Annotated in this window: 96 protein-coding genes, 1 tRNA gene and 1 pseudogene (2 of these 98 cut by a window edge); 49 read left to right on the top strand and 49 right to left on the bottom strand. The window is 67.0% G+C overall.

The genetic code is table 11. From position 1 onward, the window contains the following. Positions 1-427: the end of a xanthine dehydrogenase small subunit gene (xdhA, locus tag KY501_RS38245; RefSeq protein WP_224368812.1), read on the top strand. 1,025 nt of this gene lie to the left of the window's left edge; the window shows 427 of its 1,452 coding nt (coding positions 1,026-1,452); the start codon falls outside the window, past its left edge; it ends in the stop codon at positions 425-427. A 58-nt stretch (positions 428-485) separates the two neighbouring features. Further along, positions 486-2,810 carry a xanthine dehydrogenase molybdopterin binding subunit gene (gene xdhB, locus KY501_RS38240; protein ID WP_224368811.1) on the top strand — a complete coding sequence of 775 codons (2,325 nt, stop codon included), beginning with the start codon at positions 486-488 and terminating at the stop codon, positions 2,808-2,810. A gap of 9 nt (positions 2,811-2,819) precedes the next feature. Here xdhB and KY501_RS38235 read toward each other — a convergent pair whose 3' ends face one another. Beyond that, the gene (locus KY501_RS38235; protein ID WP_309243033.1) at positions 2,820-4,058 is read right to left on the bottom strand and encodes a threonine/serine exporter family protein; all 1,239 of its coding nucleotides are present in this window, start codon (positions 4,056-4,058) and stop codon (positions 2,820-2,822) included. Positions 4,059-4,173: 115 nt separating this feature from the next. Between KY501_RS38235 and KY501_RS38230 the strand changes: the two genes are divergently transcribed. Both KY501_RS38230 and KY501_RS38225 read left to right on the top strand, forming a co-directional pair. Continuing rightward, complete coding sequence (locus KY501_RS38230; RefSeq protein WP_224368809.1) at positions 4,174-4,734, top strand: GNAT family N-acetyltransferase; 561 nt, start codon at positions 4,174-4,176, stop codon at positions 4,732-4,734. Between the two features lie 8 nt (positions 4,735-4,742). Beyond that, entirely contained in the window at positions 4,743-5,546 is an 804-nt protein-coding gene (locus KY501_RS38225; protein ID WP_224368808.1) for a pseudouridine synthase, read from the top strand. A gap of 24 nt (positions 5,547-5,570) precedes the next feature. On the opposite strand, the gene KY501_RS38220 is transcribed toward KY501_RS38225, so the two are convergent. The 8 genes from KY501_RS38220 to KY501_RS38185 form a co-directional block, all read right to left on the bottom strand. Next, the gene (locus tag KY501_RS38220) at positions 5,571-6,083 is read right to left on the bottom strand and encodes a hypothetical protein (protein WP_224368807.1); all 513 of its coding nucleotides are present in this window, start codon (positions 6,081-6,083) and stop codon (positions 5,571-5,573) included. 9 nt (positions 6,084-6,092) lie between these two features. Continuing rightward, positions 6,093-6,332 carry a hypothetical protein gene (locus KY501_RS38215; RefSeq protein WP_224368806.1) on the bottom strand — a complete coding sequence of 80 codons (240 nt, stop codon included), beginning with the start codon at positions 6,330-6,332 and terminating at the stop codon, positions 6,093-6,095. Between the two features lie 301 nt (positions 6,333-6,633). After that, positions 6,634-9,171: a hypothetical protein gene (locus tag KY501_RS38210; RefSeq protein WP_224368805.1), complete on the bottom strand. Its 2,538-nt coding sequence runs from the start codon at positions 9,169-9,171 to the stop codon at positions 6,634-6,636. 6 nt (positions 9,172-9,177) lie between these two features. Then, positions 9,178-9,765, bottom strand: coding sequence for an RBBP9/YdeN family alpha/beta hydrolase (locus KY501_RS38205; RefSeq protein WP_224368804.1), 588 nt, complete (start codon positions 9,763-9,765; stop codon positions 9,178-9,180). 23 nt (positions 9,766-9,788) lie between these two features. Beyond that, on the bottom strand, positions 9,789-11,252 hold the full coding sequence (locus KY501_RS38200) for a M48 family metallopeptidase (protein WP_224368803.1): 1,464 nt from the start codon (positions 11,250-11,252) through the stop codon (positions 9,789-9,791). Continuing rightward, complete coding sequence (locus tag KY501_RS38195; RefSeq protein ID WP_224368802.1) at positions 11,240-13,363, bottom strand: tetratricopeptide repeat protein; 2,124 nt, start codon at positions 13,361-13,363, stop codon at positions 11,240-11,242. Before KY501_RS38195 ends, KY501_RS38200 begins: the two co-directional genes overlap by 13 nt. Positions 13,364-13,445: 82 nt before the next feature. Beyond that, a complete protein-coding gene (locus KY501_RS38190) occupies positions 13,446-14,381 on the bottom strand; it encodes an SDR family oxidoreductase (protein ID WP_224368801.1) in 936 nt (311 codons plus the stop codon). Beyond that, positions 14,378-15,184: a lysophospholipid acyltransferase family protein gene (locus KY501_RS38185; protein ID WP_224368800.1), complete on the bottom strand. Its 807-nt coding sequence runs from the start codon at positions 15,182-15,184 to the stop codon at positions 14,378-14,380. The genes KY501_RS38190 and KY501_RS38185 overlap by 4 nt, the downstream gene beginning before the upstream one ends. A 141-nt stretch (positions 15,185-15,325) precedes the next feature. On the opposite strand from KY501_RS38185, the gene KY501_RS53765 reads away from it, so the two are divergent. Beyond that, entirely contained in the window at positions 15,326-18,217 is a 2,892-nt protein-coding gene (locus KY501_RS53765) for a PAS domain S-box protein (protein WP_304608691.1), read from the top strand. Here the strand turns inward: KY501_RS53765 and KY501_RS38165 are convergent. Then, the gene (locus KY501_RS38165; protein ID WP_224368799.1) at positions 18,183-18,581 is read right to left on the bottom strand and encodes a VOC family protein; all 399 of its coding nucleotides are present in this window, start codon (positions 18,579-18,581) and stop codon (positions 18,183-18,185) included. The two genes, KY501_RS53765 and KY501_RS38165, sit on opposite strands and share 35 nt — an antisense overlap. Positions 18,582-18,861: 280 nt before the next feature. On the opposite strand from KY501_RS38165, the gene KY501_RS38160 reads away from it, so the two are divergent. The 3 genes from KY501_RS38160 to KY501_RS38150 are packed head-to-tail and all read left to right on the top strand — an operon-like array spanning position 18,862 to position 21,054. Beyond that, positions 18,862-19,248, top strand: coding sequence for a hypothetical protein (locus KY501_RS38160; protein WP_224368798.1), 387 nt, complete (start codon positions 18,862-18,864; stop codon positions 19,246-19,248). A 42-nt stretch (positions 19,249-19,290) separates the two neighbouring features. Continuing rightward, entirely contained in the window at positions 19,291-20,223 is a 933-nt protein-coding gene (locus KY501_RS38155) for a DUF488 domain-containing protein (protein ID WP_224368797.1), read from the top strand. A 9-nt stretch (positions 20,224-20,232) separates the two neighbouring features. Beyond that, positions 20,233-21,054, top strand: a complete 822-nt coding sequence (locus KY501_RS38150; RefSeq protein WP_224368796.1) for a DUF8758 domain-containing protein — start codon at positions 20,233-20,235, stop codon at positions 21,052-21,054. Between the two features lie 49 nt (positions 21,055-21,103). Here KY501_RS38150 and KY501_RS38145 read toward each other — a convergent pair whose 3' ends face one another. Next, a complete protein-coding gene (locus tag KY501_RS38145; protein ID WP_224368795.1) occupies positions 21,104-22,546 on the bottom strand; it encodes a radical SAM protein in 1,443 nt (480 codons plus the stop codon). Continuing rightward, on the bottom strand, positions 22,543-23,433 hold the full coding sequence (locus KY501_RS38140; protein WP_224368794.1) for a M28 family peptidase: 891 nt from the start codon (positions 23,431-23,433) through the stop codon (positions 22,543-22,545). The genes KY501_RS38145 and KY501_RS38140 overlap by 4 nt, the downstream gene beginning before the upstream one ends. Positions 23,434-23,482: 49 nt before the next feature. Here KY501_RS38140 and KY501_RS38135 point away from each other — a divergent pair, with 49 nt between their 5' ends. Then, positions 23,483-24,136 (top strand): TetR/AcrR family transcriptional regulator C-terminal domain-containing protein, encoded by a 654-nt coding sequence (locus tag KY501_RS38135; protein ID WP_224368793.1) that lies wholly within the window; start codon positions 23,483-23,485, stop codon positions 24,134-24,136. 7 nt (positions 24,137-24,143) lie between these two features. Here KY501_RS38135 and KY501_RS38130 read toward each other — a convergent pair whose 3' ends face one another. Continuing rightward, on the bottom strand, positions 24,144-25,388 hold the full coding sequence (locus KY501_RS38130) for an acyl-CoA dehydrogenase family protein (protein WP_224368792.1): 1,245 nt from the start codon (positions 25,386-25,388) through the stop codon (positions 24,144-24,146). Between the two features lie 318 nt (positions 25,389-25,706). Here KY501_RS38130 and KY501_RS38125 point away from each other — a divergent pair, with 318 nt between their 5' ends. From KY501_RS38125 to KY501_RS38110, 4 genes are all read left to right on the top strand, one after another. Continuing rightward, positions 25,707-26,900 carry a cupin-like domain-containing protein gene (locus tag KY501_RS38125; protein ID WP_224368791.1) on the top strand — a complete coding sequence of 398 codons (1,194 nt, stop codon included), beginning with the start codon at positions 25,707-25,709 and terminating at the stop codon, positions 26,898-26,900. 95 nt (positions 26,901-26,995) lie between these two features. Then, on the top strand, positions 26,996-27,301 hold the full coding sequence (locus KY501_RS38120; RefSeq protein WP_224368790.1) for a hypothetical protein: 306 nt from the start codon (positions 26,996-26,998) through the stop codon (positions 27,299-27,301). Between the two features lie 162 nt (positions 27,302-27,463). Next, on the top strand, positions 27,464-28,453 hold the full coding sequence (locus KY501_RS38115; RefSeq protein ID WP_224368789.1) for an LpxL/LpxP family acyltransferase: 990 nt from the start codon (positions 27,464-27,466) through the stop codon (positions 28,451-28,453). A gap of 85 nt (positions 28,454-28,538) precedes the next feature. Beyond that, positions 28,539-29,162, top strand: coding sequence for a hypothetical protein (locus tag KY501_RS38110; protein WP_224368788.1), 624 nt, complete (start codon positions 28,539-28,541; stop codon positions 29,160-29,162). A gap of 29 nt (positions 29,163-29,191) precedes the next feature. Here the strand turns inward: KY501_RS38110 and KY501_RS38105 are convergent, their stop codons facing one another. Further along, the gene (locus KY501_RS38105; protein ID WP_224368787.1) at positions 29,192-29,752 is read right to left on the bottom strand and encodes a 2OG-Fe(II) oxygenase; all 561 of its coding nucleotides are present in this window, start codon (positions 29,750-29,752) and stop codon (positions 29,192-29,194) included. Between the two features lie 136 nt (positions 29,753-29,888). On the opposite strand from KY501_RS38105, the gene KY501_RS38100 reads away from it, so the two are divergent. Further along, the gene (locus KY501_RS38100) at positions 29,889-30,881 is read left to right on the top strand and encodes a hypothetical protein (protein ID WP_224368786.1); all 993 of its coding nucleotides are present in this window, start codon (positions 29,889-29,891) and stop codon (positions 30,879-30,881) included. Positions 30,882-30,915: 34 nt separating this feature from the next. Next, a complete protein-coding gene (locus KY501_RS38095; protein ID WP_224368785.1) occupies positions 30,916-31,959 on the top strand; it encodes a hypothetical protein in 1,044 nt (347 codons plus the stop codon). Between the two features lie 20 nt (positions 31,960-31,979). On the opposite strand, the gene KY501_RS38090 is transcribed toward KY501_RS38095, so the two are convergent. The 7 genes from KY501_RS38090 to KY501_RS38060 all read right to left on the bottom strand — a co-directional run bounded on the left by KY501_RS38090 (position 31,980) and on the right by KY501_RS38060 (position 41,003). Continuing rightward, positions 31,980-32,807 carry an MbnB/TglH/ChrH family RiPP precursor modification enzyme gene (locus tag KY501_RS38090; protein WP_224368784.1) on the bottom strand — a complete coding sequence of 276 codons (828 nt, stop codon included), beginning with the start codon at positions 32,805-32,807 and terminating at the stop codon, positions 31,980-31,982. After that, positions 32,804-33,694: a TauD/TfdA family dioxygenase gene (locus KY501_RS38085; RefSeq protein WP_224368783.1), complete on the bottom strand. Its 891-nt coding sequence runs from the start codon at positions 33,692-33,694 to the stop codon at positions 32,804-32,806. Before KY501_RS38085 ends, KY501_RS38090 begins: the two co-directional genes overlap by 4 nt. Further along, entirely contained in the window at positions 33,687-34,862 is a 1,176-nt protein-coding gene (locus KY501_RS38080) for a TfuA-like protein (protein WP_224368782.1), read from the bottom strand. Before KY501_RS38080 ends, KY501_RS38085 begins: the two co-directional genes overlap by 8 nt. Next, entirely contained in the window at positions 34,856-36,124 is a 1,269-nt protein-coding gene (locus KY501_RS38075) for a YcaO-like family protein (protein WP_224368781.1), read from the bottom strand. The genes KY501_RS38080 and KY501_RS38075 overlap by 7 nt, the downstream gene beginning before the upstream one ends. Positions 36,125-36,186: 62 nt before the next feature. Beyond that, entirely contained in the window at positions 36,187-37,254 is a 1,068-nt protein-coding gene (locus KY501_RS38070) for a sigma-54 interaction domain-containing protein (protein WP_224368780.1), read from the bottom strand. A gap of 310 nt (positions 37,255-37,564) precedes the next feature. Further along, entirely contained in the window at positions 37,565-39,691 is a 2,127-nt protein-coding gene (locus tag KY501_RS38065) for a LamG-like jellyroll fold domain-containing protein (protein WP_224368779.1), read from the bottom strand. A 136-nt stretch (positions 39,692-39,827) separates the two neighbouring features. Then, positions 39,828-41,003 carry an immunoglobulin-like domain-containing protein gene (locus KY501_RS38060; protein WP_224368778.1) on the bottom strand — a complete coding sequence of 392 codons (1,176 nt, stop codon included), beginning with the start codon at positions 41,001-41,003 and terminating at the stop codon, positions 39,828-39,830. A 317-nt stretch (positions 41,004-41,320) separates the two neighbouring features. Between KY501_RS38060 and KY501_RS38055 the strand changes: the two genes are divergently transcribed. From KY501_RS38055 to KY501_RS38035, 5 genes are all read left to right on the top strand, one after another. After that, on the top strand, positions 41,321-42,886 hold the full coding sequence (locus KY501_RS38055; RefSeq protein ID WP_224368777.1) for an alpha/beta hydrolase: 1,566 nt from the start codon (positions 41,321-41,323) through the stop codon (positions 42,884-42,886). Positions 42,887-43,016: 130 nt separating this feature from the next. Continuing rightward, positions 43,017-43,706 carry an RNA polymerase sigma factor gene (locus KY501_RS38050; RefSeq protein WP_224368776.1) on the top strand — a complete coding sequence of 230 codons (690 nt, stop codon included), beginning with the start codon at positions 43,017-43,019 and terminating at the stop codon, positions 43,704-43,706. Continuing rightward, positions 43,703-44,443 carry a hypothetical protein gene (locus KY501_RS38045; RefSeq protein WP_224368775.1) on the top strand — a complete coding sequence of 247 codons (741 nt, stop codon included), beginning with the start codon at positions 43,703-43,705 and terminating at the stop codon, positions 44,441-44,443. The genes KY501_RS38050 and KY501_RS38045 overlap by 4 nt, the downstream gene beginning before the upstream one ends. After that, positions 44,440-46,143 carry a caspase family protein gene (locus KY501_RS38040; protein WP_224368774.1) on the top strand — a complete coding sequence of 568 codons (1,704 nt, stop codon included), beginning with the start codon at positions 44,440-44,442 and terminating at the stop codon, positions 46,141-46,143. The genes KY501_RS38045 and KY501_RS38040 overlap by 4 nt, the downstream gene beginning before the upstream one ends. An 80-nt stretch (positions 46,144-46,223) precedes the next feature. Next, entirely contained in the window at positions 46,224-47,408 is a 1,185-nt protein-coding gene (locus KY501_RS38035; RefSeq protein ID WP_224368773.1) for a hypothetical protein, read from the top strand. Between the two features lie 57 nt (positions 47,409-47,465). Here KY501_RS38035 and KY501_RS38030 read toward each other — a convergent pair whose 3' ends face one another. After that, positions 47,466-48,551, bottom strand: coding sequence for an acyl-CoA dehydrogenase family protein (locus tag KY501_RS38030; RefSeq protein WP_224368772.1), 1,086 nt, complete (start codon positions 48,549-48,551; stop codon positions 47,466-47,468). Positions 48,552-48,701: 150 nt separating this feature from the next. Here KY501_RS38030 and KY501_RS38025 point away from each other — a divergent pair, with 150 nt between their 5' ends. Next, positions 48,702-49,277 carry a class I SAM-dependent DNA methyltransferase gene (locus KY501_RS38025; protein ID WP_224368771.1) on the top strand — a complete coding sequence of 192 codons (576 nt, stop codon included), beginning with the start codon at positions 48,702-48,704 and terminating at the stop codon, positions 49,275-49,277. A 99-nt stretch (positions 49,278-49,376) separates the two neighbouring features. On the opposite strand, the gene KY501_RS38020 is transcribed toward KY501_RS38025, so the two are convergent. After that, positions 49,377-50,267, bottom strand: a complete 891-nt coding sequence (locus tag KY501_RS38020; RefSeq protein ID WP_224368770.1) for a hypothetical protein — start codon at positions 50,265-50,267, stop codon at positions 49,377-49,379. Between the two features lie 599 nt (positions 50,268-50,866). Here KY501_RS38020 and KY501_RS38015 point away from each other — a divergent pair. Continuing rightward, positions 50,867-52,003 (top strand): DUF7151 family protein, encoded by a 1,137-nt coding sequence (locus tag KY501_RS38015; RefSeq protein ID WP_224368769.1) that lies wholly within the window; start codon positions 50,867-50,869, stop codon positions 52,001-52,003. A gap of 76 nt (positions 52,004-52,079) precedes the next feature. Here the strand turns inward: KY501_RS38015 and KY501_RS38010 are convergent, their stop codons facing one another. Beyond that, a complete protein-coding gene (locus KY501_RS38010; RefSeq protein WP_224368768.1) occupies positions 52,080-52,460 on the bottom strand; it encodes a winged helix-turn-helix transcriptional regulator in 381 nt (126 codons plus the stop codon). A gap of 94 nt (positions 52,461-52,554) precedes the next feature. On the opposite strand from KY501_RS38010, the gene KY501_RS38005 reads away from it, so the two are divergent. Next, positions 52,555-53,400 (top strand): enoyl-CoA hydratase/isomerase family protein, encoded by an 846-nt coding sequence (locus tag KY501_RS38005; RefSeq protein ID WP_224368767.1) that lies wholly within the window; start codon positions 52,555-52,557, stop codon positions 53,398-53,400. A 75-nt stretch (positions 53,401-53,475) separates the two neighbouring features. On the opposite strand, the gene KY501_RS54420 is transcribed toward KY501_RS38005, so the two are convergent. Further along, the gene (locus tag KY501_RS54420; RefSeq protein WP_373691692.1) at positions 53,476-54,129 is read right to left on the bottom strand and encodes a TetR/AcrR family transcriptional regulator; all 654 of its coding nucleotides are present in this window, start codon (positions 54,127-54,129) and stop codon (positions 53,476-53,478) included. A 62-nt stretch (positions 54,130-54,191) separates the two neighbouring features. Here KY501_RS54420 and KY501_RS37995 point away from each other — a divergent pair, with 62 nt between their 5' ends. After that, complete coding sequence (locus KY501_RS37995) at positions 54,192-55,160, top strand: NADP-dependent oxidoreductase (protein WP_224368766.1); 969 nt, start codon at positions 54,192-54,194, stop codon at positions 55,158-55,160. Between the two features lie 75 nt (positions 55,161-55,235). Continuing rightward, positions 55,236-55,457 carry a hypothetical protein gene (locus KY501_RS37990; RefSeq protein ID WP_224368765.1) on the top strand — a complete coding sequence of 74 codons (222 nt, stop codon included), beginning with the start codon at positions 55,236-55,238 and terminating at the stop codon, positions 55,455-55,457. 611 nt (positions 55,458-56,068) lie between these two features. On the opposite strand, the gene KY501_RS37985 is transcribed toward KY501_RS37990, so the two are convergent. The 3 genes from KY501_RS37985 to KY501_RS37975 form a co-directional block, all read right to left on the bottom strand. After that, positions 56,069-56,455 carry a nucleotide pyrophosphohydrolase gene (locus KY501_RS37985; RefSeq protein WP_224368764.1) on the bottom strand — a complete coding sequence of 129 codons (387 nt, stop codon included), beginning with the start codon at positions 56,453-56,455 and terminating at the stop codon, positions 56,069-56,071. Between the two features lie 48 nt (positions 56,456-56,503). After that, a complete protein-coding gene (locus tag KY501_RS37980; protein ID WP_224368763.1) occupies positions 56,504-57,082 on the bottom strand; it encodes a Uma2 family endonuclease in 579 nt (192 codons plus the stop codon). A gap of 267 nt (positions 57,083-57,349) precedes the next feature. Beyond that, the gene (locus KY501_RS37975) at positions 57,350-59,017 is read right to left on the bottom strand and encodes a hypothetical protein (RefSeq protein ID WP_224368762.1); all 1,668 of its coding nucleotides are present in this window, start codon (positions 59,015-59,017) and stop codon (positions 57,350-57,352) included. 225 nt (positions 59,018-59,242) lie between these two features. On the opposite strand from KY501_RS37975, the gene KY501_RS37970 reads away from it, so the two are divergent. After that, on the top strand, positions 59,243-59,641 hold the full coding sequence (locus KY501_RS37970; protein ID WP_224368761.1) for a hypothetical protein: 399 nt from the start codon (positions 59,243-59,245) through the stop codon (positions 59,639-59,641). 198 nt (positions 59,642-59,839) lie between these two features. Here KY501_RS37970 and KY501_RS54415 read toward each other — a convergent pair whose 3' ends face one another. Then, positions 59,840-60,598: a helix-turn-helix transcriptional regulator gene (locus tag KY501_RS54415; protein ID WP_373691691.1), complete on the bottom strand. Its 759-nt coding sequence runs from the start codon at positions 60,596-60,598 to the stop codon at positions 59,840-59,842. Continuing rightward, entirely contained in the window at positions 60,595-60,831 is a 237-nt protein-coding gene (locus tag KY501_RS54410) for a cupin domain-containing protein (protein ID WP_373691690.1), read from the bottom strand. Before KY501_RS54410 ends, KY501_RS54415 begins: the two co-directional genes overlap by 4 nt. Positions 60,832-60,954: 123 nt before the next feature. Between KY501_RS54410 and KY501_RS37955 the strand changes: the two genes are divergently transcribed. Both KY501_RS37955 and KY501_RS37950 read left to right on the top strand, forming a co-directional pair. Then, positions 60,955-61,314: a DoxX family protein gene (locus KY501_RS37955; protein ID WP_224368760.1), complete on the top strand. Its 360-nt coding sequence runs from the start codon at positions 60,955-60,957 to the stop codon at positions 61,312-61,314. A gap of 34 nt (positions 61,315-61,348) precedes the next feature. Continuing rightward, the gene (locus KY501_RS37950) at positions 61,349-61,720 is read left to right on the top strand and encodes a hypothetical protein (protein WP_224368759.1); all 372 of its coding nucleotides are present in this window, start codon (positions 61,349-61,351) and stop codon (positions 61,718-61,720) included. Here the strand turns inward: KY501_RS37950 and KY501_RS53760 are convergent. Then, positions 61,638-61,880: pseudogene (locus KY501_RS53760) on the bottom strand (ATP-binding protein); the annotation flags it as partial. The gene KY501_RS37950 and the pseudogene KY501_RS53760 sit on opposite strands and share 83 nt — an antisense overlap. A 132-nt stretch (positions 61,881-62,012) precedes the next feature. On the opposite strand from KY501_RS53760, the gene KY501_RS37940 reads away from it, so the two are divergent. The 5 genes from KY501_RS37940 (at position 62,013) to KY501_RS37920 (ending at position 67,336) form a co-directional block, all read left to right on the top strand. Beyond that, positions 62,013-63,776 carry a DEAD/DEAH box helicase gene (locus KY501_RS37940; protein WP_224368758.1) on the top strand — a complete coding sequence of 588 codons (1,764 nt, stop codon included), beginning with the start codon at positions 62,013-62,015 and terminating at the stop codon, positions 63,774-63,776. Then, the gene (locus KY501_RS37935) at positions 63,773-64,840 is read left to right on the top strand and encodes a hypothetical protein (protein WP_224368757.1); all 1,068 of its coding nucleotides are present in this window, start codon (positions 63,773-63,775) and stop codon (positions 64,838-64,840) included. Before KY501_RS37940 ends, KY501_RS37935 begins: the two co-directional genes overlap by 4 nt. Before the next feature lie 392 nt (positions 64,841-65,232). Beyond that, a complete protein-coding gene (locus KY501_RS37930) occupies positions 65,233-65,673 on the top strand; it encodes a hypothetical protein (RefSeq protein ID WP_224368756.1) in 441 nt (146 codons plus the stop codon). 16 nt (positions 65,674-65,689) lie between these two features. After that, positions 65,690-66,322 carry a hypothetical protein gene (locus KY501_RS37925; RefSeq protein ID WP_224368755.1) on the top strand — a complete coding sequence of 211 codons (633 nt, stop codon included), beginning with the start codon at positions 65,690-65,692 and terminating at the stop codon, positions 66,320-66,322. A gap of 255 nt (positions 66,323-66,577) precedes the next feature. Next, entirely contained in the window at positions 66,578-67,336 is a 759-nt protein-coding gene (locus KY501_RS37920; RefSeq protein WP_224368754.1) for a recombinase family protein, read from the top strand. 11 nt (positions 67,337-67,347) lie between these two features. On the opposite strand, the gene KY501_RS37915 is transcribed toward KY501_RS37920, so the two are convergent. From KY501_RS37915 to KY501_RS37905, 3 genes are all read right to left on the bottom strand, one after another. Continuing rightward, positions 67,348-67,539 (bottom strand): hypothetical protein, encoded by a 192-nt coding sequence (locus KY501_RS37915; protein WP_224368753.1) that lies wholly within the window; start codon positions 67,537-67,539, stop codon positions 67,348-67,350. A gap of 297 nt (positions 67,540-67,836) precedes the next feature. Then, positions 67,837-69,888, bottom strand: a complete 2,052-nt coding sequence (locus tag KY501_RS37910) for an ATP-dependent helicase (protein ID WP_224368752.1) — start codon at positions 69,886-69,888, stop codon at positions 67,837-67,839. Positions 69,889-69,910: 22 nt separating this feature from the next. Then, positions 69,911-71,689, bottom strand: coding sequence for an ATP-dependent nuclease (locus KY501_RS37905; protein ID WP_224368751.1), 1,779 nt, complete (start codon positions 71,687-71,689; stop codon positions 69,911-69,913). A 758-nt stretch (positions 71,690-72,447) separates the two neighbouring features. Here KY501_RS37905 and KY501_RS37900 point away from each other — a divergent pair. The 4 genes from KY501_RS37900 to KY501_RS37885 are packed head-to-tail and all read left to right on the top strand — an operon-like array spanning position 72,448 to position 76,634. Next, positions 72,448-73,803, top strand: coding sequence for a hypothetical protein (locus KY501_RS37900; RefSeq protein WP_373691689.1), 1,356 nt, complete (start codon positions 72,448-72,450; stop codon positions 73,801-73,803). A gap of 31 nt (positions 73,804-73,834) precedes the next feature. Further along, positions 73,835-75,700, top strand: a complete 1,866-nt coding sequence (locus KY501_RS37895; protein WP_224368750.1) for a hypothetical protein — start codon at positions 73,835-73,837, stop codon at positions 75,698-75,700. Beyond that, complete coding sequence (locus KY501_RS54405; protein WP_373691688.1) at positions 75,697-76,263, top strand: CPCC family cysteine-rich protein; 567 nt, start codon at positions 75,697-75,699, stop codon at positions 76,261-76,263. Before KY501_RS37895 ends, KY501_RS54405 begins: the two co-directional genes overlap by 4 nt. Further along, positions 76,260-76,634 (top strand): hypothetical protein, encoded by a 375-nt coding sequence (locus KY501_RS37885; RefSeq protein WP_224368749.1) that lies wholly within the window; start codon positions 76,260-76,262, stop codon positions 76,632-76,634. Before KY501_RS54405 ends, KY501_RS37885 begins: the two co-directional genes overlap by 4 nt. Positions 76,635-76,872: 238 nt before the next feature. Here the strand turns inward: KY501_RS37885 and KY501_RS37880 are convergent. After that, positions 76,873-76,945, bottom strand: a tRNA-Asn gene (locus KY501_RS37880). An 80-nt stretch (positions 76,946-77,025) separates the two neighbouring features. Between KY501_RS37880 and KY501_RS37875 the strand changes: the two genes are divergently transcribed. From KY501_RS37875 to KY501_RS37850, 6 genes are all read left to right on the top strand, one after another. Next, positions 77,026-78,273: an RsmB/NOP family class I SAM-dependent RNA methyltransferase gene (locus KY501_RS37875; protein ID WP_255637161.1), complete on the top strand. Its 1,248-nt coding sequence runs from the start codon at positions 77,026-77,028 to the stop codon at positions 78,271-78,273. An 81-nt stretch (positions 78,274-78,354) separates the two neighbouring features. After that, positions 78,355-79,266: a S66 peptidase family protein gene (locus KY501_RS37870; RefSeq protein WP_224368748.1), complete on the top strand. Its 912-nt coding sequence runs from the start codon at positions 78,355-78,357 to the stop codon at positions 79,264-79,266. Continuing rightward, positions 79,263-80,423, top strand: coding sequence for a serine hydrolase domain-containing protein (locus KY501_RS37865; protein ID WP_224368747.1), 1,161 nt, complete (start codon positions 79,263-79,265; stop codon positions 80,421-80,423). Before KY501_RS37870 ends, KY501_RS37865 begins: the two co-directional genes overlap by 4 nt. An 11-nt stretch (positions 80,424-80,434) precedes the next feature. Further along, positions 80,435-81,901: a UDP-N-acetylmuramate:L-alanyl-gamma-D-glutamyl-meso-diaminopimelate ligase gene (gene mpl, locus KY501_RS37860; protein WP_224368746.1), complete on the top strand. Its 1,467-nt coding sequence runs from the start codon at positions 80,435-80,437 to the stop codon at positions 81,899-81,901. A 3-nt stretch (positions 81,902-81,904) separates the two neighbouring features. Continuing rightward, positions 81,905-82,477, top strand: coding sequence for a TlpA family protein disulfide reductase (locus KY501_RS37855; protein ID WP_224368745.1), 573 nt, complete (start codon positions 81,905-81,907; stop codon positions 82,475-82,477). Between the two features lie 17 nt (positions 82,478-82,494). Beyond that, on the top strand, positions 82,495-83,301 hold the full coding sequence (locus tag KY501_RS37850; RefSeq protein WP_224368744.1) for an inositol monophosphatase family protein: 807 nt from the start codon (positions 82,495-82,497) through the stop codon (positions 83,299-83,301). 17 nt (positions 83,302-83,318) lie between these two features. Here KY501_RS37850 and KY501_RS37845 read toward each other — a convergent pair whose 3' ends face one another. From KY501_RS37845 to KY501_RS37830, 4 genes are all read right to left on the bottom strand, one after another. Further along, entirely contained in the window at positions 83,319-83,930 is a 612-nt protein-coding gene (locus tag KY501_RS37845; protein ID WP_224368873.1) for a polysaccharide biosynthesis/export family protein, read from the bottom strand. Positions 83,931-83,940: 10 nt separating this feature from the next. Further along, positions 83,941-85,212: a hypothetical protein gene (locus KY501_RS37840; RefSeq protein WP_224368743.1), complete on the bottom strand. Its 1,272-nt coding sequence runs from the start codon at positions 85,210-85,212 to the stop codon at positions 83,941-83,943. Between the two features lie 147 nt (positions 85,213-85,359). Continuing rightward, entirely contained in the window at positions 85,360-85,935 is a 576-nt protein-coding gene (locus tag KY501_RS37835) for a hypothetical protein (protein WP_224368742.1), read from the bottom strand. An 86-nt stretch (positions 85,936-86,021) separates the two neighbouring features. Further along, positions 86,022-91,433 carry a trifunctional serine/threonine-protein kinase/ATP-binding protein/sensor histidine kinase gene (locus KY501_RS37830; RefSeq protein WP_224368741.1) on the bottom strand — a complete coding sequence of 1,804 codons (5,412 nt, stop codon included), beginning with the start codon at positions 91,431-91,433 and terminating at the stop codon, positions 86,022-86,024. Positions 91,434-91,664: 231 nt separating this feature from the next. On the opposite strand from KY501_RS37830, the gene KY501_RS37825 reads away from it, so the two are divergent. From KY501_RS37825 to KY501_RS37815, 3 genes are all read left to right on the top strand, one after another. Then, positions 91,665-93,149 (top strand): cyclic nucleotide-binding domain-containing protein, encoded by a 1,485-nt coding sequence (locus KY501_RS37825; RefSeq protein ID WP_224368740.1) that lies wholly within the window; start codon positions 91,665-91,667, stop codon positions 93,147-93,149. A 552-nt stretch (positions 93,150-93,701) separates the two neighbouring features. Then, positions 93,702-95,384, top strand: a complete 1,683-nt coding sequence (locus KY501_RS37820; protein ID WP_224368739.1) for a hypothetical protein — start codon at positions 93,702-93,704, stop codon at positions 95,382-95,384. An 11-nt stretch (positions 95,385-95,395) separates the two neighbouring features. Further along, a complete protein-coding gene (locus KY501_RS37815) occupies positions 95,396-96,130 on the top strand; it encodes a hypothetical protein (protein ID WP_224368738.1) in 735 nt (244 codons plus the stop codon). A gap of 33 nt (positions 96,131-96,163) precedes the next feature. On the opposite strand, the gene KY501_RS37810 is transcribed toward KY501_RS37815, so the two are convergent. The 9 genes from KY501_RS37810 to KY501_RS37770 all read right to left on the bottom strand — a co-directional run bounded on the left by KY501_RS37810 (position 96,164) and on the right by KY501_RS37770 (position 108,406). After that, on the bottom strand, positions 96,164-97,507 hold the full coding sequence (locus KY501_RS37810) for an AgmX/PglI C-terminal domain-containing protein (RefSeq protein ID WP_224368737.1): 1,344 nt from the start codon (positions 97,505-97,507) through the stop codon (positions 96,164-96,166). A 23-nt stretch (positions 97,508-97,530) separates the two neighbouring features. Then, on the bottom strand, positions 97,531-97,770 hold the full coding sequence (locus KY501_RS37805) for a hypothetical protein (RefSeq protein ID WP_224368736.1): 240 nt from the start codon (positions 97,768-97,770) through the stop codon (positions 97,531-97,533). 9 nt (positions 97,771-97,779) lie between these two features. Continuing rightward, the gene (locus tag KY501_RS37800) at positions 97,780-99,207 is read right to left on the bottom strand and encodes a tetratricopeptide repeat protein (protein WP_224368735.1); all 1,428 of its coding nucleotides are present in this window, start codon (positions 99,205-99,207) and stop codon (positions 97,780-97,782) included. Then, positions 99,204-102,710 (bottom strand): tetratricopeptide repeat protein, encoded by a 3,507-nt coding sequence (locus KY501_RS37795; RefSeq protein ID WP_224368734.1) that lies wholly within the window; start codon positions 102,708-102,710, stop codon positions 99,204-99,206. The genes KY501_RS37800 and KY501_RS37795 overlap by 4 nt, the downstream gene beginning before the upstream one ends. Before the next feature lie 3 nt (positions 102,711-102,713). Then, a complete protein-coding gene (locus KY501_RS37790; protein ID WP_224368733.1) occupies positions 102,714-105,122 on the bottom strand; it encodes a tetratricopeptide repeat protein in 2,409 nt (802 codons plus the stop codon). A gap of 11 nt (positions 105,123-105,133) precedes the next feature. Then, on the bottom strand, positions 105,134-106,060 hold the full coding sequence (locus tag KY501_RS37785; RefSeq protein WP_224368732.1) for a dihydrolipoamide acetyltransferase: 927 nt from the start codon (positions 106,058-106,060) through the stop codon (positions 105,134-105,136). Positions 106,061-106,155: 95 nt separating this feature from the next. Then, positions 106,156-106,743 (bottom strand): gliding-motility regulator Ras-like GTPase MglA, encoded by a 588-nt coding sequence (gene mglA, locus KY501_RS37780; protein WP_002613100.1) that lies wholly within the window; start codon positions 106,741-106,743, stop codon positions 106,156-106,158. An 11-nt stretch (positions 106,744-106,754) separates the two neighbouring features. Continuing rightward, complete coding sequence (mglB, locus tag KY501_RS37775; RefSeq protein ID WP_044198107.1) at positions 106,755-107,234, bottom strand: gliding-motility regulator GTPase-activating protein MglB; 480 nt, start codon at positions 107,232-107,234, stop codon at positions 106,755-106,757. A 182-nt stretch (positions 107,235-107,416) separates the two neighbouring features. Next, entirely contained in the window at positions 107,417-108,406 is a 990-nt protein-coding gene (locus KY501_RS37770; protein ID WP_224368731.1) for a tetratricopeptide repeat protein, read from the bottom strand. Positions 108,407-108,633: 227 nt separating this feature from the next. Between KY501_RS37770 and KY501_RS37765 the strand changes: the two genes are divergently transcribed. From KY501_RS37765 to KY501_RS37755, 3 genes are read left to right on the top strand one after another with little or no spacing between them, the layout of a single operon-like run. Then, complete coding sequence (locus KY501_RS37765) at positions 108,634-110,163, top strand: MSCRAMM family protein (RefSeq protein ID WP_224368730.1); 1,530 nt, start codon at positions 108,634-108,636, stop codon at positions 110,161-110,163. Further along, complete coding sequence (locus KY501_RS37760) at positions 110,160-112,157, top strand: FecR family protein (RefSeq protein ID WP_224368729.1); 1,998 nt, start codon at positions 110,160-110,162, stop codon at positions 112,155-112,157. The genes KY501_RS37765 and KY501_RS37760 overlap by 4 nt, the downstream gene beginning before the upstream one ends. Beyond that, complete coding sequence (locus tag KY501_RS37755) at positions 112,154-113,947, top strand: protein kinase domain-containing protein (RefSeq protein WP_224368728.1); 1,794 nt, start codon at positions 112,154-112,156, stop codon at positions 113,945-113,947. The genes KY501_RS37760 and KY501_RS37755 overlap by 4 nt, the downstream gene beginning before the upstream one ends. Before the next feature lie 205 nt (positions 113,948-114,152). Here KY501_RS37755 and KY501_RS37750 read toward each other — a convergent pair whose 3' ends face one another. Then, positions 114,153-114,172: the final stretch of a protein kinase domain-containing protein gene (locus KY501_RS37750; protein WP_224368727.1), read on the bottom strand. 1,057 nt of this gene lie beyond the right edge of the window; only the last 20 of its 1,077 coding nucleotides appear in the window; the start codon falls outside the window, past its right edge — the gene reads right to left on this strand; the stop codon is at positions 114,153-114,155.

Here is a 114,172-nt window from a genome sequence, read left to right as displayed (position 1 = left end):
GGCGGGGGAGATCCTGGCCTTCTTGGATGTGCCGGCGCAGCCCTCGGGGGCGCGGAGCATCGCGTACAAGGTATCGAAGCGGCGCGAGCTGGACATCAGCTCGGTGTCGGCGGGCTTCCGGGTGGTGGTGGATGGGGCGGGGCGGGTGACGGAGGCGCGGCTGGCGTACGGAGGCATGTCTGCCCGGCCTGCTCGCGCGCGGCGCACCGAGGAGGCGCTCGTGGGGCAGCCGTGGTCGGAGGCGAGCGTGGAGGCGGCGCTCGCCCGGCTGGACGAGGACTTCGCGCCGAGGACGGATCATCGAGGCTCGGCCTGGTACCGGGGGCAGGTGGCGAAGAACCTGCTCCGAGGGTTCTTCCAGGAGACGCTTGGCGAGCCTTCTCCGCGGCTCCAGGAGCGCCACGCCGCTACGGTTCAGGTGAGGTGAAGTGATGGTCGCCATACCCTCTGAAGTTGCTCCGCAGCACCCTGAGAATCCGAGCCCCGTGCACGCCCCGGCGCTGCACGAGAGCGGGTTGAAGCACACCAGCGGCGAGGCGCTCTACGTGGACGACATGCCGTCGCCGCCGGGCACGCTGACGGGGTGGGTCATCACCTCGCCGCACGCCCATGCGAGGCTGGGGCGGCGGGATGCGAGCAAGGCCCTGGCGCTGCCGGGAGTCCACGCCGTGCTCTTCGCGCAGGACATTCCGGGGCACAACGACATCTGCCCGGTGAAGGGCGTGAACGACGAGCCCCTGCTGGCGACGGACGAGGTGCACTGCGTGGGGCAGTCGGTGGCGCTGGTGCTGGCCGAGAGCGCGGCGCTCTGCCGTCAGGCCGCGGCGCGGGTAGAGCTGGAATATGAAGTCCTCCCCGCCTGCCTGACCATTCGCGAGGCCATCGAGAAGGGCGCCTACCTGCCGCACCCGAGCAACCACCCGGCGCCGCATGTCATCCGCCGTGGGGAGCCGGAGGCCGCGCTGCTGGCCGCGCCGGTGCGCATCCAGGGCGAGTGCGTGACGGGAGCGCAGGACCACTTCTACCTGGAGACGCAGGTGTCCCTGGCGGTGCTGGAGGAGGACGGGGCAGTGCGCCTGTGGTCTTCGACGCAGCATCCCTCGGAGGTGCAGGAGAAGGTGGCGGAGGTGTTGGGGTTGGGGCGGCACCAGGTGACGGTGGAGGTGCCGCGCATGGGAGGCGGCTTCGGAGGGAAGGAGACGCAGGCGGCCCCGTTCGCGGCGCTGGCGGCGATGGGGGCGGTGTACACGCGGCGGCCGGTGAAGGTGTGGCTCAACCGGGATCAGGACATGGAGCAGACGGGGAAGCGGCACCCGTTCTGGGCCCGGTATGACGCGGGGTTCTCGGAGGACGGGAAGCTGCTGGCCATCAAGGCGGAGCTGGTGTCCGACGGCGGGTGGAGCAACGACTTGTCGCACGCGATCCTGGATCGGGCGCTGTTCCACCTGGACAACGCGTACTTCCTGCCGAACGTGGAGGTGATGGGGCGGGTGGCGCGGACGAACCAGCCGTCGAACACGGCGTTCCGAGGGTTCGGCGGGCCACAGGGCATGTACGTGATGGAGGAGGTGCTCAACCGCGCGGCGGAGCGGCTGGGGTTGGATCCGGCCGAGGTGCGGCGGCGCAACTACTACCGCGAGGCGCCCGAGCATCGGACGCACTACGAGCAGCCGGTGGAGGGCAATCGGATCCCGCGCATCCACACGGAGCTGCTGAGTTCGAGCGAGTACGCGCTGCGCCGGGAGCGGATCGAGCAGTTCAACGCTTCTTCTCGGTGGACGAAGCGAGGCATTGGCTACCAGCCGGTGAAGTTCGGCATCTCGTTCACGACGAGCTTCCTGAACCAGGCGGGCGCCTTCGTGGTCGTGTACGGGGACGGCACCGTGCAACTGAACCACGGTGGCACGGAGATGGGGCAGGGGCTGCACACGAAGATGAGGGCGGTGGCGGCGCACGAGCTGGGCGTGGCGGTGGAGCGCGTGCGGGTGATGAACACCGCGACGGACAAGGTGCCGAACACGTCGGCGACGGCGGCCTCGAGCGGCTCGGACTTGAACGGGCAGGCGGTGAAGGCGGCGTGCGACGTGCTGCGTGAGCGGCTGCGGCCCATCGCGGCGAAGCTGCTGCAGGTGGAGGCCGGAGAGGCGGAGCGGATCGTTTTCGCGGGAGGGAAGGCGTTCCACCCGGGACGAGCGCAGCGGACGGTGAGCTTCGAGCAGGTGACGCAGGCGGCGTACCTGTCGCAGGTGTCGCTGTCGGCGACGGGGTACTACCGGACGCCGGACATCGGGTACGACCGGCTGACGGGGCGGGGCAAGCCGTTCCACTACTTCGCCTTCGGAGGCGCGGTGGTGGAGGTGGAGGTGTCGGGGCTGACGGGAGAGCACCGGGTGCTCCGGGTGGACATCCTGCACGACGTGGGTAGCTCGCTGGTGCCGACGATCGACAAGGGGCAGGTGGAGGGCGGGTTCATCCAGGGGTTGGGGTGGCTCACGTGCGAGGAGGTGCTCATCGACACGAAGGGGCGGCTCCTGACGCACTCGCCGGACACGTACAAGATCCCGGCGTTGGGCGATGCGCCCGAGGACTTCCGGGTGGCGCTGCTGGAGCGGGCACCGCAGGACAACACCATCCACGGGAGCAAGGCGGTGGGCGAGCCGCCGTTCATGCTGGCCATTGGAGTGGTGACGGCGCTGCGGCACGCCATTGGCGCCTTCGGCCCTGCGCGCACGGAGGTGCAGCTCGCGTCGCCGGCCACGCCTGAAGCGATTCTCCGAGCAGTGGAGGCGGCGCGGGGCGTTCGAGGCTGAGGGGTACCGTCAAAGCACCCGGCGCGGTGGCACCAGCGCGTTGGCGAAGAGCAGGCCTGCGGCGATGGCCACCGCCACCAGCAGCATGGAGAAGGCGGTGCCCACGCCGGACACGACATCCCGGGCGAGCAGGGACTCCAGGCTGCGAAACCCGAGGCTTCCTGGGACGAGCAGCATCATCCCCGGGACGATCATGACGACGGCTGGCCGCTGGCGAATTCGGGCCAGGACGTTGCTCGCCATTCCGAGTACCAGCGCGCCGACGAAGGCACCCAGCTCCGCGCCGAGGCCTCGGGTGCCCAACCGAGCTCCACCGAAGGCCAGCGCACCGGCGGCGACGATCCACAAGATGTCCGCTGGGCGGGCTCGAAAGAGGATGGCTACGGCCAGAGCCGCGATGACCAGGGACACCACCGCCGTCCACAGCGGCAGGGAGGGGGCTGAGACCAGGGGCGGAGGCATGGGCAGCAACTCGGCCAGTCGTTGCCCGAGCGCCACACCAAACGTGAGCTGAAGGAAGACGAGAGCTGCGCCCGTCAGCCGTGAGGTGCCGGAGATGAGGTGGCGCGTGGCCAGCTCGTTGATGGCCACGGTGAGCCCGAGCCCGGGGAGGAGGACGATGAGCCCCGCGAGCGTGGCGACCTGGACGGACAGCGGACCGAAGACACTGGCCGCCGTGACAGCCAGGGCCGAAGCCAGCAGGGCGGCCACGGGCTCCAGCACTCGGGACACGCGGAGGCTGCGATGCGTCAGCTGATCCAGCACGCCGATGGCAAGGCTGCTCAATGCCGCTACACCGATCTCTCGAGGACCTCCACCGAAGAGCCGGGCCGCGGCGCCGGCTGCGACCGTCCAGCAGAGCAGGGTGATGAAGCGCCCATAGCGAAGGGGGGACTGGAGAATGAACTCGACTCGCTGCGCGCCCTGCTCCGGTGAAATTTTCCCATGAATGACCTCTTGCGCGAGCGCATCCAGCAACGTCAGCCGCTCGAGATCCATTTCCCCAGGCTCCACGCGGATGAGGCTCGTCTGGAGCGCCTCGGCGGGGCCAAAGGAGGCGAAGATGGACGTCGGCGTGGAGAAGAAGCGCGCCTCCACACCGAAGCGCTCGGAGACCTGGCGTAGCTGCTCTTCCAAGCGGTGGGCGGGAGTGCCGTACTGGTGGAGGGCATGGCCCAGCCGGAGGATGAACCCCACCACGGGGCTGGGGGGCGGAGCGCGGAGCGCGGAGATGTGCTCGGGCGGAATCACGCGCGGCACATGGCAGAGCTATCGGAGCGAGTCAAACCTCTCATTCATGCTCGGAGTGCCGGGGCACACAGGCCTTGACGGCCGGACGTGGATGGCATGCGCTGCGCGTCCCATGGAACTGCTCACCCCTCGTCTGCGCCTGCGCGAGTTCGTGGAGGACGACTGGCGCGCCACGTGGCCCTACGAGTCCAATCCGGACGTCGTCCGCTACCAGTCCCACGGTGTCCGCACCCCCGAGGAGAGCCTGAAGTACATCCAGGACTCCATGGCCACGGTGCTGGAATCACCCCGGCGCATCTATGATCTCGCAGTGGTGCTTCGAGAGGACGGTCGGCTCATTGGCCGCTGCGGACTGAAGGTGGTGGACTTCGAGCAGCGTGAGGGCGCGCTCTGGTACGTGCTCCATCACTCCGAGTGGGGCAAGGGCTACATCACCGAGGCCTCCGAGGCGATGCTGGACTTCGGCTTCGGCTCGCTCAACCTGCACCGCGTGTGGGCGGACTGCGATCCGCGCAACCACGGCTCCATGGGAGTGGTGCGCAAGCTGGGCTTTCGTCAGGAGGCGCACTTCCGGGAGAACGTCTTCCTCAAGGGCGAGTGGGTGGACTCGGTCATCCATGCCATCCTCGACCGGGAATGGGCGGCTCGCCCGAAGCAGTATCTCCGAGGGTAGGCAGACCGTTGGCGCGGAAGACGAAGACACCGCGATGGCTGGAGGCGGCGCGTCGGCGCACAGGCCCTGTGTCGCCCGGAGCCCGTACGGACTGGCTGGCGCGAGCGCTGGGCCGGGCGGGAGTGATGCCTCGAGCAGAGGCGGAGAAGGCCATCCGCGACGGCCGGGTCGAAGTAGGAGGCCGGGTGGAGCGAGAGCCGTTCGCTCCGGTCCATTCAGGCGTGGAGGTGCGAGTCGATGGACAGGTCCGCAGCATGGAGGCTCCACTGCTTGTCCTGATGTTCCACAAGCCTGCAGGAGTCGTGGTGGCGGGAACGGACCCGGAGAGCGTAGGCACGGTGTTCGAGCGCCTGCGGGAAGTACTCCCGGCGGAGCTTCAGTGCTTCGAGTGGTATGCCATCGGCAGGCTCGACCGGGACACCACGGGCCTGCTGCTCTTCACCAATGACGAGCGGGTGGTGCAGCACGGAACCTCGCCGGACACGCATCTGCCGAAGCGCTACGTGGCGGACGTGGCGGGCCGGCCCTCGGAGGAGGCGCTCGCGAGGCTGCGAGAGGGACTGGTGCTGGACGACGGGCCCACGAGGCCCGCGGGAGCGCGGCTGCTCGGGCCGGAGCGGGTGGAATTGGTGCTGACGGAGGGGCGTCACCACCAGGTGAAGCGCATGCTCGCGGCCGTGGGGCACCCGGTGCGAACCCTCCACCGTGAAGCCGTGGGAACCGTGGTGTTGGACGTGCCCGTGGGCACCTGGCGCAAGCTGAGTGAGTCGGAAGTATCCGAAGGCCTCGGGTTCAACAGCACGAGTACATGAGGAGGCCCGGGGGCGCGGAAAGCTTTAGCGCGAAGAGCACTGCCGCGCGAACTCTACCGCCTCGCGAATACGACTGGATTGGGGCAATACCTTCCCTGCCATTTCGGCAATCTTCAGCGCGGCGTCGAGCTTGTCCTGCTGCCCGAGAACGCCAATCTGCCCTGCCCAGGCTGCCTCCAGCAGGGTTAGCGCTCTCTGAGCAGCTTCGGCAAACAAAGGCTCCGCATCCTGCGGAGCGTCCCGGACCACGTCGGTGAAGTGAGCAAGCTCGATGAGCGAGGAAACGTCGTCGCCAGAAGCTTCGACTGCGTCGCGCAGCGTGTGCTCGATCTCCGTGAAGTATGCCTGAGGATCAGTAACCTCGCTCTTGTTCAGCAGCATGGCTCGGCTCAGTGCCAGGCGCCCTGGGACGAAAGCAGGGCAGAACCCCACCACTTCACGGAGCGCTTTGACTCCCTGAGCGTCTTCCGCTGGCGAATGGGAGACGCTCCGAGCCGCTTCGAGCATCTGGCGCAGTTCATGGGGAGACTTGTGCATGCGAGCCACCTAGTTTTGTTGCATCAAGCGCTTGTACTCCTTGAGCAGTTTCAGCGCGGTTTGCAATTCCTTCTTCGTCGCGACGGCGAAGTCCTTCCGCTCCAACATGCGCTGGATCTCAAACCGGCTGAAGTCCTTGAGTTTGGCCGGGAAGCTGCTCACGCGTTGAAGGGAGGCAGGGATCTCCCCCAGCTTCATGGACTGGTCGGCGATGGCCTTGCGCAGCGCCGCTGCGGCCGACTCATCCACCAGGCCGGAGGAGCTTGCGTCGGAGAGGAGTGCCTCGGCTTCGGAGAACTGACCTTCGGAGATCAGATGGGTGATACGGGCCTCGACCGAGTTGTTACCGAATCCTCCACATTCACCGGCGCCTTCACACTTCGTAGAGGATGAGAGTGACTGCTCTGCAGCCTGGCTGGCAGAGGTTGCAGCACACGCGCAGAGCGAGGCCCTAGCGAGCAGTGTGACGAGCCAGGGCTGCAGCCGCCTTTACTTAACGAGTGTAACAGCCATCGAGGTGCCTCCTGACGTCCACAGGATACCGCACAGATCAGCGAGGCAGCTCGCGGACTCGCTCGGAAGCCACGGCCTTGGCCGTGAGCAGTCCCGTGCGCGCCACGTCGTCCCAGAGCTTCATTCGCAGCGCCTCCACCGTCGACGCCAGAGCCTGGATGTCCTCATGGAGGCGCTCGTTGCGCGGAACCATCTCCGCGTTCGTTACACGGGCTCGCAGCGACTCCAGCGTCCGTTGTTGCTCCTCCAGCGTCGTGAAGTAGGGCTCTGCCACGCCGCGCAGGAACTCACCGCGCTGCTCGCGGAGCGACTCGCCCGTTTCCTCCAGTGCCTTGCGCACGAGCCGCAGCGCCTTGGTGCCATCGAACACGCGTAGCGCCAGTCCCACTCGCACGTCCGCGCACTGTGCCAGCAGCGGATTGAGCCCCGGAGGGTACGCATCCAACCGAGCCTGGAAGCCCTTCACCCCGCGCACATACGCGTCCGTGTCTCCCGAGTAGAGCCCGAAGCGCAGGAAGTAGCCCCGGTACACATCCCGCGTCGCGTACTTCCACGCCTCACGGATGTCGTTCAGGTGGTAGTCCCGGAAGCCGCGCATGTACTCGAACAGATCCCTCACGTCCTTGCGGTTCCGGTAGGTCTCATTGCGCTCAACCTCGGGAGGGATCTCCGCACGGTTCGTGACCGCGTCGAAGATGGCGCGGCTCGTCGGGCGATCGGTGATGCCCATGTCTCGCAGCGCCGCGTAGTAGGTGAGCTGGCTCACGTGCCGGCTCAGAGAGAACGCCTCGTGGTACAGCGTCCAGAAGCTGAAGAAGGTGGCCTCGTCCTCGGCGGCCTTCAGCGCTCGGGCGTACTGCTCGAAAACTGGGCCTTCGGCGGGTGGCACGGGAGGCACGGGCTCGCCATCCACATACCAGCGCTCGAAGTCCGCAGGCCCCGGGAGCGTGTAGTTGCCCAGCGAAAAGTGGAACGCGTCATGGGACCAGTGGAGCCCCTGGAGCGCCCGGTTCTCACCCCGGTCGGCGGCCATGAAGACGCGGAACGCAGCCTTGAAGAAGGAGCGGTCCGCCTCGTTCTGCGGATAGGCCACGCGCACGCCATACTCATGCTGCAGCAGCGTCATCAGCCGCGCATAGGTAGGGGCCTGGAGCTGCTCCTGCTCGATGGACGAGTAGGTCTGCAGCCGCCGCTGCACCGTGGACCCGTGCGTCATCGTGTCGAGGAACGCGAGCCGAGACTCGACAGGGGAGGAGCGAGCCTCGCGGAAGGGATCCAGCCCCAGTTCTCTGCCCAGGGACAGCAGCCCGGAGACGATGATCGGATCGCGCACCCGGCCCTCGGCCACGGCCAGGGACAGCTCGGACGCGCGGATGAGGAACACGTCCTCCGGAAGCTCCCGAACCCGCGAGACATCCAGCTCACAGGCAACGCGGTGCCGCACCTCGCTGCTCACCGCGGGGGCCGGCTCCGCACCTGGCCCGAATCGCTGCAGCGCCCTCACCGCCACAGGCTGCCCGAGCGCCGAGCCGAGCCTCCGCGCCACCAACTCCGGGAGCGCCACGCGGGACTCCAGCGCACGGGTCTCGGCCTCCGAGAGGAAGAAGCCCGTGGCGTTCACATAGCGAGGGTGGATGGGCAGATCATAAAGAGGCTGGAGCACCCGACGCTCCAGGACGGCGGGGCGGATCTCGGACCAGAGGAGGAAGTACACCTCTCCGCCGAAGCGCACGAACGGGAGCACCACCAGCGACTGGCCCGAGCCCGGAGTCACCACCTCCCACCACTGGCCATCCAGGTGGACACGGTGAGCGCGGAGGAAGCGCAGGTCCGCGCCTGTCGGAGCCACCCGGCGCTGAAACCCCGAGGCCGTCTGCGAATCGAGAGATCGCTCGGCGAAGATTGCCAGCCGCTGCGCATCCCAGACGCGAGAGGCCGCCCGCTCCAGCAGCTCCCGAGCCCCAGGAGAGTCCTCGGCCGGAGCGCGGCGAGCCGCAGCCTCGGGACCCAAGAGGGCGTGCAGCAGCAGGGAGAGCTCCTCGCAGTGGAGGTGGGCACCGGCCTCCAGCTCGCGCAGGAGCGTCGACACGGGCCGGAAGAGCAGGCGGTGACGGCCGCCATCCCACTCCACATCGATCTCCGAGGAAGGTGGAGGATGAACGGCGACAAAGAGCGGCAGTACCAGCTCCGACAAGTAGCCGATGGAGCGCGCGTAGCTTGGCAGGGGGATCTTCAGCCGCCGCTCATCCATGGAGACGCGGGTGCGCGCATTGAAGACGGAGCGGCCGTACTCGAGGATATCCCCCGTCTCATCGACGCCCGCGAAGTCGATGCCCACGGGCTCCAGGCCCACCAGCGGAGCGCCGCGCAGGGCCCGAGAAGCGCGCCGACGCTGCAACACCCCGACGTGAAGCTCCCCCTCATGCTCGAAGAAGGGGATGACCTGGCGGGTGTCGAGCCGGCGGCGGCTGGCGACCTCGAACGTCGAGCCGCCGACCTCCCACGCTCCGAGCATGAGGAAGGACGGAGCACCCGTGAGGGGCTGGGGAATGGCTTCGGGGGAGGAGGAGGCCACGGGGCATTACTCCCGAGTGTTCACGGAGGAGCCGAAGTGGAAGCGCAGGGCATCCAGCACGGCAGGCTCGCGCGGATTGTTGAAGTGGCGAGCGCCGGGCGCGAGCAGCACCGTGGCGCCAAGCCGTTCCTCCCATAGGCGCCCGTTGCGCGCATGGTCCGAGGTGAAGGGATCATTGTCCGATTGCAGGACCACGAGGCGGCGGACCGCCGAGCGCACGCGCTCGAGATCCACGGGAGTCTCTACCCAGGGCACGAGGCTCTCCCAGGGTTGGTCCACATCCCACCACGCGGCCACGAGGAGCGCGCCCGCGATGGTGTGTCCGGGCGGGAGCCGGGCCAGGTAGCGGATGACGGTCTGGCATCCGACGCTGTGGCCTATGAGCACGGTCGAGGGATCGGGAACCGGCCCCACGGCAGCGGCGAGCGTGCCCACCCACGCGTCGATGGTGGGCTGAGCGGGGTTGGGCATGTCGAGCGTCTGCACCGAGGAGAACCCCTGCGGAGTCTCCCGGAGCTTCGCCTCGAGCCACGGATAGAAGTCGGTGTCGGGCCGGCCGGCCCAGCGAGGGACGATGAAGAGAAGCGAAGTCATGGGTGCGTGGCGTGTGCGGGGGCTCAGAGCTGATCGATCAAGTTGCTCCAGGTGGCGTATTGCTCCTCCGTCCAGACCCCATGGGTGAGCCACTCCACCATCGAGGCTGGTTCCACGACGTGGCCTTCATGCTGCACCCGTAGGTTGGCGCCGGGGCGGAGCTCGGGAGTGAAGCCGCGCTCGACGAGCGCCGCGGCCAACCACTGGGCCAGCAGGTGATGGGCGCGCTGCCGCTTGGCCTCGGGAGAGAAGATGTTGAGCCCGGCGGGCCGGACGCGATCCCACAGCCCGGCGCCCTCGCGAAGCAGCTCCGGCAGCGAGTCCAGCCGCGTGCGGCGGGGATCCAGGGCACTGCCGGTGAGCTGCTTGGCGATCTCCGGCAGGATGATCTTCTCGCCGAGCTCATCCCACCGCAGCGAGACCAGTCCACCCCGGGTCATCTGCGTGTAGAAGGCCTCCTCGGCGCTCTCGGCGCCTCCCAGCAAGTCGAGGCAGCCTCCCGAGTCCAGGTTCTCCAGAGGCAGAGGCGCGTCCGGGGAGACGGGCGCATGCTCGAGCGATCCCAGCCGCTCCTCGAACGGCGGGTGTGAGTCCCAGGGAGAGGGAGGCCGTTGGGTCTCCTCTGCGATATCGCTCTCGATCTCGGTGCGTCGGGACTTCTCCGAGAGGAAGAGGCGGAACCCCTCCAGGATGGGAACGCGGACGCTGCGCTCGATGATGGGGATGACGTCGTGCCGCAAATACGCGCTCCAGTGCGGCGCCAGCGCATGAACCTTGTGCAGGGCGCGAGCAGTGGCCTCAGGTCCGCAGGTCCGTGCGGCGAGCGCATCCGCGGCCAGTTCCTGCTGGCGCGAGACGGCACCCGAGACACGAAGGAACAGCTGCCCATAGAGCCGGAACGGCACATCGAGGAAGAAGGCCGAGTCCTCGAGCCGGTCCACGGCCAACGCGATGGCGCTCCGGGTGCGATACACCCAGGGGCCGAGAGTCAGATCGCCTCCGGCGTGGTGGCCGAACTCGTGCGCGAGCACCGAGGCCAATTCCTCGCGGGAGAGCAGGGCGAACAGCGGGAACCCCACGCCGACGACGGCCTCGCGCCGCAGGCCCCACCATCGCCGCTCGATGGCGATATAGGCCGTGGCCTGGTCCGCGAGGAACACCTTGCGAGGCACCTGCGTCCCCACGCGGCGGGCCACATCCTCGATGAGGGCGAACAGCGCGGGGAAGCGCTCGGGAGACAGGGACTCCATGTCCTCGCGCCGCCGCTGCCGGAACTTCCAGTGGGGCCGCAGCGCCCACAGCACGGTGAGCGCGCCCGCGGCGGCGAAGAAGCCGGCGCCTCCCAGGCCGCCGGAGTAGAGCGTCTCGGCAATGGGTACCCAGGCGAGCGCGGCCACCACGGTGGCGCCCAGCAGCCAGAAGCCCGCCCACAGCACCAGGGTCAGGAGCGCCCGCCGGGCAGTGCTCCGAGGGTTCACGGTTCCCATGAAGCGATGGCCTCGCTGACCGAGCCGTGGAGCCAGTCATCCTGGCGAGCCTGTTCCACCAATTGGCGGCGCTCCTGGGCGCTCAGGCTCGTGTTGCGCGAGCGCACGAAGCAGGCGGCGGCGCGCACCTCGGGATCAAGCTCGGCCTCGTCGAGCGAGACAGGCTCCCCGAGGACGAAGCGGCGGAACAGGTCGATGCTCTGCGTGTCCAGCACGTACGCCTGGAAGAGCGCCTTCTCCGAGTCGGTCGCGTGGGTCCGCACGGCCTCGCCGTAGGCCAGGGCCCAGACGTCGTGGCGCAGGTTCTGGACCTCCGAGGGATTCAGCCGGGCGGCGTGCTCCAGGGCGGTGTGCGGGTTGCGGCTCACCGTGGACATGAGGAGCAGGCTGGGCCTGTCCGGAGCGCCCTCGATGGGCAGGCCAGCATACGCGCGGAGGAACCACGACTTCTCGCCGGGCGAGTCGCGATCCTCCGCTTCGATCGCGGAGATGAGCTCATCCGCGGCCTGGCTTCCCTCGGTGTGAGCGACACGCGCGTAGAGGGCGGCGAGCACGGGCCGGTGGAGGGCTGGAGCCTCCGAGAAGAGCTGCTTCAGGAGCTCCAGGGCTTCACCGCGGCGGCCCAGGGCCAGCAGGGCCGTGGTCTCCATCTGGGCGGTGTCGGTGGCATCCTCGGCACTGAGCTTGCGCAGGGTCTCCCAGGCCTCGACCGTGCCCTTCCAGTTCCCTGTCCTCGAACGGTTGTAGATGAGAGCGCGGAGGATGGCCGGCTCCTGGGGGAAGCGCTGGGCGAGTTGCTCCACGCTGGTGAGTCCGTCGCGTCCTGTCTTCAGCCGCGCGTGAAGGTACTGCGCGACGGCGGAGTCCGGCTGAGCCTCGGCGCGGGCGCGATACTCCTCCAACAGCGCCCCGTGAGAGCCGGTTCGTTCGCCCACCCACTGATAGGCCCGGTGCAGCTCGAGGTCCTCGGGCCGGGCCTGAACCCCGAGCCGGGCGATCCGGAGTGCCTCCGAGGGCTCGGCCAGGAGCGCGAGTTCGAGCAACTGGTACGTGGTCGCCTGCTCCCAGCCCGAGGCGCGTGCGGATGCCTCGATCAGCGGCCCGGCGTTGGCGAGCTGATTCTGGGAGGCGAGCAGACGCAGGCACAGGGGAACCGGGTCCGCGCTCTGCTGAGGCGCGATGCCGACATGCGTCTTGCTCAGGCGCGAGGTGGAGCTCGACATCTTCAGAGACTCGGGAGGCTCCTGGAAGGCGTAGTCCACGTCGCGCACCGAGACGAGCTCTCGGCCACAATAGAGCTCGGGCTTGCTCTCGGGAGGAGGGCCGCTCGAACTCGCACGGTAGACGACGGTCTCGAAGTAGACCGGCGCGGCGCCGGCGATGTTCCAGGCGAGGACATCGAAGCCCGAGCTCACATCGATCTCAGCCGTGGAGACTTCCGCTCCGCCCTCGGTCAGCGCACGCCCCGTCTGCCGCCCGAACGGCACCGAGTTGAGGATGATCATCCCATGAGGAGGCACCGTCCGGGAGAGGCCCGCCAGCTCCACTCGCACGGATTGGCCAAAGCCGTTGATCACCCGCAGATCCTGGTAGCGCGAGTCATGGTAGGCCTTGAGGGCGCCGAGCATCACCAACGCGATCACTCCCAGGGCCAGGGCGCGGCTAAACAGCCAGGGCAGAGGCCCCAACGGCACGCGGGCGAAGATCGTCCACCCTCGGCGCATCATGTTGCTTTCCTGGGAGGGACGCACCACGTAGGCGCCCAGGGGGAGCAGGGGGATGACGAAGAGCGCGACGAGGCAGTGGGTAGCGATGTGCGTGCCGTCGTGCGCATCCTTGTCGGCATCGCCGAGCAGCGTGGCCCCGAAGCCGTTGAGGGTACCCAGGAACAGGTTTCCCTTGATGGGGCGAGCGAAGAGCCGGCGCTGGCGGAGCAGGGCGTCGATGAGCTCCCGGTGCGAGCGCAGGCGTCCGAGCCAGCGCGCCCAGAAGAGGGCCCGATAGAGCTGGAACGGGTCTCCGCGCTCCACCGCGCGGAGCACGCCGGGGTCCTCGCACAAGGGCTTCAGCTCGGGGATGCGTTGTACGAGCCCCGCTGGGTCCTGGATCATCCACTCATCTCCATCCGTGTTGCCGCGAGCCCGAAATCTTCGCCTCCGAGGCAGAGGTCTGCCAAGAGGGGGGCCGGGCGCCTCACCACCGGGAGCCGGGCAGCGGGACGGCCTCGCGGAAGATGCGGATGATGCGGCCCTCGTCGTTGGCGTATTTGAACCCGGTGGCCTCGCGGAACCGGCGGGTATCCACGACGATGGGGTACCTGATGTGGGCCAGGGCGCCCTCGGAGATGGCAGGGAACCCAAACCGTCCAACGAGCCGCTTCAGCAAGGGCCCAGGCAGTGGCACCGGGGTGCGCCCCGTCTCGCGGATGATGACGGAGAAGGGCATGGGCGGAGGGCCGGCCACGTTGAAGATGCCGCGGATGCGCTTCTCCAGCGCGAGTTGGATGGCGGTGACGACATCCTCCTCTTGAAGGACATGGAAGAGCGGATCATACCCGAGCACCATGGGTACCCGCCGTCCGCGCAGGAAGCTGGCGAGCGTGCCGGTGCCCGGGGCTCCCAGTGTGTACACGAGACGGAGCACGGCAGTGGTCATCTCGGGCAGCCGCCAGAGCGCGGTGGCCGCATAGAGATCGGCGGCCACTAGGTCCGCTAATTCCGGCGCCTTCTCCAGCGCACGAGGGGGCTCATCCTCCGTGTGGTACATCGGCGAGTCCGACGCGGCGCCATAGAAGGTGTGGCGCCCGACGAAGACGGCCTGTTTCACGCCATAGTCCCGGCAGTGATCGAAGACGGCCTTGGTGCCATCCAGGTTGATGCGGCCCCGCTCTCCCCCCTGCACGCTGAGGGCGGTGACGGTGGCCATGTGCACCACGGCGTCGGGGCGTCGGCGGCGGAAGATGTCCTCCGCGGCGCGCTTGCGCACGTCCACGCGGTGGAACTCGATGCCCGGAGGCGCGCTCGACCAGGGGCGCACATCCAGTCCGAGCACCTCATGCCCCGCACCCAGCAGCCGCCTGGCGAGCTGTCGGGCAATGCCTCCAGCGATTCCGAGGATGAGGACTCTCATGCTCGCAGCCTCCGGCTCCGGAGCTGACGGCCCTTCTCGATGAGCCCGGCGATGCGCGACTTCACCTGCTCCACGTAGCTGGCGATGACGTCATCATCCTCGTCCCCGGTGCCGGTGAGGGTGATCGGCTCGCCATAGTGGAGTTCCACGGGGGCGGGCAGGGGCAGGGGCAGCAGATAGGGCGTGACAGGGATGTAGGGCACGCCAACCAGGCGCCCCAGCTTGTAGAGATTGGCCACGGTGGGCACGGCGGTGCCGCCGCCGAGGATGCCCACGGGGATGATGGGGGTGCGCGTCTGCAGGGCGAGCCGGATGAAGCCGGTGCCGAAGTCCACCAGCGAGTAGCGCTCGCGGTAGAGCTTGGCGGTGCCTCGCGCGCCCTCGGGGAAGACCATGAGGAGCCGGTCATCCTCGAGCAACTGGCGCGCGTGCTCGGGCAGCCCGGTGAACTGGCCGGTGCGGCTCGTCCACAGGGAGGCGAAGGGGAGGTTGTTCATGAACTTCTCGACCATGCCCTGGCCCAGCCGGGGTTGCTCCATCTCCAGGAACAGGGAGGTGAGGAGCATGGCCCCGTCAATGGCATAGCCGCCGGAGTGGTTGCCCACGAGCATGGCCCGGCCGCGGGGCGGCACGTGCTCGATGCCGAAGCACCTCACCCGGAAGTAGTACCGGTACAGCACGGTGAACGCGGAGGCCGCGAGCACCAGGTGCTTTTTGGAGACTCCATAGGGGTCGACACCGAACTCGTTGAACGGCAACTCCAGCCGGTCCACCCGCTCCGCAATGGATTGGTCGCGCGCCACGGACACCACCGTAGCACTCCCGGAGCGCGAGGAGGCCCTTCTCTGCTCGCTTGCCGATGGGGAGCCCGGTTGAAAACCCAGCAGAGGATCTGTCCTTTCATCCATCCGAGGGAGTTCTGAGCGGGTGCCTACCTTGTCTGCATGGCAAACCCCGGCACCGAGACGGGCCACGCAAGCCTCCCTCTCTGTGACTTCATCCAGGAGCACCTGCGCACCATCCTGCGAGAGTGGGAGCACAGTGTTCGGGGCACGCCAGCGGCCGAGCGGCTGGAGAGAGCGGCATTGAGGGATCACGTGCCGCAAATCCTGGCGCGCATCGTCTACGTGCTCCGGAACCGCCACGCGAAAGGGCATGAAGCGCTGAGAGGACTGACGGACAAGCATGCGCTGGAGCGGTTGGACGAGGGTTACGATCTCCGGACGGCCACCGAGGAGCTGAGTGTCCTGAGAGACACCATCCTCGGCCTGTGGGCGCGGGAGGTATCGGGAGGCATCAATGTCCAACAGGTGCGCGAGTTCGACCGGGCCATCGACGAGGTGATTGCCGCCTCGGCGGCACGATTCGCCGAGGCGCGGGAGCGCACCTTGAGGGCCTTGGATCGGGTCTCCTCCGCGGCGCTCGGGACGGGGGACCTGGACACCTTCCTTCCTCAGTTGATGACGGTGCTGCTGGAGACAGTGGCCGCGGTGGACTCGGTGGCGATCCTCCTGCGGGACGAGCAGGACGCGCTGCACGTGCGCGCCGCCATCGGACTGGGAGCGGAGGAGCTCGAGGGCTACCCGGTGCGAGTGGGAGAGGGATTCTCGGGGAGGGTGGCCTCCCGCGAGGAGCCGCTCCTGGTGCGGGATGCGGCCATGAATCAGGAGGGGGATAGCCCGTTGTTCCGGAGCCAGCGGATCCACGCCCTCTACGGGGTGCCGCTCATCCACGAGGGCCGGGTGATGGGTGTGGCGCACATGGGCTCACGCACGGCGTATGACTTCTCGGATGATGACAAGCAGTTGCTGCGCACGATGGGACAGCGGGCCACCTCGCTCATCGTCCAGGCGCAACTGCTGGAGCGGCTCCGCGAGAGCGAGGCCCGGCTGCAGGCCATCATGGACCATGCCCCGGCGGCCATCTCCGTGAAGGACGCGGAGGGCCGTTTCCTGCTCGTCAACCGCCACATGGAGGCCCTGCACCGCCGCCCGCGCGAGGCGCTGCTCGGGAAGGCGGGGCCGGAGGTTGGGTCCGAGGATGTGGCTCGCCGCTTGCGAGAAGTGGAGCGCCAGGTGCTCGCCGAGGGCAGGCCCGTCACCGTAGAGGAGGTGGTGCCCGAGGAGGACGGGCCTCACACCTATCTATCGGTGAAGTTCCCCATGCCCGGTGGGAGCGGACGGCGGGCTGCGCTGGGCGGCATCTCCACGGACATCACCGAGCGCAAGCGGATGGAGGAGGCGCTGCGCGAGACGGGCGAGATGATGCGAGCGGTGCTCGACACGGCGGTGGACGCCATCATCACCATCGACGAGGGCGGGGTGATGCAGGGGGTGAACGCGGCGACGACGCGGCTGTTCGGGTACGTACCGGCAGAGCTGATCGGGCGCGGTGTGGGCATGTTGATGCCGGAGCCCTACCGGAGCGAGCACGACGGGTACATCAGCAGCTACCTGCGCACGGGCATCCCGAAAGTCATCGGGACAGGGCGCGAGGTGTGGGGCCTGCGCAAGGACGGGAGCACCTTCCCGATGGAGCTGTGCGTGAACGAGACGGTGCTGCCGCGGGGGCGGTTCTTCACGGGGATGGTGCGGGACATCAGCCAGCGCAAGGAGGCGGAGCGGGTGCAGGCGCTGCTGCTGGAGGCGGGGACGGTGTTGGCGCAGTCGCTCGATCTGGAGACGACGCTGCGCAGCATCGCCTCGCTGGCGGTGAATCACCTGGCGGACTACTGCATGGTGGATCTTCGGGGAGAGGACGGACAGCTTCACCGGCTGGAAGTGCTGTCACGAGATCCGACGTACCGGGAGCTCATGCGCGGGGCCATGGCGTATGTGCCGCGGCTGGGCTCTTCGAGTCCAGTGGCCCGGGTGTTCGAGACGGGAGAGCCCAGTACGGTGGACATCACCCCGGAGTGGCTGGATGCGGCGGCGGCCAACGCGGAGCACCGGGCCTTGCTGGAGAAGCTGGCACCGCGCTCGTCGCTCATCCTTCCGTTGAAGGCGTGCGGGCGGACGCTGGGGGTGATGAACCTGGCCTCGATGGAGCCGGAGCGCATGGCAAGGCCTTGGGTGAGGGTGGTGGCGCAGGGGCTGGCGGACCGGGCGGCGATCGCCATCGACAACGCGATGTTGTACCAGCAGGCGCGCGAGGCGGTGCGGGTGCGCGAGGACGTGGTGGCCATCGTCAGCCATGATCTGCGCAACCCGCTGAACGCCATCACCTTGTCAGCGACGATGTTGATCAAGCGCGAGGGGCTGGACGCGGGAACGGCGAAGACGGCCACGCGCATCTACGCGGCGGCGGATCGGGCGCACCGGTTGATTCGGGACCTGCTGGACTTCACGCAGGCCCGGGTGGGCGGCATTCCGCTGAACCCGGGCCCGGTGGACGTGGTGGGGCTGGCGCGGCAGGTGGTGGAGGAGATCCAATCCGCGTACCCCGAGCGCCTCTTGGAACTGGGGGGCGCGAAGGAGGGGCCGGTGGAGGGGGATCCGGACCGGCTGGCGCAGGTGATGGCGAACCTGCTGGGCAATGCGGTGCAGCACAGCCCAGGGGACACGCCGGTGCGGGTGACGGTGCGGGAAGAGCCGGACGCAGTGCTCTTCGAGGTGCACAACGAGGGAGCAGCCATCCCCACCGAGCTGCTCCCCGGGCTGTTCGAGCCCTTCCAGCGGGGGAAGGAGGCGGGGATGGGAGCGGGAAGGAGCTTGGGGTTGGGGCTCTTCATCTCGCATCGGATCGTCGCGGCGCACGGGGGGCGCATCGAGGTGCGCTCCGAGGTGGGGGACGGGACGACGTTCACCGTTTGGTTGCCGCGTCGTCCCAGGCAGTAGCGTGCGAGTCGAGGGCTCCGCGCTGGGGTTGGACGACGCAGAAGCGGTGGCCGGAGGGCGCCTCGAGGACCCACCAGCGCTCCTTGACGAAGGCGATGCGCTTGGCGCCGAGTGCCTCGAGCCGCTTCACCTCGGCGTCGAGATTATCGGTCTCGATGTCGAGATGGATGCGGCTGTCGTGGGTGACTTGCTGGAGCAGGAGCATGGGCTCCTCTTTGGAGGAGGTGAGCTCGCGGTAGTTGCCGCTCTCGGGCGTGGGGGGCACGACGGCCCTGCCGAGGGCGCGGCTCCAGAAGGTGGCGGCGGCGTCGATGTCGTCGACCTTGCAGTCGAGGATGAAGTTGGACAGGCGGCTGCGGTGCATGGGACCTCCCAGGGGTGAAGTAGTGGGCCCTACCCTATCCGTTCGGTGGGGGCTGCGTCTTACACATTTCCGGCGACGGTTCGGAGTGACGCCGGGGCAGGCGCGGACGGAGGCGGGGCAGCGGCTGCTGGCGATGCAGGGGGGAGTGGCCAAGCGGTCGAGACGGCAGGGGCGCAGCGGATGAAGTGAGCTATGGTGCGCCGGCATGAGATGTGACTCCTGCCATCTTCCCGAGCCTTCTGCGTATGTGGAGCTGCATCACAACGTGGGGATGCTGTTCATGCGTCGAGAGTTCACGACGGAGGGACAGCTGTGCCGCAAGTGCCTGAACAGCGCGTTCTGGCACCACACGTTGAGGAATGTGACGTTGGGGTGGTGGGGGACGATCTCGTTCTTCATGACGTGGTACTTCCTGGCGACGAACCTCATCGCCTACCTGCGAGCGAGGAGCGAGCTGGGCGAGGCGCTGCCCAGGGAAGCGCCTCGTCCGTCGGTAGTGACGGGGGAAGAGGCGCAGCGAATCCTGGTGCCCTTCGAGCACAACGTGAGGATGTTGCTGCGCTCGGGGGACGCGCCGGAGACGGTGGCCAGGGACCTGGCAAGGACCCACGGAGTGGAACCCACGGCGGCACAGCACTTCGTGGAGCAGATCCGCGCGACTGAGTGACGCGGCGCGAGAGCAGGAATCGAGCGCCTAGGAAGGGAGTGGATGGTGCTGTCGAACACGAGGACATCGCAGCGAGGTGCACCCGCGCTCTTTGCGCGACAGAGGCAGCTTCTCGCACTGCTTGACGCGCTTGGCGGCGCGGCGGAGAACCGCGACTTCCAGAAGCTCTTGTTCCTTTACTGTCAGGAGCCCGACTCTGGTAGCCCGTACGAATTCGTGCCCTACAAGTACGGGGCGTTCTCGTTCACCTCTTATGCTGACCGGCGAAAGCTCATCGAGCGTGGACTGTTGGCGGACGATGAGCAGCACTGGCGGCTCACGGGTGAGGGACGGAGGGCGGCCGGCTGGACGCAAGACTTGCAGTTGAGCGCTTTCACACGGCGTTTGCACGGCCTTCGGGGTGATGCGCTGGTGGCTGAGACATACCGCCGCTTCCCGTACTACGCGACGAGGAGTGAGATCGCGGAACGCGTGCTGCGAGGGGATGTCGCTGCTCTTGAACGAATCGCGGCAGCACGTCCGGTGAAGAAGCCTGCAGCCGTTTCGACGATTGGGTACGAGGGACGCACGCTCGAGAGCTACCTCAACGAACTCCTGCGTTCGGGGGTTACATTGCTCTGCGACGTTCGCAGGAACCCGATCAGCCGAAAGTACGGATTCTCGAAGAGCACGCTCGCGAAGGGTTGCGAGGGGGTGGGTATTCACTACGAGCATCTGCCGGAACTGGGGATTGCCTCCGAGCAGCGTCAGAGCCTCGAGTCGCAGGAGGACTATGATGCGCTCTTCGCCGAGTACGAGCGGAAGAGCTTGCCGAAGCAAACCGAGGCCCTCACGAAGATTGCGGACTGGGTGCGCTCCGGTAAACGCGTCGTACTGACCTGCTATGAGTTGTTGCCGCAGCAATGCCATCGGCATTGCGTAGCTGAGGCTCTTGAGAGCAGATTCGGGAAGGAGTTCGCAGCGAAACATCTGTAAGGGGGGAGCATGCGGAAGGAGCGCATTCTCATCACGGTAAAGACGTACCCGACGCTCTCGAAGAAGTACGGTGAGACCGTGTGCACTGCCGGTGTGCGGGAGGACGGCACGTGGATCCGCATCTATCCCGTACCCTTCCGAAGGCTTGAAGAGAAGGAGCAGTACAGCAAATTCGATTGGCTGGAATGCCGCTTGGTCCGCAACGCGTCTGATCCGAGGCCTGAGACATTCAGACCGGTTGACGAGAATGAACTCCAGCCCGTCGGCCATATCGATACCGCCAACAACTGGCGCGAACGCCGTCGCATTCTCCTGCAGACCGCACGGGTCTACGACCGGCTCGACGAGCTGATCGCAGGCGCGAAGGCCAATCAGGTTTCTCTTGCCGTGTTCAAGCCTGCTCGCATCTCGGACTTCATCTGGGAAGAGGACACACGAGATTGGGACCCGGAGAAGCTACGGCAGATGCGCGAGTTTCATAATCAGCTCGAGCTCTTCGCGGATAACAGCTGGCGGAAGACCTTTCAGGTGATTCCGAAGCTCCCATACAGTTTCTCGTACCGATTCGAGGATGCTGCTGGGAAGAGCAGCGAGATGCAGGTGCTCGACTGGGAGGCCGGAGCTCTCTACTGGAACTGCCTGCGCTCCGCGGACGGCGATGAGTCACAGGCCCTTGCGAAGGTCCGGCAGAAGTACTTCGACACGTTCCTCAAAACCGACCTTCATTTTTTCCTCGGAACCACGCAGCAGTTCCACTTCGTGGCGCCAAACCCGTGGGTGATCATCGGCGTATTTCAGGTTCCCCATGAGCGGCAGCTCGACCTCTTCTAACGCTGGATGCAGCAGGGGAATGCACTCCATCTGATGAATCGGGACGGCTTCAGCCCATGTGGTAGCGCGCAGCCCTTTCGTCATTCTCGTGAAGCGTTTGCACTCTCCGATGCGCCAGGAGGCCTGCGATGGAGTCGGCGTAGAACATGCCTTCAGGGGTGAGATGAGCGACGCGGCCCTCGAACCGGACGAGTCGAGCTTCTTCGAGAACCTCGAAGTGTGAAGGGAAGTCCGCGAACGGGTTGGTTCCGAAGAAGCGCTCGTACGCCGAACAGTCGAACTGGAGCCGAGCCAGGTTTCGGGTGAGATGGAGCAAGCGCATGTCTTCAGGCGCGTAGTCGAAGACCGAGGCAACGGCGTTCTTCTGCTGGCTCATCGCGTCGGTGAACGCCTCGCTCGTGCCGAGGTTCCTCCACTTGGTCGCGCCTTCGTGGTCGCGCCATGTGAACGTGGAGAGTGCTCCAGGGCCGAAGCCGAGCCCATCCCGGGCTGCGGGATCGAAGCTCGCGAGTTCGTAGATGAAGCGGCGAGGGCTCTGGGCGACTTCTGTACGCTCGAAGTTCGTGAGCGTCGTCTGTGTGTAACCCTGTTCGAGCAGCGTCTCGCGGATGGCCAGCCAGCTCGCCAGGGCCCTGGCTGCATCCGGCATCGCCGAGACCAGGGCGACATCTCGCGCCCATTCTGTGTCGAGGTCCGCCGTCAGCACCAGGTTGTACACGCAGATCTGGTCGAGCCCGAGCTCGATGGCTGTGCGCACATCGGCAAGGGACTGCTCTGCCGGCGCCCCGGGCAGATTGAAGAGGAGGTCCGCGGAGACAGTGAACCCGCGCTGATGAGCGGATTCGACCACACAGCGGACGTCGTCAAGATTGCCGAAGGCATCGCGGCCCATGCGGCGGAGCCACTCCCTGTCAAACGTCTGGATGCCCATGCTGATGCGCCGATGCCGCGCCTGGGGGCTTGCCAGCAGGTCGAGGAGGGCCTCATCGTGAAGCAGGAAGTACTTCGGAACTCCCTCGAGGGTGAGCTCCGTGCCACGGAGATCGAAGGCCGATGCCAGGCAATCGAGCAGGCGCTTCATCCCCGCTGGGGGCGTGAGGTTGGCCGTGCCGCCACCGAAGTAGACCGCGTCGATGGAGCGTTCGCGGAGAGCAGGGTGCCGCAGGACCGTGTGCTCGATCTCGTGGGCGACCTGCTCGACGACGCGGTTCATCGGAGCATGGGTGAACTTCTCATGAGGGAAAGTGCAGAACCCGCAGCCCTTCACCTTCGGATTGCAGAACGTGTGGGGCAGGATGCCAACAATGAGTGGGCGAGCGGGGTCGAGTTCGACTCCGCGAAGGGGATCGAAACCTCCGCGCACGGTTCGCAGGAGCGGGGCCATGGGATAGCCCTGAAGCAATCGATGACGCTGGGGGCGGGACATCCGGCGATGCAACTCGTGGCGGAGCGGGTTCCGGAGTTTCTCACCGGACTTCGAAGCGAAGATCATCTGGCCTCCTCCTGGGAGACGAGCGCGCAGAGAAGCTCTGCGGCCTCTCGCATGAACGTGTAGTCCAGCGTGTCGGGGGTATCAGTCGCCTGGTGGTAGTGGGGATTCCGGAAGTTGCCGGTGTCGGTCCAGAGCACTGCGGGGATACCGGCGTCCCAGAAGGGAAAGTGATCGCTGCGTCTCAAGTCGGGAAGGAGCCGATGCAGCGGGCCCCATGTCTTGGCCGCGAGCAACCGCAACCTGGGAGCTGCGGCGGAGTTCACCGCGAGGTCGACCGTCGCGTTCGAGTTCCCTGTCGCAAGCAGGCCAAGAAAATCGGGGACCTTCATGCGTGAGGGGGCCCAGGGAAGAGGCAGCCTCTGAGGCACGGAGGAAGCTCTGAATCCGATCATCTCCAGCACGTGAGTCAGACGTACCGGGCGGTGCAGCTCGGGCAATCCGTGGGTCACGAAGTCGCGGCTGCCGAGCAACCCATCTTCCTCGGCGTTGAAGGAGATGAAGCCGACGGCCAGCCCGCGCCGATTCTCCGAGAGCACGCGTGCACACTCGAGCATCACGGCCAGCCCGCTCGCGTTGTCGTCGGCACCGGGACAGTCCGGCACACTGTCGTAGTGGGCGGAGATCAAGGTGAGCGGGCGCGTACTCGCGGTGCGCGGCACGGCCACGACGTTCTGGTAACGGCCTTGAAGCTGGACGGAAAATCCATAGCGCTCGAAGGCTTCTGCGAGCTCGTCACGAACCCACGCATTCTCCGAGGTGTTCGCGAAGAGGTGTCGGGGGATGGCCAGCCGCTCCACCCACTCTCGGAGTTGCCTGCCGTCAGGGGCGGCCCCTCGCTGCAGGGGACGAATGTTTTGCTCGGGTGCCGCCCGCTCTTGGATCCACATGGTTGACTTACACAGTAAGCTTATGGTGTAAGTCCGTCAAGAGGTTCAATTGAAGAGAGCAGTCAGGCGTGAAGCGCTTTCCAGGGAACGGATCCTCCAAGCGGCGCTTGCCATCGTGGATCGCGAGGGGTTGGAGGCGGTCTCGATGCGGCGGGTGGGCGAGGAGTTGGGCGTCGAAGCGATGTCGCTCTACAACCACGTCGCCAACAAGGCGGCCATCTTCGACGGCATCTTCGAGACGGTGCTGGCCCAGATGCCTCCGGTGGAGCGGGTGGCAGGGTGGCAGGAGGCGTTGCGAGAACGGGCCCATGGCCTGCGCTCCACTCTCCGAGCCCATCCGAATGTGGTTCCGATCTTCGCGACGCGCGCTGCCGTGACGCCCGCGTCGATCGCGTACGTCGAGGAAGGGCTCGAAGTCTTGCGTACCGCCGGCTTCTCGGCCGAGGACGCGCTGAGTGCGTTCCAGGTCGTGCTGGCGTTCGTCGTCGGACATGCGCTCGCCAGCTACGCACCGACAAAACCGGACGAGGACTCGCGCCCTGCCTATGAACGTCTGAGCGAAGAGGCGTTCCCGCGGATGCGGGAGGCAGCCCAGGTGCTGGCGAGTTACGACATCGAAGAGGAATTCAAGTTCGGCCTGGAAGCGATGCTGGCCGGCATCGAAGTGCGCACATCGCAGAAGGGACGGCGGAAGCGCGGATAGCCCGTGCTCATGTTCCGAGCAGGCCGTGGAGAGCGATCGGACGCCCGAGTGCGCCTCGGCCCAGTGCCGCAACAAGCTCGTCCGTCTTCCAGCGCATCACGATGTAGCCCGCCAGGTCGCGAAGCATCCGCTCGAGCGGGTGCACAGCGGAGTAGCCATGCGCGCCGCAGAGCTGCATGCAGGCGTTCGAGACCTCTTCGCACATCCTCCGCAGGTGATAGAGCGTCCGTGCGACCTGCAGATCGAGCGAGGTCTTCGACGTGAAAGGCGTCTCGAGGCGGGAGACCGTGTCATACAGCACGATGCGGCCTGTCTCGACCCAGTGCTCCGCACGGCCCAGCGCCATGTGGATGTGGGCCTGGTCCGCAACACCTTGAAAGCCGCTGGCAGGAGCGCCTGCCGACTTTCCGTAGCGCGCTCCGAGAAAGCCCACGGTGAAGTCCATCACGGCTTGTGAAAGCCCCAGCCAGCTTCCAAGCAGACCCATCACATTGCGAAGCTGACGCTGCGACTCGAGCGATGGAGGCCCCTGCTCTACAGACTCGCGCCAGCGCTGGACGTCGGCAACCGGCACGCACAGCGCCTGCGCCTTGGGGATGCACACGTCGACGAGCTCGATATCGTGCGTCGCCGTCGCGCGCAGCCCCATGCCGTTCCAGTTGCGATGGATCTCGAGGCCACGCGTTCCGGCTGGCACGAGCGTGAAGACAATGTCGGTCGGCCGCGCCGCCGCCGCGCCGGCACCCTGGCTCAGTCGCGCCACCACGAGCGCATACGTCGCGCCCTCGCTGCCCGTGGCAAAGCCCGCGCGACCACTCAGCACGAAGTGATCTCCGCGGTCCTCGGCTCGGTACCCACTCCGTCTCCCGTCCAATTCCGCGAGCGGTACGGCATTGCCTCCGCACAGCATCGCTCCCGCGCGGCAGATCTCGTCAATCGCCGCACTGCGGAACGACGCAGGAGGGAGCTGCACCACGGCGGCGACGGTGTGGCAGTGCATGCCAAGAATGGTGGCCGTGGAGGGGTCGCCATAGCCGATCTCCTCCATGATGCGGACCTGCGCCTCGACGCTGATGTCCAATCCACCGAGGTGGCTTGGAACCACCATTCCAGGCAGCCCCAGCCGCTTGAGCTCGGCAATGTTCTCCTGGGGAAAGCGTCGCTCTTGATCGAACTGTGCGGCACGGCCCGCGAAGCGGGTGCGCGACAGCTCCCGGACCGCACTGATCAGCTGAAGCTCGGATTCCTTCATGGTGTCAGGCTCATGTCGTTGGAAGAAATGACGCTGGACGTCAGGGCAAACGCCCTCAACTAGCATTCAGCGTGCCGACACATGGGGGCGCATCGGTTGCGGTGCCCAGCGTGGTGGTACCGCTGCCCCTCCCACTCCGCATGAGCTGACGAGTTTGTGGACAAGTCGTCCACTTCGCCTCGGAGAGTGACCATTCCGTCCACAAGCAGAGACCCGCGCAGGCTTCGTACTGATCAAGCTTGGGAGTCTCCGCTCTGCTCGCGCACGGCATCGACGCGGTCCGAGCAGGACCGGACTTTGCAACGCGTGAAGTGTTCAATGGACAAAGTGTCGATGACCAGCCACCAGGGCTTGCCTGTGATCGATGCGGATGCGGCTCGGTTCCGGAGTTTCACCGAGACCCACACGCCCGTAGTGATCCGCGGCCTCTTCGACACGACCGAACTTTCCTCGATCAGGACGCTCGACTCGGTACGGGCGCGGCTTGGCGAGGCCGTAGTGAACGTCAAAGGGAACGTGCTCGAGCGCTACGTCGGCGCGCTCGATCCGAAGGAGAACTTCTCCTGGTCGAAGATCCTCTCGAGGACACGCGCTACGACGATCGGGAAATACCTCGACGAGATCGAACAGAACCAGAAGAACGGCCAGGTCGCCTCGGAGCAGCCCGCGCCCCAGGAGATCCTCGAGATGATCGGCGCGAGCGAGTTCTTATCGGCCATCGAAGCGGGCCAACTCGCTTCCGGCCACAAGCATGGCTCGCTCCCGAAGGCCTCCTGCCTGGTCTTTCTCGCCACCCAGGGCAACGCGACTGACACCCACACCGACTGGGATGGGCGTCACGTGATCAACTACCAGGTCTTCGGAAGGAAGCGGTTCCTTCTCTTCCCTCCAGGCTCCGGCCCGAAGCTCTCCCCAGTGGAGATCTTCTCGACAGTGCGGCTCCGGGGGATGAGCGAGCGCTCGCTCAAGGACTTCCTCCAGTACGCGGGAGGAGTCGAGGCCGTCCTCGAACCCGGCGATGCGATCTACATGCCGCCGTTCTACTTCCATCACGTCGAGTACCTGGAGCACGCGATGGGGGTTGCGCTGCGGTTCGCGCCGCCCCCGGAGCGCGTCGTGGCGAGCATGTTCCGGTGCCACCGCGATCTCTGGGTTCAGAACGTGTGGGCCAGGATTGTCCACGATCCCGAGAGCCCGGAGTCGCAGGAGGCACTCGCCGCGTTCGAATCGGCCATTGCCGCGAGCTACGGCAGCCGCGTCGAGAAGTACCGCGCCATCCTCGCGCTCGCGAGGAGCTACTGCGAGCGCTGGGGTGTGTTCGGCGAGGATCCAAGCGTGGCGTGGCTCAGCTCGTCCGACTTCCTCGAGCACGTGCTCAGCGTCCGGTACGTCAAGCGCGAGGTATCACCGAACGCCTCGTGGGGAGAGACGTTCTGGCATGCCAAGGAGCGAACGCGGCTCGCGGTCGAGATGTTCGGGCGGCGAGTGATCTCGTTCCTGCAGCAGGTTTAGCCCACGAGAGCCGTACCGAGGAGTTCCGAGGGCATTGTGCTCTCGGACAACCCCCGGCGCCGCGAGGCATCGGGATTGAGCACCAAGGAGAGATCGTGCTGACCACAGTGACTGCTCAGTTGTACAACTCCCTGCGCGCCATGGGAATGGTGACCGCGGCGGAGATCCCCTCGCGTATCACCCGTCAGGCGATGGAGCTTGGCGTCCACCAGGGCAACGAGAGTGCATGCCGCACCACCCTCGCCGCCCTGTCCCGCGTCGCGAGCCAGGCCTCGATGGCCGAGTTCGAGGTTGCCTTCCGGAACGGCAGCCTCAGCGCTGGCAAGGCAAGCAAGGGCGAGGCCCTGCTTGCTGGCGCCGTTGATAGCTGCGAAGGCGGCTGCGCTGCGACTCAGACGTGATGCATGAGGCGCTCGTCTCGGCCGCAAGGCTGAGGCGACGCCCGGTCGGCGGGCTGCGGAGAGGAGCGCTTCGCTCCTGGCCCGCCGATCGTCATTCCGCGGTCACGAAACAGTGTGTCTTGGGCTCTTTCCACGAGGCTGGCGAGCGTGAGCGGCGAGCAGATGCAAGCGTCGTTTTTTCACCCCTACAGGTTCTACCTGGGGTTCGAGTTCTACTCCTGCTTCTCTCGGTTCGATCATGAGTCCCTCTGCGACATCATGACCCGCATCTTCGAGAAGGAGAGTGCGCTCGCCGCGCCCCGGAGTGAGTCGGATCCGAGGATCCGCGAGATTGCAGGGTATCTCCGGCGAAGCTCACCGTCGGTGGGCGATGCCGAGCAGCGAGCGCTCGAGATCGCGCGCGAAGGAGCACGGATCTTCCTGCTCGATCACCTGGTGCTGCTGCTGTCGCTGTCGAGGCCAGGCTTCTTCGACGACATCGTGAAGGTGAAGGGCATTGAGCGCCTGAAGGAGTTGATCCGAGAGGACGGCTCGTGCCTCCTCGTCACCCCCCATATCGGCCCGCATTTCATCTTGACCCTCATCCTCGCGAAGCTGGGGGTCCGGGTCATGACGGGCGGAGGCGTCACGCAGGAGTTCGTGGATGCTGTCGTGCGGATCGTACAGCACTACGGGTTGGTCTTCGAGCAGCTCCCCGGATTCACCTTCACGGACGACTTCAAGGCCCGCTGCGAGCAGCTGATCGCGAGTGGCACGAGCATCATGCTCTACCCCGAATACTCGCGTTCGGCGCGCAGGGGCAATCTCGTTGTGGACTTCCTCGGCTCCGCGGTTCATGCGCCGACAGGGATCGCGCGGCTCGCGCAGCAGGCGCGCAGGAGGGTCGTCATGGCGGTGCTTCGGCCGCGGGCTCCCTTCACCTACGAGTTGAGCATTGGGCCGGAGTGGTCTCCGCCGCCCAGCGGTGATGAGGCCGCGGTCGAGGACCTCATCCGCTCGATCTTCCAGCACGTCGAGCAACTCGTGGTCGAGCAGCCCGAGGCTTGGATGGGCTGGGAGTTCTTTGGGACCATGAAGGGAAATGCCTTGGAGGCCATGTCGCGGCAGTTCTCCAAGGACAGGGGTTCAGGTGATGCCGGCGCAGGAGCCTGAGCGAGCCGGTGGGGCCGAGGGTTCAGAGGTTCGAGATGAGGCGCGAGCGCAGGAGCGCCAGCGGCTCGGAGACTTCCAGCGTTCCATGCTCGACGCCCTGATCGCCTCCTCGGACGTGCAGAAAGCCTGGGAGCAGGCCTATCTCGCTCGGAGCAAGCCCGCGCTGTTCAGTCATTTCGGCCGACGGGTCCATGCGGCCAACGTACGTGCGGTCGTCACGCGCCTTTTCCCTACTCTGGCCCGATGCGTGGAACTCGCAGACGATCGGATCGTTGATGGGGTCAGGACCAACCCGACGTCGCTGAGCGAGCGCGAGGCCATCGTGCACTGGGCGTCGGCGCTTGAGCGTTATCTGCGAGAGACCTCCCCGGGCGAGGCGCTGCTGGAACTCCTGAGAATCGAGCGTGCGGTCGCGCTCGCGCGGGCAGTGCCGTTGCCGTCGCTTGCCCTCGGCGTAGAGCGCGCGCGGTCGGTGGGAGAATGGCCCGCCAGCGAGCGGACACTCGATCGAGAAGGGCTGTTCATGGTCGAGATGCACACGAACGTGATTGATATCTACGAGCACAACCCCGTCGCCGACGCAGTGAGCTTCGGACCGCCACGGCGCTTCGCGTTCTTCTCGCTGGAAGGTGGCCCGGTGCAACGGGTGCAGTTCACCTCGACGCGAGAGCTCATCCTCTCGTTGGGAATGCACCTGTTGGTTACGTGATGAGCGGTGCAGGTGGCTGCACCACCCGCTCACCCCTTCGCCATGAACTTGTGGGCGAGCGCGAAGCGTACGTCTCCCGCAGACAGGCTTGGCACGCCACCGCGGTGCAGAGTCGTGCCGTCGAACAGCACGACACGGCCGGGACGAGGGAACACCGCGAGCGAAGCCTCATCGCCATTGAAGAACACGAGCTCACCCGCCCAATCTCGCGCCCACGTCTGGTTGACGAAGTACACGGCGGTGAGCACGCGCCCCGTGGCGTCGTCGATGTGCGCGAACCGCGAGTCGCCGGGCTGGATGCAGCTCAGGTGCGCACGGCTCGGCGAGAGCCCTCGGTCGGCGAAGCGCTCATCCACGAACGCTCGGAGCTCCCGGATCGGCAAGCGCGCGGTTTCTTCCTGCGTCACGAGGTGGAGCCACTGATGGCCATACTGCATCGGCGCCTCGGCGGAGTCGCGGTAGGAGTACCGGATGCGCTGAAACGCGAGTTGCCGGCAGAAAGAATCAATCTCTCCTACGCGCTGCTCGTCCACCAGACCGTCCACCACCAGGATTTCCTTGTCGCCCAACCGAAGCGTGCGCGTCTGCATGACGGCTCCCTGTCTCGAGATCCAGACCCGCGCATTGAGCATGTTTCATGCCACCCCAGCATCGGGATGAGGTGGAGGGAGCCTGCTGGCACGTGGAGTGCAGCGGTGCATCCCATCAGCGAGGGGTTCCAGGCGGATGAAGATCTTCACGTTCGACCCAGGTGAGGCCGCGAGCGAGTTCCAGGCTCGTGGGTATGTACACGTGCCGCGGGGCGTGTCGCCCTCGCTGCTCTCGTACGCGAGCGAGCAGCAGATGCGCTTCGAGCAGGAGGCAGATCCCTCGAGCCAGCGGTTTCGAGAGCGCGACTTTGTACTCCCCGACGCCGAGACAACTCTCGAGGAGCTGTTCGACGCGGTCGCGACGGTGTGTGGTTTGGACCGCTCACGGATGACGCTCGCGGAGAGTCAGCTCAAGGGCTACCCGGCCGGCACGAACGCACAGCCCGCACTGCACAAGGACCGCTTCGCATCTGAGATAGCGGTGGGGATCCCGCTCCGGGCCGCACCTGAATCTCGCTTCGTGGTCTATCCAGACCAGCACTTGGAGCCCAATCCCTTTGTCTCGGCGGCGATGTGGCACCGGAGCCTGGATCCTTCGCAGACGCCGCAAGTGCTCTTCGACGGAGTCCAGCCCGTCGAACTCGATGTGCAGCCCGGTGACGCAGTGATCTTCCGTGGCGCGCGGGCATACCACGGGCGGACCCATGCAGCGGGCGCCACGGTCCTCTACTTCAAGCTCAACGCGCTCCGGCTCGATCCGGTGGCGGCCGATCCATCGACGAGGCGAGGCCGGGAGAACTCCCTGTTGCTGGTCGACCGACTCCGGGACGAGGAGTGGCTCACCGCGGTGGCAGAGCTCTCTCCTCGGCTCACCGAGGTCCGGCGCCATTACACGCGCGACGGGTGGCAGGAGGTCTTGCTGGCCTCGGTCCACGGCGAGCGGGATTTTCGACTGACCGAGTTGGGCTTCCGCATGGTCCGCGCGCTTCGCGGAGCCATGCGCGTGGAGCAACTGCTGCGTGAAGTCGACATCGCTGACGCGCAGTGGGGGCACGCAATCTCGGAGTTACGGCGCATGGTGCGCTTCGGCGCCATCCATCTGGTCGCGCCCGTGGCGCCCTCGAGGTAGTGCGGCCGGCACGAGCTCACGGAGGCACTGGCATATGGACCTCAGGCTGGATTACTCCCACGACGAACTCCTCGCGGAGCCTGCCTACGAGCAGAGGCTTTGCATTCTGGGCAGGCAGCTCCATGGAGGCTTGACCCCGGAAGGGACCTATCGCTCACCGCGCACGTTGTGGCGCCGTCCGGCGATCGATGCATGGAAGAAGAGGCTCGAGGCCGACGGTCAGCCCACAACGCTCATCGACCCCTCGGTCGTGCCGCCGTACTTTCCGAACGTCCAGCAGGCCCGCCTGTTGCTGCGCAATGGTGTCGTGGAGCCGATCAGCTTGATGCTGACGATGACCGCGATCGTTGAAGGGTCCGGCAAGACGGGTCTGGAGGCCATCCCCAAGCCGCCCCTCGATGCACTGATCAAGGAGTCGATCCAGGAGACTTGCCTGGGGCACCTCTACAAGGGCCTGCTCGAAGCGCATGGACGCGATGAGGCAGGCCACGGAGATGAGGGAGGGCACGACGTGATGTGGGAGGTCGCTCGCGATCTGGCGTTCAATCATCCGCCGGTCCCTGGCGATGCCAGGGAGCGCGTCAACAACCGCCCGAGACGTCCGCCCGAGTGGCATCACCCCGAGATCCCTCGAGAGCTCGAGGCCTTGCTGACCTCGCTGATCGCCCTCTTGGGGATGGAGATCTTCAACGACAATGCCATGACCTGGGCCGAGGAGCTGCTCTCGGATCCGGAAGTGAGCAGCCGTCCGGATCTGGCCGGCAAGGTGATCTCGTTCATTCAACAGGACGAACAGATCCACGTGGACTACCTGAGCATCGCGATGTTGGAGCTGCGTACGCGCACGTTCATCACGGATCACGGTGAAGTCGCTGCAGGGCCGGTGGTCGACGAGATCACCCGGCGCGTCACGTCGGTCCACGTCCAACAGCGCCGCCAGTTCATCCCCCAGAAGAAGTACCAGGACATCCAGGATGTGCTGAGCCGTCATCCGAGCGGTGACCGCATCTTGCGGGAGTTCGGGCAGCTCGGCGAGCTTCCCTCCAGCGCGGCGGGACTGCTCCGCGCCCATCCCTGAAGTCCAGCCCTCGGAGCGCGCTACATGCGCTTCGCCGCTGCGATGTGATTCAGGCGCTCGAGATCTCGGAGGAGCGCGTCCAGATCGCGGAATCGTGCCTCCCGCTCCAGGACAATCAGCCGTGGTGTGCAGAGCGTGAGAGTGTGCTCGAGCAGTTCGAAGACACGCTCGGGCAGAGCGTGAGCATGGCTGTCGATATAGCCGCCATCCTCGGGGAGGGCGTGGCCGCCAGCAACGTGCACCTCCAGGATCTTGTTGGGAGGGAGCCTGGCGATGAAGTCCTCCGCGCGCTCGCCACCGTTCTGCTCGTCGCAGTACAGGTTGTGCAGGTCGAGCAGCACGCCGACGTCCGTCGCGTGGATCGTGCGCGCGTAGAGCTCCCCATACGACATGGTCGATGCCTTGAAGGCATAGTAGTCCGGCACCTGTTCGAGCAGGAGCGGCACGCGTGACTCCAGGCGGTCAGCGAAGTGCCTCACGTTCTCGATGTAGATCTCGAGTGCCGGTTCCGTGGCCAGAATGGGGAGATTCATCTCCAGATCGAGGTCGCCGGCCCGGGCGCAGGTGAGGTGGTCGGATACGAGCAGCGGGTTGAACGACTCCAGGAACTCGCGCGTCGCGTCGCAGCGGTGGTTCGTGGGGAAGTCCGCGCTCGCCACGGAGCTATGGGTGAAGTGGAATGTGTACGGCAGGCCGAGTTCTGCAAGGCGCCGCTGCAACAGCGGCGCGGCGTGACGGGTGAGATAGCCGCTCGGCACCACCTCGACCGCGGTCACGAGTCCCTGGTCGGCCGCGTGCGCGATGAAGGGCACCAGGTGCTGGCGGTAGGTCATGGCGATTGAGGTCATGCGCGGTCACCAAACATGGCGAGGATGCGCCGCCCAGGGTCGTCGAAAGCACGCCGGCCGTGTAGCACGCGCCAGTTGTCGATGATCAGGACGTCGTGCGGGCGCCACGCAATCGGCACGGTGAGCGCCGCTGCGGCGGCGCGGATCTCCTCGCGGACCTCGTCGGGGATCAGTGAGCCATCCTCGAAGGTGCTGTGGAAGGGCTGCCCGGGGCGCGGGCCGGCCACGGTCATCAGGCTGTTGGCGAACGCCGGGCTCGAGGGTGCGCTGCTCCGGGTCACAATCGCATCCGTGACGAATTCGCTCGAGAGACTGCCATCGTCGCGCAATTCGTACGTGAGCCCAGGGCGTCCATCCAGAATGGCGTGCAGCTCTTCCGCACTGTCGATGCGGAACATCCGTTTCCAGCGCGCGGCATCATAGCGCCACGTGTACTTGACCCGGCGTGACCGGAACAGCGCGCGTGTCTGATCGCTCACCGCCGCGAGCACGCGCACCCCATCCGCGAGCGTGGTCTCACCATCGCGGTTCGCGGGGCGCTCGCAGCCGAAGAAGCACAGATCTGGCCGGAAGGGAGTGGCCGAGAGCTCACAGTGCAGCCCGAACGTGCCTGAACCCGGCTCGACCAGTTGCACCTCGTCATTGTCGGAGACTTTCTCCCGAGGCCCGCCGTAGGTGAGCCTTCGCGCCGTCAATGCGTCAACGAAGCCTGAGAACCATGACGGATTGAGCGGAAAGCCCCGCAGCAGAACAGCCCCCGAGGTGTCGAGCAGGCGCAGGAGCGCTGCAGCCTCGCGGCCAAGATCGGCAAGAGCCTCGCCGGGTGCTGCTTCGATGACGGCGCCGAAGTCTTGGGCGATCGGCGCAACGCTCGCGAGATCACGCATCGGTGTGCCTCCCGGAGCCGGACGCGGTTGCCTGCGGCTGAGCAGTCGCGTTCCCTTCGCTGGCATATCTCCGGGCGCAGTCTTCTTCGACCTCTTCCAGTCGGCCCTTGAGGGTGAGCACAGAGCGCAGCAGCGGGAAGAGCTCGGAGCGGCGCTGAGTGCACATCGCGTCTTCGAGTTCGAGGATGCGCGCGGCGAGTTCGTCGCGCACCTCGTGTGCGCCGGCTCCCGCGACCCGTCGTGGCGAAACCATGCGCATGGCCTCGAACACATTCGGCGCCAGGCCGAGCCGCCAGGCCTCCTGCGCCAGGCAGTGGAGCCGCAGCGCCTCGCGAAAGAGCGCGGTGGCATCTGGCTGTGTGCGCCCCACGTGCGTGCCGAGCGCGTCGGCTCCCAGTCCTGCTCGCTGCGGCTCCCACGGTCCGTCGAAGGCACCGCTGTGTTCTCCAAGAAGGACGAACGAGCCGAACCCTGCTGCGGGCGGCGGCCGCGAGGACGGCTCCAGGGATCGTGTGGGACGCTCCACCGCAAGGAACCTCAGGAGGGCGAGCGCGTCGTCGCGCTTGGCATCCGGGCGCTCGCGCTGCACGAAGTCCCGCAGCGCGGTCAGGACGTTCGCATCCACGCCAGCACGCCGGGCGTCGTCGAGGAGTTTCGGCCACGCGCGCTCGGGATAAAACCGGCGCGCGGCGAGCGAGACGAGCTCGTTTTCCTGGGCTTCGCTCATCATCCCCCGCTGTCTGGCCAGCCGCAGGCCGTGGCGAATATTGACCAGCGCCTCCGAGAGCGGTTGATGGCCACAATCGGCCGGGGCATGGATGACCGCGACCTCATCATCGCGCGTGAGTTCCCCGTCGCGAAAGGCTCGGTAGATTGTGCCGACGCCGGTCATCCCGAAGTCGTCCATCTCTGCCGCGCGCAGTGCGCCCATGCTCGCTGCGCCGAAGACCGGGATCCCGGCGCTCAAGGCATGGAGGATCTCCTTGTGCCAGACGGCGGGGTGCGTCTCGAAGGTGCCGTCGATGATGGCGATGGCGTCCGGCTTCTCGTCGATCAGGTGGTAGACGTCGCCCATGGATGCCGGCGGAAGGTAGGTCGCGTCCAGCACCTGTCGTGCCTGCGCGAGTGGCAGCGAAGGCCCCAGGAAAATGAAGATGCGGTTCACCATCGTGCCCTCGCGCTGGTGCGGCCGGCCCATCTCGAGCCCGGTGGGAGCGTCCGCTCGGCGGGCGCGTTTTCCAGAGCGGGCACCACGACCCGGATTACCGGCATGCCCACCTCTGCGCGGCTCACGTCCACTACGACAGCTTCTGGAACGTTTGCCGCACGCAAGGCCTCGGTCAGGACCCGGACGTCGCCTTCAAACGTGTCGGTTGCCCGATCGGGGAGGTCATCCAGCGCGCACACGACGGGCTCGCGCGCGATGAGGTCCAGCAGCTCTTGCTGCGCCTGCATGTCCAGAGCCTTCACGTATTGCGCGCGAGTGATGTCGTCGCGCGCGCCGCCAATCCTGCAGAGCCGGTCCTGGAGGGCCTCGGTCAGCGCGCGATGGAGCGCCACGGAGGGCGTCAGGTGCGTGCCGCTGCCAGCTCCGGGAAACGTGGGCCGGAAGTTCCCATGTTCGCCCCGGTCGACCACCCGTGCAGCGAACGTGGGAACACCGGTGTCACAGGTCACGTCCCATGCAATCACATCGACGTCGGCTGCTCGCAGGCGGTCCATGAGGGCACGGCAGACCGGGTTTCGCACCCCGTCCAGGTCAACACGGCGGCGCGCAGCGCCAAAGAGCGCCCCGGTGACAGCGTCCCTCTCGATGACCTCGTACAGCGCGTGGCAGAGGGCCTCGAGCATGTGGTTGCCTGAGGCGAGCCCCGTGGTGTTGAGCCGGCAGAACTGCGACGGGAAGGGGCGGGGGGTGAGCGCCACGCAATCGAGCGGAACCCAGGAGGGACCTTCTCGCAGGATGTCCCAGCCGGCGATCCAGTTCGAATGATGCGCGGAGATCCGGCGCCGCTCGCGCACCAACTTGAGGAGGGAGACGTCAATCACGGGATGGCGCCGCCGCATCTCGTCATGGGTGGCGTACCGCACGGGTGCGTCGAGATTCTCCGCGTGCCAGGTCTCTATCGCCTCCATCAACGCGGAAGCCATCGCGGCGTCCAGGTTCATGCCCTTGCCCTGGCTTGTCGCGAGCGTGGTCGCTGCGGGACGCACCGCCACCACGACGGGGACCCCGATTCGGTCGAGTCCGGTGATATCCGCCAGCCGTGTGATGCCAAAGCGACGCATGGCCGGTTTCCATTCCGCGACGGTCTCGGTGGGGCTGCGGGTCCGGTCCGTTCCCCCGAAGCGCTGTTTGCGCGCGCGGTGCTCGACGCCGAAGAGGTTGATCGGAAGAGAGCCTTGAGCTGCGATAGCGGGCGACGACATGGGCCTGCTCCGGCGTGAGAGCCACGCGAGTGCTTGAATTGAAAGGAGTGAGATGCGTTGCGTTACATCCGGTGCCGCCGCATGAGACGATAAATGTAAGTCCGGTCCACATTGGCCGCGCGCGCGAGCGCTGGGACGTTCCGCCCGTAGCGCGCGATCATTCGCTTGAGGAATATCCGTTCTCCCAATTCCTGCCAGTTCAGCCGGAAGGTGCGGAAATCCTCTTCGTTGTCACTGAACGCGAGCGATTCGGGCAGTGACGCAGGGGGCTGTGAGGAAGGCGTTGTCTCATCGACGGGTGGATCCACCCCCCGCCCGAAGAACTCGCGCTCGGCTTCCTCGAAACCAAACGTGCGGGCTCGTTCCAGGAAGTTGCGCAGTTCCCGCACGTTGCCGAGCCACGGGCGGCTCGCGAGCCTGGTGAGCACCTGGTCGTTCGGCTCTGCGTCCCCGAGGAGGCTCCTCACCAACAGCGGAATGTCGTCCTTGCGTTCTCGCAGCGGGGGCACCGCCAGATCGAACACCGCGAGGCGGAAATACAAGTCCTCACGGAAGGCCCCCTTCTGGACCATGGTCTGCAGATCCCGATGCGTCGCGGACACGATCCGGACGTTCACCGGGCGGTAGTGGTTTTCCCCAAGACGTCGCACGGTTCGTGATTCGAGGACTCGCAGCAGACGGGGTTGGACGGACAGCGTCAACTCGCCGACCTCATCTAAAACCAGCGTGCCTCCATCTGCGGCCTCGAACGCTCCTGGCCGTGCGACCTGGGCACCGGTGAACGCCCCACGGGCGTGCCCGAATAACTCAGCCTCGACGAGGCTCTCGGGCAGCGATGCGCAGTCGACGATGACGTAAGGCTTCCCAGCTCGGAGCGAGTTCTCGTGGATTGTCTGGGCAATCAACTCCTTGCCAGTGCCAGTCTCGCCTTGAATGAGCACTGCGCTGTCCGTTGGAGCAATGCGAGCCAGCCGGGCGAACAATCCATACATCGCGGGGCTGCGTGTGACCATCGAGCCGAAGCGGACCTCGGGCTGTGTCTCCGTTGCGCTGCAATCACTCCATTCCTTGAGCAGACGGAGCGACTCTTCGCTTGAGACGTCAGCGGCGGCGTCCTTGGGGGTAGGCACAGCGCACCATCTCGAGGAGATCCTGGATGCCAGAGCTGGCATGGAGGGGGCAGGGTGGTTGATGGGTGCACAGGTAGACGGGTCAATGGAAACGTGGGTGCAGTGGAGTGAATATGCCCCTGACTACGTAACCAGTAAGTCTGTGAATACCAACTCAGTGGGTGGGTTGGCAAGCTCAAATGTTACATGCATGAAGGATGTATCGGGCCCAGTGGCTGCTTGGGTTTACCGTCATTGACACGCAACCGCGCACTTGTTCCGACGGTTGGGTGCCTGCTCCCCTGGGATGATCGTCTCAGTGCCAGGGAACTCAGTGGAACGGCCGGCGGCGTGTGTACAGGAGCCCGATCAGCAGCAGTGCCCACGGCGAGGAGCCCCGCCACGAGGAGGAGGTAGCAGCGCAGTTCAGCCCATAGGCGCCGCGCTGAGAGGTGGAGAAATGTACCTCGATGGCCAGGGGGCTGGTGTTGCCGGCCCTGTCGCTGGCTACGGCCGTGACGCGGTGCTTTCCCCAGGGGAGCGGAGACGCGGGCAGGATTCTCCAGAAGCCTTGGTCATTGGTTTCGACTGGGTCGGCTTCAACGCCGTCGATGAAGAGCCTCAAGGTGATGCCGGGCTCGGCCTTGCCGGAGAAGGAGGGCCTGTCCGTGAAGAGCGTCTGGCCGGGAGCGGGCACTTCGAAAGAGGGTTCCTGAGGAGCTGCGGTATCGACCGTCCAGGAATAGCGGGCGGGGTCGGGGTCCACGTTGGTGGCCTCATCGATGGCTCGAACGGAGAGCCGGTGAGGGCCGTCCGCCAGGGCGGGGAAGACGCCAGGGCACTCGGAGAAGGGCGCCTGGTCGAGGCTGCACTCGAAGGTGGAGCGGGGCTCGCTGGAGGAGAACGAGAAGGAGGGAGCCTGCACCCGCGTTTCGGGCGCGGGCGTCGAGTCGAAGCGCGTCTCGGGGGGCGTCAGGTCCACCCGCCAGGAGAACGATGAGGGCATGGCCTCCATGTTGCCCATCGTGTCGTGTGCCTTGACTTGAAAGGTATGGAGGCCCTCGCTGAGAGGCTCGATGGTGAACGGCGAGGTGCAGGCCCCGAAGGTGTTCCCATCCAGGCTGCACAGGTAGTGCAGTTGCGTCCCGTTGCCGCTGAAGAGGAACGAGGCGCTGCCCTGGTTGCTGGGGTTGGCCGGTTGTTCGCTGATGCTCGTCTCCAGCACTCGGGGAGTATCTTTCGCGTCGAAGCGGGCGGCGATCTGGGTTGGCGATAGGGCTGTCCGGTAGACGCGGAACTCCGAGATGGAGCCCTTGAAGAAGGGATCCTCTCCATACATCGAGTAGCCCAAGGTGCTGTTCGAGGCCGCGCCCAGGGTGGCCGGGGTGAGCGGCGAGGAGCTTCGCGCCACCTCCAGGCCGTTGATGTACAAGCGGGTGATCTGGGTCATGTGGTCGATGGTCACCACCACATGGGTGAGAACTCCCGCTGGGAAGGGTTTGTAGGGCGACTCCACGCTCAACTTGTCCCCTTGGGCGGAGTTGATGACGAAGAGCGGCGTGCCTTGCCGGGTCGCCCGCAGGCTGAGGTAGGAAGACGCGGCGCCTTCGACGTTGAAGATGTTCGCCTCTGTCCCGGGTTCCCCGTTCCACTGCACCCACGCTTCGAAGGTCGCATCCTGGAGCTGGGAGAGGGTGTTGCCGATGGGCAGGCTCACGTAGGAGCTCGAGCCGTTCAGCACCACCTCGCCATTGGCAGTCTTGGCGCCACCCTGGAGGGTGCCGTGCGCGCCGCCCACCGAGTCAGCCGCGCTGGTGGAGAAGCTGTAGCTGTGGACCAGATCCGCATTGGGTTCCGGAGCGGACCGCAGGTTGACTCGCAGGCGGTTGTCGAGGGTGCTGATGCCGCCACAGTAGCCGCCGCCCTTGAGGTTGACGCTCTGGGGGCTGCTGAAGATGGCGGAGCCCGCCGGCCAGGCCCCCACGAGGTGGAACTGGTCGGGGACGATGTCGAAGGGGGTGCCTGTCAGATCGATGTTGCTCCGGCCAGAGTCGGATTCGGGCATCACGCAGTCAGCAGCGATTCCGAGAGCCCGGCTGTATTGGTATCCGGTGTCGAACCATATCCAGCCCTGACTCGTGGAGAAGGTGGTGTCGTCGAGCAGGAGCGTGAGCGTCGCGGGGTCCAGGCGCACCTGGGAGAACCACGTCGTCAACCCGTCGGCGGACGTGTTCGGTCCCTGTCCGTAATAGGAGTAGTTGGTGGTGCTCCCCGTATGGGGCAGGACGACGTACTCCCGGGGAGTGCCGGCCATGTCGTGGCAGAACACGTCCACCCGCTGGTCGCCGATGCCGAGGGTATAGCTGCCATCTCCTGCCGCGGGATTGGACGTATGGATCTCGGCACAGGAGGTTGCCGCGAAGCTGATGCCCGGCAGCAGCAGCGGCGCTGCTGCCATCCACATCAACCAGAGCGGCCTACCATGGGGAACGGGGCGAGCAAGGGAGGGCATTTGAGGCTTCCTTGGGATCGAGCCAGCAATAGGCTCAGTCTAGCCCTGTGCAACACGGATGCCCGGCCCCTGGGCTCTCAGCTCACCAGGGGCAGTTGACGACGTTCACGGTGCGCGTCACGGGCGTGGCCGCGTTGCCACCCGTGTCCGTCACCGAGTACGTCACCGTATAGGTGCCCGCAGCCCATCCATTCACGTCACCCGTGCGAGACACCTGGAGCGTCAGGTCCCCGTAGCAGGCATCCGTCGCGGTCACTCCCGGATCCACCCACTGGCTGCCACATGTGTGCACGATCTGGCTTCCCCCCTTGAGCGTGAGCGTCGGGGCAGTCCGGTCATCCACGTTCACGGTCCTCACGGCATTGGCAGTGCCCTGCTCCGTCCACGCGGCATAGGAGACCGAGTATGTGCCCTCGGCGCTCGTGTTGGGGCCGGGCCCGTACGAGTCCGCTCCGGTGTTGTAGCTGTGGAGCGTGATCGGGTTGCCGCACCCATCGAACGCCTGGGCGCCCGGATCGCTGTAGGGGCTCGAGCCGCACTCCAGCGTCAACTCCGCGGGACCATTGAGCACGATGCTGGGGGCGCCCGAGCTGCACTCCGCAGCGGAATGCCAGGCGAGCTTCAGCTCGTTGTTGGCGGGGGAGAGGCTGCCGCAGTAGCCACCTCCCATGAGGTTGACGATCTGGGAGCCCGTGAAGGTGACTGAGCCCGTGGGGCCGGCCCCCGCGAGGTGGAACTGGTCGGGGACGATGTCGAAGGGGGTGCCCGTCAGATCAACGTTGCTCCGGCCGCTCGGGAAGCCCAAGCCGGCGCAGTCCGCCGCGTGTGCCAGTGAGTTGTTGTAGATGCGGGGGAGGTTCCCGAAGAATATCCAGCCCTGGCTCGTCGCGAAGGTGAAGTCGTCGGTCTTGAGCGTGAGCGTCGCGGGGTTGAAGCGCACCTTGGTGAACCACGTCGTCAGCCCGTCGGCGGAAGTGTTCGGCCCCTTTCCGTAATAGGAGTAGTTGGTGGTGGCCCCGGTATGGGGCAGGACGAGGTACTCCCGGGGCGTGCCGGCCATGTCGTGGCAGAACACGTTCACCTGGCGGTTGCCGATGCCGAGGGTGTAACTGGAATCTCCTGCTGCGGGATTGGACGCGTGGATCTCGGCGCAGGAGGCAGCCGCGAAGCTGAGGCCCGGTAGCAGCAGGGAAGCTGAAGCCGTCAACGCCAGACCGAGAGGCTTCCAGTCGGAAAAGGGGCGAGCCAGGGAGGGCATGTCGAGGAGTCCTTGGAAACGAGCCCGCGCCATGCGGGCTGGAGCCGTGCTGAAGCATCCTGTGTGCCGGTCTCCTGACGACGTGCTTCGAGAGCCGCCCGCTGCGGAGCTTTCTGGGAGTTCATCTCCTATCGGCAAGTTCTTGCCAGACAGGCTTTGCCCACCGGCAAGAACCTGCCGCTAGGATACGGCTGCTGGACGGCCTCAATCCGTCGGATGATCAGATCGTGTACGCGGAGCCCGATCTAAACTGGCAGATCGTCCCGATGCGGTAGCGGGGAGGATTCTTCCGGGACCGGGGAGTAGTTTTCCCGCAGATGCGTTACAGGTCTCCAGAGGAGACCACCCTGGACATCGAGTCGACAGCATCGCGTTGGAAGTGGGGTTGGCCGTTGTTTCTCGCCGTCATCGTCGGGCCCCTGGCGGTGGCGGCGCCTGCGGAGACCGCGCACAAGGCGGGCGACGTCGTCCTCGAGACGGGGACCACGAAGACGCCGGAGGGCGAGCCGCTGCGCTATGAGCTGGGCACGCTCTACGTTCCGGAGAATCGCTCCGTCCCAGGCAGCCGCGTCATCGGCATCGGATTCGCGCGCATCCGGGCCCAGCGGCCCACCGGGGCACCGCCCATCTTCGTCCTGCCAGGCGGTCCCGGGCGCTCCTACCTGAACGCGTTCACGGACAGCGACGCCGCCGCGCGCACACAGCTCGAGGGGATTCTCCCCTACAGGGCCGCGGGTGACGTGGTGGTGGTAGACCAGCGTGGCTACTCGCCGCGCGGCGAAATCCTGACGATGCCGCAGGTGCCCGAGCCCCTGGACCGGCCACGCTCGCTGGCCGCGGAGGCGGAGGCCATGGTGAAGCTGGCCCGCGACGCGGTGGCGGCCCATCCCGGCAAGGACCTCTCCGGCTACAACGTCATCGAGTACGCCGAGGACGTCAACGATCTGCGTCGGGCGCTGGGCTATCGCAGCATCACCCTGTCCGGCCAGAGCTTCGGTTCCCAGTGGAGCTTCGCGGTGATGCGGCGCCATCCGGAGATCGTGGCCCGGGCGCTGCTCTCCGGTGTGGAGCCGCTCGACAACAGCTACGACATGCCATCGCATGTCTTCGCGGCGCTCCAGCGAATCGCCTGGGACGCGGACCAGGCTCCGGCCCTCCAGCCCTACCTGCCCAAAGGCGGCGTCATGGCGGCGCTGCGAGCGGTGCGCGACCGTCTGGCGAGCGGCCCCATCCAGGTCAGCGTCAAGAATGGCAAGACCGGGCAGTCGCAGACGGTGACGCTGGGGCTGGAGGACTTCCAGGGCTCGTTGCTCCGCGCGCCTCCGTCCTGGCCCGCCTTCGTCCTCTCTCTCTACCACCGCCACTACGATGACTGGGCGCGCGAGGTCATCGAGCGACGGCAGGACATCAGCTCCCCCGTCCGCATCATCGAGCCGCTCATCGACAGCAGCCTCTCGGTCTCTGCCAGCCGGGGCCATCTGCTGCGCACCGATCCAGGCACGGAGTTCCTTGGCCGCTGGGACTTCGACGCGCTGATGGCCTCCACGGAGGCCTGGCCGACACCGGACGTCGGCGATGCGCTGCGCCTGCCCGTGCCCAATCCGGTGCCGGTGGTCTTCTTCCACGGCGACTGGGACACGTCGACGCCCATCGACAACACGCTGGGCATCCTGCCCTACTTCCCCAACGGCAAGGTCGTCCTTGTCCACCGAGGCGTCCACCACACGCGAGGTCCTGTCTTCGCGCAGGAGCCCGCGGTGCTGGACCAGGTGATTGCCTTCCTCAAGACGGGCGACACCCAAAAATTGCCTGCAACGGTGTCCTTGCCAGTGCCCGACTTCGAGGTCCCGCCCTTTCCCGCCCCCTCCGCCCAGGTCCCGTGACCCGGGTTTCGCCTCCCGCTCCGCTGGAGTGGGAATAGCCAGGATCCGAAGCCCGCTCCGTATGACAGCATGAGGGCCGCGGATGCCCTGGGTACGGAGCCCGGAACATTCCGCGTCAGACGGAGAAGACGTGCTGCCAGGGGACGATCGGTCCATCTTGGAGGCGTTCCGCCGAGGGGACTCGTCCGTCCTCACGCAGGTCTACCGCGCCTACTCCCCCGAGGTGTTGCGCTACCTCTCTCGCCGATTCGCGGTTCGTACCGGGGAAAACCCTCAGTGGGTGGGGCTCTCTCCGCTGGATCTTGACGCGGCGCATCAGGAGACCTTCGTCCGCGCGTTCCGGCCCTCTCTCCGCCAGGCCTATGACGGGGTCAGGCCCTACGTGGGCTTTCTGCTCACCGTGGCCCGCTCCGCCGCCATCGATCTGATGCGCGCTTCCGGCCGCATCTCCCGTGAGGCCGTGCCCATGGAGGACACGTCCGAGCTGAGGCACCTGGCCACCGAGGGCCGCAGCCCAGAGGAAGTGGCACTGGAGGCAGAGGTCCGCACGCTGGTGCGCAGCTTCCTGGAGGGGCTTTCCCCAGAGACACGAGCCCTCGCGCAGCTGCGTTTCATGGAGGAGCTCTCGCAGGAGAGCGCCGCGGAGCGCCTGGGGCTCACCCGGGCCGAGCTGCGGGTTCGCGAGCGCCACCTGCGCACGCAGTTCACCGAATACCTGACCGCTTCAGGCTGGCTGGAGACGGGCCCCGCTTCCGAGCAGCTCGGGCTGAAGGTCATCCTCGTTGCCATGGCCCTGAGCGGCTTCTGGAGCACGCCATGAGATGGTTCGACCGACACATCGATCGGGCGCTGGAGACCTGGGCGCTGGGAGGGCTCTCCTCCGCCCAGGCTTCGCGCTTGCTGCGCCACGCCCACGCCTGCGAGCCGTGTGGCGCGCGGTATGAGAGATGGGCGCTGGCCCACCGCGCGCTCGAGACAGGCGGCCTGGACAGGTTCTCCTCGGCGGAGCACGCGGGGTTGGAGGCGGCGGGACTGGAGGCCGCGCTTGCGGCGGCCTCGGAGATGTCTCCCCGCAGCCGATGGCAGAGAGGGATGGTGCTCGGAGCGGCGGTGGTTGCCGTGTGCCTGGGGGTGGTGCTCATCCCACCCCATGAATCCGAGTGGCGCGTGCGCGGTGCGGGGACGGTGGCGCCGGACGCGGTGCTGCGTCTCTTCTGCGCGGCGCCAGAACACTCGCTCCGTGAACTGGCTCCCGGGCAGGCGTGCCCCCCAGGCGCCAGGCTCGCCTTCGCCGTAGGCGCGGAACCTCCGCTCTCCCACGTGGCCATCCGGATCCTGGGGCGGGAGAAGAAGGAGGAAGCCTTTCCCATCACGGGACGTCCGGGAAAGGAGGCCGCTCTGGAGTGGACGGTTCCACTGCCAGACACGCCGGGCACCGTGGAGGTAGAGGCCACCTTCACCTCGACGCCAGAGGTGGGGCTCCACGCCCCCCAGGCCCCCCGCTCCGATGAGGCGATCGTGCGGCGGCAACTCGTCCGCATCGAGGAGCTTCCATGAGAGCGCTCGGAGCACTCCTCGGAGCCGCCCTGCTGTTCATCACGGCTCCCGCTTTCGCCACGCCGGTGGTGCGCCGCGCGCTCGTCATCGCCCACAACGCCAGCGACGATCCGAGTCTGCCTCCCTTGCGCTTCGCGGATGACGACGGCGTCCTCTGGGCGGAGACGCTGCAGCGGCTGGGGGTGGAGACGACGCTGCTGGTCGACGCGGACGAGCCCACCCGCCAGACCCATCGCCCCGTGCTAGCGGGCGTCCGGCCTCCCACGTCCGCGGAGCTCACCCACGCGGTGGCTCGGCTGAAAGCGGCCCACCGTGCGGACCGGGAAGCCGGGCGAGAGACGGACGTGCTCGTCATCTACGTGGGGCACGGCAGCACGGATGAAGCGGGACACGCCTACTTCACCCTGGCCGACGGCCGGCTGGACCGGTTCTCCTTCTACTCGCAGGTGGTGGACCGCCTGGAAGCGGACTACGTCCACGTCATCGTGGATGCCTGCCGCGCTTCGGGCGTCGTGGGACGCCGCGGCCAGTCGGAGACAGAAGTGCTGGAGGAGCTGCGCGGAGTGCTCTCTCGCGAGCAGCTGGAAGCACGGCCCCAGGTGGGGTTCCTCTTCGCCGAGAGCGAGGACGGTGAGACGCTCGAGTGGTCTCGCATCCGCGCCGGCGTGTTCAGCCATGTCACGCGCTCGGGGCTGATGGGCGGCGCGGACATCAACGGCGATGGCATGGTGGAGTACAGCGAGCTGGGGGCCTTCATCTCCGCCTCTCTGCATGGGGTGAAGGGGCTCCCGGCCCGGCTCTCCGTGCACGCTTCCCCGCCGAGTAGTGCACCCCGGCGCCCGCTGGTGGGCCCCTTTCCTCGCGGCCCCACTCTCACCTTGCCCGCCCACTTCGAGCCCCTGCGCATCTCCGTGGAGGATGACGAGGGCTTCCGGCTGGCGGATCTGCGGCGCGCGAAGGGTCAGCGGGTGGAACTGCGGCTGCCCGAGCGGGAGGTGTATTGGGTGCGCTCTCCTACCGCCGAGGCCCGCCTGGAACTCAGCCAGCTCGCCAGGGGAGTGCCCCAGATGGAGCCTCGCGAGCTGCAGGAGCGCGGTCCGGCCGAGGAAGCCCTGCGCCGAGGACTGTTCTCTGTTCCGCTCGATCGCCCCTTCTATGAGCAGTACGTGAGCGCCACGGGGCAGAGTCGCGTGGACTTCCCTGAGAGCACCGCGCCTCGGGTGCTGCCCTTTCGCCCGGAGCCGCCTTCCCCCGTGCGAGCTGGCTGGGAGTTCGGGCTGAGCGTGCTACGAGAGCCGGTGCTGGGAGGCGTGGCCACCGGGCCGAGTGTGGCGTGGCGCAGCCCTCCCTCGCCCCATTACTACGGCCTGCGAGCCTCCTACGCGCTGACGCCCCAGGCCAATCAGGGGGCGCGCATCCACCAGGCCACGCTTCAGGCCCTCACCGGTGTGCAGAGCATGGGGCCGGTGGGCCTCTTCCTCGAGGCAGCGGCGGGATGGGCGCTGGTGGGGGTGACGTATCCAGGCGGTAGCCAGGGAGATCCCTTCGCGCTCACGGGCCATGCGGCCCTGGGCGTCACGGTGAGGACGCCGTTCGGGCAGCTCCGCGCCGGAGGCATCGCGGGAGTCGAGCGCCTCCGCATCGATGACAAGGGGCAGTGGGAGCCCTCGTACGGAGCGGAGCTGTCCTGGCGCCACTGAAGTCGCGGGGCGGGAACGACCCGGAAGCGGACTTCACTCCGTATTCCGCTCAGTCACTCGGCTCCGTCGAGGTCCACGCCATGTCACTTCGTTCCGCGCTCCTTCCGCTCTTCGTCGCTGTGTCCACCCTGGTGATCTCCGGATGCGATCCCATCAAGGTCGACGTCTTCCACCACTTCCCCGACGGCCCTTGGGACGGGGGCTCGGGAGGCGGAGGAGAACAGCCTCCTCCTCCCGATGGGGGGCCGACAGACGGAGGAAGTCCAAATCCGGATGGGGGCACGGGCTCCTGCTACAGCGACATCTCACTGCCTCGAGCCGACGTCTTCGCCTTCGCGTCGCCGGGGAATGCGCACTACGCCTACGTGAATGACGCGACGCTGTTCGTCGGCTCCACCCTCGTCAATGAGCCCCCGAATCCCATCCCGAACGCCTGGGCGAGTGCCATCGCGGACCTCCAACTCGATGCCCAGAACCACCGCCACCTGCTCTTCTCCACCCCCAACAGTGACGTCATGATGTACGCCCACGATCGGAACGGCGCCTGGGATGTACGCCCGCTCGTCCAGGGCATGCCTCGCGCGCTCGCGGTGGATTCGAGCGGTGGCGTGCACGTGCTCTACCTTCGAACCGAGGGGCACCTGTTCTATGTCGTGTACGCCTCGAGCTATTCCGGCAACTGGCAGTCTCCGTGGGGGGCTCTCTCGGACAGCAGCGAGAGTCCGGCGCTCGCCGTGGACGCTCAGGGACGGGCGCACGTCGTCTACCGGGATGTCGCGGGAGCCCTCCAGTACACCACCTCCGCGGGGGAGTTCTGGCAGAAGGAGTTCGTGGCCACCGACGTGAAGGGTGTCCCCACGCTCGCGCTGGATCAGCAGGGCCTGCCTCACCTGCTCTACACGAGTCAGAGTGGCACCGTCTTCTACGCGAGCAAGATGGCCGGGACGTGGCAGCACGTCGCCGTGACAGGAGGTTCTGGCTACGGCGCCTCGCTGAGAGTGGAGCAGAACGGTGCCGTCCGTGCGCTCATCCCCCAGCAGTCCTCCACGCCGCAGCTCGTTCTCGCGGATCTGGGACCCCAGGGATGGTCTGTTACGCCCCTCCACCTCAACCCTGGGCCTGTCCTCTCGGGCCTCGTGCACCAGACCGCGTTTGCCTATGACGCGAATGGGGGTCTGAGCATCGGCTACGCGTACCTGGAGACCGATGGAGAGGGCTCCAGCACGAGCTCGCTCCACCTCGCGCACCCCGGCGCCTGCCCCTGAGAGTTGGAGCCTCTTCTGGAGCAGCCCCGGGCCCGGCGAAGGGTCGGGCCTGGGGACTCAGCTTCGCGGAGGTCCCATGAGCCCTAGCAGGAGCTTGCCCAGGAAGTCGCGGACGACCGGGGCGGACCAGGCCATCACCGGCCCGCTCATGGCGTCGCGGACGTACCGCTCGATGGGGCGATGGCGCAGGTAGCCTGAGCCTCCGGCGAGCTCCAGGGCCGCAGTGGTGATGGACACCGCCGCCTCGTTGGCCACCACCTTGGCCTGCATTTGCAGCACAAGGTGGTCTGGCGCGCGCTGATCCGCCGCGGTCGCCGCGCGCATGGCGAGCGATCTCGCCGCCTCCAGGCGGGTGCTCATGTCCGCGACGGCGAACTGGACCCACTGCAGCTCCGCGAGCGGTTTGTTCTCCGGCGGCAGCCGGCGCTCCTTGGCGTAGCCGATGGCGAAGCCCAGGGCCGCCTCCGCGATCCCGATCGAGAGCCACGACAGCCCCGCTGGAATGGCGGTGGGCCGGGTGGGATCCACCTTCAGCACCCGGGACTCCGGCAGCAGCGTGTCCTGGAAGTGCAGCAACTGGCTGCGCGTGGCCCGCATGCCCATGGGATCCCAGATCTCTTCCACTCGGATGGAGTCATGCTTGTCGATGAGGAAGAACCGGGGCTGCCCCTCACAGAGCGCGCTGGTCAGGAGGTACTTCGCGTGCTCACCGCCGGAGACGAAGCGCTTGGCTCCCGTGAGGCGCCAGCCTCCTTCGGCCCGACGGGCGTGCTGCTGCGGCATGAGGAACTGGTTGCCACTGGTCGGCTCGCCCAGGGCATTGCCGAACCACGCGCCGCGCCGGAAGTCGGCCTCGAGGGCAGAGGCTTGCGTGGGATCCTCCAGGGACCGCAGAAGCTCGGCCGCTCCCTGGTGCATCAGCCAGGCCGTAGCAAACGAGGCATCTCCCTGGGCCAGGAGGCCCACCACCCGACTGAACGTCAGCCACGAGGTGCCTTCCAGCAGCATCGTGTTCAGCGGGGAGCGCACCATTTCGGCCCGCCCCTCTTCGGGGAAGGTGGTGTCGCGGTCGTGCATGGCGGCGTGCGCTGCCAGCAGCGCCTGGAGGCGATCGGCTTCCTTCAGAAGATCTGCATCCGTCATCACTGTCCCTTTCTGGGATTGAAGGCTTCGTCAGTTCCCCCCAGGTTGGAGCAGGTCTTCCGTGCGCTCAAGTTTCCCAGGCCCGTGGGAAGTGGCCATGAGTTGGTATGCTCAGGGCTCAATGAGACCGGTGTCACTCCTGGCTGACGCATGCACGAATACGATTTGATCGCGGACTGGTATGCATCCCAACGCACAGGCCCCATGGGCGTCCCGGAAGTGACCGCACTCGCTGCCTCACTTCCGGCCGGCGCTTCGGTGCTGGATGTCGGCTGCGGCACGGGACTGCCGCTGACGCGGGTGCTGCTGGAGCACGGCTGCCATGTGGTGGGCGTGGATAGCTCTCGCGAGTTGCTGGCGCGATTTCAAGCAAACTTCCCCCACGTGCCGGTGATCTGTGCGCCCATCCAGTCGTGTGAGCTTCAGGCGCGGACGTTCGATGCCGCGATCGCGTGGGGGGTCCTGTTCCACCTGCGCCACGAAGAACAGGAACAGGCGATCGCCCAGGTCGCGAGGGCATTGAAACCTGGCGCCGCGTTCCTCTTCACCTCAGGCGACGCCCACGGCTCCATCGACGGCGAGCCGATGAATGGCGTGCCGTTCCGCTATCACTCGTACAGCGTCGACGGGTATCGCGACCTGCTGCGCGCGCACGGGCTCACGCTGGAAGCGACGCACACGGACCCTGGCGAGAACACCTACTTCCTGTCTCGCAAGACTGGATAAGGCGGCTTCTCGCCATCCGCGTAATACAGCGTCGTCTCTGCGCTCTGTGAGAGTACTCCGAGCAGATGTTGAGACACGACGTCGGCGAAGAAGTGCCACTCAGGCTCTCGCGGCGACCGCTTGCCGCCATTGGTTGCTGCGCCGCAAGAGCTGATACGGCGTCAATGGCTCGGTGGGGATCGGATCCGATACGCGGCTCCCGAGCATCTCGAAGACAGTCACTCCGCGATCGGTGACGTCCTCCACCCGCCGGAGCGTGTGGCGCTGTTGCATCTGCGTGTAGATGCGCCAGGTGTTGTTCTCGTAATAGAGGAAGTTGAACGCGTCGACGGCCTCGGGCGGATCCGCCGCGTATTGTGTGTCATCCAGCCAGGCGCAGACCCGGCCCCCCGTCTGGGACGGCCAGTGGTGGAACGTCATGTCCGCGTTCTTGGAGTGCACGTAGCTGCCCGCGTTGGGGTAGTGGTAGGCGCGGAAGTGCGTGGTGGGATGCTGGGGGCTCAGCGTCACGACGAGGTGGCACCCCTGCATCGAGCCCGTGAAGACGAAGGGGTGCGCCGGGTTCTGCATGGGAAAGTCGATATAGCCCATGCCTCCAGCGGGGCCGCCTCCGCCCTTGAGCTGCTCCATCTGCGGCGTGCTGAGCGTCTTGTAGGGGAACCAGTAGCCACGCACCGGATTGGTGGACGGGGCGGGCAGCGCGGCCCATCCGCTGCTCCGCGAGCCCTCGGGGATCGTCTGGAGGACGACCATCCGGTGGCCGTCCTTCTGGTAGGTCTTGAGATCGAAGCTGATCTGCCCCATGGCATCGACGGCCTCGAGGTACCGTCGGCATTGCATCCACAGGGGGGTGCCCATCGCGAGCGTGGGTGCCCGCGTGCCGGCCATCGCCTGTAGCAGGTCATCATGCCCGCCGACTGCATGATCCCGGTTGCTGATGAAGGTGAGCGGATCGTTGACGAAGCTTGTATTCAGCGGGTTCAGAGGCATGAGCGATCCCGAGCGGGAAAGAGGCGTTGCCGGGCAGGAATTTTAGCACGGTACGCCCTGGGCTCTGGGCCCGAGGCCTGCGGAGCCAAGGGCGCGAGGCGTCGAGAGGGAGGCGGTCCGCGTGGACAAGCAGACCTGTAGTTCTTTTCCTCCCCACTGGCTACGTCACCTCCCTGGGGAGGAGCGGGCACGGCCTCGCGCCTGAGCGCTGATTTCACAGCCTTCGGCACGTGCGTCTACCTCCGCAGGGGGGCTCAATAGGGCCGGAGTTCACCGGCTGCTCCTCGGGGAGAGTCATGCGTATCCATCTTTCGTCCAGTGTCTCCGGAGTCCGGGTGTGGAGGGCCTCGCTCGTAGCGGGGCTCCTGGGATTGGCTGCCTGCAAGGGCACGGTGGGGCCCGAGGGCCCTCCAGGTGATGAGGGGGCACCCGGAACCCAAGGGACTCAAGGGCCTCAAGGAGCCCAAGGGGCTCAGGGGCCCCAAGGGGCGCAAGGGCCACAGGGGGCCACGGGTGAGACGGGGTCACAGGGGCCGCAAGGGGAGGTGGGCCTCCAGGGTCCGGCGGGTGAGCAAGGGCCGCAGGGGCCGAGCGCGCTGATGGTCACCCAGGTTGAGCCTGCGGGCTCCAACTGCCCCCACGGCGGCGTCATGCTCCAGGCCGCGGTCGACCACAACGGCAACGGGACGGTGGATGCCGGCGAGGTGGACCCGGCCTCCACGAAGTACCTGTGCAATGGCGCGGACGGCGCCCAGGGCATCCAGGGCCCCGCGGGCAGCATGGGCCCCCAGGGCGAGCCCGGCGCGCTCGCGCTCTACGGCGACGGCTCCGCGGGGAATCTGAACATCCCCGAGAACTCGCAGCCCCGCAACCTCATTTACGGCTACGGCACCCTCCCGAATGGCGCCAACCTGATGTTCCAGAACGTGTACATCAACGCCGTCGTGTTCGTTGCCAGCGGGGTCACGATTCGCGCCACCGGGGACATCACCATCGGCCCTCAGGGCATCCTCGTCGTCGACCCGGAGCGCTCGATGCAGACGGTCAACCGGCCCACGCGGGGCATCGCCGTGTCCATGCCAGAGGACTCCCAGGGTGGCCGGGGCCTGGACCTGGGGCGCTCGGCGGTGCTCACCCGCTTCGACCTGAGCGGGGGGGGCGCTGGCTTCCGCCCCAAGATCGCCAACGCCGCCCTCTACTCCGGTAGCGAGGGCGGAGGCCGTGTCGTCCTGGCCGCCAAGGGCAACATCAACCTCAATGGCCTCATTGACGCCAATGGCCGCAACGGGGGCATCCCGTCCGGCTCGGCCCTGCCCGGCGGCGGAGGAGGCGGGGGCGGCGTCGTCACCCTCGTCTCCCGCGGCACCATCACCCTGGGCACGAACGGCTCCATCAGGGCCCAGGGAGGAAACGGGGCCAACGCTGTCGCGGGTGCCACGGGTCAGCTCTACGGCGGGGGAGGAGGCGGCGGCGGAGGGGTCATCCAGATCCTCTCAGCCTACCAGCCTGTCATTCCCACTCCCGCCAACCTCAATGTCAGCGGCGGCACGGCGGGGAGTGCCGCCGTCACGGGCACGGCCACCACGCTGGCCGCGATGGGCGGCGGAGGCGGCGGGTCGGGCGGAGACGGTGGGGACGGAACCAAGTCGACGGCCGCCAGCGGAGCTGCCGTGGTGGGCGTCGTTGGAGACCTCAGCGTGACCGTTACCCCGCAGCCGGAGCTCCTCTTCTACTGAGCCGCGGAGGCGGCGGGTCCACATCCCGAAGGGGGACGGGTCGGTCTTCCGCCAGTTCCCCAGAAATCTCCCCGAGTCATTGTCGTGAACGGGCGGAGGCGGCGTCGTACCTCCGCTGCGCTACCTGAATGTCCTCCATGTTCGCGACGGTCCACTCGTAGAGCACGCTGAACGGTTTCTGCAACGAGTGACCGAGCGGCGTGAGCGAGTACTCCACTCCGAGCGGAGGTCCAGGCAGGACGCGGCGCGCGATCATCCCGTTGCGCTCCAACCGGCGCAGGGTCTGGGTCAGCACTCGTTGAGTGATGCCATCCAAGCGCCGCTTGATCGCGTTGAAGCGCCGAGGCTTTACGAGCACGGCGAGCGCGAGCACCGACCACTTGTCCGCGATCTGGTCGAGGATGACTCGGCTCGGACAGTCGGCACGGTACACGGGATCAGAGTCATCATCGGCCATCGGTATCCTCGAGCATCCTTGGGATGCTTCAGGTGCGTAATTGACACCAAGTATCCATTGCATACCTTGGCGTGCGCAACCTCCCGAGGGCCTCATGACAGAAAACCGCTACTCGAAGATTCATGTTTCCATCAGCTCCGGCGTCGCCCGCGTCACCATCGACAACCCTCCGGTCAACGTGCTCGACGTCGTGGTCATGAGGGAGATTCGCGGCTTCCTGGCCTCCGTCCGCGACCTTCCATCGGTGACTGTCATCGTCTTTGACAGCGCGAACCCTGACTTCTTCATCGCTCACGTCGACATGTCACTGATCGACGACCCGCATGCCTTCGACGAGCTGGCGAAGGACGCGCCGGTCGGCCTCAATGTCTTTCAAGACTTCGCGGAGACATTGCGTCGACAGCCGCAGCTCACGATTGTCAAGCTCGCGGGCATCGCGCGGGGCGGCGGTGCTGAATTCGTGGCGGCCGCCGATATGAGCTTCGCCGCGAGCGGTCGGGGTCGACTCTCCCAGTGCGAGGCGCTCATGGGAATCATCCCTGGCGGAGGAGCCACTCAGCTTCTCGCTCACCGGCTTGGGCGGGCTCGTGCGCTCGAAGCGATCCTGGGGGCAGACCTCTTCGACGCAGAGACGGCAGAGCGCTACGGGTGGGTCAACCGCGCGCTGCCCGACGACAAGCTCGACGCCTTCGTCGATCGCCTGGCGCGCAACGTCGCAGCGCTCCCGACGGGCGTAGTTGCCGCCGCCAAGCACGCTGTGCCGCCGGCGGACCTCTCCGAGGGGCTTGCGCGGGAGAACAAGGCGTGGGCGGACTTGTTCACGCTTCCGGTCGTCGAGCGGCTGATTCGAGGCGGACTCGCTCGCGGCGCCCAAACTCGTGACGGCGAACTCAGAATTGAAGAACTGCTGCGCGAACTCGGGGCGCCGGCGTCACAATGAGCGAGGCCGTGCAAATCGCTCGACGTCAGCCTGCTCGCGGTCCGCTTCGACGTCGTGCACGTAGCCAGGGGAGCTTCAGCGCAGCAGGGTGGGCGACGGGACGCCCAGGGGCCGCGCGCCCTCACGGCGCATCCCGTCGAAGATGAGCCGCAGATAGCGCCTGGAGAGCTTCGGTGACGGCTCGTCGAGGAACTCCACGACATGATTCGGCGCACACGAGAGCAGAAGGACATCGACCCCAGTCAGATCCTCCCGGATGGACCCCTCGCGCTGAGAGCGAAGCACGAGGGCGTCGATCACCTCGAGCAGCTCGCGACGCCGCAGCGCAATGGCCGAGTCCGGCCCGGCCCCTCCGATGAGGAACGACAGGTCTTGCTCCTGCCGCTGCTCGGCTATCGCCTCGAGCAGACCGAGGAGAGCCTCGTCGGCCGGCTGGGAACCGAGCAGCTCGCGACCTCGTTCGACGAGCTCCGCGACACGTCGAGCGACGATCTCCGAGATCAGCGCATCTTTGCTCGGAAAGTGCCGGAACAGCGTCCCCTTTCCCACCCCGGCCCGCTCGGCGATGAGGGTGGACGAGACACCGAAGCCGTGCTCGGCGAAGACGGCGTCGGCGGCCGCAAGCAGGGCATCGCGGTTGCGGGAGGCGTCGGCACGGGGGCGTCGTGAACGGTGAGGCACCCGGGAAGTGTAGCGAGATGATTGCCCTCGACGACAGAAGTTGACCATGCGGTCCGCTTACCGCACCATCGTCGTAACTGGACCGTTGGGTCCGTTTAGATGGGGGCGACATGAAGGCATTGGCGGCGACGAGCTACGGATCGGCCGAGGAGCTGAAGATCATCGACCTCCCGAGGCCGCGCCCGGAGCGGGGTCAGATCCTCGTTCGGATCGCGGCGGCGACGATCAACGCGACTGACATCCGCGCTGTCACCGGCGGGCTCCGCGGCGTGCTCGACCTGCAGTTTCCCTACGTGCTCGGCAACGACTTCTCGGGAACGGTCATCCAGGTGGGCGACGGCGTGACCGCCTTCGCGGAGGGTGACGAGGTGTTCGGACAGGCGCTCCCCCGTCAACTGCGGCCGCTGCTCACATCGGCCCATCCCTCGCTGAGCACCGGAGCCCTCGCCGAGTACGCGGTGTTCGAAACCGACACGCCGATGCTGGCACATCGCCCAGCATCCGTTTCCCACGTACACGCCGCGTCCCTGGGAATCGCCGGCATGGCCGCCTGCTCGCTGATGAGGCTCGCTCATATCAAACCCGGTGAGACGGCGCTGGTCATCGGCTCCACCGGCGGCGTGGGAAGCATCGTCGTCCCGCTCCTCGCCCGCGCCGGGGCACGGGTCATCGCCACCGCCGCGGGCGAGCGCGCCGTCACGATCATGCGCGAGCTCGGGGCCACGGATACCGTAGGCTACGACTCGTCCGAGTACCCCCGCGACGTCGACATCATCGTCAACTGCGTGCTGCCCGCGGGCGCGGTCAGCGCTGCGGCCGCAACGCTGCGCGAAGGCGGCCGGATCGTCTCGACAGTTCCGCCGACGCCCACCGCCGAGCAACTGGGACGCGACGACGTCGCCGTCAACGTCGTCGACTGGAACGTCGACTATCTGCCGATGTCCGAGCTGGCGGACGCCGCAGCCAGAGGCGAGCTCACGGCCACGATCGAGAGCGTGCACCCGCTGAGCCGTGCCGGGGACGCTGTCAGGGACTTCCTGAGCAACAGCACCGTGGGAAAGGTCGTCGTCACGATGTGAGTCCCCGTTCGGAGCGACTTGCTGGATGGGGCTGCGCGTGACGCTGACCTACCTCCTCTACCGGGGGAGGGCGGTGTGCTCGGCTTCCCCTGCTTCCACATGTACAGCCATAGTCCCTCCTCGGAGGAACCTGTCGTTCAGCTCTTCCACTCCGGTGCGTACAGCGCCACTGGGTACTTCAGCAACGAGGGGGGCGAGACCGACTTCTACCTCTATGCCGCGCTTCACGTGGTGATCCCACCTCTGGGCAAAGGCCTGCGCCAGGTGACGCGAGCCGCCCGGAAACCGGCTCGCTAGTGGAGTGTCTTACAAGTCCTTCGACATAGTCGTAGGCCGCTCGATGCCGTCCCGTCGAGAGGGCTTCGGCATCGGCTCTCGGCGCCTATGTCGAATTACTTCGCGGACACTCCACTAGGAAGCACTCTTGACCGCCCGCGCCCTTTTTCAGACACCCGCGGGCTGCATCTGCTGGGGCCGCGCGGCCGGATGGGCCACAGGGTGTCGCCGAGAGCCTTGTTTTCGAGCTTGAAGGTGACCTGTGCGCAGTGCGTGAAGCGCCGGGTTCCCTTCTCCGACATGAGGACGATGTCCCCCGGTTGCATGGCGTCGAAGATGGAGCGCTTGGTGGGAGTCATCGCCCAGCAGCGGATGCCCTCCATTCCCGCTCGGTCCTGGAGCTCCCGGATGACATCATCCGGCACAAAGGGGGCAAGCCGCTCGGGTGGAACATCTTGCTCGATCGAGAGTTCCAGGTTCTGGCGATTCGCTGGGACAAAGTACAGAGACACAGCCGCTCCTCTTTGAGGCCAGGCGGTCGACTCATGGGGTCGGCCACCGCGAAGCGGAGTGGTTGCTCTGTTTTTTCACCAGGATGTGGGAGGTAGGCGGAAGACGGGACCCTGGCACGCTCAGGGTCGATGGCGTTCGGGGCGTTCCGCGCGACCGCGCGTGCTCTCTGCGGGGTAGTTCCTGCGGTTGACCTCAAGCTTGTCGAGGATCGCCTTTTGAAGGTCGATGGCAGCTCTATCGCACAGCAACAGCAGAGAGATGGCGACATCGGCGACTTCAGCCCTGAGGCGCGCGTGATTTTCTGGCTGGCGGACGAACGCGTCGGCGTCGTCGTTCCGAACCCAGCGGAGGAGGGCCACGAGTTCGCCCGCCTCGGAGGCGACTGCCATCGAGAGGTTCTTGGGATCGTGGAACTGCGCCCATTCCCGCTCTGCGACGAACCTTCGCAGTTCGTCCAGGAGAGTCGCGAGCTGTCCGGTGTTCGCAGGAGGGGTTGGTGAGGTCATGCCGGTGAAGGTAACAGCTCTGCTGAGTGGGGACCTTTGTCGGCAGGTCTACCAGATGGAATCCAACGCGATGCCCAGCCCCGGCACGGATTGGGCGGTCAGCACATCGCCGGCCTGCGCGGTGGTGCGCTCGGCGTAGGCTGCCGAATCCACATCGGGCTGGCGGTACACCTCGACGCGCTGGCGCTCGACGTCCACCAACCAGAACTCGGCAACGCCATGCCGCGCGTAGAGTGCGCCCTTGGTGGTGCGATCCTCTCTCAAGGAGTTGCGTGCGACTTCGATGAGGAGTTCCGCGTTCTGAGGGTGCGAGTCCCTTCTGGCTCCCTCTTCCCGAGTCACCACCGCCAGATCCGGCTCGGGTACGCTGAACTCTCCAAGCTGAAGAGGGAGCTGCACCCGCAAAACGTGCTGGGCCGACAGTTGACGGAAGATCAGGCCACTGAGCATCTGGATGATGCGGGCGTGCAGCACGCTCTGCGGGGACATGCGGCACAGGACTCCGTCGATGAGTTCCAGGCGCTCGCGCTCTGCGAAGACGCCCGCGTCCACCATTCGCATGTACTCGGTGGCAGTGAGCCGGCGCAGGCGCGTCGCGTAAGGCAGGGACTCGTGCGAGGGCTCCATGACCTCGGAAGTATAAGCCTGGAAAAACAAAAGCCCATGACCGGGGGGCATGGGCTTCGGTCAGCTCCCCGTTCGGAGTGGCTGGCGAACACGTTCGCGGCTCTGCCCAGAGAGCGCAGCCGGAATCACCCTGTGATTTCAGGGACTTCCCTGCGCAGTCGGCCGAATAGGGGCATGAGCGCCTGATGGCGAACTGCGAGGATGGGCCACCACGGCGGAGCAGACTCGGACGTATGCCGGCTTGCTTTAGAGCCCAATCCGGCCACCTCAGGGGGGACGCAGGGGACCTCTGACGCGGTCGAGCGCGACGCGCAAAGCCCTCTGGAACGCCGGAAACCGCCGGGTTTGCTCGCGAAGTCCGTCCGCCCATCGTGTGGCAGCCTCCGCATGCCCGGCCAGAGTGTCCAACTCCACGCAGCACGCGATCAGCATCGCCGCATGCCGGTAGGTGCGGCGCCGCTTGCCACCCAGGACGGCGTCAGTCCGGGCGGAGGCGGCCGCGCGGAGTGCATCGAGCATCAGTCTTCGGTCCTTGGTGGAGAGGTGCTCCCCCACCCGACTTCGCAGCAGGACGTGGACCACGGAGGGGGTCTGTAGCATAGGGCGGGAGGGCGCAGGCATACCGGTGTCCTCGGAGCCCAAGTCGAAGCCAAGACCGAAGAGCATCGTGGGGGGACGGTGGAGAGGCAGTGCCAACTCGCCCCGGAGCGTGTCGGCGGGAGCGCCGCCGAGCAGCCAGGTGAAGGCGGGGAAGAGCAGGTGGCCAGGATGATCTGCGAACGACCAGCCGACTCCGTGGGCCTGGGCAAGCAACTCGGCCGCGGGGGCGAAGTCGCCGGAGACCACGTGCAGCAGGCCCATGAGGCTAAAGGCCCCCACCGGGCACTTCTCCAGCGCCATCGTCACGCGCCTCTTCAGCACGGCTGCGTTGGGCTCGTCCGCCACGAGCCACCGGAGCAGTCGCGTGAGCGAGGGGGCTCCGAGCCAGGCCTCCTCGAGACGGTGGGTAGCGTCGGCGCGGCCGAGTTGCGCCGCTGCCAGAGCCGCCCCATCGAGGAAGTCGCCTCGCCAGGGTATGGAAGGAGTCAGCGCGGTAGCCTCCTCATAGGCGCGAAGTGCCTCGGACCACAGGTCCCGCTCGACGAGGGCCGAGCACCATACTCGCAACGCCTCGGGCTTGCGGGAGGCGCGCGCCAGGCGCTCCAGCCCGGCGATGCCCTCCGCGCGCGCGACCGCCTCCCGGAGCATGTGCTCGCGAGCTGATGCCCACCACCCGCCTTCGGCGGCGGGTTCCCGCTCGAGCCGTTCCACCCAGAAGCGTAGGAACTCCGCCAACTCCGGGAGCGGTTCTGTGGCCACTCGCTCCATGTCCGCCAGGGGTGAGCCCCAGTATGTTGTGCCCGCCACCGCCTTCAGCGCTGCGAACACGGCATCCGCCCGCTCCACGAGCGGCGTCGTCCGGTACACCGCCACGGCGTAGCGGGCCGCGCAGTCGCCCGGGTCCTCTGTCAGCATCTCATCGAGGAGCTCTTGCTGGCCGAGGTCAATCTCCGCCGCGGCGAGCGGAGGCAGCAGCGTGCCGAAGATGGCTCGCGCGGCTGCGAACTCTCTAGCGAGGAATGCTTTCAGTCCCTGGCGCAGGTATGTGTCCACCTCACCAGGGTCGGCCCGGCCAACGCGGCGTGCGGCGCTGACGAAGGTCTCGAGCCCGGCGATCACTTCCGGAGAGGGGGCGCTCGGACGCCACCCGGATCTTCCGCGGCAGGCGCGCTCGAGGAGGAGGTTCTCGAGCTTTGCGCGCGGGCCGGCCTCCAGGTGGTCCGCCATGCCTCGGACGAGGGCGCGGAGCTCATCTGCGCTCATGGCTCCGAGCGCCGCCTCCCAGTCCGGTGGGTCGATGGGGGGCTCCAGCGAGCGGTTCGGGGAGTATGACATGGTGGCGTCACCGGAGGGACTTGCGCAGTTGCGTGACTTGTCAAGTAGAGCAGCACTCGAACAACCTGGGCGATAGGATTCTTCTTCCTACGGCAACCCGGCACTGACGTCCAGCGCAGGCTCAGCACCCGAGGCCGCTGGGGCCTTGCTCCCAGGGGCGGGCGTCATCAACCTTGCGCCGATTCATCCACCATTACGAGGCAGAGAGGTGTGCCGAGGAGGGGCATGAGCACCAAGCCCGACAGCCAGGTCCTGCGGCTTGCCGAGACGGCCGTCGCGCTGCGCAAGGGAGAGAACTTCCCCGCGACACGCCTGACCGTGCTCAAGAGGCTCTGCCAGGACGTGCGCGGCGGCACACGCTTTCTGGTGTATCTCGCGGTCGCAGTGCGCGATCAGATGGGACGGGAGCAGCAGCGGCGCCGTGGAGGCCGCTCCCAGGCGAGGGCACACCAGCAGCGGCTTGCCTCCAGGGCCGTTGCAGCCATGAAGCGGTACCTTGCTTCGCCCTCGGAGCGGGAGGCCGAGCGCTTGTTCGAACTGCTCGACCAGGTCTTTCGCGTCCAGGACACCTACGAGCCCGGACCGTGGGGTGGGGCGCGCATCATCACGCGCTGTGTGGTGTGAAGCCGCGTCGCTCAGGTGCCTGCGCGCAGCTCCTCGCTGGTCACGCGGGTGTCGAGGTTCTCCTCGAACGTCACGCTGGCCGCGTGGACGAGCATCCGGGCCACCTGGGTGGGCCGGCGCACGGGCTCGGTGGCGGCGTCTCGCTCAACGTCTCGCTCAGTGTCACGCGCGAGCTGCGCCTGCGGAACAGCGTGCCCGTCAGGATGTGGCCGCGTCCTCGGCCGTGGCCGCGGGCTGCTGGTCGAGGATTGTCGTGTAAGAGCTTGCGCGCGATTCGTACCGATATGCGCGAGGCGATCGGCCGACCTCGCGCCGGAACGCCATGCTGAACGCGCTTTCGGACCCGTACCCGAGCTTGAATGCGAGTTCTCCAATCGCGCAATCGGTCGTCCGCAGCGCGTCCTTCGCGAGCGACATCCTCCACTGGATGGCGTAAGCGAGCGGTGGCTGCCCGACGAGCTCTCCGAAGCGCGCGGAGAACGCGGTGCGCGACATGCCCGCCACGCGCGCGAGTTCGGCCACCGACGTCCCCGTCTCCACGCTGCTGTGAATATGGCGAAGCGCTGCGCCGATGCGTGAATCGGCGAGCGCACGCAGCCAACCTGTGCGAGCGGGGCTCTTGCCCTCGGAATCGAGCCAGCGCAGCGCGTATGTCAGCACCAGTTGCGCGAGCTGGTCGAGCACCCGCAGACGACCGTTCTGCACAGCGCGCACCTCGTCGACAAGCAGCCGCGTCAGGTCGCGCAACGAGCGCGCCTCGTCCGCCGGGATGCGTACGAACTCTGGCAGCGCCTCGATGAGCAGGTGCGCGTTCGCCAGATCCAAGGCGAAGCGCCCACCCACGAGGTGCACGACCGGCTTCTCTCGCGCGCTGCCAAGTCGGGCAACGCGGTTCGTCGTGGGGCGAAGGAAGTCGTTCGCGATTCGGCTCGGGGTCTCCATGTCGCTCGCGATCACGTAGGGGGTACGCCGCCAAGCAGGAAGACGTCGCCCGCGCGAAGGAGCTTCGCCGCGCGACCGCGAATGGCAATCCGGCACTCTCCCTCGATGACGACTCCGAATTTCACACCTGGATAGGCGTCGAACGCGAGGCTCCACCGGCCGTGGGCGCGCAGCTCCGCAGCGACTGCTGCCTGGGGCCGCAAGAGCGCGAGCACATCTTCGAGGGGATCGCGAACGTCCGAGGGCATCGTCGGGACGATACATCAAGTATTGCGGCTGATCCATGATGGCGCGTGCAACTGCCACCCCATAGCTTTCATTCATGGGACGACGGCGAGCGGCGCCGCCGACTTCGACAAGGATGGAGGCGTATGCAGATGGCTCTTTGGATTGCTTCTGGACTCCTCGCGTTCGCGATGGTGGGCGCGGGCGGGTTCAAGCTCGCCACGCCTCGCGTCAAGCTCATGGAGAGAATGAAGTGGGCCACGGCGTGGAGCGATGGCAACGTGAAGCTCCTCGGTCTCGCGGAGGTTCTTGGCGGGATCGGCGTGGTCGTTCCGCACCTCACCGGCATCTTGCCGGTCCTCACGCCCATCGCCGCAGTGTGTCTCGTGGTTCTGATGGCCGGCGCCGTGAAGACGCACGTCGAGCTCAAAGAGCCGGTGGCGCCTCCGGCGATCCTCGCGTTGCTCGGGGTGTTTGTCGCTCTCGGACGTTTCGGCGTCGTCTGACAGGCCCGTGAGCGGCTGATCTGGGAGACCGACAATGACCTTCAAGATAATGGCGTACGTGATGACGTTGGGCGGCTGCGTTCTCGGCATCCGCTTCATCTTCGCCGGGGCTTCCCTGCTGAAGGAGTGGGGCATCGAGGTGACCGATGGGCCCCTTGTCATTTGTCGCCGGCTGGGTGCGATCTATCTCGGCCTCGCCCTCATGTTCTTCCTCGGGCGAGCAGCTGCACCGTCAGACCTCCGCTCGGCGGTGTGTCTAGGCGTGGGTGGAGCAAGCGCGCTGCTCGCAGGTCTCGGGCTCTTCGAGCTCCGTGCTGGACGAGTCAGCTCCGGCGTCGTCGTCCCGGCCATCGTCGAGATAGTGCTCGCGGCTGGCTTCGTCTGGACGTGGTGGAGTGGGCGATGACCTTTCCGCTCGGGCGTCCGGTGGACTGTTGGTACCTGTCCTCGAGCACCTCGAGCACCTCGAGCAGCTCCTTGCGCTCGGCGACGCCGAGGGGCTCCAGGCCGAAGTCATCGAGGATGAGGACCTGGGCCTTGGCCAGGCGCTTGAGGACGTGGGGGTAGGTCCCGTCGGCGAGAGCATCCGGGTCGCTGCGCCGCCCCGAGCCCTTGTCCGTTCAAGCTGTTACCCGGACTTGCGATATGACCTCCGAGGTCCCATCATACTCTGATAACCCATGAGGTCGGTTCCAGGTATGGATGAACGCAAGCACCAGGAGGAGCGGGAGCGCGTCTCGAGCCGCGTTTTCAGCGCGCCCCCGGGCTCCCTGGCCGACGTGGAGCTGTGCGTCGCCGCCTGGCGCCTGAAGCTGACCGAGCAGTTCGACGAGCTGCTCTGCCTGCCGCTGCTGCGCGGCGTGCAGCGCCTCGACTATCAGGTGGAGACCGTCCTCAAGGTGCTCCGGCTGCTGCGCGGGCGGGCGCTGCTGGCGGACGAGGTGGGGCTGGGCAAGACGATCGAGGCCAGCATGCTCATCCAGGAGATGCGCCTGCGCGGCATGGCCAGCCGGGTGCTCGTCCTCGTCCCCAGCGCCCTGGTGGGCCAGTGGACCGAGGAGCTGCGCGAGAAGTTCCAGATCCCCGCCCGCTCCACGGAGGAGCCCGCCTTCCGCGCCAGGGATCCCGCCGCCGCCTGGCACGCCCCGGGCGTCCTCGTCGCCTCCCTGCACATGGCCAAGCTGGAGCGCCACGCGCGCTTCGTCGCCGAGACTCCCTGGGATCTCGTCGCCGTGGACGAGGCCCACCACGTGAAGAACCGCGCCACCGCCGGCTGGCGCCTCGTCAACCAGCTCAAGAGCCGCTTCCTCCTGCTCATCACCGCCACCCCCGTGGAGACGGAGCTCGAGGAGCTCTACAACCTCATCACCCTGCTCAAGCCAGGGCAGCTCTCCACCCCCGCCGACTTCAAGAGGCGTTTCGTCTCCGCGGGAGATCCCCTCAACCCCAAGAACCGCGAGCGGCTGCGCGCCCTGCTCTCCGAGGTGATGGTGCGCAACACCCGCGCCCGCGCGGGCCTCTCGGTGGCCCTGCCGCCCCGCTTCGCGCGCACCCTCGTCGTCGAGCCCACCCCCGCCGAGCTGGCCCTGTACCAGGCCATCGTCGAGGAGGTCCGCCGCGGCGCCCCCGCCCCCGCCTCCACCCGGCGCGGCCTGCGCTTCCTCATGGAGGCCGCCGGCTCCAGCCCCCACGCCGCCCTGCACACCCTGCTGCGCTCCGCCTCCGAGCAGCGTCCCGAGGAGGACTCCTCCACGCAAGTCCCCGCCCCCGCCACCGGGACACCCCGCCTCCTGGAGCTCGCCCAGGCCGCCGCCGCCGCGCCCTCTCGCAAGACGGCGCGGCTGCTGGATGTGCTCGCCCAGAGCCCGGGCAAGGTCGTGGTCTTCAGCCGCTTCAAGGCCACCCTCGAGGCGCTCTCCCACGCGCTCCAGGCCCGGGGGCTCTCCTTCGTCTCGTTCCACGGTGGGATGAGCGGCCCCGAGAAGGATCAGGCCGTCCAGGCCTTCCGCGAGCAGGCCCGGGTGCTCCTGGCCACCGAGGTCGGTGGCGAGGGTCGCAACCTCCAGTTCGCCAACGTCCTGGTCAACTTCGATCTGCCCTGGAACCCGATGAAGATCGAGCAGCGCATCGGGCGGCTGCACCGCATCGGCCAGCAGCACGAGGTGCACATCTTCTCCCTCTGCAACGCCCACAGCGCCGAGGAGCGCATCCTCGACGTGCTGGACCGGCGCATCCACTTGTTCGAGCTGGTGGTGGGCGAGGTGGATCTCATTCTCGGCCGGGCCCTGGGCGAGAAGGAGTTCGATGAGCGCGTCTTCGACATCTACGCCTCCACCCGGGACGAGCCCGCCCTCCACCAGGAGTTCGAGGCCCTCGCCGAGGAGCTCGCCCGGGCGCGCAGGGGCTATGAACAGGTCAAAGCGCTGGATGAGAAGCTGTTCGCGGAGGACTTCGAGACATGAGCACCCCGCTGTCCTTCGTCCGGGCCTGGTCCGAGCACCGGGGCGCCGTCGTGGAGGCCGGGCAGGAGGGCGTGGAGATCCTCCAACCCGCCGAGCTGGCCACGGCCCTGGGGCTCCCCGAGCACGCGCGCTACGCCGAGCAACCCACGCCCGGAGCGCTCTGGGTCGGCTACGGCGCTCCCACCCTGGAGAGGTTCCTCCAGGAGGCCACCCGGCACGTCCCCTGGGCCGCGCTCACGCTGGAGCCGCATTCCGCTCCCAGGGAGGCCACGGCTCGCGCGGCGGCGGAGCGCTTCGTGCTGCGCAACGCCGTCCACGAGCTGGAGGGCTCCCGCCTGAGCACGGGCGCGCGCCTGGTGGCGTACGTCCGCTACTCGCTGAGCACGGATGATCGGCGCGACGGGCTGGTGGAGGAGACCGTCTCGGTGAGCCAGCGGGTGAGCGTGCCCGGGTTCTGGCGGGCCGCGGGTGGGAGCGGAGCGCTTCGCCCCGCCGTCGCGCGCCCCGCCGGTGCAGCGCTGGAGCAGGCCGCGCGCGCCGCCCTGCTCCGCGCCGAGGCCTCGGCCCGCGCGCAGTCCCGTGCCTTCCTCGAGGGCTCCGCGCGCCGCCAGGAGCGGGATCTGCGCCGCATGGAGGAGTACTTCCACGGGCTGCGCGCGGAGCTCGACAAGCGGGCCCGGCGCGGCAAGCTGGCGGCCGAGGACATCGCCCTCAAGGCCGGGGCGATCGAGCGGGAGCGCGCGGGCAAGCTCCAGGAGCTGAAGGAGCGCGGGCAGGTGCGCTACGAGGCGGCGCTCGTGGCGGCCGTGTGGCTCGAGGCCCCGGTGGCGGAGCTCACGCTCCGAGCCCGGCGGCGCAAGGCGGAGTGTTCGCTGACGCTCGAGTATGACTTCGTGACGCTGCACCTGCTGGCGCCCGTGTGTGCGGCCTGTGGGCTGGACGCGCCTCAGCCCGCCCTCTGTGACGAGCGGCTGCATGTGCTCTGTGTGGCGTGTGTCCCGCGGGCGGAGGGGCGCTGGAGCTGCCCGGCATGCCGGGAGCCCCGCGCGGATCGTGGTGAATAGAGCGGAACGTGCTCTTGAAGGTTCTCGACGACGAGCCGCTCTCCATCGTCATGGACGTCATCAGGCTCTTCGTCGCCTTTGGCGGGAGCGCCGACGCTCGCCCACCGCTCGGCTCTCGGGGTGAAGGCAGGGCAATGTCGTCCAGGCCAGTCTGGCCAATCCCGTTTCTTTCCCGCTCCAGCACCTCGACACGGATGGGGGGCTCTATGCGCAGAACTGGGATGGCATCCGAGCGCAGTTGCTCGAAGAGTTCAGGTTCCGGCCTAACGTACCTCTCAATTCCACCCTCGGTGCCGACTCCCTGTGTCCTTCCAGCCAAGACCGCACACCCCTACCGTTTCCGGTGTCGAGTTCCACTGGGGAGAAGGGGCGCCGATGCGCGGTCGGAGAACGTGGCGGGTCCGTGGGTGGCTCCTGGGGAAGCCGCGACGCGGCTACGGGAGAAGCTCGCCGAGCGCAAGCAGCAGCAGCAAGACGCGGATCAGGACCCGCACGTCCCCCACGGCAACCCGGAGGACTGGGAGACAGAAGAGACCCAGCGGCGCACTTGTGAGAGGGAGATGCCAACCTACGCCATCTGCCACGAGCTGCCAGAGGACTACGTCTTCCACAGCCCCCGTCAGGCGATGGATGCGATGAAGCAGCGGCTGGGAGCCACGAGCCTCGCTCTACACAACGCGCAGCGCACGCGGAGCGGCCCCTGCCCAGATGTCGGAGACCCCTACAACGTCCGGATGAACGGTCAGAGGGCTGGGTCCATCGTCTGTTGCCCATGTTGTGTTGAGAACGCGCCGCGCCCCTTGCAGTGGGAGAAATGCCGGATCGTGGGGTAGGGGCGGGCCACACCTCATGGGCGACCAGAACTCTTTTGAACAATTCCTTCAGGCTGCGCGGCAGGCGGTCGAGCAAGGCGACTGGAACGCGTGGCGGGTCGCCATTGAACCGTTGTTGCTCCAACTCCCCACAAGCCATGCCGTGCGGCTGACGAGAGACTTCATCGCCCGCCGGCTCCCTGTTTTCGAGCGCCACCAGCCCGGTATGCCTTGGGTGCGGGAGGTGCTTGAAGCACTCACCCAGCCGGAGGACGCCGCCAGCAGTGGGAGGGAGTGGCCGTTCTGGGAAGACTCCACTGGCCCTGGCGGTGCCAGCTTCGCCAATGCCGTGGAGTCCCTCTGGATGGCAAACCAACGCAGAGGAGACACACGGCAATGCACAACGGAGCTGGTGGATGCGCTCTCAGATGCCATCATGGCGGATGCGACCGAACCCTGGGGCGCGCGCCACCCCGAGGAGTGGGCTCTCTGGTATCAACTTGCAATGGCTGGAGAAGGCGCCCCCCGAAAGCACGAAATCCAGATTGCCATGGCGAGAGACTTGGGCGTGAAGAGCCGCAAGCGCGCCGGCTTGCTGGAAGTGGCTGACCTTCTGGAGGCGGCATTGCGTGGAGGAGCCAGTTCCTCAGGTGGGTCCGAACGGCGCTGAGAGGCTCGATCGATCCTGAGAGGTGGATCGAGATGGCCACGCTCACGGAGGTGGGGTCCCTGGAGTGGGCGGACACGGCTCTCCCGCAGTTTTCCTCGCAGGGAGATGATGGTTGGCGGTTGAGCATCCGAGCGCCATATCGCTCCGCCACCTCCTGCCCACTCTGGAGCATGTCGCGGAGCACGAACCCAGCGTGAGGCCTGCATTCTCCATCTGTTGAACGCGAGGTTCGCGTGCCGGTTCAGAGCGAAGGTGATGGAGCGGCTCAACGCCGCGGGGGCCTCCTTCGTGTCGGTGACGCAGAACTTCTCCACGGCGGACGCGATGGGGAGGCTCACCCTCCACATGCTGATGAGCTTCGCGGAGTTCGAGCGGGAGATGATCGCCGAGCGGACGCGGGACAAGATGGCGGCGGCCAGGAGGAAGGGGAAGTGGACGGGAGGCCCCGTGCCGCTGGGTTACGAGGTACGTGACAGGCGCCTGGAGGTGAACGAGCTGGAGGCGGGGGTGGTGAGGGAGGTGTTCGAGCAGTACCTGCAGCACGGGAACATGGGGCAGGTGGCGAGGGTACTCAACGAGAGAGGGCTGCTTCCGAGATCGACGCGGGTAAAGAAGGGGAAGACGGCGCCCGGGTGGACGAAGGGAGCGGTGGGCCGGGTGCTGCGCAACCCAGTGTACGCGGGGTGGATGCAGAGCGGGGGCGAGCTGTTCGAGGGGGAGCAGCAGGCGCTGGTGGAACGTGCCATCTGGCAGCGGGCACAGCGGATGCTGGATGGGAAGGAGAAGGCGCTGAGGACTCGCGGCCTCAACCCGGCTTACGTGTTGCGCGGGCTGCTGCGCTGCGGGGCTTGCAGGGAGGCCATGACTCCGGGCTCCACTCGGCGGGGGCAGAGAGAGTACCGCTACTATCGCTGCACCACCCGCGACAAGCAGGGCAAGGAGGCGTGCTCGGTGATAGCGCTGCCAGCCCCCGCCATTGAGGAGTACGTCGTCGCCCAAATCGTCCATGCATGATGCATCTCCAGTCACGCATTCTTTCCCTGGGTCCGGGTCGCTGGACGGAAGCGGAGTTGTTGCTGGCGCAGTTTGCGCAGACGTGCCAGTTCCTTGCGGTCCGCGTAGGCGACACGCTGGCCCTTGACGCTCTGACTCTTGAGCCAGCCGCGTCGAATCCAGCCGTAGAGGGTGACGACAGGCATCTCCAACTCGCGGGCCAAGTCCGCCAGCCACCAAGAGTCCGGCGCGTCACTGGGCACGGGTCTGGGGCCGCGCCGTAGCGGTGCACCATGGCGCGCACCAGACGTACGTTTGGGTCATCCCCTACTCTTATCGTAGGGTTCCCTCCCACCTACCTACGGGGTAATCCGGACGGATACGGAATGGAGGAGGGGTGGGCGCAGCTGGCGCCGACGGTGGCGGTGGATGACGGAGAAGAGTGGGTCCTGCCCGGCATCCCGCACATGCTGATCAGCTACAGTGCAAGGGTTCTGCCATCCCTCGTGAATAACCCAGGCTCACGCATCGGATTCAGGCTCGCTATCGACAATCTGAACCTCGTCGACTTCCACCTCGCCATGATGGTTGCGCTCGACAATGTGCCTGAAAGTGGTGCCGCAGGAGCACGTTTCCTCCGCGTCATCGGGCAGGGGGAACCTGTCGCCGCAGTCGTCACAGCGACCTGAGAGCGTGTTGCACCAGTCACAGGTACCAGTGCACAGGCTCCCGACTGTGGCAGTCGAAGACCAATGCACCAAGTGCGGGGCATGGTCCTCATCTGGCTCGCACGCTTCGCAGACATCGTAGGAGTCGTCGTCGGCCTCACTCCGAAGCTGCTGGGTCAACTCATCGAGGAAGCGTGAGCGCCCATTGACCCGCTTCCTGCCGTACCTGTCGACGGTGAAGCCAGAATAGACGACATGAACCTCCCTACGAGCTCGAGTTACCCCCACGTAAAAGAGCCTTCGCTCTTCTTGAAGATCCTCATCGTTGTCGACTTTTCGGAAGTCCGGCAACCGCCCCTCATCGGCCCCGATCATGACGACCGCGTCGAACTCCAGGCCCTTAGCACCGTGAAGGGTCATGAGGTTCAGGACGTCGTCACTCCCGCGTTGCCCGACGAACTGCCCAAGCGTGGTGCCGGCCAATTCACCTTCTTCGACCGCATGAATCAGCGCATCCAGCTTCGCTCGGTCTCCAACAAGCATCGGTTGCGTCTGAAGCGCCTCACCAAGCACCTTTTCGTCGAATCGCCGGCACCACTCTGCAATGGGCATGGTCGAGCCCCGTGCGGCCCAAAGGAATGAGACAAGAGCCTGCCGGGCCTGGTTCCGCACGGTCGGGTTGTAATTACCAGCATGAAAGCCCAACCAAGTTTCGATGAGCTCCCCAAGGGTGACCCCTGCCGCATTCCATGGCTTGGCGCACCAAGCAGCACAATCTTCGATCCACCTAGTGAATGGTGTCTTCGCGTAGGGCGCTCCGTTGTCGAGACGGACGAAGTTCAGACCCGCCGCTTGCGCCGCAGACGCGACGCGTGACCCGTCGTTCTTGTCGCGATAGAGAATCGCAATCCGCCCGAGCGCAAACCCACGCGAACGAATGTCGGGAACGATCTTCTCAAAGACATGGCCTACTTGGTCGCTAGGTCCACCAGTGCACTCGTGCTCATAGATCGCTCCACTTTCATTCGAGTGCGCCTCGTAGTCCGCCCCGTCAGCGAGGAGCCCAAGTGAACCCTTCACTATGTCCTTCGCGCATCTGTAATTGAGCCGAAGCTTGACGTGGGCGAAGTCCTTTCGGTTGACGATCTCCCCGAACAGAGCGGGACTCGCTCCTTGGAACCTGTATATGGACTGGTCGGCATCGCCAACTGCCAGAACCCGAATGCCGATGTCGAGGAGTTTCAGCACCACATCGTGAAGTGCCACCCCAAGATCCTGATACTCATCAATCGCGAAGACCGGGAACCGGGCCTTCAGTGCCCTTCGTACCCAGTCGTGCTCTTCGATCAACTTTCGCCCGAGAACACTCAAGTCCTCGAAGTCGATTCGCCCCATCCGCCGCAGCGCCTTCTCGTAGTTCTCTACGAATCTGGCGTTCTCGTCAGACACGAAGTCTGGGCGGCGGTCCGCCCGAAGCACCCGACGAAAATCGTCGAACTCGCGTCTGTTGATCATGGTCGCCGCATAAGAGGTCTCCTTTGCTCCTTCTGTAAAGGCATCATTCCGCTCATCGTCGGAAGCAACTTGCCATCCATCAGGCAGTCCGAGGCCGCCAAGCTTGGCATACGGACCCACTACGTGTCGAAGGCAGAACGAATGGAGAGTCCCAACGAAGAGATTCGGGTGACGTGCAACACCAAGGTCTCGAAGTTTTCGACGCAACTCGCGAGCGCACTCGTTACTGAAGGTAAGGCATGCCAAGCCGGCTGGCGACTTCAAGTCCTCCATCAGAATGCGTGCGGTCTTGAGAACTAACACCTTCGTCTTGCCGCTTCCTGGGCCGGCTGTGACGACGCAGTTCCCGCTCGCCTCGTAGGCCTTCCACTGGCTGGGATTGCTCTTCAATTCCTGGCTTCCAGATGCAAGCCTATTCGGCACTGGCGCTCTTGATGGCATGCCTTATTGCCTTCGTGATGTATGCCGGGAAGAAGTTCCCCTTGAGTTTGGTCGAAAGGTGCTGGGCGAACCTTCCCTTTCCAATCGACTCGACATCCGCGAGCAGTTTGTCCTTGGTCACACTGGGAGGATTTGCGAGCCAAGTCTCGGCCCGCTTCAAGGCCGTCTTGCCGCCGGCCAAGTCGATGAGACTCTGCAACAGTTCATCCTGGTGGCCCGCGTTGAACAGATCCCATTCCAGCGTCTCTTCTCCTACGAATAAGCCGAGGCCATTGAGTCGCTTAGTCTTCTCTGTATCGTCGAGGTCGTCCAGACTCTCTTCGTCGAGGATCTTCGCCAAGCGCACTGCACGCTTGAGCCCAACACGCATTCCCTGGTCGTCAGGGTCGCCGTCAGTGATCACTGCGAAGGGAAGTTTGAATCCGTGACCGAAGACCTTCACATAGGACGAGAAGTGCGTTCCGGAGACCGAACAAATCGAGACTCCATGGGAGTCTAAGTCTTGACCATTCTTCATTAGCCTGGAAATGGCGGGCAGCAGGTACCGTTCGGCCTCCCCTTCGACGAAGAGCACTGACCGCGAGAAGAGAATCTCTCCTCGGGTGACATCAATGTACCGTTCAATGTCTGCGACTACATCAGCTTCGAGATCGAGACCTGCAACCGAGGTGGCACTGGTGCCCGCCGAGTTCTTTCGCGAAAGCAAGACGAGAGAGCGAAGGGGCGTGACGCTCGCAATGTGCGGGGAATGTGTGGTCAGAATGACCGTGCGGTCGGCAGAGGGCTTGCCGGAAGAAGTTCGCAGCGCGTCGCGATAGACAAGCCGCTGCACGTGAGGATGAAGGTGGGCCTCAGGTTCTTCCACTGCGAGGAATGTATGGAATAGGTCGCCGGCTCCGACTAGCCGTTGAAACTCAAGCAGCGTAAGCGCCAAGTAGAGCACGTTCGCTGAACCAAGGCTTGCTTCTGAGACGGTTCTGCGCCCGTGATCGAAGTACAACCGCAGGTTTCGAAGGAGTCGCGTCGGGTCCGTTGGCCCCACTTGGATCGTCGTGTCGATTGCGTGAACCGGGCCGACCATGTCCTGGATGCGTTCAGCGATGGACTTCGCGAGCGAGTCCACTTCCGGCAATCCGGCAACGGCGTCCGACGCCTTGGTGACATCCTTGGCAATGCTCTTCAACTTCGCTCCATCGACCTTCTTTGCGACATCATCAAGCAGCGGCCGTAGCGGGGACCGCCTCCAGTTTTCCAGATCCGACTCGGCGTCGCGGAGTGCATGGAAGAAAATCAGAGGAAGCGACCGACGAACCTCGAAGTTCAGGTAGTTCTCCTCGCGGTCACCGCCAAACATGACGAACTCGAAGTCTGTCGGCACAACAGGCTCATCTGGTGCGCTGCCTTTCGCTCGGTACTTGTAGGTCAGACGAGCGACCATTGGATTCGGCTTGATGAGATGCTCAGCTAACAGGGCCAGTTTCGGTTCGGACTTCTCAAAGCCCTCAAGCTCAACCTCGACGACGACTGCGTCCGTCTTCTTCAAGGGGCGAGAAAGTCCATCCCAGAAGTCCTCTTCCCGAAGTTGTCGTGCGGTGTCGGGCAGGCTTGGATCCAAGACGAGGCGCAGCGCGTGAAGCAGGTTTGACTTTCCGACTTTGTTCTCGCCGACAACTACGACGCTGTCGCCACCTCGAAACTCCAATGCCTTGAAGGTGCGGAAGTTCTCGATACGGACACGTGAGATACGCACGTGGTCACCTCTCCCTAGTCTAGTGGAGTGTCTTACAAGTTTCCGATGTGTTCGTGAAGACTGAGGGATCGACGGGGTCGGGCCCCACTTTGGCCCACCCTTGACCTTCCCCTCTGAGCGGTAAGAATGCTAGCGCAGGGCCCGGTCGGCAGTCCCTGCCGACGGAGAGCCGTCCCAACCTGTCGGACAACCCGACAGGTGCGTGTAGCGCGTGCCGAAGGCTGGACCTTGAACAAACGTTCGCTCCAGCGAACTGTAAGAGGTTGGCTCGCATCGGTCCCCCAAGGGGAGTCGAATACGCTCACTGCGCTTCCCCTTGATGATCACCGTTAGGACCTTTCCAACGCTCAGGTTCCCACTCACGGCATGACCGGAACGAGCAGCAGCCCCGCTCGGCACGGTCAATGGAGTCCAGGGTTGCCACGCAATGCCTCCCGGAGCTTTTGTGTCGGCCGGTTCGTCCATGACAAGGGACGGCTTCCCGAGCATGGGATTCCAGGCCGAACCTACCATTGAGGTCCCAGCGACTTAAGAGAATTCACGGCCCTTCTCCTGAGAGTCCGCTGGCTTGCGTGTGTAAGCAGAGAACCTGTCGGATCTGCGTGAGAAGGTGAGGCGTTCACCCATGCTGGGGGGGCGCACATGCTCTCGAGATTCGCAGAGGGGCTGGCTGCGAGGCTGGCGGTGTCCATGCGGTGGTGCGCGGGTGCCACGCGCCCCACACGAGGCGGGCCTCCCCTCCACTCGCGGACGGCCCCATGACGCACGCACTGGCGGTCTGGCTGCTCCTGGCTCAGGTTGAAGGGGTGGAGGTCGCGTCCGACAACGCGCCTTCCCAGATCGAGTCCGTGCTCCCAGTTGAGGCGCAGCCTGCGCCGCGCGGGCTTGGCCGGTGGCACGCCCTGGCCCGGCTGGAGGCCAGCACGCTGATGCTGCTGCCACGCGGAGGAGCAGGAGGGGAGGAGGGGTGGGCGCAGCTGAGTCCGATGCTGGTGGTGGACGGCGGAGGAGCATGGGGCCTGCACCTGGGTGCCCCGGTGCGGCTGCGGCTGTGGGGAGGGGAGGCGGGAGCGGGGCGGGTGCGGAAGGAGGACTGGGACAGCCTGTCGGACTGGGGGCAGGTGGTGCGAGCGCTCAAGCTGGGCAGCGAGGCGTCCGCGGTGGCGTTGTGGGTGGGGGCGTTGGAGGACTACAGTCTGCTCTCTGGGCATCTGGTGCGGCGCTACTCCAACCGGGCCAACCCGGACTACCACCCAGCAGGTGGGTACCTCACGAGCACCGTGGGCCCTCTGTTCGTGGAGGCCTTCAGCTCGGACATGCTGGGTGCGCGCTTGGTGGGAGCGCAAGCCGAGGTGGATCTGGCTCACGTGCTCACGGGCCCTCTGCGAGAGCCGGGGCGCTACACGCTGGGGTTGTCGGCGGTGAGGGAGTGGGGCAGTGCCGGCGGACAGTCGCCGCAGGTGACGCTGGCGCACGTGGATGGGACGGCGGTGGTGATGGTGCGCCCTGGCTTCGAGTTGCACGTGCTGGCCGGGTGGGGAGGGCGCCCGGATGCGCCAGCCGCCTGGGGAGCGGTGGTGGGCCTGGGCGCGGACGCGCTGACGCCCACCTTGGACATGAAGCTGCGGCTGGAGGTGCGGCGGCAGCGAGGGGGCTTCCGCCAGGGGTACTTCGGGCCGGACTACGAGTTGGACCGGCTGAGCGCGGTGAGCCGCTCCGGAACTCCGGTGACGCAGGCGTCCTTCCCCGAGGGGTTCTCCGCTTACGGCGAGGCGGTGGTGGGCTGGGATGGAGTGCGGCTGGGAGAGGTGCTGCAGCGCCACCTGCACCTCTCGGTGGGCGCGGAGGTGTTCGACTGGGGCCGGGTGGACGTGGACGGGCGCCTGGCGGTGCAGTTGGCTGCTCGGAGCCTCGATGTGGCGGTGAGTGGCCTGGCACGGGGCTTGGGCCAGCCGGGAGCGCGCCACCTGTACTCGGCGGAGGTGCGTTGGCGCTTCACCCGCAGGCTGTACGCGCTGGCTCAGGGCGGCACGCGGCTCTACCCGGGGGCAGACGGGACGCTGAGCCCGGTGGCCTTCTCTTCCTTGGGCATGGGGGTGGACGATGCGCGGTGAAGTGCGGAGGCCCAGGTGGGTGGTGCTGGGGATGGCAGCCGCCCTCTTCGCCACGGGCTGCGCCACGCTGCCGCCGCTGCCCAGGGCAGGCGATCCTCACGTCCCTGCCGAGGTGCTGCGAGACGAGCCGGTTTCGGGAGCCCACTCGGCCCAGACACACTCGGTTGCCACGACGTGGGAGAAGAGAGCGCGGGTGCGGCTGAGGCGCCGCCACGGCGCACCTGTGGTGGGCACGGACGTAGCGGTGGTGAGCGCGGAGGAGATGGCCCTGCGCCAGGCGGCCGGCGTGCAGCCCTCCCCGGAAGGCCCACCCTCATGCGGGGGGCAGGCCGTGCCGGAAGGCTGGCCGGACTCCTCCTCCTGGTGGGATGAAGAACTGCTGGCTCCCTTCTTTCAGTGCACCTCGCCCGGCGAGTTCCTCGCTCTACAGCGCCGGGTGGATATGCCGCGGCTGGTGGAGGCGTTGGACGACTGGAACGCAGTGAGGCTCGGTGCGCTGGGGCCTATGGAGTCCCGGGCCGCAGAGGTGCTCCAGCGCAAGCGCTTCTCCTTCCTCGTCACTGCCACCCGGAAGTACGGGGCCTACGCCCAGGTGCTCACCCTCTTCCTCTTCGACACGGCCTTCGATGACGAGGTGCGCGAGCTGCTGGTGCTGCTGGCCAGGGACAAGCAACTGGAACAGACGCTGGGGCCGATGGAGGCCGTGCGCGAGGCGTTGGAGCAGCGGGGCTTCAAGCTCTCGGACTATCCGGAGCGGGAGGAGCAACTCCGTGACGTGGTGCGAGGTTTGGGCCGTGCCGCCGACGACGTGGCCTCCACCATCCCCGCGATGGATGGGGCCCGCGGAGGAGGCGTGTTCGCCACACGAGCCCACTTGCCCCCGCCCTACCAGGAGGCCTTCGATGAGACGGAGCGGGCCCTGACGAGAGAGCACTTCGCTCCGGGCCACGTGGCGCTGGGCACCTTTGACTCCATGACGTTCGGAGTGCCGCTGGGCTTCTACTACTTGGCAGCGGGGACGGGGCACGGGGTGTCTTCGCTGTACCAAGGCCGCTACGAGCAGGCCGCGCGGGAGCTGGCACCCGCGGCGCTGATGGTGGGCCTGTACGCTGGCGGCAAGGGAGTGCGCTACCTCTCCGAGGCCAAGGGAGCAGCGGGCGTCGGGGAGAGAGGAGGGCGACTACAAGTGCCCGAGTTGCGCTTGCCGGTGCTGAAGGAGGTGGTGGAACGGCTGCGGGAGCGGCTTGGCGAAGACGGCCTTGGGCAGTTGGCGCGGCTCATTCAGGGCCGTCGCGAGGCAGCTGTCATGGTGGCCGCCGGGGGAGAGCCGGTCGCCGTGGCTATCTACGAGGCCCGTGGCGATCTGGCCAGGGCTCAGGCTGTGTTGTCCCAGGCCAAGCCCGAGCCTCGGGGCGCTACTCGTTCCATGGCCGGTGCAGGGAAGAGCCCCGGCGGCGCTCCTTTGATGGTAGAGGAGGTGACAGGGCCAGAGGGGAAGCACTCAACTGTCGAAGTCCCATCCGATGCCGTCGGCCACCCGGAGGGGCTAAGCCAGATTGGCGAACTCGCATCATCTATTCGATGGAAGGGGTTCTCTGATGGGAAGCTTGCCAGCCACTTCAACAAACATGTGCTGGAAGCGGGCGAGTTTGGCGGAAAGATTACCCAAAATCAGTATCTCAAGATGGCGAAGGAGTTTGCGCAGGAGAAAAGCAAGCGTTTCTTGGAGAAGGCGGTGGGCAACTTCATCGTCAAGTATGACCCTGTCACACGCAAGACGCTGATAGGGCATCTTAAAGATAGAGAGATTCGGACATTCTATGAGGCAGATTTCCGAGACCCAGACTCGTTTGCGGCCGCCGTTGAGTTGGCTAGAAGTCTGGGAGGGAAGCCATGAGACGTGATGAGTTGATCGCACAACTTTCTCGACTGGAAGCTGCTGCGCTGTCTGATGAGCAGCGGAGGAGCATGCTCCTGGATTGGTGGGGCTTGGGGCCGGAAGACCGTGCATGGAGTTCACTCCCTCCTCACCTCCAGGAAGAGATGCGATCCTGCGATGAACCAGGGGAGCCACTCGATCCACGGTACGAACCGCTGCTCGCTGTCGGGATCTCTCGTCGTTATCGCGGAGTGAAAAACGCATACCTTCAGCGGAAGGCTCAATCTCTTGGAATCCAGGTGAACACTGTCGAAGGGGAACCCGAGACACTGCATGTGTGTCCCTGCTGCCACTACAGGTCACTTCCCGAGCGCGGGGAGTACACGATTTGCAACGTGTGCTTTTGGGAGGACGATGGCTCGGATGTGCCTGACCACTACAGCTCGCCCAACCATATGACTCTTCGCCAGGGGCGTGAAAACTTCTCGCGCTATGGGGCCTGTTCAGAACGTGCAATTTCATCAGGCTGGATCGACCCCGAGATGCGGGACGCCTACGTGCGAGTGGACACTGAACGATGAAGACTGCCGACGTCTGGTCGGAGCACGTCGAGTGGAGCCGGGCCCTCTCGGTGTTCCTCGGTTGCCAGCTGCGGCTCGTAGAAGGGAGCGAGAGCCTTGAGGTCGATGCTGCCTCCGCGACGCTTGAGGGAGTGGTTGGGTCGCCGCACCCGGGAATCATCATCGAGCTCGTCGTGAAGCTGCTGACGACCCGGAAGGATGATGGTGACGTGGCCGTTTGGGCGCTCGTCTTCTTCTTCGTCGATAAACGACGCGTCGCCGAACAGGGAAAGTGTTGCCTTGCAGTGGAATGGCGTTCAGGTCAATGGGTTTGGCGCGGCTGGGAGTCCGATGTCCACAGTGAGTGGACGGACCTGGAGACGCTCGAGTGACGCTCCGATTGCCCTCCGGCCGCATCGTGGACGTGGTCCCTGAACCCACCCTCACCACCCTGCCGGGATGGACGCAGGATGCGCTCAACGTCGGCCCCTTCCGCTCCGCGCAGGGCTATGACGCTCACCTCGCGCGCACTGACAGCGCTCCGGGAGCGCATCGACGATCTGCTCGACTCGTTCTACTGAGCAAAAGAAAAGGGCCTCGAACTTTCGCTCAAGGCCCTTCGATCTTGTGCTCCCCGACGTGGACTCGAACCACGGACATGGTGATTAACAGTCACCCGCTCTACCAGCTGAGCTATCGGGGAATATGTCCGCCGCCGCGACCCGTGGCCGTTGCGACGGGGACGATTTCTAGAGAACGGAGCCTCACCTGTCAACAGATCGATTGGATCCGCTCGCTCGCCTGCGCTTCCAGCCCTGGTCCGCCCTCGCTGGACTCGCCCCTATTGCCTCTGAAGCCCTCTCCCTCGTCCTCGCCGGCTCCCCCGCCGAACGCGTCCTGGATCGCACCCTCCGCTCCCACCGCTCCCTCTCCCGGGAACAGCGCCAGGCCCTCAAGGAGGCCCTCTTCAATGTCGGCCTCTGGCGCCGACGCCTCGGCTACCTCCTGGGTCAGCCGGACGCTCCCACCTCGCTCCTCCTCTATGCGCTCCTGCACAGGCTCGCCGGGGTCCCCCAGGCCCAGGCCGCCTTGCTGGCCGGGGTGGAGGCCCCTCCCGACCTGGCCTCCCAGGAGCCCCCATCTTTGGCCCTCCGCGCCTCCCTCCCGGATTGGCTGGCCGAGCACTTCGCCCAGGAATGGGGGCCCGAGGCAGAGGACTTCTGCTCCCACCTCAATGTCCCAGGGCCCATCTCGCTCCGGGTGAACTCCTTGCGAACCTCCCGTGAGGCCCTCGCCCAACGCCTGATCTCCGAGGGTGTGGAGACCCTACCTGGGGCTTGGAGCCCGCTCGCACTCCAGGTGAAGGGACCTCGACCCAACCTCTACGGTCTCCCGTCCCTCCAGCAGGGCCTCTTCGAGGTCCAGGACGAGGGCAGTCAGCTCCTCGGCCTCCTCGTCGAGGCCCAGCCCGGGGAGACCGTGCTCGACCTCTGTGCCGGCGCCGGGGGCAAGACGCTCCTGCTCGGCGCCTCCATGCGCAACCAGGGCCGGCTCCTCGCCCATGACCCCGATGCCGAGCGGCTCGACCGGCTCCTTCAAAGGTGCTCCCGCGCGGGACTCACCCGGGTCCAGGTACTCCGGGCCCCCCCCTCGGGCCTCTCCGTGGACCGCGTCCTCGTGGATGCCCCGTGCTCCGAGCTGGGCTCCCTCCGCCGGGGGCCCGATCTCCGCTTTCTCAAGGACCCCTCCGTCCTCTCGGACTTCGTCCCCCTCCAGCGCGAGCTGCTCGCCCGGGCCGCCGAGCTGGTCCGCCCAGGGGGACGGCTCGTCTATGCCACCTGCACCGTGAACCGTGCCGAGAACCAGGACCTGGTCTCCGGCTTTCTCCGCCAGCAGACCGATTTCAGGCTCGTTCCTCCCGGTGCGGGGTGGCTCCGTCCCGAGTGCCTCCAGGAGGGATTCTTCGTCTGCTCCCCCCACCGCCAGGGGACGGATGCCTTCTTCGCCGCCGTGCTCGAACGCTCGGGGTAGGGGAGGGCTGGGGAGGAGGGTTTTGGACGCTTGCTCCCATGGCTCCTCCCGAAGACCCGCGCCCCCTCCGTTCTCGGTGCTATGAAGACGCCCGTGCGCTGGCAGAAGCCGCTCCTCCTTCGTCCTCGGGACCCCGTTCACGTCGTCGCCCCCGCTGGCCCCTTCGATCGGGCCGGGTTCGAGGCTGGTTTCAACCTCATCGCCCAGCGGTACTCGCCCCTGCTCGGTGCCGATCTCTTCGATGCGCACCGGTACCTTGCCGGGGATGACCGGCGCCGCCGCGAGGAGCTCTCCCGCGCTCTTCTGGACTCGCGCGCCCGCGCCATCTTCTGCGCCCGTGGTGGCTACGGGAGCATGCGCCTCCTTCCGGACCTGCCGCTCGCCGACATGGCTCCCTCCATGCTCGTCGGCTTCTCGGACATCACCGCGCTCCACCTCGCGCTCCAGGCCCTCGGTCGCGTCTCCATCCACGGTCCCGTCCTCACCCAACTCGGCAAGCAGCCTCCGGATGTCCAGGAGCGCCTCTTCCGCCTCCTCGAGTCCCCCGAGCCTCCACCTCCGCTCTCCGGCTCCGCTCCCTACGTCCCCGGTGTCGTCGAGGGCCCGCTCATCGGGGGGAACCTCTCTCTCGTCACCCGGCTGCTCGGCACGCCCTATCTGCCCTCGCTGGATGGCGCCGTGCTGCTCCTCGAGGACATCGGCGAGCGCCCCTACCGCCTGGATCGCATGTGGACCCACCTGCGGCTCGCTGGAGTCTTCAAACGAGTGAAGGGCATCGTCCTCGGCGACTTCACCGACTGCGAGGAAAGAAACGCTGAGTACTCCAGCGCGGATGTGCTGCGCTCGCTCGCGGAGGAGATCCGGCTGCCCTGCGCCGCGGGCTTCCCCATCGGCCATGGCTCCCTGAACTATCCCGTGTCCCTTGGCACCCTGGTGCGGTTGGACGCGGGCGAGGCGCGCCTCACCTTCCTCGAAGGCGCGGTGCGCGAGTGAACCACCCCATCAGCAACCTTCAGGGCGTCCTCGAAGGCGCGGTGGCTGGAGGCATCTTCCCCGCCGCCCAGGCCGTGGTGCTCCACCGGGGCGTCCAGGTCTTCGGCGGAGTCGCCGGCGCGGCCACGGGCGATACCCGGTTCGATCTCGCCTCCGTCACCAAGGTGCTCTGCACCACCTCGCTCTTCCTGCGCCTGTGGACCGAGGGCAAGGTCGGTCCCGAGACCCAGGTGGCCCGTTTCTTCCCCGGCGTCCCCGTCTCCGAGGCCGGCGCCACCGTGGCGGATCTGCTCTACCACCGCTCCGGTCTGCCGCCCTTCGTCCCGTTCTTCGCCCAGGCGCTCACCTCCACCCCGGAGCTGCTCGACCCGGCCTGCTCCCAGGCCACCCGCGCCCGCGTCCGCGAGGAGGTGGTCCAGGCCGCTGCCCGGACGCCCCTCGTCGCTCCGCTGCGCACCCTCACGGCTTACAGTGACGTCGGTTTCATCCTCCTCGGGGAGATCCTCTCCCGCGCCGCGGGCAAGCCCCTGGATTTTCTCTTCAACCAGTACGTTGCCGAGCCGCTCGGCCTCGGCGCGCGCTTCCACCGTCTCTCCGAGTTGCCCACGGACGGCAAGGTGGCTCCCACGGGCTCCACTCGCCCTCGCGAACCCGCTCCCGGCCAGGAGCAGATGTGGGGCGAGCTGCCCACCCGCTCCAGCCCTCCCGGCGAGGTGGATGATGACAACGCCTGGGTCATGGACGGCGTCAGCGGCCACGCAGGCCTCTTCGGCACCGCCGTGGATGTGGCCCGCTTCGGCCAGGCCGTGCTGGACGGGTGCGCCGGTATCCCCACGCTCGCCCCCGGCCCGTTGTGGCACCGTATGCTTGTCACCGATCCGTTCCGTCCCGGCAGCACGCGCCGCATGGGCTTCGACTCGCCCTCGGTGGAGCACTCCAGCGCCGGCCACTTCATCGGCAACTCGTCGCCGGGCGCCGTGGGCCACCTGGGCTTCACCGGCACCAGCCTCTGGGTGGACCTGCGCCGCGCGCTCGTGGTGGCGCTCGTCACCAACCGCGTGGCTCATGGCCGCAAGGAGTTGCGCATCCGCGACTTCCGGCCCTTCTTTCACGATTTCGTGGTCGAGGCGCTCGGAATCGCCGACCCGACCCACTGACGCAAGGAACCATGGCTGACGACAACGGAAACGTCCTGGAGACCCTCGAGCCTGGCGCTGTACGACGCATCCACCTCGTGGGCGTGGCGGGCACGGGCATGGGCTCGTTCGCGGGCATGCTCAAGGCCGCTGGTTACGAAGTCACCGGCAGCGACGAGAACGTCTACCCGCCCATGAGCGACATGCTCCAGGCGTGGAAGATCCCCGTCCTCACCCCCTACAAGCCCGAGAACCTCGACGCGGCGAAGCCGGACCTGGTCATCATTGGCAATGTCATCCGCCGGGTGAACCCCGAGGCCACCGAGGTGCGCACCCGCCGCGTGCCCCAGATGAGCTTCCCCGCGGCGCTCGGCTCGCTCTTCCTCAAGCGCGCCCACTCGGTGGTGGTGGCTGGCACCCACGGGAAGACGACCACGTCCTCGCTCATGGCCCATGTGCTCGTCGAGGCCGGTCAGGATCCGTCCTTCCTCGTGGGCGGCGTCACCCAGAACTACGCGGGCAACTACCGCGTGGGCAAGGGGCCGCACTTCGTCGTCGAGGGCGATGAGTACGACACCTCGTACTGGGACAAGGGCTCCAAGTTCCTCCACTACCAGCCGCGCACCGCCATCCTCACCAGCGTGGAGTTCGACCACGCGGACATCTTCAGGGACTTGCCGCACTACGAGGCTACCTTCGAGAAGTTCGTGAAGCTCGTTCCCGCGGATGGCCAACTCGTCGTCTGCGCCGCGTACCCCAACGCGCTGCGCATCGCGGGCCTCACCTCGGCCAAGGTGGTGACGTACGTGGCCAAGGAGGGCGCCCAGGCGGACTACACTCCTCGCAACGTCTCCTTCAGCCCCGAGGGCGCCAGCTTCGAAGTGGTGGAGCGCGGCACTGTGATTGGCACGGCGCGGATGCAAATGTCCGGTGCGCACAACGTGGAGAACGCGCTGAGCGTCATCGCCGCGGCGCGCGGGTTGGGGCTGTCCTTCGAACAGATCGCCAAGGGCCTGGCCAGCTTCCGCGGCGTGAAGCGGCGCCAGGAAGTGCGCGGCGAGCCTCACGGAATCCTCGTGATGGACGACTTCGCGCACCACCCCACCGCCGTGCGCGAGACGATCGCCGCCATCCGCCACCGCTACCCGCAGCGGCGCCTGTGGGCCATCTTCGAGCCACGCTCCAACACCAGCCGCCGCAACATCCACCAGGAGGACTACGCCCACGCCTTCACCGGCGCCGCGCGGGCCAGCCTCAAGGTGCCCGAGCGCCATGACAAGGTGCCCGTGGACGAGGAGCTGAACGTGCCTCGGCTCTGCGAAGCACTCAAGGCCCAGGGCATCGAGGCCGACTCCTCGACGGATGTGCCCTCGCTCGTGGAGCGTGTGGCCCGCGAGTCCCGCCGCGGCGACGTGCTGCTGGTGATGAGCAACGGCGCCTTCGGGGGCTTCATCGACAAGTTGCTCAAGGCCCTCGAGGCCCGGGCAGGGGAGGGCTAACCCATGCGGACCTTGGTTGGAGCACTCGGCTTCCTGATTCTGGCCAGCTGCGCGCAGAACCACGAATTGCCTGCGCTCGTCGCGGGCGATCGCGCGGCACCCATGGTGGCCGATGGGGAGCTGGGCCAGTCCCGGGGCTTTCTTCGCGACCCGTTGGCCTTCCAGGTGAAGCGCTACCCGGATGGCTCGCCCTACACCGTGGCCAGCGATCGCGGCAGCGTGGTGCTGTTGGACGTGTGGGCCACCTGGTGCGAGCCGTGCCGGGACGCCCTGCCGCTCTACGAGTCGCTCGCCAAGGAGTACGGCTCGCGCGGGCTCAAGGTGTACGCGCTGAACGTGGACGAGGACTCGCGCGCCATCCCCGCCTTCCTGCAGGAGGTGAAGGTGGCGCTGCCCATCCTCGTGGACGAAAACGCGCAGGTGGCAGAGAAGACGCTGGGCGTGAAGATGATGCCCACCACCTTCATCGTGGACCGCAAGGGCGTGGTGCGCTTCACCCACGAGGGCTTCGCGGAGGAGTTCCTCCAGAAGTACCAGACGGAGATCGAACAGCTGCTCGCAGAGCGCGCGCAGTGAGCACAGGAGACCGAGTCATGCAGCAGGAGACGCCCGAGGCGCTGCGCCGCACCGCGGAGGAGGCCGCCCGCCTCGCCGGCCGCGTGCTGGCCGAGCGCTTCCAGGGGGAGCGCACCATCGAGTTCAAGCGCACGGGCATCGATCTCGTCACCGACGCGGACAAGGCCTCCGAGGAAGTGCTGCTCCGCTTCCTGCGCGAGAGCTACCCGCACCATTCGATCCTGGCCGAGGAGAGTGGGGCCTCCGAGGGCTCTTCGGGGCTGCGCTGGCTCGTCGATCCGCTGGATGGCACGACGAACTACGCCCACCACATGCCGCACTTCAGCGTGAGCGTGGCGGTGGAAGGTCCGGGCGGAGTGCTGGCCGGCGTGGTGTACGACCCGATGCGCGACGAGCTCTTCTCCGCGGCGCTCGGCCAGGGCGCCACCCTCAATGGCCGCCCGCTGAAGGCCAGCGCCGCCACGGAGTTGGGGAGCGCGCTCCTGTGCACGGGCTTCCCCTACGACGTGCGCGAGCGCCCGGACGCGCCGCTGGGGCTCGTGAACCACTTCATCCGCCACGCCCAGGGCATCCGGCGTACGGGCAGCGCCGCGCTGGATCTCTCGTACGTGGCGGCGGGGCGCTTCGACGGCTTCTTCGAGTTCCGCCTCAAGCCGTGGGACATCGGTGCGGGCTCGCTGATCGTGACCGAGGCGGGCGGCGTGGTGTCGCAGATCGACGGCTCGCCGTTCGACGTGACGCATGGGGACGTGCTGGCGAGCGCGCCGGGACTGGCCAAGGTACTTCAAGAGGAATGCCGCCTCGTCCTCACGGCTCTTGGCTGAGGGCCCGGAGTGCGCGCCTAGAAGAAGCTCTCCGGCACGAAGACGATGTCGCCGGGCTGCAGCAGGAAGTTCTTCTCCCGGCCCACCCCGATGTCCTCCACGGGCACGCGGATCTTCCGCTCCTGCCCGTCGACGAGCCGCGTCACGTTCGTGCTGTTCTGCGCGGCCGTCCGCGTGAAGCCGCCGGCCAGGGTGATGGCCTGGATGATGCTCATCTCCCCGTCGTACGGGAACGTGCCCGGCTTCTGCACCTCGCCGAAGACGAAGATCTTCTTCGAGTTGTACTCGCGGATCAGCACCGACACCTGGGGCCGGCGCAGGTAGCGCGCGAGGCACTCCTGCAAGGCATCCGCGGCCGTGCTCGAAGTCCGGCCCGCCAGCGTCACCTTCCCGCACAGCGGATAGTCGATGGTGCCCTCGGGAGACACGCGCCAGACTCCCGAGTGGTCCGGCTCCTGGAAGACGCGCACCTCCACCATGTCCCCGGGGCCCATCGTGCTGGCCTGTCCCGAGCCCGCCTGCGAGTCCTCCGCCGTGGGCAGGGGCAGGGGAGCAGCGGGGGCAGCCGAGCGGCACGCGGCAGCCTCCACGAGCAGCAGGGTCAGGAAGAGAGCGGGCAGGGAGCGCATCACCAGGGGCTCAGTACACCAGCGTCAGCCGAAGATACCCTTCGTGCCGCGTGAAGTTCAGGCCGGAGCCCGCCACCGAGGACGAGCGCGTGGTCAGCAAGTAACCCATCGCGCCCACGAGCCACGGTTTGAACTGGTACTCCGGCCCCGCGTCCACCGTCACCAGCGTGTCGCTGCGCGGCTGTTCCGCGTCATAGAAGCCCAGGAAGTCGACGCCGACGTGCCCGTGCAGCACCAGCTTCCCGCCGAAGAGGGCCCGTGCCTCCAGGTAGCCGCGGTCATCCCGGAACAGGCCATACGCGGCCACCGGGTCCAGCGACCGCATGTAGCCCCCCTTGAACGTCATCGTGGGGCTGAACAGGTAGTTGCCCTCCAACTGGCCGATGAGAGTGCTGCCTCCCGTGCTGCCGAAGTTGTAGCCCCAGCCCAGCTTGGCGGTCAGCGCGATCTTCGCCGACACCAGGCCCGCCAGCCCGCCCATGGCGCGCAGCAGCACCGCGTTGGGGCTGGTGGTGTTCCTCAGGTAGTCGCGGATGTTCAGGTCCGTCTCCACCACCACCGCCGTCTTCGGCAGGAAGCGCCAGCGCCCCGTCGCTCCCACGCGCACGTTCGTGTAGTCGAACCGATCCACGGAGGCCGGATCACACACCTCCTCCGTGCACTCCACGGGGACGGCGATGCCGATGGGCTTGAAGAACTCCAGCGCCCAGGCCAGCTCGGGAATGATCTCCAGCGCGCCGCCACCCGGCTTGACGGGCACCGAGACACGCGCCTCGTTGAAGAGCGACAGCACCCCCGCGCCCAGCGCCGCGTTGCTCGTCTGATCCGAGCGCAGGAACTGATCCGCCAGCACGATGCCCACCTGCCCCTCGGGGTTGAAGTGGGCCGACAGGTCCGCGGCGCCCTCCAGGTGCGAGCCGTACGTGGACTGCTTCGTCAGCAGCCCCGTGTAGCGCACGTACTCCAGCCGCCCGGAGGCATGCAGCGCCAGCTTCGACGAGGGCACATCCAACTTCAGCCCCGGCCGCAGCCGCAGCACCAGCTCCGGAGACAGGCTCGACTTCACGTCATTGGGATCCTCGGTGCTCGGATCCGGGAAGTACCCCACCGCGCTGTCCAGCCGCATCTCCAGATCGAAGAAGGGGTGCAGCCGCCCCTCTCCCACCTTGATGCCATTGCCCCCGGCGGGCACTGGAGGCTGCTGGGCCCAGGCCACGGCAGGACCCAACACCGCAAGCACGAGCGCACACAGAGCCCAGCGGATGTTGCCAGACTGCGTCATGACTCAGACGATCACGCCGGTGTGCCGGCTACCTTTCCCTACTGCTGGCGAGGGGCCCTTGAGGGGTCATAGCACGCAGCTTTGGGGCGCCCGCAGAAATTTGTTGGTATTCCAGGGGCCTGGATTGTTACCGCGCGTGCGTCTGCCCTAGAGCGTCGGGCTGGCGGGCGGCGGCCGGATGATGACGTCGGGCGGAGCGCCGGGCCGGGTAGGGTCGCCCCCGGGGAGATCCTGCGGCTCCTCCACCTCGACGGAGAGGTTCTCGTCGGTGCGGAAGGCGAGCTGGCCGATGCACTCCTCGGTCTCCGCGCGGAGCTGGCCCACCTTCTGGTTGGCGATCATCACCTTGGTGAACTCGTGCTCGCTGGAGGTGCTGTCCTGGCGGGTGACGGCCTCCTGGAGCGCTACGTCCGCCGTCTCGGAGATGCGTAGCAGGCCCTTGATTTGCGTGAGCTTCTGGTTGACGCAGTTGAGCTTCACCACGTCCTTGGTGCGGCGGGCCTCCTCGAGCTTCTCCAGCACCTCGCGCAGCGCGGTCCGCATGCCGACCAGCGCCTGGGAGCTGCGCTCGAGCTTCTCCGGATCCTTCACCCCACTGGCCTTCTCCAGGAAGGGCATGCCCTTGTCGGAGCCGGGCGCCTTGCCGGTGCCCGCGCCCTGCGCGGCGGCGAGCCCCGCCACGAGCAGCACAGGCAGCAGAGCGATGGCACGCGAACGACTCACCCGGATCTCCGGCTCGGAGGGAAGACTGCCTCGGAGAGTAGAAGCCGGGACCGGGGGTGTCAACGCGCCCCGAAGCCAGCAGGGAGTCAAACCGCCTGCTGGCGCGGAGAGGCTTCGGGCAGGGTGATGATGAACTCCGCGAACTGCCCTTCCTGGGACTCCAGGCGCAACTCCCCTCCGAGCGAGACGACGACGATGTCGTGGCAGAGCGAGAGGCCCAGGCCCGTGCCCTCTCCCGGAGGCTTGGTGGTGAAGAAAGGCGTGAAGAGCTTGTCGCGCAGGCCTTCAGGCACGCCGTCGCCATTGTCGCGGACGCGGAGCTCCACCATGCCCCCCACGCACCGCGTGGACACCTTCACGTGGGGCTCGGCTGGAGGCCCGAGCCGCTGAGCCCTCTTGTGGGCCGCGTAACAGGCGTTGTCCACCAAGTTGACGATGACACGGCGCATGTCCTCCGGCACCAGCAGCAGCGCCGGGTCGGACGGGTCGAAGGACGTCTCGATGGGAACGTGGAGCGGCGGGCTCCGAGCCCTCAGGCTGTGTTGAACGAAGCGGATGACCTCCTCCACCAGCGGGTTGATCTGAACGAGCTGGGGATCCCCGCGATGGGTGCGTGCGTGCTGCAGCATCCCCGCGATGATGTTGCTGGCGCGCAGGCCATGCTCGTGGACCCTGGAGACGTTCTGCGCCAGCTCCTCCAGGGCGGTGCCGAGCCTCTTCCACTGCGCGGGAGAAGGGGGCTGCGGACCGCTGAACTCCCCGCGGAGCTCCATCAGGAACTCCAGCGAGAGCTCCGCGAAGTTGTTCACGAAGTTCAGCGGGTTCCTCAGCTCGTGGGCGATGCCCGCGGTGAGCGTGCCCAGGGACGCGAGCTTCTCCTGGGTGATGATCCTCAGCTGCATGGACTTGAGCGTCTCCAGGGTCGCCAGCAGCCGGGTGTTCTTCTGGTGGAGCTCTTCCGTGCGCTCACCGACCTTCTGCTCGAGGGTCCGGCTGTGTTCCTCGAGCTTGCCGTACAGCCCGGCATTCTCGATGGAGATGGCGGCCTGGGCCGAGAGCATGCTGAGCACCTCGAGCCTGCCGGCGCTGAAGGCGCCAGGAGTGAGGCTGTTCTCCAGGTAGAAGAGGCCCACCACCTGGCGGCGGTGGAGCAGGGGGACGCAGAGCACGGAGCGGATGCGGAGACCCTGGATGTACGGATCCTCGCGGAACGCCACCTCGGCGGAGGCGTCATCGAGGAGCACGTGGGTCCCCCTGTTCAGCACCTGCTGGGCGATGGCGAGGCAGAGCGCCTGGCTCTGGGCCAACGGCTCCGCGGCGATCCGAGGACCCTCCGGGTTGCCCACCTCGCCCACGGCTTCGACATAGGTGTCCTCGCCGCGCTTGAGCACCAGGACGCCCCGCTGGGCCCCTGCGCTCTCCATGACGATCTGGATGAGGGTGGAGACGAGCTGCGGGAAGAGCAGCTCACTGGAGATGGCCTGCGAAGCCTTCATCACCGAGCTCACGTCGAGCCTCTCCGCGAGGATCTCGGAGCTGGACGATGAGGCCGTCGAGATGGACTCCCGCACCAGGTCCGGGGGCGGCGGGATGGGGTCGGCACGCCGGGGCGAGGCGCTCCAGCGCTGGAGCGAGTGGCTCCAGGTCGCCAGGAAGTCCGCATGCTCCGCGCTCAACCTGCGAACCTTGCTGGACGCTCCCCAGCGCTCATAGGCATCGAGCGCATCGAGCAGGAATGCGAGCGCCCGGGAGGAATGGCCCTGGCTCTTGTAGAACTGGAACGCCCGCTCGTTGGCAAGCGCCTCCATGCACAGGAACTGGCTGGTGCGGGCCGAGGCGATGGCTCGCGCATACTCCTGGGCGACCGCTTCGAATTCCCGCCCCTTCACGCGCGAGAGCTCCGCGGTGGCGAGCAGGTGATAGGGCGCGAAGTTCTCCGGAGCCCGGCGCGCGCACTTCTCGAGGTAGGCATGGCGCTGCTCCATGGCCGCGAGCAGCTCCTGCTTCCTCGCCTCGCTGGCGCCTGGAAAGACCTCGGACGCGCTCAAGACATGAAAGAGGGCGTGAGTGCTCAGTCGAAAGAGGCCGGAGTGGAACGGGAGGAGCGGCAGGGCCTTCTCGAGCGCCGCCAGGGCCTGGGGGGCTCGGCCCAGGAAGAAGTTCAGCTCGGCCTGGCACACGTACAGCGTCATCTGGGCCGTCTGCGTCAGGCCCTCGGGGTTGCTCGTCGGCACCTCGTCACTGGACCCCTGCAGCACCTGGATCGCCTGATGCAAGTGGCGGCAGCTGGAGAGAGAGCCCACGTCCCGGGTCTTCTCGAGCAACTCCATGAGCCTGCGGTTCTCCTTCAGGAGCTCCAGGAGCGGGTCTCCCACGGCGAAGCGCCGCCAGAGCAGCGTCAGCAGGCAGTGGCCCGCATGGACCCAGTCTCCGAGCTCCAGGGCGAGCCAATGCGCCTCGGCCATCTCCGCGTTCGCTGTGCGCACGCTGTGAGTCCAGTGGTCGATCAGCGCCGTGCGCACGTAGCAGACGCGAGAGAGCAGGATGGAATCCTGGAGGTGCGTGGCGATCGCGGTCGCGAGCTGGCCGAACTCCCAGCCCGTCATGGGATCATCCAGGGCGGATGACAGGAAACTCCCGTACGTCACATAGCTGAGCGCCGAGAGCCGGCTGTTGCCGTGCTCCAGCGAGAGCCTGACGCTGCGAAGCGCGAGCAACGCGAAGAGCTCCCGATCGCTGTAGAAGGCCGACGTCAGCATGTTGGTGATCAGGGCGATGGACAGCTCCACGTTCGGATCGCTCGTCCCGGGCAGGCCAAGCAGGTCCGTCGCCTTGCGGCCACCGAGCCGGGAGACCACCACCTGCATCTCCGCGGCGATCATCGCGCGATCGGGAGCCCGGGGAATCTCGATGCCCAGGAGGCGCAGCCCCTCGAGCCCGAGCTCCAGGGTCCTGCCGTGCTGACTCGACAGCGCCGTGAGCATCGCCTGCAAGGCATGGACGCCCGCACGCTGCGCCGGGGTTCGGGCCCGGTCGAGCAGCGTGGAGAACAGGGACTGCGCCTCGTCGAACTCCCCAGACAGGTAGCGGGTCTCGGCCAGCTCCATCTGGAGCGCGAAGGCCCGCGCATGCTCGCGCTCCCAGGCATCGGGGGGCAGCAGCAGCGCCCCCGTCCGAAAGAGCTCGCAAGCGGTGGGGTAGACCCCCGAGGTCTTCGCACGGCGGCCCGCCCTCAGGTGGAGGTCCGCCAACTCGAGCTTCAGCGAAGGGGAGGTGATCAGTGAGGGGCCATGGCCCAGGTGCGGAAGAATGGAGAACATCCGCTCCTCCATCACCCCCTGCGCGCGCGCATCCTCGAGCAGGCGCAGGCCGATGTTCACATGGCACTGAGCGCGTTCGCTCTGGGGAATGAGCGAGTAGGCCGCCTGGCGGACCTTGTCGTGCAGGAAGCGCAACGGCAGCTCCAGGTCCGCGGGGACGCCCGCACCCTGGGGATCCAACAACAGGTAGTCCCTGCTGAGCGGCAGCACCCATCCACCCTCGATGGCGCTCCAGAGCACGCGGGCCGTCTCGTTTCTCGAGATGGCGTGCGCCACGGTCAGCTCACGGAAGCTGAAGGCCACGCCCAGGCAGGCGGCAATCCCCAGGAGCTCCCCCACCTCCTCGGGGAGCTGCTGGAACTCCGCGAGCAATCCCGCGATGTCGTCGGGGATCTCGGCGACCTCGATTCTCGTGAGATCCCAGTCCCATTGTCCGCTGTGCGTGTCGAAGCGCAGCAGGCCCTTCTCATGGAGGAAGCGGAGGAACTGCTTGACGGCGAAGGGGTTGCCTCGCGTCCTGGATTGGATGAAGGCGCCAAGCTCCAGGGCGCGGCTGTCGTCCGCCGCGGTGACCTCTCGCACCATCCGAGCGACTTCCTGGGTGCCGAGCGGCGCGAGGTGGAGCTCCACCAGCGGGGCACTGGTGGCTCTCAGCGCATCCAGCACGCGCGCCAGGGAGTGCGTCCTGGAGACTTCGGCATCGCGATATGCGCCCACCAGCAGGAGGGGAGCGTTCCCGGAGCCGTGAGCGAGCTCCTGCACCACCGAGAACGTGGCGCCATCGGCCCACTGGAGATCATCCAGGAAGAGGCAGAGAGGCCGTCCAGGAACAGCGAACGCCTGGAGCGCTCGTGCCAACGTCAGGGCGAGGCGATTCTTGGACTTGTCCGCGGGGACCGCCATGGGCGGGGCCTGCTCTCCCAGCAGCGAGCGCGTCTCTGGAACCGCCTCTGCCAGCACGGAGGCGTTGCCGCCCAGCACCTCCAGGAGGCGCTGGCGGAGCTCCGCGCTCTCGGCCTCGCCCTCGGCGAGCGTCTGGCTCACGAGCTGGCGCAGCACCTGATCGATCGCATCGAAGGGGACGTCTCGGCGGAACTGATCGCTCTTGCCCGCGGCGAACCGGCCCTTGCTGGCCGCGAGCTCCCGGTGCAGCTCATTGACGAGTGAGGACTTGCCGATCCCCGCGGAGCCTGTGAGCAGCAGCACCTGGGGGTGGCCAGCGATGGCGCGCGAGTACGTCTCGAGCAGCAGGTTCACCTCCGAGGCGCGCCCGTAGAGCCCCTGGGGCAGGCGGAAGGCGTGGGCCTGGTCCGCGCCGCCCAGGGGAAAAGAGGTGATCTGCCCTCGAATCCGCAGCTGGTGCCGGCACGCCTCCAGGTCGGCGGTGAGTCCCCGGGTGCTCTGGTACCGGGCGTCGGGATCCTTGGAGAGCAACTTGAGCACGATGCTCGCGAGAGGCTCTGGCACGTCCGGAGCGAGGTCTCGCGGCGATGGCGGGAGTTGGGCCAGGTGCGAGTGGATCAACTCCAGTGCCGTTTGGGCTGGGAATGCGAGGCGGCCCGTGAGCATCTCGAAGAAGGTGGCCCCCAGGGCATAGAAGTCCGCTCGGTAATCCACGCCGCGGTTCATGCGCCCCGTCTGTTCTGGCGCCATGTACGCCAGCGTTCCCATCAGATGCGCGGGATTGTCCGGAGTGGCCGGCTCCATGGCGATCGCCACGGAGAGCGAGAAGTCCGCGAGCTTCACCTGCCGTGTATCCGGGCTCACGATGAGGTTGTGCGGCTTGATGTCCTTGTGGATGACGCCCTGGCGGTGGACATGTCCCAGCGCCCCGGTGATCTGCAGGGCGAACTCCAGGAAGGTCTCCACGTCCAACGGGCCGATCTCCTGCAACAGGTGATGCAGGGAGGAGCCGCCGAAGTCCTCGAGGACGAGCGCGACCCGGTCGCCAGGGAACTCCTCGAGCCCCAGGGTGCGGATGATGCCGTCCCCCTCGACACGGCGAGTGATGGCGTACTCTCGGCGCAGCTCGAGCGAACGATGTCGATCGAAGCTGTCTTCCGTGGGGAGCTTGAGGATGACGGGCCCGCCGTCATCCAGCCGAGTGGCTCTGATGATCGTGGAGCGTGCGCTCTTGTGGAGGGTCTGGTGGAGGGCGTAGACCGGCCAGTGTGCCATGGGGGTTTCGCGGCTCCCGGTCAGGCGGATCACGTTCGAGGGAGAATCCGCCGCGAACTATACCTCAAGCCTTCCATCCCACAGGCTTCCGGCCAAGCAGCCCCGCGCGGAGTCCGCTGTGACGGCCTTCACTCTGCCCGTGTCAGGCGCATCACGGTGCGGAACAGGCCCGTCTGGCAGCTTCGAGCATGTCTGGAGGCACCAGAGCCCCAGACGAAAGGAGCGGCCATCATGCCCCGTATCGTGAGTACCGAGATCATCACCCTCAACGAGTTGTCCGACGTGAAGCGCCGCGAGCTCGCGGATGCGCTCTTCGCGATCCACCAGCAGGTCTTCGACGTCTCGGAGAAGGAGTCCTTCGCGAAGTTCGTCGTCGAGTCGAAGGCGGAGCACACCTGGCTGCAGGTCCACAAGAACGAGGCAGGGGAGATCGTCGGTTATTTCGCCCTGCACGTCTTCGAGCGATGCCTGGATGGGCAGCCCGTGGCGGTGTTCCGCGCGGCGGCGGGCTCGCTGCGAGCCTACCGGGGAGACAGCATCACCATGCGCTTCGGGTTGAGGCGGCTGCTGCGCTACATGCTGAAGAACCCGGGCCGGAAGGCCTACTACCTGGGCGCGCTGGTGCACCCTTCCAGCTACACGCTGGTGGCCCACCACTTCGGAACGATCTGGCCCCAGCGCGAGCGGGAGACGCCACCGGAGCTGCTGGCCTTCATGAACTCACTGGCGGGCGAGTTCAGCCTGAAGAGGGTGAACCCGGAACAGCCGCTGGTGCGGCACGTGGGCTGGCGACCGCGCGATACCGAGGTGGAGCGGGACTACTGGCGGAACTGCGACAAGCCCGCGGCCCGGTTCTTCCTCGAAGCCAACCCGGGCTATGTCGAGGGCCATGGGCTCTTGACGATGGTGCCCCTGTCGCTTGCCAATGTGATTCACATGGTGCGCGCGGTGGCCCAGCGCCGGCTGCGTCAGCCGCTGGAGGCCGCCCGGCGCATGGCGCGGCGGCTGCCCGGAGCGGCCCGTCTGCGGCGCGCCAGCATGGTGCGCCAGCTTCAGTCCACGCCCCTCTTCGCCCGGTTCGATGAGCAGGCACTGGAGTCCCTGGCCATGAGCGCCGAGGAGTTCGCGCTGCCCGCCGGGCAATTCGTCTTCCGAGAGGGGGACTCCAGTGACGAGATGTATCTGCTGGCGCGGGGCGCGGCCTACGTGCTCGTGGAGAGCAGCGCCGCGGAGACGGTGGTGGATGAGATGGGCAGCGGGACGATGTTCGGAGAGATCGCCATGCTCGCTCGCGAGCACCGTTCCGCGTCCATCCGCACCGCCTCGGCATCGACGTTGGTGCGCATCCCGCGCTCGGTGTTGCTGCCGGTGATGGAGGCCCACGCCCGGATGCGCCAGATGGTGTGGCGGACCTTCGCCCGGCGGCGCTTCGATGACCTGGTGCGCGAGAACCCCCGCTACGGCTCCCTGGACCGTCAGGAACGGCTGGCGTGGCTGCAGCAGGGGGAGCACCGGGAGCTCGCCGCGCGTGAGGCGCTCCGCGTCAAGGAAGGCACTTCGTTGCTCGTGCTCACGGCCCCCGTGGAGTTCGAGCAGGAGGGCCTGAGGATGGTCACTCGGGGCTCGATGCTCGTGGACGTCCGTCAACCGCTGCAGGTGGTGGCCCGGGAGCGGGCTCAGCTCATCCTGCTCCCGCGCCGGGCCGCGGCCGGTTGACGGCGCGCTCGCCCCTGCCATTCAGGGTGGCCGCCATCGTCGAGGCTCCCAACTCGGGCTGCTGGAGCGCTCCAGGATGGCGGCGACCGTCGCTGGCTCCCCGCTCGGGGCGCTGGAGCGCAACGACTTGGGCGCGTGGCGAGCGACCCAGCAGGCAGGACAATGGCAGCGGCGCGGCGCTACCTGGGGGGAGCAGGGACGTGGCGAGCGTCCAGGCGTCAGTGTCGGGCGCGAGGCTGCCCCTGCAAGGGGGCCGGAGGTGAAGCACAGGCGCCACCCGGCGGCTCCTCCCCTTGCTCGTGGCAGCCCTCTAACCTGATCTCTTCCTCGCCAAAAGCGGTGGCACATGAACCTGTGGCGTCTTCTGTGGAAGGCCGAAGCACTCTTTCCCGGGTTGCTCGTCGCCAGCGCCGGAGGAGCGGCCCTCGAAGGGCTTGCCCTATGAGGAGCCTAGGAGCGAGCCAGTCCTCTTGGTTCCATGTGGCTATCTGCCTTTTGCTGCTGGTTGTTTTCGTCGCGCCCGGGGCGCACGCCTCTGACGAGACGAGCCCGATGCGGGCCGTGGTGGGGGCGGGAGTCTCTCAGGGCACCGCGCTGGGCAGCCCCTGGGCGCCGCGCACCTCGTACAGCCTGAGCCTGTGGGGCCTGGGTGAATCAGGCCAGGGGGTGGGGGCGCGGTTGACGTTGCTGCCCCCGTCCCCCTCCACCAGAGCGTGGGAGCTGTCCACGGACGCGGTAGCGCGCTTCACGGGCGAGGGGCCGCTGTACTTCAAGGCCCTGGGTGGAGTGGCCGTCACCCCCCGCCCCTGGGAGCCTCCCCGGCTGCGCGCTGGAGGCGAAGTCGGGGTGCACGCCATCCGGAGGAGCATTGGCCTGGAGGTGGGCCTTGCGGGCGTGTACGCATTCCCGCCCTCCAGGCTCACGCAAGGCGAAGGGGTGGTCTCCCTCGGGGTGGGTCTCCTCTTCGGCTTCGGCCCCCCATCCCGTGCGCCTGCCCTCGCCCGGCCTCAGCGCCCCTGGGCGCAGCAGTCCGCCCTGAGTCCAGCAGGTGCCTTCCAGCCGCAGGGCCCGGGCTCCTCATCCGCAGCAGAGGTGAGGACGGCGGGGCTCTCGCCCGCTCCTTCGGAGGGGGTACACCTGCCCTCCGGCGAGCGGGATGTGATTCAGCAGATTCTGCTCTTGCGACTCCCCAGGGACGTCGCGCGCTGGTGGGAGGCGGGCCCTGGGGTGGACCTCCAGCATTGGACCCACCCGCTGTCCGAGTGGGAACTCAAATACGCCGTGGCCATGAGCGCGGAGACGGTGCCCGAGCCCCTCCGCATGTGGCCGCTGGTGACGCCGGAGCGCCTCACCCCCGAGCAGACTGAGGACATGGAGCGGCGGCTGGGCACAGGCGCCGCTGCCGCCGAGGGGTATGCGCACTGGGAGAACCGGCGGCGCATCGTCAACCACTACGTGTGGACGCACCCAGCCACCCTTCAGCTCTCGCTGGGGCTGTATGGGTTGGCCAGGGATGTCAACCCGCTGCACTTCGCGCTGGAGCGCGGGTGGCAGATGGGCAGTGGCCAGGAGATGTTCACCGAACGGGAGGTGTCCCAGCTCGGCGCGGCCCAGGAGTTCTTCACGGCGCTGGCGGTGGGAGTGGCCGCTGGGAAGTTGATGACCGCCACGCGGCCGGTGCCTGGGTGGGGTATCCCGGAGCCGGTGCGCCCTCGCAGGGTGGAGGCTCCGCCTGCTCCGCCTGCTGCGCCGAGAGTCACGGCACCTGCTCCAGAACCCGCTCCGAGGCCAGCTCCGCCCCCTCCGGCGCCGGGCACCCTCGCGCCCTCTCCGGAACTGGTCCAAGCCCTCACAGGCAAGAACCCAACGCCCCCGGTGCCCGCAGGGCCACGCCTGCGCCAGGACCTCACTGTCAAGCCGGACGTGCCAGACCCACTCAGGACGACCCGGCCCATCAGCCCCAGCCCCAGGCAGAATGCGCAACTCCAGAGGGACATCGAGTACCTGGACGAGCTAGGCGCCAGGAACATCCGGGTGAACCAGCAGCAACTGACGCTCAAGAACGGCCAGCGCACGGGAATCAATCGGCCGGACCTGCAATTCGACTATAACGACCGCCGCTACCATGTGGAGTACGACTCACCGACTTCGGGCCGTGGCCCTGGCCACCAGTCGCGCCTCACCGCCAACGACCCAGAAGCCAAGGTCATCCTGATCATCATCCCTGAGCAATGAGGCGGGCCTGAATGAGGCAAGAGATGAAGGGACTGCTGCTGGAGGACCGCTGGGCGCCTGTCACCTCGACGATGGGCTTTCTGGAGCTGGGTGCGGAGCAGGCGGCGCAAGCCTTCGCCACATGGCAGAGAGGGCTGGCGACGTCCCGTGGCTTCACCATTGAGGTGCTGCCCGTCACGGGCACCCTGGAGCAAGTGCTCTCCCGCCTGCTGCCCCTGAGTGGGGGGGAGCGGTGCCTGTTCATCCCGACGCGCAGCGCCTGGACCGCCTACGTAGACAACCAGTGGACCGGGACGGATGCCGCCAGCCCCATGCGCTACATGGCCCGGAGACTGAGCATCCGGTGCCTGCGGGTGGTCGCCGTGCCCCATGCGCAGCGCAAGAACCAAGGCGTCCGCTATGGCGCGGTGATGCTGGATGTGTTCGGCCCGGAGCAGCCGGGAAAGCTCCACAACTATGTGCGCGCCCTGGAGGTTGCCAATGACGGGGGCCGCTGGGTCTTCGAGCAGGAGGGTGAGCCCTTCCCCTTCGAGCAGGTGGAGCAGTACCAAGCGCGCCGGGTGAGGGACCGGTTTACCTTTGAGATGCTCAAGGACTACCTGCGCCACCTGGGGCTGTCACCCTTCGAGGAGGACTTCTACATGCCGCCGGGCGCCCGCGCGTGGCTCCTTCAGAAGACAGGCCCCTTCACCACTGTCGGGCAGGAGTACACGCTGGAGGAGGCCCGCGCCGCCCGCGTGCTGTGACGCGCCCCAGGCGGAGGACTGGAGGAAGTCTCATCAGCCCGCGGGCGAGAACACGAACGGGTAGGCGACAGAGACCTCGTCGTCGGGCTTGAAGGGGAACACCCAGCTGCGGATGACGGTGCGGATGCAGCTGCCCACCGCCTCGTTGCCCACGGTGTTCTCCTCGATCTCGATGCCCCCGGTGCGTCCGCTGGGCATGATGTTGAAGCGGACCACCACCTTGCCCTTGAGGCTCGGGTTGCGCTTGAGCTCCTTCTCGTAGCAGTTCTGGATGGCCTTCAGGCGCGCCTTGACGTAGCGGGCCAGCGCATCGCGGTCCACGTCCGAGCTCTCCACCTCGGGGGCGGCGTCCTTCACGCGGCCCTCGACGGCCACTTCCTTCTTGGCGCCCAGGTCCACCTTGCCACCACCGCTGGTGCCCAGGTCTCCGATGCTGGCCACGTTGCCCGCACCGCCGCCCTTGGGCCCGTTGGCGCCCAGGGCGTCGCTGGTGGCCACGCCTACGCCGCCTGCTCCAGCCAGGGCCTCGGCGATCTCTCCACCGCCAGTGCTGCCGCCGAGCACGTCCGCGAACGCGCCGGCGCCACCGGAGTTCGAGCCGAGGATCTTCAGCAGGCCCTTGCCCTGCACCTTCTTGACGAGCTCCGCCTTGTGCGTGGCCGCGTCCTGGGGCTTGGAGTCCTGCTTGGCCTCGGAGGGCTTCTTGTCCTCCTTCTTCTCCGCGGAGTCATCGGCGGCGGCCTGAGGGGCCTCGGCCACCTTCTCCGGCTCGGGAGGCTTCTGGGGGATGATGGCGGAGACGAAGCGGTCCTCCAGCTGATCCAGGGCCAGCTCGGGCTCGGGCGGCGGCTCGCGCGAGACGATGAAGGCACCCCAGGCGAAGTGGAACAGGAGCGAGGCCGCGAGGATGCCGAAGAACACGCGGTCCATCGCCTTCCAGAAGCCGCCCTGCACATCCGGGGGCAGCGTCACCCGCTCCGATTCGGGCGGAGGGGTGATGAACTGGAAGAAGAGGGTGATGTCGTCGGCCAGGTCCACTTTGCCGCGAGCGCTCTCCTGGAGCGGCAGCACGTAGTTGGTGCCGCGCTCCTGGGCCAGGCCCTGCTTGCGGATGCGATCGAAGTCGACGTCCGAGCTGCCCAGGTGCACCCGGCCATGCATCGTGTCGTCGAAGACGAGCTGGTACTGGCTGTTGCGGTTCTCGAAGATGGCGAACTTCGCCGGCAGTTCCTCCGAGGCGGGCAGGACGATGGTGTTCTTCGCATCGTGCCCGATGGTGACGTCATCACTCAGGAGGTGATGCTCCTCGAGGATGCGGTCGCCCTGGATGATGCCGACGCGCAGGAGCTTGTTTGGCTGAAGCTGAGGGGAAGCCATGGCGGTGTTGGACAGCGGAGGCCCTAGAAAGGTTGCTTGTCGACCGTCTGAACCACCTTGGGCACGAAGCTCTCGGGGTGGTTGAGATCGTCGAAGTTCAGGTTCGACCGCTGGAGGATGTAGAAGGCCTGGGGCTTCTGGATCTTGCCCTCGACGGTGAGGGCATCCAGGCGGATGACCTTCTTCTTCTTGGGCGCGCCCGTGTCCTGCGCCAGCGCGGGCGCGGCGGCGATCATCATCAGGAGGGCGAGAAGGGTTCTCATGCGAGGCCTCTACTTGGCGTCTTGGGACAGCTTACCCGAGGTGGGGGCCGGTGTGGCAGAGGGTGTGCCGGCAGTGGGTGGGGCGGGAGTAGGCGCAGGTGTGGCCTGGGCTTCGGCCTCGGCCTTCTTCTTCTCCTCCTCGGCCTTCTGCGCCTTCTTGAGCTGGTCGCGCTTCTCACGCTCGCGGCGGCGTTCCTCTTTGTCGATACCCTTCTGGGCATCCTTGACGTACTGCTCGATGCGGTCGTCCTTGCCGCCCTGGCTCTTGTACTTCTCGAAGAAGGCGATGCACGTCTTGAAGCGCTCGATCGGGTCCAGGCCCTCGGGCTCCAGGTCCAGGTAGAGGATGGCGAGGTTGAAGTAGGGGTCCACCAGGGAGGGTTGGAGCTGGAGCACCTTCTCGTACTCGGCCTTGGCGCGGGGGAAGTCTCCGAGCCCCCGGTAGGCGTTGCCCAGGTTGAGCCGGGCCGAGCCGAAGTCCGGCGCGGCCTTCACGGCAGCCTCCAATTCGGTGGCGGCGGCCTGATAGTCCTGGGCCTCGTTGAGCATGGCGCCGTAGTTGTTGCGAGCCTCGGCGAAGTCCGGGCGGAGCTCGGAGGCCTTCTTGAAGCTCTCCAGGGCCTGGGGGCGCGCCTTGAGGGCCAGTTGCACCAGGCCAAGCGCGTTGTGGGTGGCCGCGTCGTTGGCATCCACGGCGCGGGCGTTCTCCAGGACGATGCGGGCCAGCTCGATCTTCTTCTCGCGGTAGTAGACCTGGGCGAGCACCTGCATGGCCTTCACGTTGCGCTCGTCCGTCTTGAGGGCGCGCTTGGCCTCGTTGGAGGCGGACTCCAGCTTCTTCTGGAGCAGCAGCGCCACGGAGAGCGCGGTGCGCATGCCCACGGCGTCTGGCTTGGACTCCAGCTTCTGGCGCAGCTCGGCCTCGATGCGCGTGGCGCGATCGGTGCGGCAGTAGAGCCGGGTGAGGAAGTCCCACGCGGCGGGTTGATCCGGCTGGAGCTCCAGCGCCTTGCGGTAGGCCCTCTCGGCTTCGTCCGGCTTGCTCTGGCGCTCGCGGATGACGCCCAGGTTCGTCCAGGCGTAGTCCAGCTTGGGGTTGGTGTTCAGCAGGGCCTCGAGCCCCTTGGCCGCCATCTCCAGCTCGCCGCGCCGGGCGATCTCCACCGCGCGCTCGAAGTCCGCTTGGGGGCCGGTCGCGGGAGGAGGTGGGGGCTTGAAGGCCTCGGGCGTGGCCGAGGGCGCGGGCTCCGTCTTCACGACCTGGGTTCCGCCCGAGGCCTCGGGAGCGGGGGCATTGCTCGCGGCGGAGGTGACAGGAGCAGGGGAGCCGGATAGCGCAGTGCTGTTCGCGGGCGTCGGGACGGGCTTGGGCGCGGAGGTGCAGGCGGCGCCCAGCAGCAGGGCCAGACCGGCGGAACGCAGGAGGGACGTCCTCACTTTTCACCTCCACCGGTCAGCTTCTGGGGCGCCTTGTCCGCGGGGCGCTCGGGACCGAGCAGCTCGCCCACCAGGCCGTCGGGGTAGACCGAGTCCGAGGAGATGGCCTGCTTGGGCTCCTTGAGGACCGGATACTCCTTGGGGCGGTAGCGGTTGAGCGACTCGAGCGTGCGCCGCGTCCACTCGTTGGAGACGCGGTACTTGCGCGCCTCCTGGATCGTGGCTGTGTAGCTCTCCACCGCTGCGTCCTCGAGTGTCGCCGTCTGCTGGGCGAGCTGGTCCTGGTAGGTGACCACGGCCTCCTCGCCCAGGCGCTTCACGTCTGGGGGGATGGGCGTCTCGATGATGGTGTTCGCGAAGCGCTCCAGCGTGTAGCCCTTGCGGTAGAAGGCGGCCAGGGACCACTCCACGCGCTTGTAGGCGATGACCTTGGTGTAGGCCTCGTTGACGGTCTTCACCGCGGCACGCTTGGCCGTGAAGCTGTTGGTCAGGGCCTTGCCGTTGCCGCCGATCTTCAGCTTGTCGAACTTCTCGAACTCGAACTCGGCCAGCTGGAAGCGGCTGTAGGCGGCGGCGTCCGCGGCGATGGGAGCCGTGTCCGGCTTGAGCTTGCGGCGATCGAACTCGAACGCGGCGTCCTCCCAGGCGCGCTGGGCCTCCTTGGTCTTGCCCAGCTTCTTGTACGCGTCGCCGATGCGGCGCCGGGCGTCCACGACCAATTCCGCCTGCGCGGGCTTCTTGGAGAACTTCTCCACGAACTCGTTGAGCGCGCGGATCTGCCCCTTCCAGTCCTCCTGCTTCTCGTAGATGAGGGCGGCGCGGAACTGGTTCTTCGGCGCGTCCTCCGAGTTGGGGAACAGGTCCGCGTAGCGCAGGAAGGCGGCGGCCGCGTCGGCGTAGCGCTGCTGGCCCTCGAGCAGGCGCGCGGAGTTGTAGAGCGCGGCCTCGCGGTCCTTGGAGGCGGGGTAGTCCTTCACCAGCTTCTGGTAGCTGACCACGGCCTTGTCGAAGTCGTACGAGTTCTCCGCGTTCACCGCGACGCGGAAGAGCGCGGCGTCCGCCAGGGTGGAGGTGGGGTATTCGCGGTAGATGCGCTCGTAGAGCTTGAGCGCCGAGTCGAACCGGAGGCTCTTCTCGTAGCAGACGGCGGCGTTGTTGAGCGCCTTGTCGGCGAACTCGTGGCGAGGCGCCTCATCCACCAGCTCGATGAACTTGGCGGCGGCCTCCTCGTACTTCTGCTGATCCATGAGCTCCTGGGCCAGGTTGAAGCGGCCACCGAGCTTGAATTTCACGAGGCTCTTGTAGAGGTCGGTCGATGGATCGATAACGTCTTTGTTGTCCGCGAGCCGGCCCGCCACGCTCTCGACGCTGCGCCAGTCCTTGTCGATGAGGAAGCTCTCGACGATGAGGTTGGTGGAGAAGCGGGCCACTTCGTGCTTCGGGTAGCTCTTGACGATCTGCTCGAAGCGCTTGCGGGCCTCGGGGAAGTCGTTGTGCGAGTAGTACAGCTCCGCGGCCTGGTACGCGATGCCGGGGCTCTTCTCGTCCTTGGGCAGCACCGCCACGTACGCGTCCGAGGCCGCGACGAGCTGGGGCTCGGGCTCGACCAGGGGGATGACCTGGACCACCTCACCGGCGGGGCGCTCGGCGGAGCGCAGGGGCTTGTACTCCTTCGCCTTGCCCGCCTTCACGTCCTCGGCGAGCTGCTTCTGCCACGAGAGCACCGCGCTGAAGGCCGCCTCGGAGAGGAACCGGTTGTCCAGCCGCGAGTCCCGCACCTCCTCGTAGCTCTTCGCCGCCAGGGCGAACTGGAACGAGTTGTAGAGGCACTCGGCGTAGTAGTACCGCATCTCGTAGCTGCTCTTGGTGCGCGGGAAGCGATCCAGATAGGCGCCGTAGGCGCGCGCGGCCACCTGGTAGCCGACGAGCGCCTGGTCGTACTTGCCGTCCTTCTTGAAGGCCTGCGCCTGCTGGTGGTGGTAGAGCGCGGTGCGGTAGAGGCTCTTCTCGGCCAGATCGTCCGCGGTGGCGAGCACATCCGGCTCGCTCTGGTGATCCTTGTACCAGTCGGAGCCCGGCGCGTAGGCGGTGGCCAGCCGCTCGGCTTCGGCGTAGGACTCGTCCATCTTCCGGTCCCGCTCGTAGGCCTGGACGATCTTCTGCTGGATCTGCGGCGCGTCCGGAGCCAGGGGCTCCTTCTGCAGCACCAGCCGGTAGGCCTCGATGGCGGCTGTGTGGTTGGTCTGGTCGAACCAGATGTTGCCCAGGCGCCGGTAGATGTCGGCCTCGTACGGACGAGGGCCTCGCTGAGCGAAGAGTGCCTGGGCCTTGGGCAGTCCGCCCCAGGTGTCGTCCGCCAGGGAGACGGCCACGTACTGGAGGGCCTCCTCGCGGAGATCGCCACCGCCGGCCTCGTCGCCCTTGGCCTCCTTCTGGGCCTCGTAGAAGTCCGCGAGCGCGAGGAAGCGATCCACCGCCTCGTCGAACCGGTCCATCCGGTAGTACGTCCACCCCAGCTTGTAGAGCGCCTTGTCGTAGAGCGGGTGGGTCTTGTCCTTCGTGGCGGCTTCGTAGGCCTCGGCGGCCTTGGTGAGCGCCATCGGGTCGCTGTACGAGTCGAACCAGTACTCGCCGATGCGCACCCATGCCTCGGTGGCGAAGCGGCTCGTAGGGTAGCGGGCGATCAGCTCTTCATAGGTGGCGCGGCTCTCGTCGAACTGGCCCTGCTTCTCCATGCAGTAGCCCAGCAGGTACCAGACGGCGTCGTTGAGCCGGTACTTCGGGAAGTCGTTGATGAGCCGCGTGTAGATGGCGATGGAGGGGGCGAAGCTCGCCTCGGGCTCGGGAGGAGCATCGGCGCCTTCGGGCAGCGCCTTGAGCTTCTCCTCGTGCTCGCGCATGGCGGCGAGGTGCTCGTCGCTGGAGCGCTCGTAGTAGAGCTCGGCCAGGCGGAACATCACATCTGGCGAGTAGCGCGGCTCCAGCGGGTAGCGGCGCAGGAACTCCTCGAAGCGGGCGATGGCGTCCAACCGCTCCTTGCGCTCCTTGATCTCCAGCTCTCCGATGAGCTTCTCGTACGAGGCGCCCAGGCCGTTGCGCTTCTCCTCGTACTTGCGCTCCACCAGGAGCTGCACCTCGCGGCGGAAGTCGGCCGATTCCTCCTCGTAGTTCCGGAGGGCGTCGCTGATGTCCCGCAGCAGCGCATCTTCCTCGGGCGTGCGGCCCAGGCCCTCCAGGTAGCGGCTCTGCTGCTTCGCGGGCTCGGGCGCGGCGGGAGGCGGTGGGGCGCTCTCGTTCGTTGGGGCAGGGGCTGCGCTCGTGCCTGCCGCGGCCGGTTCGCTGGGCTTCGCTGGGGGCGAGGACTGTTCGCCACCCGTCTTGGCACCGCTCGTCTTGCGGGTCTTGGCTCCGCTGGCCTTCGCACTGCTGGCCTTCGCACCCGGCTGCTGCGCGGGAGCGGCCAGGGACGTCAGCACGAGCAGGGTGAGCAGGAGCCGGCGCATCGCTTACTCGATGTCCTTGAGGACTTCCCGGAAGTCCTTCTCCAGCGTGCGAAGCTCCTCATCCTTCTGCCCGGACAGCTTCTGGATCTCCGACGTCTTGTCCTGCTTGCGGGTGAAGGCCACGTCCACGATGCCCACGTCTCCCTTGAGGACGAGGTCGTAGAACTGCTGCCGCACGCGGCGGAAGCTGTCGTAGGCGATGCGGCCCACGAGGTTGCGAGCGTCTCCGGAGGCGGCGATCACCTCCGACTCGTACTGTGCGAGCAGGGACTGCTCGGCCCGGACCTTGTCGCGGATGACGCGGCCTCGGCGCTCGAGCTGATCTCGCAGCGAGGCCTTGGCCGTCGTCACGCGCCCGCGCAGCCCATCCGTGCGCTCGCGCACCTCCTGGAGCCGAGCCAGCAGCTCGCCCACGTTCTCGGGCAGCCGCTCCGCGAACGAGGCGATCAGCGCGTGCTCCCGTCGCAGCACCTCGTAGAAGTCCTGGCGGATCCGCTCCTCGCCGGCCACGGCGGTGGCCACGGCGTTGCGCTCGTCCGCGAGTTTGGTGCGGGTCTGCGCCAGCTCCTCTTGCGTACGCACCACCGTGTCCGACTCCGTCTGGAGCTGGGCGAGGAACTGAATCTCCTCTTCGGGAGACGTCTTGCGCTCGGTGCGCGTGTCCTCCACCCACTTGCGGATGGCGGTGGCAATGGCGCTCAGGCTCTGCAGCTCGTAGCCCAGGCGGAAGGCCTCGCGGTCCAGCTCGTCCACGCGGGTCTGCATCCGCTTGCGCCGCTCCTCCAACTCGCGCTGCGTGGTGGGCAGCAAGGCGAAGCGTTGGGCCAGGGCCTCGCGCTCCTTGCGCACGGCCTCCAGTTGCTCGCGCTCCTCGGCGCTCAGGTGCTTCAGCGCGGCGGCGGACTCGATCGTGACGAGCACCTGCTCCACGCGGGTGAGCCCGCTCTCCACGGCGTCCGCGCGGGTGTAGCCCTCCTGAAGCTCGGGGAACGTCTCCAGCCCACGGTCTTCCAGCGCATGGATGATGCGGGTGGCCAGATCCCGGGCCTCGCCCACGCCCTTACGGCCGCTGTCGAGGTCTCCGATGAGCGCCACCGCGCTGGACACTTCTTCCTGGGTCCGGGCGTAGCGCAGGGCCACCGGGGGCAGCAGCGTGCTCAGGTCCAGCGTCCGGTCGTTGCGAGACAGCAGGTTGTCGAAATACGTCACCGGATCCTGGTTGCGGGTGAGCAGCTCATCCAACCTGTCCCGCACCGGCCCGTACGCGTCGATGACGCCCTGGTACGAGCTCGTGGCGTCCTCGTACTTCTTCAGCTTCAGCAGCAGCTGCCCCTGGAGCAGCAGCGCATCTGGTGCCAGCGGGGACTCCGGGTCCACGAGCAGCAGGATGTCGATGGCGTTCTTGGCCAGCTCGAAGTCGCCCTTCTTCACGTACGTCCAGGCGATCTCGTAGAGCGAGTCCGTGAAGGACTCACTGCCGCGGGCGATCTCCTGGTAGCGGTCGAGCGCTTCGTCCAGCTTGCCCGTCTCGTAGAGCAGCCGGCCCAGGGAGAGATTGGCGAGCTCGCGGATGCGATTCTCAGCCGGCTCGTTGGCGGGCAGGGCGGCCAGCTCGGTGAAGCGCTGGATCGCGTCCGGGTAGTCCCCCGCCTGCACGGACAGAACGCCCAGGTGGTAGGCGCTCTGCAGGCGGACCATGCGGATGTTGGAGTGCGTCAGCGGCTCGAACGCGGCGCGGGCGCGGGCGATGCGATCCTCCGGCTTCAGGTCCGTGCGCTTGAAGAGCCACTTGGCGTGCAGGTACGCCAGCTCTGGAGGCAGCTGTCCGCCGGACAGCTTGCGGGCCTGGGTGATGTAGTCGTCGATGCCGTCGAACTGGTTGAGCCGGCTGGCCACGGACAGGTAGCGCGTGAGCGCGTCCTTGTACCGCTCCGTCGGAGGCAGCGAGAGCAGCTCGCGCAGGTAGAGCTTCGCGCCGATGTAGTTCTGCTGTTGCAGGAGCGAGTCAGACAGATAGAAGAGCGCGTCCGGGTAGCGCGGGTGGCTGCGGAACCGGGGATCGCTCACCAGGTCGTAGAAGAGGACGGAGGCGGCGGTCCAGTCGCCCAGCAGGTATTGAATCTCGCCGTCGGAGAAGCGCCGCAGCTTGGCCTCTTCGTCACTCGGCTCGGAGCGCTGGGTGAACTGCGTCTCCACGAAGCGGATGTTCTCGTCGGCGTTCTGGAGCTGCTTGTCCACCTGCTCGAGCTGGCGGTTCACATCACCGCCGACCTTCAGGGGGCCGGGTTCGGACGCGGACGTGGAAGCGGGCTCGGAGGCAGGAGCGGGTGCGGGCGCATCGGCGGCACGCGCGGCGGGGCCCAGGGTGATCACCGCCGAGAAGGCCAGGGCACGGAGACGAGACGCGTTCACCAGAGCGGCTCCTACTTCGTCTCGGTGGGGGAGGAAGCGGAAGGCTCCTTCCCGTTCGCCGGCTTGGCCGGGCCCGTGTCGCGCGATACCTCGATGTCGTAGCGCACCGACGGGCGATCCTTCAGGTCCGTGGTCAGCCCGCCCTTCTCGAAGCCCACCACGCGCACGGTGGTGATCTTCGTGGCCTCCGCGTTGAAGGTGTAGCTGGACTGGACCTTGAACTTGTAGCCCTCGAGGTAGCTGAACACGCCGTAGCCGTTGCCGCGGTACACGAAGCGCACGGCGATCTGGTGCTGCCCGGGGACGATGCGGCCGTTGAAGATCTCGAACTCGTCGCGCTTGTCGAGGTCTCCGTCCTCGTTCACCTTGGTGAAGATGGGCGCGCCGTCCAGCGCGTACGCCACCGACTCCAGGACGAACGAGCTGCCCATCTCGTTCTTGTGGAAGAGGATCGCGCGAGCACCCGTGGACAAATCTCCGCCGAGCACCGTCTCCTGCAGCAGCAGCAGGCGCGCCTTGGAGCGGTAGATCTTCTCCTTCAGATCGACGACTTCCTCCTCCAGCGTCTTCACCCGCGTGTTGAAGGCCTCATCGGCTGTCTGCGGCGCGGGCCCGGGAGGCACCGGCGAAATGGCTCGGGTGCCGGGAGCAGCGGCAGGGGTTGCGGGAGCCGCCGTCGCCGGAATCGGAGTGACCGTGGTCACATTGGGAGCCGCCGGAGTCGCCGCGGACGGAGCTGCCGCGGGCGAAGTCGTCACCTCAGTGGAAGAGGCACCGGCGGGAGCAGGAGTCGGCGCGCTCTCGGCGGGAGCCGTGACAGGCGCGGACGCGGGGGCTGCGGCGGGTGGGCTCGTGGCGGCCCCCTCGGCCAGTGCTGGCAGTCCGAGCCCGGCGCCCAGCACCGCGAGGAGACAGAGAATGGAGCAAGCGGAACGCACGAGCGACCTCGAGTGGAGCCGACCCCACGGGACAGGTCATACCACCCTTCTCCCCCCACGTTGCAGGGGGGGAGGGCCGCCTGTCTGCCCGCTGATCAGCCGCCCTTGCGCAGCTCGGTCAGCACCAGCTTGGCCACGGCCTTGAGCGTGTCGAACACGCCTACTCCCGTGGGAGCAACCGCCTGGTACTCGGGGATGTTGCGCGGGTTGAGGGCCTTGCGGATCTCCTCGACCGTCACCGCGTTGGGCAGGTCCCGCTTGTTGTACTGCATGACGTACGGGATCTTGTTCAGATCGTAGCCCTGCTCGGCCAGGTTGATGCGCAGGTTCTCGAGCGACTCCATGTTCGCTTCCATGCGCTCGATCTGGCTGTCGGCCACGAACACCACGCCGTCCACGCCCTTGAGGATCAGCTTGCGGCTGGCGTCGTAGAAGACCTGGCCCGGCACCGTGTACAGGTGGAAGCGCGTCTTGAAGCCGCGGATCTCACCGAGCGACAGCGGCAGGAAGTCGAAGAAGAGCGTGCGGTCTGTCTCGGTGGAGAGCGAGATCAGCTTGCCCTTCGTGTCGGCCGCGGTCTTGTTGTAGATGTACTGAAGGTTGGTCGTCTTCCCGCAGAGGCCCGGTCCGTAATAGACGATCTTGCAGTTGATCTCGCGGGAGGAGTAGTTGATGAAGGACATGGCTTCCCGGGTTACTCGCTGAAGAGGTTGTCGATATCGTCGTCGGAGATTTCGGCGAACGGCGAGCCGATCCCGGGAGTGTCGGTCTTCTTCACCAGGCTCTCGAAGATCTTGGTCAGCTCATCGCTGGCCTTCTTGATGCGCAGGCGGACCAGACCGAGGCTGGTGCGGTTGTCAAAGATGACGACCAGCACCACCCGACTGCCGACGATGGTCATGTAGAGAGAGTCCTTCGCTCCCTCGTGGAATTGATTCGGGAACTCGTTCTCCCCGATCAGCTTGGCCAACCCGCCCATCGCCGCCACGTTGCCGGCCGTCAGCGAGGCCAGAGACGTGGTGTCGATGTTCTGGGTCTGCCCCGCCGAGGAGATGAGCTGCCCGTTCTTGTCGACGAGGAACACCACCTTCGCGTTCGCGTCCTTGGTGAGCCGGTCGCAAACCGCGTTGATCTTGGTGAACTCCTCTTCGTACATCACCAGTTGCGTGCCCATGGGCGTATCCGCTCCTCTACGCTCCTCAGCGTTCGCTTCTCCCCGCGCTCCGGCGGGCCCCCGGGTTTCCAGAGTGAATCCCGGAGGTTAGATGCGTCGCTCCCAACCGCGGGATGCTTAGCAGACGCCACCGGGTCCAGCAAGCTACGTGACCGTTCTCTCTCGGAGATCCTTGGTTGGGTTCAGGGGCTACGGACCGCTACATCGCTGATCGTACAACGAGGACCGTCCGGACGGATCGATGTCCGATCCTCCAGGAAGATCTGAGGGTTGTTCTCCGGCGCGCGGAAGGACAGGGCGTTCTGCTCGGGCTCCACTCCTACCTTGAGGGGCATGGGATCGAGGGAGCCGATGCGCACCCGGAAGTCTTGTCCAAAGAGATCCACTGTCGGTGCGATTCGGGCCTTGCGCCCCTGCTTGGAGGGGCCGGAGCAGGTGCCGGTGGCGTGGAAGGTGTAGGTGGCGCCGGCCTGGAGGTTGCGCGTGTGGAAGGTGCGCTGCCCGCCGCTCTTGAGGGTGCCGCGAGCGCTCCAGGCCTCCTTGCCCGAGCGGGAGGAGGTGAGTTCGGACTCAGGGGTGTGATGGGCTGCTACCTCCTGAGCCTGGGCGGCGCGGTGGGCGGCGTCCTGTTCCTCGCGGGCGAGGGACTCGCGGGCCTGGGCCTGGGACTGGAGGACGGCCTGGTGCCGGGCGAGCAGGGCGCGGGCCTGGGGGCCGTACTCGGGATCCTCGGTGAGAGGTTGGGCCAGCTTCACGACGAGGGCGCTCTCGGATTCCTCGTCGGCGAGCTGGGCGCGCAGGAAGCGGGCGCGGATGGCGTTCTGCGGCTGGGTCTGGAGGATGGCGTCCAGCAGGTGGGCGGCGGCGGTGCGCTCATCCACGGAGAGGAGGCTCTCGGCGTGGGCGGTGCGCACGCCATAGTCGTCGGGCGCGAGCGCAAGCGCCCGCTGGGTGAGGGCGAAGGAGAGGACGCGATCCTGCTTGCGGCATGTGGCGGCGCCTCGGGCGAGCAGCCGCGCGCCGTCGAGGTCCTTTTCGGCTCGCGCGGTGTCGCCGGGAGCGAAGAGCTGCTGGAGTCCCTCGCAGTCGTGGGCCTCGAGCAACTTCTCGCCCTGGGCCAGGCGGGTGTCCCCGCTTGCGGCGAGGAAGGGGAGCAGCAGGAGCAGACGCATGCTCCGTGTTTACGGGAGGGGCTTTGGCCCTGACAAGGGGTGCCGTGAGCTGAGCCGGGGCTTTCGGAGGACCTGGGGAGTCGTTCTCGCGGGCCCCTCCCTGCGGACCCCCTGGCGTTTCTTTCACTAGAGTTTTGGGGACCTTGCGAGCTTTCCCTATACTCCGCCGCGCCTTGGCCCGACCGTGCCGTACCCCTACCTTTCTCGTCCTTCTGGCGCTCACCCTGGTGGCGGTGCCACGTGGTGCCTTCGCACAGTCAGAGACGGGTGCCGAGGTGGGCGAGGGGATGGATCCGGTGACGGTGCGGCTGCGTTACGGGCTCGCGCTGCGAAAGGGCAAGCAGGTGGATCCCGGACCGGGGCTCACCTACTCCGGGTTCACACCGAATGATCTGGCAGTGTGGGCGGTGGCCTATGGCCTGGGTCCGGAGTGGCTCGGAGGCCAGCTCAGCGTGCAGCGGGAGGGGTTCGCGCTCTCCCGGGAGTCGGCTCGCGTCACCGAGGGCAGCCTGCTGCGGGTGGCGCTGGGGCTCGTGGCGCGGCGGCAACTGGGGCCGCTCTGGGGAGAGCTGAGCGCGGGCTATGGCTTCGCCCAGCTCCCGGTGTTCGCGGTGTCGAACCCTGCTTCGCCTGTGTTCCAACGTGGCGGGCGGCAGGCCGCGCTCCTGGGGGCTCGGTTGCGCTTCCCGCTCTTCCTGCGAGCGCAGGGCGAGGTTCGCGGAGAGTTCCCCCTGGCCCTGGCGGCCAAGGAAGCCGAGGGAAGAAGTGCGTCCTCCAGCGGTTTCGGTGCGGGCGTGGCGCTCCTCATCCCCGTGAAGCAGGTCGGCCGCTGGCAGGCCGCGGCGGTGCTCGACTACCAGTACGTGCACGATCGGCTGACGGCCGACAGCGGGGCGATCTCCAACCAGACGCTTCAGCGCGTGGGCATGGCGCTGGAGTTCTCCTGGCTCGATGCCCGAGCGCTCTCGACGCCCGTTGTGCCCGTCACGGAGCAGCCCGGGAGCCTGTTGCTCCAGGTGGTGGACGCGGAGACGAAGGCTCCGTTGGGCGGTGCCCAGGTGTCGCTCGTGGTGAAGGGCACCGCGGGAGCGCCTCGGCGCACCGACGTGACAGGGCAGGTGGTGGAGCCCCAGCTCGAAGCTGGAGACGTGATCGCGCGGGTTACGGCCGAGGGCTATGAGCCCGCCGAGGGCCGTGTCTCTGTCACCGCGGGGGTGCGCGCCACATTGGAGGTCCAGGCGCACAAGCAGGTGGCGACCGTGGGCGGCCTGAAGGTGATTGTCCTCGACAAGCGCACCAACAAGCCCCTGCCGGACGCGCAGGTGGTGGTGGGCAACAAGGAGTTCAAGACGAATGCGGACGGGCAGGTCCAGGCCGGCAACCTCGCTCCGGGCCCGGTCTCGGTGAAGATTTCCGCGCCGGAGTTCCAGTCCGTGGAGGAGGCCGCGCTGGTCGTCGCTGGCCAGGAGGCGGAGATGCCCGTGACGCTCGCTCCGTCCAAGCGCGTCGGCTACGCCACCATCTCCGGCAAGGTCCGCAGCACGCAGGGGAGGGCTCTGGTCGCCACCCTCCTCATCCCCACGGCCAAGGTGCGCACGCGCACGGATGCCCAGGGCGGTTTCTCGCTGAAGCTGAAGCCCGGCACCTACCGCATCATCATCTCCGCGGGCGGCCACCTCACGCAGACCAAGTACGTGACCGTGCGTGACGGAGAGCAGGCCATCTTCAACGTCGATCTCTTTCCGAGGAACCGGTGAGCACGCTCCGCATCAGCGTCGCCTCGCTCCTGCTGCTGGGCGCTCTGGGCTGCGGCGATGATCACACCCCCGTTGCTCCGCCTCCTCCCGGGCCTGGCACTCCCGCCGTGACGGCTCCGCAGGATGCGGGGGCCGCTGCACCCCTCGCGATGCTGAGGGCCCTCAAGGGGGAGGTCCTGCTGGATCGAGGCGGGAAGATGGTCCCTGCCGCCGAAGGGCCGCTCACGAAGAGGGACGTCGTCGAGACGGGCCCCGATGGCTTCGCCATCATCGCTTTCTCGGACGGCCGCACGGTGGAGGTGGGCCCTGGGGCTCGCTTCGATCTGGACGAGGACACGGTCGGCGTCGTGCTCAATGTGGAGCGCGGCATCCTCCTCAGCCGGGTGCCCGCGGCGCCGAAGGGCCAGCAAGGCCCGGCGGTCCAACTGCGCATCCTTACTCCCTACGGTCTCACGCGCGTGGGCGGCGGCCAGGAGGCCAGCGAGGTGCGCGTGAGCGTCGGCCCCACCGAGAGCCGCGTCGAGGTGAAGCTGGGCGCCATCGAGTTCGTGTCGAAGGATGGCAAGGAACTCGAGGCCGCCGCGGGCGAGTCGGTGGCCGTTTCCGCGGGCAAGGCGGAGCTGGTGCCGAGCTCCGCGAAGTTCCTGGAGCTGGCGACCATCCAGGTCACCGTGAGGGCGGACACGGGACGCGTGGAGGTGCGCTCCAAGGGCAGCCCGCAGTGGAAATCGGTGAACAAGGGAGGCCAGAAGCTGGCCGCGGGCGACGGAGTCCGTGCGCGCGGTGGGACGGCCTTCCTGTCACTCGAGGGCTCGGCCTCCACGCTGGCCCTGGCCTCTGGAGGCGAGCTGGTGATGGAGGGGGCGGGCCAGCAGGGCTTGAGGGATGAGGCCCGGTTGGATCTGCGCCAGGGAGAGCTCGCGCTGAAGCTCGCATCCGAGCGGGACAGCCGGGTGGTGATGCCCGGCCTCACGCTGGAGAGCGCCGGAGCGGCCGACCTCAACGTGCGCCGCACCTCGGATGGCTTCGATGTGGCGGCCCGCGCCGGAGACGTCACCCTGGTGCAGGGGGAGACCCGCAAGCCGCTGCGCGCGGGAGAACAGGCCCGTGTCTCGAAGGCGGGCGAGGCGAAGGTCCAGCCCGTGGCGCAGGCGCCGCTGACGTTGGATGCGGCGACGGAGGACGTGCAGGTGTACCACCAGGGCCTGCCCGAGCTGACGCTCTCCTGGAAGGGACAGGGAGACGCGCTCGTCGAGGTGGCCTCGGATCCTGGCTTCTCCAAGCCCCTGTTGCGAGGCACCGTCCACCAGCCCTCCCTCAACGTGGCAGCCCCCGATCGAGGCCGCTTGTTCTGGCGGGTGCGCAAGCCGGATGGCACCGAGGTGGCGAAGGGCAGCGCCACGTTCGCGCCCGAGCGGGCGCCGAAGAACCTGGCGCGCATCACCAACGAGGTGCCCGAGGGCCCGCAGAAGACGACGATCTTCTACCAGGACAAGCCTCCGGGGGTGATCTTCACCTACGCGTCCGAGCCTCAGGCCGCGAAGTACCGCATCTCGGTGTACCGCAATGGCGAGCTGGGCAAGCCGGTGGCCGAGCGGACCGTGGCGGAGACGCGCTCGCCGCTGGAGGCAGGCATCCTGCGCGAGGGCAGCTACGTCTGGTCCGTCACTCCGCTGTCCCGCAGCGGACAGCCCATGCGCGGCGGACGCATGAACAAGCTGGAGTTGGTGTACGACAACTCGGTGCCTGTGCTCGTGGTGAATGCTCCTCGGAATGGCCAGAGAGCAGGCAAGCGCGTACGCACGGTGGGAGTGGCCCCGGTGGGAACGAAGCTGTCCATCAACGGGCGGTCCGTGACGCTGGACGCCAAGCATCGCTTCGACACGTGGGCCGAGCCGGTAGGCGTTCCCCCCGTTCTCCTGTTTAAGATGCAGAATGAAGGCACCCCGGATGTGTACGTGGTGCGCACTCTCAAACGAGGTCCCGAGGAATGAGCAGCACCGAGCCCAAGTCCGGGAGCCAGGCCCCGAGCCCGTTGCTCCTGCAGCCCTATGGGCAGTACGTGCTGGTCAAGAAGCTCGCCGAAGGCGGCATGGCGGAGATCTTCCTCTCCAAGCTCCTGGGGGCTGACGGCTTCGAGCGCAACGTCGTCATCAAGCGCATGCTGTCGAACCTGTCGAGCCTGCCGGACTTCGTGGAGATGTTCCGGGACGAGGCGCGGCTGGCGGCGCGGCTGTCGCACCCGAACATCATCCAGATCCACGAGTTGGGGTTCGTCGACGGCTGCTACTACATCTGTATGGAGTACCTGGCTGGCGAGGACTTCTCCACCACGCTGCGCCAGGCGGGCAAGAAGCGGCAGTACACGCCCATGCCCATCACCCTGCGGGTGCTGGTGGACGCGGCACGCGGGCTCCACTTCGCCCACGACTTCACCAACGAGCAGGGCGAGCCGCTCCACATCGTCCACCGGGACATCTCTCCGTCGAACCTGTACGTGACGTACCAGGGCCAGGTGAAGGTGCTGGACTTCGGCATCGCCAAGGCCGCGTCGCGGCTGGTGCAGACGCGCACCGGCGTGGTGAAGGGCAAGTACATCTACATGGCCCCCGAGCAGGCCCAGGGGAAGGATGTCGATCGCCGCTCGGACGTGTTCTCGCTCGGGGTGAGCCTCTACGAGTCGCTCACCAACATTCGGCCCTTTGCCCGCGAGAATGATCTGGCCGTCCTCAACGCGCTGACGCAGGGCGACTTCGTGCCGCCGGCCCAGATGCGCCGCGACATTCCTCCGGAGCTGGATGCGGTGGTGCTCAAGGCCTTGTCCCTTGATTCCGCGGACCGCTACGCCACCGCGGCCGACTTCGCGGATGCGCTGGAGCACGGGCTCAAGGGCAAGGTCCCGCTGGCCACTCATAAGGAGCTGGCCGAGTACCTGCGCGCGCAGTTCGGAGACGAGCGCTTCTCGAGCAAGACCCGAGTCCCCACGATGGCGACCCTGCAGGGGATGATCGCCCAGCAGAACGGCCTTCCGCCGCCAGGGCCCGTGGTGTTCGCTTCCAGTGGAGTCTTCCCCACCGTCCAACCTGCCGCGCAGCGCTTGAGCGCTGTGGGGCTCCCCGCGGTGACGGCCGCAAAGCCGCTGCCGGCTGAGACGGCCGTTCAGGCATTGGTACAAGCACCGCAAGCACCGCGCCGCACGGGGTTGTGGGTCGGCGTGGCGGCGGGGGTGCTGCTGCTGGCCGGCGGAGGCTTCCTGGCTGTGCGAAGTTTGTCGAAGCCGGCAGAGGCCGTGGCGGTGGTCACGCCCACGCCTCCCGTGGCTGCGCCTCCGGTGGAGCCAACTCCGCCGGTTGCGGTCACCCCGACGCCCCCGGTTGTCACTCCTGATCCTCCGCCTACGACTCCTGAGACCGTAGCCCCGCCGCAGACCGAGGATTCCGAGACCAAGGATCCGGTCCCCACGAAGGATCCGTCCAAGACGTCGAAGCCGCGTTTGGTGACGCTGGGCATTGGTGACGTGGAGCGGGTGGTGGCGAAGGGCCGTGCCCGCATTGCGAGCTGCTTCGACCGGTACAAGGCGGACCTGCCCGCGGACACGGGCGTGGTGCGCGTGCAGTTGTCGATCGCCTCTTCGGGGAAGGTGAAGGCCACGACGCAGGGCCCGCTGGCTTCGAAGACGGTGGGCCAGTGCCTGGAGAGCCAGGCCGAGCGCCTGCGCTTCCCCGCCCACCGGGATCAGGAGGTAAACGTAGTGCTGCCATTTGACTACACCGTCAAGCGGTAGGTGCTGTCTGGCGAAGCAGCGCCATTGTGTAACCCTTTGATTTTCAAAGGCGTGCTATCCCCCTTCGACTTCTAACCAGTTAGAAGTCCCCCCTCCTTGGCGGTTTGTAAGCGCTGCCTACCGTGTGGAGATCTGGTCGGAAGAGTGGGTGTCAGTGGGATTCGGCGAGAGCAGGCCCGGGGCCAGCTCCTGCGAGGCGAGCGCCTCACCCGCCTCGGTCAGCGC

The sequence above is a fragment of the Hyalangium versicolor genome (genome assembly GCF_020103695.1).
Classification (GTDB): Bacteria; Myxococcota; Myxococcia; order Myxococcales; family Myxococcaceae; genus Hyalangium; species Hyalangium versicolor.
Note: the sequence above shows the minus strand (reverse complement) of the source record. Positions and strands in the feature narration are given on the sequence as shown.

Bases quoted from the DNA above. Each gene is read 5' to 3' on its own strand.
- KY501_RS38230 (WP_224368809.1), top strand. From the start codon at position 4,174: ATGGAACTGCTCACCCCTCGTCTGCGCCTGCGCGAGTTCGTGGAGGAC.
- KY501_RS38220 (WP_224368807.1), bottom strand. From the start codon at position 6,083: ATGCACAAGTCTCCCCATGAACTGCGCCAGATGCTCGAAGCGGCTCGG.
- KY501_RS38205 (WP_224368804.1), bottom strand. From the start codon at position 9,765: ATGACTTCGCTTCTCTTCATCGTCCCTCGCTGGGCCGGCCGGCCCGAC.
- KY501_RS38200 (WP_224368803.1), bottom strand. From the start codon at position 11,252: ATGGGAACCGTGAACCCTCGGAGCACTGCCCGGCGGGCGCTCCTGACC.
- KY501_RS38195 (WP_224368802.1), bottom strand. From the start codon at position 13,363: ATGATCCAGGACCCAGCGGGGCTCGTACAACGCATCCCCGAGCTGAAG.
- KY501_RS38190 (WP_224368801.1), bottom strand. From the start codon at position 14,381: ATGAGAGTCCTCATCCTCGGAATCGCTGGAGGCATTGCCCGACAGCTC.
- KY501_RS53765 (WP_304608691.1), top strand. From the start codon at position 15,326: ATGGCAAACCCCGGCACCGAGACGGGCCACGCAAGCCTCCCTCTCTGT.
- KY501_RS38165 (WP_224368799.1), bottom strand. From the start codon at position 18,581: ATGCACCGCAGCCGCCTGTCCAACTTCATCCTCGACTGCAAGGTCGAC.
- KY501_RS38160 (WP_224368798.1), top strand. From the start codon at position 18,862: ATGCGTCGAGAGTTCACGACGGAGGGACAGCTGTGCCGCAAGTGCCTG.
- KY501_RS38155 (WP_224368797.1), top strand. From the start codon at position 19,291: ATGGTGCTGTCGAACACGAGGACATCGCAGCGAGGTGCACCCGCGCTC.
- KY501_RS38150 (WP_224368796.1), top strand. From the start codon at position 20,233: ATGCGGAAGGAGCGCATTCTCATCACGGTAAAGACGTACCCGACGCTC.
- KY501_RS38145 (WP_224368795.1), bottom strand. From the start codon at position 22,546: ATGATCTTCGCTTCGAAGTCCGGTGAGAAACTCCGGAACCCGCTCCGC.
- KY501_RS38140 (WP_224368794.1), bottom strand. From the start codon at position 23,433: ATGTGGATCCAAGAGCGGGCGGCACCCGAGCAAAACATTCGTCCCCTG.
- KY501_RS38130 (WP_224368792.1), bottom strand. From the start codon at position 25,388: ATGAAGGAATCCGAGCTTCAGCTGATCAGTGCGGTCCGGGAGCTGTCG.
- KY501_RS38125 (WP_224368791.1), top strand. From the start codon at position 25,707: ATGGACAAAGTGTCGATGACCAGCCACCAGGGCTTGCCTGTGATCGAT.
- KY501_RS38115 (WP_224368789.1), top strand. From the start codon at position 27,464: ATGCAAGCGTCGTTTTTTCACCCCTACAGGTTCTACCTGGGGTTCGAG.
- KY501_RS38110 (WP_224368788.1), top strand. From the start codon at position 28,539: ATGCTCGACGCCCTGATCGCCTCCTCGGACGTGCAGAAAGCCTGGGAG.
- KY501_RS38105 (WP_224368787.1), bottom strand. From the start codon at position 29,752: ATGCAGACGCGCACGCTTCGGTTGGGCGACAAGGAAATCCTGGTGGTG.
- KY501_RS38100 (WP_224368786.1), top strand. From the start codon at position 29,889: ATGAAGATCTTCACGTTCGACCCAGGTGAGGCCGCGAGCGAGTTCCAG.
- KY501_RS38095 (WP_224368785.1), top strand. From the start codon at position 30,916: ATGGACCTCAGGCTGGATTACTCCCACGACGAACTCCTCGCGGAGCCT.
- KY501_RS38090 (WP_224368784.1), bottom strand. From the start codon at position 32,807: ATGACCTCAATCGCCATGACCTACCGCCAGCACCTGGTGCCCTTCATC.
- KY501_RS38085 (WP_224368783.1), bottom strand. From the start codon at position 33,694: ATGCGTGATCTCGCGAGCGTTGCGCCGATCGCCCAAGACTTCGGCGCC.
- KY501_RS38080 (WP_224368782.1), bottom strand. From the start codon at position 34,862: ATGGTGAACCGCATCTTCATTTTCCTGGGGCCTTCGCTGCCACTCGCG.
- KY501_RS38075 (WP_224368781.1), bottom strand. From the start codon at position 36,124: ATGTCGTCGCCCGCTATCGCAGCTCAAGGCTCTCTTCCGATCAACCTC.
- KY501_RS38065 (WP_224368779.1), bottom strand. From the start codon at position 39,691: ATGGCAGCAGCGCCGCTGCTGCTGCCGGGCATCAGCTTCGCGGCAACC.
- KY501_RS38060 (WP_224368778.1), bottom strand. From the start codon at position 41,003: ATGCCCTCCCTGGCTCGCCCCTTTTCCGACTGGAAGCCTCTCGGTCTG.
- KY501_RS38055 (WP_224368777.1), top strand. From the start codon at position 41,321: ATGCGTTACAGGTCTCCAGAGGAGACCACCCTGGACATCGAGTCGACA.
- KY501_RS38045 (WP_224368775.1), top strand. From the start codon at position 43,703: ATGAGATGGTTCGACCGACACATCGATCGGGCGCTGGAGACCTGGGCG.
- KY501_RS38040 (WP_224368774.1), top strand. From the start codon at position 44,440: ATGAGAGCGCTCGGAGCACTCCTCGGAGCCGCCCTGCTGTTCATCACG.
- KY501_RS38035 (WP_224368773.1), top strand. From the start codon at position 46,224: ATGTCACTTCGTTCCGCGCTCCTTCCGCTCTTCGTCGCTGTGTCCACC.
- KY501_RS38030 (WP_224368772.1), bottom strand. From the start codon at position 48,551: ATGACGGATGCAGATCTTCTGAAGGAAGCCGATCGCCTCCAGGCGCTG.
- KY501_RS38025 (WP_224368771.1), top strand. From the start codon at position 48,702: ATGCACGAATACGATTTGATCGCGGACTGGTATGCATCCCAACGCACA.
- KY501_RS38020 (WP_224368770.1), bottom strand. From the start codon at position 50,267: ATGCCTCTGAACCCGCTGAATACAAGCTTCGTCAACGATCCGCTCACC.
- KY501_RS38015 (WP_224368769.1), top strand. From the start codon at position 50,867: ATGGTCACCCAGGTTGAGCCTGCGGGCTCCAACTGCCCCCACGGCGGC.
- KY501_RS38010 (WP_224368768.1), bottom strand. From the start codon at position 52,460: ATGGCCGATGATGACTCTGATCCCGTGTACCGTGCCGACTGTCCGAGC.
- KY501_RS38005 (WP_224368767.1), top strand. From the start codon at position 52,555: ATGACAGAAAACCGCTACTCGAAGATTCATGTTTCCATCAGCTCCGGC.
- KY501_RS54420 (WP_373691692.1), bottom strand. From the start codon at position 54,129: ATGGTCAACTTCTGTCGTCGAGGGCAATCATCTCGCTACACTTCCCGG.
- KY501_RS37995 (WP_224368766.1), top strand. From the start codon at position 54,192: ATGAAGGCATTGGCGGCGACGAGCTACGGATCGGCCGAGGAGCTGAAG.
- KY501_RS37985 (WP_224368764.1), bottom strand. From the start codon at position 56,455: ATGACCTCACCAACCCCTCCTGCGAACACCGGACAGCTCGCGACTCTC.
- KY501_RS37980 (WP_224368763.1), bottom strand. From the start codon at position 57,082: ATGGAGCCCTCGCACGAGTCCCTGCCTTACGCGACGCGCCTGCGCCGG.
- KY501_RS37975 (WP_224368762.1), bottom strand. From the start codon at position 59,017: ATGTCATACTCCCCGAACCGCTCGCTGGAGCCCCCCATCGACCCACCG.
- KY501_RS37970 (WP_224368761.1), top strand. From the start codon at position 59,243: ATGAGCACCAAGCCCGACAGCCAGGTCCTGCGGCTTGCCGAGACGGCC.
- KY501_RS54410 (WP_373691690.1), bottom strand. From the start codon at position 60,831: ATGCCCTCGGACGTTCGCGATCCCCTCGAAGATGTGCTCGCGCTCTTG.
- KY501_RS37955 (WP_224368760.1), top strand. From the start codon at position 60,955: ATGCAGATGGCTCTTTGGATTGCTTCTGGACTCCTCGCGTTCGCGATG.
- KY501_RS37950 (WP_224368759.1), top strand. From the start codon at position 61,349: ATGACCTTCAAGATAATGGCGTACGTGATGACGTTGGGCGGCTGCGTT.
- KY501_RS37940 (WP_224368758.1), top strand. From the start codon at position 62,013: ATGGATGAACGCAAGCACCAGGAGGAGCGGGAGCGCGTCTCGAGCCGC.
- KY501_RS37935 (WP_224368757.1), top strand. From the start codon at position 63,773: ATGAGCACCCCGCTGTCCTTCGTCCGGGCCTGGTCCGAGCACCGGGGC.
- KY501_RS37925 (WP_224368755.1), top strand. From the start codon at position 65,690: ATGGGCGACCAGAACTCTTTTGAACAATTCCTTCAGGCTGCGCGGCAG.
- KY501_RS37920 (WP_224368754.1), top strand. From the start codon at position 66,578: ATGGAGCGGCTCAACGCCGCGGGGGCCTCCTTCGTGTCGGTGACGCAG.
- KY501_RS37900 (WP_373691689.1), top strand. From the start codon at position 72,448: ATGACGCACGCACTGGCGGTCTGGCTGCTCCTGGCTCAGGTTGAAGGG.
- KY501_RS37895 (WP_224368750.1), top strand. From the start codon at position 73,835: ATGGCAGCCGCCCTCTTCGCCACGGGCTGCGCCACGCTGCCGCCGCTG.
- KY501_RS54405 (WP_373691688.1), top strand. From the start codon at position 75,697: ATGAGACGTGATGAGTTGATCGCACAACTTTCTCGACTGGAAGCTGCT.
- KY501_RS37885 (WP_224368749.1), top strand. From the start codon at position 76,260: ATGAAGACTGCCGACGTCTGGTCGGAGCACGTCGAGTGGAGCCGGGCC.
- KY501_RS37870 (WP_224368748.1), top strand. From the start codon at position 78,355: ATGAAGACGCCCGTGCGCTGGCAGAAGCCGCTCCTCCTTCGTCCTCGG.
- mpl (WP_224368746.1), top strand. From the start codon at position 80,435: ATGGCTGACGACAACGGAAACGTCCTGGAGACCCTCGAGCCTGGCGCT.
- KY501_RS37855 (WP_224368745.1), top strand. From the start codon at position 81,905: ATGCGGACCTTGGTTGGAGCACTCGGCTTCCTGATTCTGGCCAGCTGC.
- KY501_RS37850 (WP_224368744.1), top strand. From the start codon at position 82,495: ATGCAGCAGGAGACGCCCGAGGCGCTGCGCCGCACCGCGGAGGAGGCC.
- KY501_RS37845 (WP_224368873.1), bottom strand. From the start codon at position 83,930: ATGCGCTCCCTGCCCGCTCTCTTCCTGACCCTGCTGCTCGTGGAGGCT.
- KY501_RS37840 (WP_224368743.1), bottom strand. From the start codon at position 85,212: ATGACGCAGTCTGGCAACATCCGCTGGGCTCTGTGTGCGCTCGTGCTT.
- KY501_RS37830 (WP_224368741.1), bottom strand. From the start codon at position 91,433: ATGGCACACTGGCCGGTCTACGCCCTCCACCAGACCCTCCACAAGAGC.
- KY501_RS37825 (WP_224368740.1), top strand. From the start codon at position 91,665: ATGCCCCGTATCGTGAGTACCGAGATCATCACCCTCAACGAGTTGTCC.
- KY501_RS37820 (WP_224368739.1), top strand. From the start codon at position 93,702: ATGCGGGCCGTGGTGGGGGCGGGAGTCTCTCAGGGCACCGCGCTGGGC.
- KY501_RS37815 (WP_224368738.1), top strand. From the start codon at position 95,396: ATGAGGCAAGAGATGAAGGGACTGCTGCTGGAGGACCGCTGGGCGCCT.
- KY501_RS37810 (WP_224368737.1), bottom strand. From the start codon at position 97,507: ATGGCTTCCCCTCAGCTTCAGCCAAACAAGCTCCTGCGCGTCGGCATC.
- KY501_RS37805 (WP_224368736.1), bottom strand. From the start codon at position 97,770: ATGAGAACCCTTCTCGCCCTCCTGATGATGATCGCCGCCGCGCCCGCG.
- KY501_RS37795 (WP_224368734.1), bottom strand. From the start codon at position 102,710: ATGCGCCGGCTCCTGCTCACCCTGCTCGTGCTGACGTCCCTGGCCGCT.
- mglA (WP_002613100.1), bottom strand. From the start codon at position 106,743: ATGTCCTTCATCAACTACTCCTCCCGCGAGATCAACTGCAAGATCGTC.
- mglB (WP_044198107.1), bottom strand. From the start codon at position 107,234: ATGGGCACGCAACTGGTGATGTACGAAGAGGAGTTCACCAAGATCAAC.
- KY501_RS37770 (WP_224368731.1), bottom strand. From the start codon at position 108,406: ATGCGTCTGCTCCTGCTGCTCCCCTTCCTCGCCGCAAGCGGGGACACC.
- KY501_RS37755 (WP_224368728.1), top strand. From the start codon at position 112,154: ATGAGCAGCACCGAGCCCAAGTCCGGGAGCCAGGCCCCGAGCCCGTTG.